We start from the raw sequence: 114,276 nt of genomic DNA, 5'->3' as shown, positions 1-114,276 counted from the left end.
CACGCAGATGTTCCCGATGGCCATCCTCATCGTCCCGCTCTACAACCTGATGGGGGAGCTCGGGCTGCTCAACCAGCCGCTCGGCCTGATCATCACGTACCTCACCATCGCCGTGCCGTTCTGCGCGTGGATGATGAAGGGCTTCTTCGACACCATCCCGGTCGAGATCGACGAGTCCGGCCGGGTCGACGGGCTCAACCCCTTCGGCACCTTCTGGCGCCTGATCCTCCCGCTCGCCAAGCCCGGCCTCGCCGTGACCGGCTTCTACGCCTTCATCACCGCCTGGGGCGAAGTCGCCTACGCCTCCGCCTTCATGGTCGGCGAGGAGAACCTCACCCTGGCCGGCGGGCTCCAGACCTTCGTCACCCAGTACACCTCCAACTGGGGTGCCATGAGCGCGGCCTCCGTCCTCATCGCCATCCCCGCGGCCGTCTTCTTCCTGTTCGCCCAGCGCCACCTCGTCGCCGGCATGACGGCGGGCGCCACCAAGGGCTGACCACCCCGGCCCGCCCGGCCACTGGCGTTCGACTCCCGCTTTCTGTACGACCGGCCCGACTCTCCAAGGACACCATGACCCAGCACCTCGCCGACGCCCTCCCCACCCCGACCGGAACCCGGTCCGGCTGGTGGAGAGACGCGGTGATCTACCAGGTCTATCCGCGCAGCTTCGCCGACTCCAACGGGGACGGCATGGGGGACCTCGAGGGCATCCGCGGCAGACTGCCCTACCTCAAGGAGCTGGGCGTCGACGCCGTCTGGCTGAGCCCCTTCTACGCCTCCCCGCAGGCCGACGCCGGCTACGACGTCGCCGACTACCGGGCCATCGACCCCATGTTCGGCACCCTGCACGACGCCGACGCCGTCATCCGCGAAGCGCACGGGCTGGGCATGCGGATCATCGTGGACCTCGTCCCCAACCACTGCTCCGACCAGCACGAATGGTTCAAGCAGGCGCTCCGCGAGGGACCGGGCACGCCGCTGCGCGAGCGCTTCCACTTCCGGCCGGGGAAGGGGGAGTCGGGCGAGGAGCCGCCGAACGACTGGGAGTCCATCTTCGGCGGGCCCGCCTGGACCCGGGTGGCCGACGGCGAGTGGTACCTGCACCTGTTCGCGCCCGAGCAGCCCGACTTCAACTGGGAACACCCGGCCGTGCAGGACGAGTTCCGGTCCGTGCTCCGGTTCTGGCTGGACCTGGGCGTCGACGGCTTCCGCATCGACGTCGCGCACGGTCTCGTCAAGGCGCCCGGACTGCCCGACCTGGGCCGCGACGAGCAGCTCAAGCTCCTCGGCAACCAGGTGCTGCCCTTCTTCGACCAGGACGGCGTCCACGAGATCTACCGCTCGTGGCGCAAGGTCCTCGACGAGTACGCCGGCGACCGCATCGGCGTCGCCGAGGCCTGGACCCCGAGCGCCGACCGCACCGCGCTCTACCTGCGCCACGACGAGCTGCACCAGGCCTTCAACTTCCACTACCTGAGCACCGGCTGGGACGCGGCCGCGCTGCGCGCCACCATCGACGAGTCCCTCGACGCCATGCGGCCCGTGGGCGCGCCGACGACCTGGGTGCTGTCCAACCACGACGTGGTCCGGCACCGGACCCGCTTCGGCAGCCTGCAGCGGGCGCGGGCGGCCGCGCTGCTGATGCTGGCGCTGCCCGGGTCGGCGTACGTCTACCAGGGCGAGGAGCTCGGGCTGCCGGAGGTCACCGACCTGCCGGACGAGGTGCGCCAGGACCCCTCGTTCTTCAAGGAGAACGGGCAGGACGGCCTGCGCGACGGGTGCCGGGTCCCGATCCCGTGGTCGGGCGACGAGGCCCCCTACGGCTTCGGCGCGGGCGGCAGCTGGCTGCCGCAGCCCGAAGAATGGGCGGGGCTGAGCGTGGCCGCGCAGACCGGGGACGCGGACTCCACGCTGGAGCTCTACCGCTCCGCGCTGCGGATCCGCCGCGCCCACGAGGACCTGGGGGCCGGGGACGCGGTGGAGTGGCTGCAGGCGCCCGAGGGCGTGCTGGCCTTCCGGCGCGGGTCGTTCGTCTGCACCGTCAACACGACGGGCGAGGACGTGCGGATACCGGCGGCGGGCCGTGCCCGGGGCGCGGTGCTGCTGGCGAGCGGCGAGCTGGGCGCCGACCTGGACGTCCTGCCGGCCGACACCGCGGTGTGGTGGCAGGGGTGAGTTCCCCGCTGCGGCTGACGGACATCGCCTCGCAGGCCCAGGTCAGCGAGGCGACCGTCAGCCGCGTGCTCAACGGCAAGGCGGGCGTGGCGGCCGGCACCCGGCACCGGGTGCTGGCCGCCATGGACCTGCTGGGCTACGAGCGGCCGGTGCGGCTGAAGCGGCGGAGCAACGGGCTGGTGGGGCTCCTGATCCCCGAGCTGACCAACCCGATCTTCCCGGCGTTCGCGCAGGTCATCGAGCAGGCCCTGGCCGGGCACGGGTACACGCCGGTGCTGTGCACCCAGACCCCGGGCGGGGCGACCGAGGACGAGCTGGTCGAGCAGCTGGAGGAGCGGGGCGTCACCGGGATCGTCTTCCTGTCCGGGCTGCACGCGGATGCGACCGCCGATCCGGCGCGGTACCAGCGGCTGGCGGCGCGGGGGGTGCCGTTCGTCATGGTGAACGGCTTCAACGAGCACGTGCAGGCCCCGTTCGTCTCCCCGGACGACCGGGCGGCCGCGGACATGGCCGTACGGCACCTGGAGGAGCTGGGGCACCGGAGGATAGGGCTGGCCATAGGGCCCACGCGGTACGTCCCCTCGGCGCGCAAGGAGCAGGGGTTCCTGGCCGCCCGGCCGGGGGCCGACGCCGAAGGCCTGGTCCAGCGCACCCTGTTCACCGTCGAGGGGGGCCACGCGGCGGGCATCGCCCTGCTGGAGCGGGGCTGCACGGGGGTGGTGTGCGCGAGCGACATGATGGCCCTCGGGGTCATCCGCGCGGCCCGCGAACGCGGGCTGCGGGTCCCGGAGGACGTCTCGGTCGTCGGCTTCGACGACTCCCCGCTGATCGCCTTCACCGACCCGCCGCTGACGACGGTCCGCCAGCCGGTCCGGGCCATGGCCACGGCGGCGGTGGGGGCCCTGCTCGAAGCGGTGGCGGGGACCCCGGTCCAGCGGACGGAGTACGTCTTCCAGCCGGAGCTGGTGGTACGGGGGTCCACCGGGCCGGGGCCGGAGTAGGGGCCCGGTGCGGGGGTTGGCGGGCTCGCGGTGCGGGCCCGCCATCTCCCCCTCGAGGGGTCGGGGGCGGGCCGGTGGCTGCCCACCCGCCTGCCTGGGTGCGGGCCGGCGGCTGGGGTCGGGGTCCGGGCCGGGCGGTCCGGAGAGGGGCGGGGGTTTCCCGCCAGTCCCACTGTCCTTCCGGTTCGGGCCGCCCTGTCAAGGGCGCTCCCTTTGGTCGCGTCGCTGCGCGATCGCCTTCGGCGACCCTTGACAGCCCGACCCGCCCCGGAAAGACAAGGACTGCCGGGAAGCCCCCGAAGGAACGGGACGGATGCAAGCAGGGCATGGCGCCCTCGGCGATGAGGCGGGGTGGTCGTGGCCGGCAGACCGGGGTCCGGGCTCCGTCAGCCGCAGGGGGCCGTCGTGCGCGTCGGATCGCTACGCGCTTCACCCGTCTCGGCGGCTGCGGGCCGTCCGGGGCTGGTCATAGGAGGGCTGGACGTTGGCGACGGCGGTGGTGAACTCGCGGCCGGAGGCGTTGCGGATGTACGCCAGTTCCATCCAGTGCTCGTAGGCGTCCGAGTCCGAGACGTTCTCGTTGACCACGGCCATCAGCTCCCCTTCGACGCCGGAGGCGATGTCGCGGACCCGGCGGCGCAGGAGGCGGTGGGGGACGTACTCGTACCGGTCACTCATCGGGTGCCCCCTCGAAGGCGTCGAGGAAGCGCTGCCAGCCGGCATGGGCGCGGGTGAGCAGATCGGTGCCGGTGGTGTCCATGACCGTCACACGGGCCGACGAGTTGTCCGAGGTCTCGAAACTGGACGCTTCGCGAGGACGGCTGTTTGCGAGGTGACTGGTCACAGGCCACTCCCTGCCATGGTCAGCGGATGAGGTGACCAGAGTGGGGGTGCGAGAAGGCCCCGACTGACACCAGTTGGTGATAGTCGGGGCCAAGGCCTGACAGGGTGCTGCTAGACGCCCAGCCAGGTGCCGTAGGAGAGGAAGTTGTCGGGCAGCTGACGGCGGGCGGCCTCCAGGCCGGTGTAGGTGTCCCTCACCGTCTGGTGGTAGCGCGCCTGCTGCGGGGCGGCCTTCCGGGCGCGGAGCAGGTTGTCGAACGACGCGTCCAGATCGCCGGTCCAGAGGTGCGCACGGGCGAGCTCGGCGTAATGGTGTGCCTTTCTCGACTTGGGCCAGTCCTGCGGGATCTCGACGCCGCGTCCCGTGCGGGCGGCGTCTCCGTATTCGTCCAGCTCGGCCAGGACGCTCACCCGGTGGACCTTCACGTTGGTGGGGCCGAACGACAGGTAGTGCACCGTGGGTGCTTCCCCTGTGTTCGTGGCGATCCGTTCGGCCTCGGACAGGTGGATCTCGGCGGTCGCCCTGTCCTTCGATCGGCCGGCCATGACTGACGCGCCGAGGTGCAGCTGGCCGGTCACGACCTCTCGCTCCTGGCCCGGGTCGGCCTGTTCCAGAAGGCTCAGGCCGAGGGCGGTGAGCCGCTGGCCCGTGCGGTATTGGCCGTCGCGGAGGTAGGTGAGGGCGCGCATGTACCGGTAGATGCCGCCGAGGGCGGCGCTGGAGGCCCGCTCGGCGGCCCAGTCCATGCGGGCCAACGCGATGGTCGCCAGGTCGCCGTAACCCAGTTTGGTGGCGATGTCGTAGGCGGTGCGGTAGGTGCTGGCCAACAGGAGCCACCGTTCGTGCCCGGGTGTCGCGTGTGCGGAAGTGGTGGCCTCCAGGACGAGTCCGGCAACGGCGGCGGCCGCCTGCTTGATCTCCCCGGCTCGGACGGCGACGAGGAGCGATTCGGCTTCTTCGGCGAGCAGTTGGTGGGGGCGCGGGGTGATCTCGGGGTCGGCGCCGAGGTCGTAGACGTCCAGGGCTTCACGGATCGGCTGTACGAGGACGTCCAGTTGGTCCTCGCGGAGTTCGGCGGCGTACGGCTGGCCGAGGACCGTGGCCACGTCGACACGGAGAGCGCGGGCCACCTGCGCGATGACGTACGGCGACGCCGGCTTCACGCCCTGCTCCGCCTTCGTCAGGGTGGAGTAAGGGACTTGGGAGAGATCGGAGAGCGCCTTCTGGGTGAGGCCGTGCTGCAGGCGGAGGCGCTTGATGCGTGCGCCGGTGTGGTCGTGCGGGAGAGCGTGCATGCTGTTGCTCCGTTCTGACTCGACACCGGAAACAGTATCCGGGCGCGCCGCGCCCCCATTCCGGTGGCGAGCTGCGGCCGGGCAACTGCGCCGCGCGGCAAGCGGAATGGGGCGTTTTCGTTCGTTGAGCGGTGCTTGTGTGCCGCTCAACGGACAACGGCAGGTCAAATCCTTGTTGCGTACCTGTCACTTCGGCCAATCTCCTGGCACTCTCTCAGCCAGTCCCCCCACGGCTATCAAGGAGTGACCTTCCCCATGTCCTCATTCCGCACCCCCCGCACCCTGCGTGCCGCCGCGATCGTCGCCTCTGCGGCCATGGTCGCCATCGCCGTCCAGACCGGTTCCGCCAGCGCGTCCGCCGAGCGGGAGGCCGGTGCCACCGCCCTCACGCTGTCGGCCGGGGCGCGCGCCCAGGCGATCGGCGAGGCCCAGAACGCGGCCGCCGACACCGCGCGGGCCATCGGCCTGGCGGACGACGAGCGCCTCGTGGCCCGTGACGTGGTCAAGGACGCGGACGGTACCGTCCACACCCGCTACGAGCGCACCTACGCGGGTCTGCCCGTCCTCGGCGGCGACCTGGTCGTCCACCAGAAGAAGGACGGCAGCCGCAAGACCGACAAGGCGGTCGAGGCGAAGATAGCCCCGGCCGCCGCCCGTTCCGCCCTGCGGGCGGCCCCCGCCGGGGCCCGTCAGGTCGTGTGGGCCGCGACCGGCAAGCCGGTCTTCGCCTACGAGGCCGTCGTCAGGGGTACCCGGGCCGATGGCACGCCCAGCGAGCGGCACGTCGTCACCGACGCCGCCACGGGTGCGGAGCTCTACTCGTACGAGGCCATCGACACGGGTGTCGGGGCCAGTGAGTACTCCGGCTCGGTGACCCTGGGTACCGCGCCCAGCGGGTCGGCGTTCAGCCTGACCGACACGGCGCGCGGCGGTCACAAGACCTATGACCTGAACGGCGGCACCTCCGGCACCGGCACCCTGTTCACCGACGCGGACGACAAGTGGGGCGACGGCACCCCGTCGAACCGGCAGACCGCCGCCGTCGACGCCCACTACGGCGCGGCCGTGACCTGGGACTTCTACAAGACGGAGCTCGGCCGCAACGGCATCGCCGGCGACGGCAGGGCCGCCTACTCCCGCGTCCACTACGGCAACGCGTACGTCAACGCCTTCTGGGACGACAGCTGCTTCTGCATGACCTACGGCGACGGCCAGAACAACCAGAAGCCGCTGACCGCGCTGGACGTGGCGGGCCACGAGATGAGCCACGGCCTGACGGCGGCCACGGCCAAGCTCAACTACAGCCGTGAGTCCGGCGGCCTGAACGAGGCCACCAGCGACATCTTCGGCACCTCGGTGGAGTTCTTCGCCAACAACGCCTCCGACCCGGGTGACTACCTCATCGGCGAGAAGATCGACATCCGGGGCGACGGCAAGCCGCTGCGCTACATGGACAAGCCGAGCAAGGACGGCGCCTCCGCCGACTACTGGTCCAAGACGGTGGGCCGGCTCGACGTCCACAACTCGTCGGGCGTCGCCAACCACTTCTTCTACCTGCTCTCGGAGGGGAGCGGCGCGAAGACGGTGAACGGGGTCTCGTACGACTCGCCCACCTATGACGGCTCCACCGTCGCGGGCATCGGCCGGACCAAGGCGTACAAGATCTGGTACAAGGCCCTCTCGACCTACATGACCTCGACCACCGACTACGCGGGCGCCCGTACGGCGACCCTGAAGGCGACGGCCGACCTGTACGGCTCGACGGGCGTGGAGTACCAGCAGGTGGCGGCCGCCTGGAAGGCCGTCAACGTCAAGTAGCCGGCGCCTGTGGACGGGCGGGGGGTGCGGATCGCCGCACCCCCCGCCCTTTTTCGCGTCGGGGCCCCCGTCAGTCGCAGGTGTTCAGCATCTCGATGAGCTTGGTCCGTTCGGTGGCCGTGATGCTCAGGCCGTAGAGGCTCTTGATGTGCGTCCAGGCCCTGGAGTAGGTGCACCAGTAGTCGATGTTCGGCGGGGCCCACTGGTCGGGGGCCTGGTCGCCCTTGGAGCGGTTGGAGGCGGCGGAGACCGCGATGAGCTGGGAGTTGTCCAGGTCGTTCGCGAACCGCTTGCGCTGGGCCGTGTCCCAGGTGTCGGCGCCGGAGCGCCAGCCGTTGGCCAGCGGGACCATGTGGTCGATGTCGACCTTGGAGGCCGAGTCGAGGGTCTTGTCGTCGTACTCGCTGTACCAGGTCCCGGTGACGGCGCGGCAGGCCGAGTCCTGGGTCACCTCCCGTCCGTCGCGGGAGAGGACGACTTCGCGGGTGTCGCACTCCCCGTACTGCCTCGCCCAGTGCGGGAACGCGGCGCGGCTGTAGCCGGCCATCGAGTGCGGGGTCTCGACCTTGAGCCGATCCAGTTCGGCCCGGGCGACGTCGGCGGACGGGGGCTCGGGGAAGACGCGGCGGTGGTGGGAAGGGGCGGCCGCGGGGGGCGGCGCCGCGCCGTGGGCCGGGGTGGGGGCGAGGACGGGGAGGGCGGTCAGGGCGAGGGCGGACAGGCCGCGTGCCACCAGGTGTCGGATCACATCACGGGGTGTAGCGGGTGCGGTGCGGCCCGGGGTGGCGGCGGGGCCGTCGGCTAGGCCGCCTGGACCGGCGGGTTCACCTGCAAAAACGGCACTGCGAGGGCTCGGGTGTTCGGCTTGCGCAGATATGTCGGAAACAATTCTGCAATCTCTTGCGCAAGGTCTTGCAACACTCCTGGGTGCCCCCTACGGTCGCGTGCAACCCCCCACACCTTCCCGCCAGGAGGCCCCCCACATGGCTCGATCCGTATCCGCGCGCGCCGGAAGAGCCGCCCTGGCGGCCGGCGTCGCGTTCGCCGCCACCCTCACCGCCCAGGCCGCGCCCGCCTCCGCCGCCCCGCCCGGCGAGAAGGACGTCACCGCCGTGCTGTTCGAGTGGCGGTTCGACTCCGTCGCCAAGGCCTGCACCGACTCCCTCGGTCCCGCCGGGTACGGGTACGTCCAGGTCTCGCCGCCGCAGGAGCACGTCCAGGGGCCCCAGTGGTGGACCTCGTACCAGCCCGTCAGCTACAAGATCGCCGGGCGGCTCGGGGACCGGGCCGCCTTCAAGCGGATGGTCGACACCTGCCACACCGCCGGGGTCAAGGTCGTCGCCGACTCCGTCATCAACCACATGGCCGCCGGGGACGGGGTCGGGACCGGCGGGTCCCCGTACACGAAGTACGACTACCCGGGCATCTATTCGGGCGCCGACATGGACGACTGCCGGGCGACCGTGTCCAACTACCAGAACCGCGCCGACGTCCAGAACTGCGAGCTCGTCCAGCTCGCCGACCTCGACACCGGCGAGGAGTACGTGCGGGGGCGGATCGCCGGCTACCTCAATGACCTCCTCGCCCTCGGCGTCGACGGCTTCCGGATCGACGCCGCCAAGCACATGCCCGCCGCCGACCTGGCCGACATCAAGTCCCGCCTCACCAACCCCTCCGCCTACTGGAAGCAGGAGGCGATCTACGGGGCCGGCGAGGCCGTGCAGCCCTCCGAGTACCTCGGCAACGGCGACGTGCAGGAGTTCCGGTACGCCCGGGACCTGAAGCGGGTGTTCCAGGGAGAGAAGCTCGCCTACCTCAAGAACTTCGGCGAGGGGTGGGGGTACATGCCCTCCGGGCAGTCGGGCGTCTTCGTCGACAACCACGACACCGAGCGCGTCGGCGACACCCTCACCTACAAGGACGGTGCGAACTACACCCTCGCCGGAGTCTTCATGCTGGCCTGGCCCTACGGCTCCCCGGACGTGCACTCCGGCTACGAGTGGACCGACAAGGACGCCGGCCCGCCCAACGGCGGCACGGTCAACGCCTGTTACACCGACGGGTGGAAGTGCCAGCACGCCTGGCCGGAGATCTCCTCCATGGTCGCCTTCCGCAACACCGCCCGCGGCCAGGGCGTCACGAACTGGTGGGACAACGGCGGCAACCAGATCGCCTTCGGACGCGGGACCAAGGCCTACGTGGCCCTCAACCACGAGGGCTCGCCGCTGACCCGCACCTTCCAGACCTCCCTGCCCGCCGGGACCTACTGCGACGTCCAGAGCGGCCGCGCCGTGAGCGTCGACTCCGGCGGCCGGTTCACCGCCACGCTCGCGCCCCAGACCGCCCTCGCCCTGCACACCGGCGCCCGCACCTGCACACCGTCCGCCACGACCGGCGCCTCCTTCGCCGTCAACGCCACCACGGTCCCCGGCCAGGACGTCTACGTCACCGGCGACCGCCCCGAGCTCGGCAACTGGAACACGGGCGCCGCCCTCAAGCTCGACCCGGCCTCCTACCCGGTCTGGAAGCTCGACGCCTCCCTCCCCGCCGGGACCGCCTTCTCCTACAAGTACGTCCGCAAGGACGGCTCCGGGAACGTCACCTGGGAGAGCGGCGCCAACCGCTCCGCCACCGTCCCGGCCAACGGCAGGGTCACCCTGACCGACACCTGGCGCAACTGACCCGCGCCCCCCGACCAGGGCCGCCCGGCACCCCTGACCCTGCCACGCCGGGCGGCCCTCACCTCCCCGAGGAGAGACCCCTTGACACGCCCCGCAGCGGGACTCGCCGCCGCCGCACTGGCCGCGGCGCTCCTGCCGGCCCTGCCCGCGGCCGCGGCCGCGCCACCGGCCCCGCCCTCCGACGCGAAGCTCGCCGCCGTGCCCGCCCGGCACGACCTGACCCGCGAGCAGTTCTACTTCGTGCTCCCGGACCGCTTCGCGAACGGCGACCCGCGCAACGACACCGGCGGACTCACCGGCACCCGGCTGCAGACCGGCCTGGACCCGACGGACAAGGGCTTCTACCAGGGCGGTGACCTCAAGGGCATCACCGACCGGCTCGACTACATCAAGGGGCTCGGCACCACCGCCATCTGGCTGGCACCGATCTTCAAGAACCAGCCCGTGCAGGGGGAGGGGGCGAACGCCTCCGCCGGCTACCACGGCTACTGGATCACCGACTTCACCCAGGTCGACCCCCACTTCGGCACCAACGCCGACCTGGCCCGCCTCATCGACAAGGCCCACGGCAAGGGGATGAAGGTCTTCTTCGACGTCATCACCAACCACACCGCCGACGTCGTCGACTACAAGGAGGGGTCCCGCGACTACCTCTCCAAGGGCGCCTTCCCCTACCTCACCAAGGACGGCGTCCCCTTCGACGACGGGGACTACGCCGACGGGAAGCAGAAGTTCCCCGCCGTCGACGCCGCCCGCACCTTCCCCCGCACCCCCTTCGTCCCCGCCGCGAAGAAGGACCTCAAAGCCCCGGCCTGGCTCAACGACCCCTCGATGTACCACAACCGGGGCGACTCCACCTTCGCCGGGGAGTCGGCGGAGCAGGGCGACTTCGCCGGGCTCGACGACCTCTGGACCGAGCGCCCCGAGGTCGTCAGCGGCATGGAGAAGATCTACGAGAAGTGGGTCCGGGACTTCGGCGTCGACGGCTTCCGGATCGACACCGTCAAGCACGTGAACATGGACTTCTGGACCCAGTGGGCCACCGCCCTCGACCAGTACGCGGCCCGGCACGGCCGCAAGGACTTCTTCATGTTCGGCGAGGTCTACTCCGCCGACACCGCCGTCACCTCCCCGTACGTGACCCGCGGCCGGCTCGACGCCACCCTCGACTTCCCGCTCCAGGACGCGATCCGCGCGTACGCCTCCCAGGGCGCGCCCGCCGGCCGCCTCGCCGCCGTCCTGGGCGACGACTACCGCTACACCACCGACAAGGCCAACGCCTACGAGCAGGTGACCTTCCTCGGCAACCACGACATGGGCCGCTTCGGCTCCTTCCTGAAGCAGGACCGCCCCGGCGCGGGCGAGCCCGAGCTGCTGGACCGCTACCGGCTCGCCAACGAGCTGATGTTCCTCTCCCGCGGCAACCCCGTCGTGTACTCCGGCGACGAGCAGGGCTTCACCGGCTCCGGCGGCGACAAGGACGCCCGCCAGCCCCTCTTCGCGACCCGCATCGCCGACTACCTCGACGACGACGAACTGGGCACCCCCCGCACCGCGGCGAGCGACGCCTACGACACGCAGCACCCCCTCTACCGGCAGATCAGCGCCCTCTCGAAGCTGGTGAAGGACCACCCGGCCCTGCGCGACGGCATCCAGAGCGAGCGCCTCTCCGACGGCGGCGTCTACGCCTTCGCCCGCACCGACCCCAAGGCCCGCACCGAATACCTGGTCGCCGCCAACAACGGCACCGAGCCGAAGACCGTGCGGATCGACGCCCCCGCCGGCGCCCGGTACCGCACCCTCCACGGCGGCCCCGCCACCACCGGCGCCACCGCCGACCCGGGCGCCGTGTACGCCACGGGCCTGACCACCGCCTCCCCGGACGGCAAGCTCACCGTCACCGTCCCCGCCCTCGCCACCCTCGTCCTCCAGGGCACCGCCCCCCTCCCCGCCCCCACCACCGGACCCGCCCTCACCCTGCGGCCCCCGGCCCCCGGCGCCACCGGCACCGTCGAGCTCTCCGCCGACGTCCCCGCAGGCGGCCCCGGCGCGCTGACCCGGGTCGTCTTCGCCGCACAAACCGGCACCGGCCCCTGGAAGGTCCTCGGCTCCGCCGACCACGCCCCCTACAAGGTCACCCAGACCGTCGACGCCACCACCCCGGCCGGCACCGCCCTGCGCTACAAGGCCGTGGCCGTCGACTCCACGGGCCGCACCGCCTCCGCCCTGGCCGGGACCACCGCCGGGCAGACCCCGCCGCCCACGCCCCCCACCGCCACCCAGCGGGACTACGCCGTCGTCCACTACAACCGCCCCGACGGCGACTACGCCGACTGGCGCCTCTACGCCTGGGGCGACCTCGCCGACGGAGAGGCCACCCCCTGGCCGCAGGGGCACCCCTTCACCGGCCGCGACGCCTACGGCGCCTTCGCCCACGTCCGCCTGAAGCCCGGCGCCACCACCCTCGGCTACCTCGTCATCGACAAGGACGGCACGAAGGACGTCCCCGCCGACCGCACCCTCGACCTCACCCGCACCGGCGAGGTCTGGCTGGAGCAGGGCAAGGAGCCCGCCCGCACCGACCGGCCCGCCTACCCGCCGCAGGACCAGGCCAAGGCCGTCCTCCACTACCAGCGCCCCGACGGCGCCTACGACGGCTGGGGCCTGCACGTGTGGACCGGTGCCGCCGCCCCCACCGACTGGTCCAAGCCCCTGCTCCCCGCCCGCACCGACTCCTACGGCGCCGTCTACGAGGTCCCCCTCGCCCCCGGCGCGAGCAGCCTGAGCTACATCCTCCACAAGGGCGACGAGAAGGACCTCCCCGCCGACCAGTCCCTCGACCTCAAGGCGACCGGCCACGAGGTGTGGATGCTCGGCGGCCGCGAGAAGTACCTCCTCCCGCAGCCCGCCGGATCCGGCGCCGCCCTCGACCTCACCAAGGCCCAGGCCGTCTGGATCGACCGCGACACCCTCGCCTGGAACGCCCCGGCGGCCGCCGCCTCCGTCCAGCTCCTCGCCTCCCGCGACGGCAGGATCACCGCCGAAGCCGGCGTCCTGCACGAAGCCGGCGCCCCGTGGCTGCGGCTGACCCGCTCCGAACTCGCCGCCGCCCAGAAGCAGAAGTTCCCGCACCTGGCCTCGTACACGGCCTTCACCGTCGACCCCCGCGACCGCGACCGGGTCCGCGAAGGCCTGCGCGGCCAGCTCGTCGCGAGCGCCCGCGCGGCCAACGGGGCCGTCCTCGCCGCCACCGGAGTCCAGCTCGCCGGCGTCCTGGACGACCTCTACGCCGACCGGGCGAAGAGCACCCCCCTCGGCCCCGTCTTCAAGGACGGCCGCCCCACCCTCTCCGTCTGGGCCCCCACCGCCCGCCAGGTCGAGCTCGAACTCGACGGCCGCACCGTGCCCATGCACCGCGACGACGCCACCGGCGTCTGGTCGGTGCGCGGAGAACGCTCCTGGACCGGCAAGCCCTACCGCTACGCCGTCACCGTCTGGGCGCCCAGCACCCGCCGGATCGTCCGCAACCTGGTCACCGACCCCTACTCCACCGCCCTGACCACCGACTCCGCGTACAGCCTGGCCGTCGACCTGGCCGACCCGAAACTCGCCCCGCCCGGCTGGCGCGACCTGCGCAAGCCCGCCCCCGTCCCCTTCAACAGCGCCCAGATCCAGGAGCTGCACATCCGCGACTTCTCCATCGCGGACGCCACCAGCAGGCACCCCGGCCAGTACCTCGCCTTCACCGACACCGACTCCGCCGGCATGCGCCACCTGCGCGAGCTGGCCGCCGCCGGCACCTCGTACGTCCACCTGCTCCCGGCCTTCGACTTCGGGACCGTCCCGGAGGACCCGAAGGACCGCACCGCACCCGCCTGCGACCTGAAGGCCCACGCCCCCGACTCCGAGGCCCAGCAGGCCTGCGTGGCGGCGGCCGCCGCCAAGGACGGCTTCAACTGGGGCTACGACCCGCTGCACTACACCGTCCCCGAGGGCTCCTACGCCAGCGACCCGAACGGAACCGCCCGCACCGTCGAGTTCCGCAGAATGGTCCAGGCCCTGGGCGGAGCGGGCCTGCGCACCGTGATGGACGTGGTCTACAACCACACCGTCGCCTCCGGGCAGGCCGAGGGGTCCGTCCTGGACCGCATCGTCCCCGGCTACTACCAGCGCCTCCTCGCCGACGGCAGCGTCGCCACCTCCACCTGCTGCTCCAACACCGCCCCCGAGAACGCGATGATGGGCCGCCTCGTCGTGGACTCCGTCGTCACCTGGGCCAAGCAGTACAAGGTCGACGGCTTCCGCTTCGACCTCATGGGCCACCACCCGAAGGACAACGTCCTCGCCGTCCGCAAGGCCCTCGACGAGCTGACCCCCGCCAAGGACGGGGTCGACGGGAAGAAGATCGTCCTCTACGGGGAGGGCTGGAACTTCGGAGAGGTCGCCGACGACGCCCGCTTCGTCCAGGCCACGCAGAAGAACATGGCCGGCACCGGCATCGCCACCTTCTCCGACCGCGCCCGCGACGCCGTGCGCGGCGGCGGCCCCTTCGACGAGGACCCGCGCGTCCAGGGCTTCGCCACCGGCCTGTTCACCGACCCCAACGGCTCCCCGGCCAACGGCACCCCGGCCGAGCAGCGCGCCCGCCTGCTGCACGACCAGGACCTGCTCAAGGTCGGCCTGACCGGCAACCTGGCCCCGTACACCTTCACCGACTCCACCGGCCGCCGCACCAAGGGCTCCGAGCTCGACTACAACGGCGCCCCCGCCGGCTACGCGGCCGCCCCCGGCGACGCCCTCGCCTACGCGGACGCCCACGACAACGAGTCCCTGTACGACGCCCTGGCCTACAAGCTCCCCGCCGGCACCCCCACCGCCGACCGGGCCCGCATGCAGGTCCTCGCCATGGCCACGGCCGCCCTCTCCCAGGGCCCCGCCCTCTCCCAGGCGGGCAGCGACCTGCTCCGCTCGAAGTCCCTCGACCGCAACTCCTTCGACAGCGGCGACTGGTTCAACGCCCTGCACTGGGACTGCCGGGACGGCAACGGCTTCGGCCGCGGCCTGCCCCCGGCCGCCGACAACCGCGCCAAGTGGCCCTACGCCAAGCCCCTGCTGAACGGCCCGGTCCCCGGCTGCGCGGAGATCGACGGCGCCTCGGCCGCCTACCGCGACCTGCTGCGGATCCGTACGACCGAACCCGCCTTCGCCCTCACCACCGCCCAGGCGGTCCAGGAACGCCTGTCCTTCCCGCTCTCGGGCCGGGACGAGACACCCGGCGTCATCACCATGGCCCTCGGCGACCTGGTGGTGGTCTTCAACGCCACCCCCACCGCCCAGGCCCAGCGCGTCCCCGCCCTCGCCGGCACCGGCTACGCCCTGCACCCGGTCCAGGCGGGCGGCTCGGACCCGGCGGTCAAGGCGTCGGCCTACGACCGGGCGACGGGGGAGTTCACCACCCCGGCGCGCACGGTCGCGGTGTTCAAGCGGTCCTGACGCGGCCGCCCGCAGACGGGGTGGTGCCGGCCGCGGTCCGGCACCACCCCGTCACGTCACGTCCGGATCAGACCCAGACGCGGACGGCTTCCATCCGCCGGGACTGCCCGGTCGTGCCCACGTACACCGGGTTCCCGTTCAGCGCGTTCAGCCAGCCGAGGTCGGCCACGTGCGCCTGCGCCGCCACGCTGCCGTTGCCGACCTGGAGGCCCAGCGCCTCCATCCGCCGGGACTGGCCGGTGGTGCCGACCGTCACCGCCGTGCCGTCGCCCGCACACCGCCAGCCCTGCCAGCCGATGTCGGCCAGGTGGGCGTTGGCGCAGATCCCGCCCGTCCCGCTGGTCGCGACGGTCAGGGCCTCCATCCGGCGGGACTGCCCGGTGGTGCCGGCCACGGCGCCGTCGCACACCGCCGACTGCCAGCCGATGTCCTGCACGTGGGCGGCGTAGCAGACCACCCGCGCGGCGGGTGCGAGCGCGTGCTGTCGGGCGGCCGCCGCCCGGACGTCCGCGACCACCGAGGCCGGAGCCTCGGCCACCGCACCGCCCCCGGCCGGCGCCGACGGCCGCGCCTGGGCCCCGGCCGTGCCGGTGGCCCCCAGAACGCCCGCCAGCGCCAGCCCCAAGACGACGCTCGCGGACCTGCTCATGGAAATCCTCATGGTGTTCCCCTCCTGGTACCGACTGGTCGCGACCATCAGTACCGGCGGGCCGGGAAGCCGGGCAACCGGTCCCCGTGCGGACGGCCGAGAGCCGCCCCGGCATGGCGTGCGCGGCGGGCTTGCGGCCCGCGGCCGTGCCGTGCCGCCCCCTGCCGACCGCCTCAGACGTCCAGGCGCCGCTCCAGCAGGATCACGCCGTACACCCGGCCGTCCTGGCCCTGCTTCGACGGGAACTCCCCCACCACCCGGTAGCCCGCGCCCTGGTAGTACGCCAGCAGCCGCGGGTTCGTGGACACGCAGTCCAGCCGCGCCCGCTCCCGCCCGGTCCGGGCGATCCGCCGCTCGGCGTGTTCGAGGATCCGCAGCCCCGCGCCCGGAGCGGCCGTCTCACGGTCCACCATCAGCCGGTGCACATAGCCCGCGACCGGCGGCTGGACCCCCCAGGCCTCCTCGTCGGACCACCACAGTTCGTACGCCCCGACCACCTGTCCGTCGGGGTCCGCGGCGAGCCACACCTCCCCGTCGCGCATCTTCGCGCGGAAGTGCGCGGCGTCCTTCTCGCCCGGCTTCCACTGGTCGATGCCCTGCTTGCGCATCCACCGGGCGGCCTGGTCGTACAGCTTCACCAGGATTCCGGCGTCCTTCTCCTCGGCCGCCCGGAACACGATCCCGTCGTCAATGATCACGCGGGCATTATCGCCAGCCGCGCGGCCCGGTCCCACCCGCCCCCGGAAGCCCGCGGGGAACGCTCACCCGTCCTCGCGCGGCCCCGGCACCAGGGCCGCCAGCCTCCCGACCAGCTCACCGAACGGCCCGTCGGCCGGCTCGCCCGCCAGGATCCGTACGAGGATCCCCGCCATCTCCGCGTCGTACGCCGCGCTCACGGCGGCCAGCGCCGCGAAGTCGTGCACCAGCTGGAGCTCCAGTTCGGCCCGCGGGATCCGCCGCCCGTCCAGCCACAGCAGCGCCGTCGACTCGGCCAGCGACACCCAGGACCGCACCACGAGCTCCAGGCGGGCCGGGGGGTGCTGGACGCCGATGTGCAGCAGGATCTGCTCGTACGCCGCCTGCCGCACCTCGTCGATCATCGCGTTGGCCCGGCTGCTGCCCGCGGGCGGACCGCCGCGCAGCAACGCCGAGAATCCGGGCCCGTGTTCGTCGACGAACGCGAAGTAGCGGCCCATCACCCGCAGCAGCCGGGCCCCGAGCGGACCGTCCTGCGGCTCGACGAACCGCTCGGCCAGCTCGTCGGCGGCCCGCCGCAGCGCGGCCTCGTACAGGCTCAGCTTGCCGGGGAAGTAGTGGTAGACCAGCGGCCGGGATATCCCGGCCGCCGCCGCGATCTCGTCGATCGACACGTCGTCGGGGGAGCGGTGGCTGAACAGCTCCAGGGCAACCCCGATCAGCTGCTGCCGCCGCTCCTCGACACCCATCCTGCGCCGCACCCCGGTCGTCATGCCGACACCCTACTTCGACGGCCCGTCCGGGCCGAACGGAGCGACGGGGCGGGGCGGTCGGCGGCTACAGGTCCAGCGTGATCCGGTCCGAGGCGGCGCGGGAGACGCACAGCAGCATCGACTCCGCGCGCTCCTCGTCCGTCAGGAGGTCGTCGCGGTGGTCGACCGCGCCCGCCAGGACCCGGTGCCGGCAGGTCCCGCAGAAGCCCTGCTCGCAGGAGTAGGGGGTGTCGGGCAGGACCCGGCGCACCGCGCTCAGGGCCGACTCGCCGGCCGCGACCTCCACCACGCGGCCCGAGCGCGCGAGTTCGGCGGTGAAGGCCCGCGCGGGGCCGGTGACCGCCGCGCCGAACCGCTCCAGGTGCACCGCCGACGGGTCGGGGGCCGCCTCCCGCACCGCCCGCATCAGCGGGTCCGGCCCGCAGCAGTAGACCAGGGTCCCCGGCCGGAGCCCGGCCAGCGGGGCCAGGTCGGGCAGGCCCGCCTCGTCCTGCGCGACGACCGTCACCCGGTCCCCGTAGACGGCGAGTTCGGGAAGGAACGGCATCGAGGCGCGCGAACGGCCCCCGTACAGGAGGGTCCAGTCGGCGCCCGCCGCCGTCGCGGCGCGGAGCATGGGCAGGACCGGGGTGATCCCGATGCCGCCGGCGACGAAGGCGTAGGCGGGGGCGGGCAGCAGCGGGAACCTGTTGCGCGGCGCCCGCACGTCCGGTTCGGCGCCCTCCACCAGCTGGGCGTGCGCCTCGCGGGAGCCCCCGCGCCCGTCCTCGACCAGCCGGACCGCGATCGTGTAGCGGCCGGAGTCGGCCGGGTCCCCGCACAACGAGTACTGGCGCACCAGCCCCGACGGCAGCCGTACGTCGACGTGGGCGCCCGGGGTCCAGGCGGGCAGCTCGTCGGATTCCAGCACCAGCCGGAGCACCCCCTCGGCCGGCTCCGTGCGCGAGACGATCCGGGTGCGCAGCCAGCGGCGCGGGGAGTGGCCCGAGACCGGGTCCTCCAGGGCGGGGAGCGGCCACAGGGGGGAGCGGCCGATGCGCCTGCGCAGCGCCCGCCGGGTCAGCACGGCGGCTCCCGCCACCGCCGTCACGGCCAGGGCCCGCCTCACGGCCGCACCCCGCCGTTGGCGCCGGGGGAGGAGGCCAGGTAGGCCACCGCCTGGGCGGTGGAACCCTCCTGGGAGGGGTGGTAGGTGCGCGAGAGGTAGGTGGGGATCGACCGGGCCATCGCCCCCGTCGAGGGGAGGACCCCCTTGCGGCCCGCCCGGACGAACTGGCCGAGGGAGGCCTTGGCGCCGGGCCGCAGGGGGTCGTTCTCCATGAAGAAGCGGGCGCCGCGCTGCCAGAGGAAGACCAGGGCGGTGAAGGCGGTGGCCCAGGTCCGGGCCCGGCGGCGGTAGCTGCCGTCCACGTGCATGAAGAGGTCGAAGGCCACGGAGCGGTGCTCGACCTCCTCGGCTCCGTGCCAGCGCAGCAGGTCCAGCATCATCGGGTCGGCGCCGCGCCGGTCCAGTTCCCGCGCGTTGAGCACCCAGTCGCCGAGGAAGGCCGTGTAGTGCTCGATCGCCGCGATCATCGCGACGCGCTCCATCAGCCACCACTTCCGGGCCCGGCCGGGCGGCAGGGTGCGGTCGCCGAGGAGCTTCTCGAAGAGCCAGTCGACCTGCGCCGTGTAGGGGGTCGGGTCCAGGCCGAGGCGCTTGAGGTGGGGGAGCACGTCGTCGTGGGCGGCGGCGTGCATGGCCTCCTGCCCGATGAACCCGAGGACGTCCGCCCGCAGCCGCTCGTCCGTGATGTGCGGGAGCACCTGCTTGTAGACGTGCACGAACCAGTGCTCGCCGGCGGGCAGCAGCAGGTGCAGCACGTTGATGGTGTGCCCGGCGAAGGGCTCGCCGGGCAGCCAGTGCAGCGGGGTGCCGTCCCAGGAGAAGGAGACGTTCCGCGCATGGAGGTCCATGTGTTCCGACGCCACGGGGGCGGGCACGAGCGGCGTATTAGACATGGCGTCAATGTACTGAGGGGTACGGTCGAGGAAAACCCCTCGGCACCACCGAATCGGCGCTCCCTCGGCGGCGCACGCGCCTCCCCCCAGCCCTGCGGGCCCGTGGAACTAGCGGAGCGCCCCGGCCCTGCTCCCGTCCGTCAGCTTCCCCGACAGGTCCACCTGGGCGCCCTCCGGCGCCTTCACGGCCAGCCGGTTGCCGTTCGCGCTGCCGTTCACCCCGCCGCCCGTCGCCGTCACGGAGGCGAACTGCGCGCTGCCCGCCGCCAGGACGTACCACTGCCCCGCCCGGGACTTCCACAGCACCCCGGCCAGCACCCGCGGCTCCCGGGCCCCGCACGCCGGGGAGCCCTCCGCCTTGGCCGCCTGCGCCGCCAGCGCGGCCCCGGGAGCGAGGAACTGGACCTGCACCCGGTCCGCCGTCCCCCGCCAGGTCTCCGCCCGGCTGCACAGCCAGGTCGCCGCCCCGTCGCCCTCCGGCAGCGGCTGCTTCGCGTACGTCCACGCGTTGACGGAACGCACCCCGTGCGAGCGCACCGACGGCAGCAGGCACGCGGTCTTCGACCACTCGCCGAGCTCCGCCGCCTCCGTCACGTCCCGCGCGGCACCCGGTGCGCCCGAGGTCAGCCGGGCCGGGGTCAGCTCGCCCAGGTCGGTGACCAGCCGGGTGGCCCCGTCGCCGGTCAGGGCCAGCGCGTTCCAGCCGGTGCACTCGCCGTTCGCCGCGGGACCCAGGACCGGCGGGGTGAGCCCGTCCGGGCCGAGCTTCAGCGCGGACGGCCCGTCACCGGGCTTCAGCAGGTCGCGCACGGCGGCCGCGGTCACCCAGGGGGCCGTCAGATAGCGGACGTTGCCGTCGACCCGGCTGAGCACCAGCGCGGTCGCGGTGTCCGCCGTCGCCCCGTCGGTCCGCGCGAAGTCCAGGGCCGCGCCGGCCGTCCCGTTGCGCGGCTCGGCGTACCGCACCACGCGCAGCCCGTCGTACAGGAGCACCACCACCGCCTGGTCGACGGTGCCCGCGAACAGCAGCTGGGGCGGACCCATCGGCGGCCCCGACGGGGTGCCGGGGGTGGCCGAGACCACCACCGACGCGCCGGGGCGGGCCCACACGGCCAGCGCCCGCCGCAGCAGCGCGGTGTCCCCGGCCCGGTCGCCGCGCGCCGGCCACGCGGAGTAGTCCGTACGGGAGGACGTGCGCCACACCGTCGGTGCGACCCGCACCAGCTGGCCGGGGTCCAGGGCCTGCTCCGCCACCGCGTTGCGCGCGTACGGCGGGGCGGCGGGCCCGTCCGCGCCCCAGCCGCCGCCCGGGATCGCCAGCAGCGCCCCGCACACCGCGAGGGCGGCCGCCCCGGCCACGGCCGCCCGCGCGAGGCGCCGGCGGCGCAGCAGGTCGGTGGGCCGGGCCTGGAGCACGCACGGGTCGAACTCGGGGGAGGCGAACAGGGCGTCGTGCGCCGGGTCCCCGGACTCCGCTACCGCCGCCGCCGGGTCGGCCACCCCGGCCTCGGCGAGCACCCGCAGCACGTCCGGCTCCGCCAGCCCCTCCAGCGCCCGCAGGACGCACGCCGCCCGGCCGGGGCCGTTCAGCGTGGCCAGCCACTGGTCCAGGGCCAGCTCCTCGGCCCCGCCCGCCCGCGGGAACAGCCGCAGCCCCCACACCTGAGGCAGCAGCGCGGGCAGCTGCCCGCGCAGCGGAAGCGCCCGGAAGGTCAGCGGCACCCCCGCCTCCAGGGCGGAGCGCAGCACGCGCAGCCGCACGTACCCGTATCCGGAATCGGCCCCGCCCAGGCCGTCCCGCTGCGCCGGCACCCCGCCCTGCACCGCCCCGGCGTCGGCGGCCCGCCGCCCGCGCGGCAGGGCGCGCTGGGTCAGCGAGTGGGCGGTGAGCACCCGCCGGTTGCGCCCGAGGGCGGGTGGCAGCACCAGGTAGGCGAGCCGCACCAGCCGCGGGTAGTGCTCGACGATGGCGGCCTCGGCCTGCTCGACGTCGGGGGGCAGGGGGCGGGTGGCGGTATCCGGCGCAGTCACGTTCAGCAGAACGAGCGAATGGTGGGATGGTCACCCGCACCAGCGCACACGTTCGGACGAACCGGGCGCTCCGGGCGTGACGCCGGGCCGGTTCGGCCGGTCGGACCACGGGCCGCTCCGGCCGCTCCGGCCGCTCCGGCCGCTCCGGCCGCTCCGGCCGGTCAGGCGACGAGCCGGGCGCGCAGGGCCGCGACCGTCTCGTCCGGGACGCCCAGGCCCTCGCGGACGTACTTCTCCATCGACCCGTAGCGGACCCGGACCTCGTCCAGGCCGGCCTCCAGGTACGCGGGGAACACCCCGATCAGCGCCAGCGCGATGTCCGGGTCCCCGCCGGCGACGGTGAAGCCCTCGATCATCGGGGCGAAGGCCGCCTTCACCGCCGGGTTCACCGACAGGTACTCGCCCATCAGGGTGTCGTCGTCGGCGCCGAGCAGCGACAGCAGCACCGTCGCACCCCAGCCCGTACGGTCCTTGCCGGCCGTGCAGTGGAACAGCAGCGGGCCCGCCTGTGCGTCGGCGGCCTCGGTCAGCAGCGTGCGGTACGCGGCGTGTGCGGAGCCGGTGGCGACGAAGGACCGGTAGACCGAGCCGAACAGGACCTGTGCCCTGCCCCCGCCCAGGTGCTCCTCGGCCACCGCCGGGTCGGCGAGGAGGTCCTTGAGCTGCGAGGCGGCGGGCATCCGGCCGTCGCTGATCTTGTCCGCCAGGACGTCGCGCACCAGCAGGCGGACGCCGTCCGGTATCAGGTCCGGGTGGTCGGCGCGCTCGGCGTCGCTGCGCAGGTCGATGACGGTGCGCAGGCCCAGCGCGGCCACCGCCGGGTCGGCGTCGAGGTCGAGCCGGTCGAGGGCGCCCGAGCGCAGGACAAGCCCCGGACGGACGGTGCGGCCGCCGGCGAGCGGGGTGCCACCGAGGTCCCGGAGGTTGGCGACGGTGGTCGAGGGCGTGGCGGTCATCGTGGCGGCTCCGGCTCTTTTCTGCGCGCGGGGCGGGAAGGCCCGGCCCGGCGGGGTGAGGTGACTCGTGTCAAGCGGTCGTGCGGGTCGTACGTGGGCGCGACGCGGTGGCGGCCGCTGTCGCACCCATGCTCAGATATGAGCGATTTTCCGATGGTTTGATCCGGAAAGACAATCGACGGCGAACGAGACCCCGATCCCGAGACCCAGCGCCACGAGGTGCCCGGCGTCGGTGAAGGTCCGCTCCCGCCGCAGCACCGGCCGCACCGCGAGCGCCAGCAGCCCGGCCCGGGCCGTCGTGCGCACGGCCCCGCGCGGCAGGGCCGAGGTCAGCGCGCCGAGGACGGCGTTGAACCCGTAGCTCGTGCCGACGTCCAGGGCCCGGCGGGTCTCACGGTCGGCCGTGCGGCGCAGCACCCCGTAGACGAGGAGCGTCGCCGAGGCGTGCCCGAAGAGGAAGACCGCGGCCGTCCACCAGGCCCCGTACGCGTACTCCGCGTAGCCGAGCACCGCGACCAGCAGCAGGGCGTACGGCAGCGGCATCGGCTCCTCGACGACGAGCGCGCTGCTCAGCAGGGTCTCCCAGCGGCCGCCGTCGAGGTTGTCGACGTTGGTCGAGCAGTCGCGCAGCATCCGCTCCCGGTCGGCCGGGGCCAGCCGCCCCAGGGCGTGGGCCCCGAGCTGGACCCCGCCGGTGTAGAGCGCGCCCAGCGGGCCCAGGGGGAGCGAGGACCATGACCGCAGCAGTCGATTCACCCGTCCATGATCGGATACGGCCCTGGAGCGCACGGCGCCGGGCCCCGTGAGAGCATGACCGGGACATGCCTGAATCCCGCCCCCGCGTGCCGATGCGCGCCCCGCGCGCCGCGATGTTCGCGGCGGTCTGCGTGGCGCTGGCCGCCGTGGGGCACGCGCACATGTCGGGCACCGGTATCCCCCCGGGCCTGCTCCTGGGGGCCTTCGCGGTGACCGCCGCCCTCGCCTGGACGGCCGCTGGCCGTCGCCGCGGCCCGCTGGGCATCACGGCGGCGCTGCTGGCGGTACAGGCGGGGCTGCACCTCGCGTTCTCCGCCGGCCAGGGCCACGGCTCCGCCCCGATGGCGGATCACCACCCGGTGCCGGGCGTGCCCATGGGCACCGGTCCGTCGGGGACGCACCCCGCCGTCGGCGGCGGGACGACCCCCGCCTCCGGCGCGGCGGACGGTGCCCGGGCGGCCCGCGCCGCGGGGCCGCACGACCCGGCCGTCATGGCGCACCCCGCCGGCCCGGCCGCCTCCGGCACGGGCCCGCCCCACTCCGGGATGCCCCACGCCTCCGGCATGGCCGACGGCCTGGGTTCCGCGACCGGGATGCCCCCCGCCTCCGGTATGGCCGACGGCCTGGGTTCCGCGACCGGGATGGCCGATGCCTCCGGTATGGCCGACGGTCTGGGTTCCGCGACCGGGATGGCCGACGCCTCCGGCATGGCCGACGGCCTGGGTTCCGCGACCGGGATGGCCGACGCCGGGATGGTCCACGCCTCGGGTATGGCGGACGGCCTGGGTTCCGCGACCGGGATGGCCGACGCCGGGATGGTCCACGCCTCGGGTATGGCGGACGGTCTGGGTTCCGCGGCCGGGACGGCCCACTCCGGCATGGCGCATTCCGGAATGGTCCACGCCTCCGGTGTGGCCGACGGGCTGGGCTCCGTGACCGGCATGGCCGACGGGACCGGCTCGATGTCCGCGATGCCCGACGGCATCGGCGGCGCTCTCGCCGATCTGCTCGGCACGGCCGGGCACGGCGGCCTCGGGATGGTCGCCGCGCACCTGCTCGCCGGCCTGTTCTGCGCCCTCTGGCTCGCCCGGGGCGAGGCCGCCGTGTTCCGGCTGGCCGGGGCCCTCGGGGCCACCGCCCTGCTGGCCGCCCGGCCGCTCGCCCGCGTCCTCGCCCTGCTCCGCACCCGGCCGGTCCCCGTGCCCGGCCCGCCCGCGCAGCGCCCCTCGTACGAGCGGCCGCGCCGCCTGCGCGGAGCCGTGCACGCCCACACGGCCGTCCGCCGCGGCCCGCCCCTCCGGTGGAACACCCGCACCACGGCCCCCCGGCCGCTTCCTGCCCGCGCCGTCTGACCGGCGCACCCTCCTTCGGTGAGGGCGCGGCGGAGCCGGGGGCCGATCCTCCGTTCCACCGAACCCAGGACCGACATGTCCCTTGACGACCTCACGGACGCCCCCGCGCGGGACGCCGACACCGCATCCGCGCCCGAGAACACCGGAGCAGGCCGCCCCGGCGGCTGGGCCGCCCTGCGGCCGCTGCTCCTGCGCCTGCACTTCTACGCCGGGCTGCTCATCGCCCCGGTCCTCTTCCTCGCCGCCGCCACCGGCCTGCTGTACGCCGGATCCTGGCAGGCCGAGCGCATCCTCTACTCCCACGAACTGACCGTCGACCGGGTCGGCGAGGCCGCCGTCCCCCTCAGCACCCAGGTGAAGGCCGCCAAGTCAGCCGAGCCGCAGGGCAAGGTCGTCGGCGTGTGGCCCGCGCCCGAGGCCGACGCCACCACCCGGGTGATCATGGAGGATCCGGGCCTGCCGGAGGGCGAGACCCGCACCGTCTTCGTCGACCCCTACACCGCCGAGGTCCGCGGGCAGCTCACCACCAGCGGTGACGCGCTGCCCCTGCGGGCCTGGCTGAGCGAGTTCCACGCCAGCCTCCAGCTCGGGGAGTTCGGCCGGAACTACAGCGAACTCGCCGCCAGCTGGCTCTGGGTGGTCACCCTGGGCGGCCTCGCCCTGTGGATCGGCCGCCGCCGCACCCGCAGGGCCGCGCTGGTCCTTCCCGACCGCAAGGCCACCGGCCGCCGCAAGACCCTGTCCTGGCACGGCAGCATCGGCCTCTGGGCCGCCGTCGGCCTCGTCGGCCTCTCCGCGACCGGCCTCACCTGGTCGAAGTACGCCGGTGAGAACATCGGGGAGCTCCAGGACCGGCTCGGCGGGGCCACCCCCTCCGTCGCCGCCACGCTGAAGCCGGGCGCCGGAGCCGCCGACGGCGGCGACGAGCACGCCGGGCACGTCATGCCCGACGGCACGGAGATGTCCATGCCGATGCCCGCCGCCGACATGGGCATCGACAAGGCCGTCGCCGCCGCCCGGGCCGCCGGCGTCACCGAGAGCCTGCGCGTCACCCTGCCCGCCAAGGGCAAGGGCTACGTGGTCAAGGAGGCAGACAAGACCCTGCCGGTGCACCTGGACGCGGTCGCCGTCGACCCCGCCGACGGCCGGGTCATGGACGAGCTCCGCTTCGCCGACTACCCGCTGCTCGCGAAGCTGACCCGGTTCGGCATCGACCTGCACATGGGTCTGACCTTCGGGATCGCCAACCAGATCGCGCTGGCCGCGCTCGCCGTCGCGGTGATGTTCCTGATCGTCTGGGGCTACCGGATGTGGTGGATGCGCCGGCCCACCAAGGAGCGCACCCTCTCGGTCGGCCGCGCCCAGCCGCGCGGGGCCTGGCGCAGGCTGCCGGTGACCGTACTGCTGCCGGTCGCCTGCGTGACCGCGCTGGTCGGATGGTTCGTCCCGCTGCTGGGGATCAGCCTGCTGGCCTTCCTCGTGGTGGACGCGGCCCTCGGCCTCGTCGCCCGCAGGCGGGCGGCCCGGGCCGCCTAGCGACGGCGGCGGGCCCGGGCGCACCGCTGTGCGCCCGGGCCCGCCGCCGCCCGGTCACGGCGTGTACTTGTACCCCACGCGGCGGACGGTCTGGATCGCGCCGCGGTGCGCCGCGCCCAGCTTGCGGCGCAGGCGGGCGATGTGGACGTCGACCGTCCGGCCGTCGCCGACGTGGCCGTAGCCCCACACCGTCGTCACCAGCTGGTCCCGGCTGTGCACCCGGTGCGGGTGGGCCACCAGATGGGCGAGCAGCTCGAACTCCAGGTAGGTGAGGTCCATCGGCTCGCCGTCGACCTCCGCCGTGCGCCGCGCGGTGTCGATCCGCACGAGGGCGTCTCCGGTCGTCGTCGAGGACGGGGCCGCAGGCTGGACGGGCGGGACCGGCCCCGGTACGGGAACGGACTGCGGGGCGAAGGCGACCGGCTGCTGGTCGGCCGGTACGAGGACCAGGTAGCCGACCATCGGCGGCCGGCCCGGCAGCGCGGGAACGGCGTGCTGGGGCGCGGGCAGCCAGGTGGCGCCCGGCGGGAGCAGGTCCACCACCCGGGCCACCTCGTCCCGCTCCACGGCCCGCAGCCGGTGGCGCGCGGGCGGGAAGGCCTGGGGAGTGGAGGTCGCAGCGGAGGCGGCGGAAGCGAGGGAGCGGGTGTTCGCCATGAGTGGTCAGCTCTTTCACGCGGAGTGGTCGGCAGAAGACGTACGTGTGCATGGGCACGTGTGCGTGTGCACGTAGTCGTTGCGTACCGCGCAGACCGAAGGCCCCGGGCGGGTCTGGTGAGAGGTCCCGGAAGGCTTTAGAGGGCCGGCGCGTTCTCGGCGCGGCGACACACCCGGTCGAAATCGTGGTCCTGACGGGACGGCCAGAACGGCTCCAGGTCGCTGCGACCTGTCGGGGTGTACGAGTGGCTGGCCATGGGCGCCATTGAAGCAGAAACAACGGGCCCGAGGCAGGCTTCGTCTCACTCCGTGGATCGGAATCTCATATTCCGCCGTCAAGCCTTCGTCAGGCCGCAACAATCCCGACAAACCGTCAGGAGCAAAGCCGCTTCCGCCAGTCCAGTCCGGTCACCCGTATCGCATCGTGGGCGGATCCGTTCCACGTCCACGCCAGCCCCGCGCCCTCCAGCGCCGCCACCACCTCACGCCCCACGGACGCGGTCAGCGCCTCGTCCGGCTCGAAGCCCCCGTACAGCAGGAAGAGGTCCCCGCCCGCGGCCGCGCCCTCGGTGCCCTGCGCGTGGAAGAAGACGAACCCCCGCGCGTCCTCCGCGCCGGCGGCCCATATCTCCCCGAGGCCGCAGCTGCGGCAGCAGGTGAAGTTCTCCCGCGCGGTGATCCCCGCCGCGTCGAGCACGCCGAAGGCCCGGGCCAGCCGCTCCGGGTCGGTCTCGTCCACCCAGCCGGCCTGCTCGGCGACCCGCTCCCGCCACAGCCGGTCGACCGGCTGCGCGGCCTGGGCCCGTGACACCGGCCGCTCGTCGCCGTCCACCAGGTACTCCTCGGCGTCCTCGGTGAGCTGCGCCCGGCCCTCGTACCCGCAGAGCAGCCACCCCCGCACGGCCTCGGCCAGCTCCTCCTCCACCTCCGGGTCGAGCGGTTCCACCTCCTCCACGGGGAACTCCACGGCCTCGGAGCCGTGCAGGTCGTGGGACTCGTCGGACTCGGTGTGGACGCGGATCGTCGGCCCGACGGGAGCCGGCCGCGTGGTGACGGGGTTCATGCCCCCAGGGTGGCAGGCGGCACTGACAGTGCGCCGCGGCCCGGGTCGGACCAGGCCGTCCTCGATGTACCCCTTGCCGTCCTTCTCCACCTGCCACGGGATGCGGACCGACGCGCCGTGGTCCGAGACCCCGTTACGGGGGTTTGCGCCGCAGGTCGGGTGGCTTGTGCGGGTCGACGGCCGCACGCCCGTCCGGGTGGGGCAGACTGAGCAGGTGAGCATTTCGTACGATTTGAACTCTTCCGGTGGGGGCTCCGAGCGGGCCTCCGGGAACCGCCGCCCCCGCGTCGGCCTGCTGGGCACGGGCCCCTGGGCCCGCCGCACCCACGCCCCCGCCCTCGCCGCCCACGCCGGCTCCGACTTCACCGGCGTATGGGGCCGCCGCCCCGAAGCGGCGGCCGAGCTCGCCGGAGCGCACGGCGTGAAGGTGTACGAAGACCCCGACGCGCTCTTCGCGGACTGCGACGTGGTGGCCTTCGCCCTGCCGCCGGACGTCCAGGCCCCCCTCGCCGTACGCGCCGCCGCGGCCGGCTGCCACCTGCTGCTCGACAAGCCCGTCGCCACGACCGTCGCGGACGCCCGCGCCGTGGCCGACGCCGCCGCCGCGCACGGGGTCGCCTCCGTCGTCTTCCTGACCCTCCGCTTCGCCGAACCCACCGCCGGGTGGGTCCTCGAACAGGCCGGGCGCAGCGGCTGGTTCACCGCCTCCGCGCACTGGCTCGGCGCGGTCTTCCCGCCCGCCGGCGAGCCCAGCGCCTACGCCGACTCGCCCTGGCGCAAGGCCAAGGGCGGACTGTGGGACGTCGGCCCGCACGCCCTGTCCGTCCTGATCCCGATCCTCGGCGACGTCACCGCCGTCACGGCCGGCCGGGGCCCGTCCGACCTGGTGCAGCTCGCGCTGCGGCACGCCTCCGGGGCGGCCAGCACGGCCGTCCTCAGCCTGGGCGCGCCGCGCGCGGCGGCCGGGGTGGGCCTGGAGCTGCGCGGGGCCGAGGGCGTCTTCAGGCTGCCCGACTGGAGTGACGTGCCCGGCGCGTACGGACGCGCCCTGGACGCCGTCCTCACCGCCGCCCGCACGGGCGTACCGGACCCGCGCGGGGCGGAGTTCGGGGCCCGGCTGACGGAGGTCCTGGCGGAGGCGGAGGCCCGGCTGAGCGGGTCGGAGGTCGCCGCACCCGTCGCCTGAGGGGTCCGGCCGCCGCCCGGCGCGGCGGCCGGCTACTTGATGAGGGCGTTGGCGACGATGATGGCCAGGCCGATCGTGCCGTCGGCCAGGCCGATCAGCAGTGCCGTCGTGAGCCGGTAGCCGACCCGGACCGCCACCAGGGAACCCCAGGCGAAGAGCAGCGCGGTGTTCAGTCCGAGCCCGACGGCCGTCACCCCGTACGACTCCCAGTGCGCGATCCCGGCGAGGACCAGCAGGAGCACGGTGGGCAGGGTGGCCGCGATCATCGGCCACTCGTTCCACAGCGCCCGCACCAGCAACCGCCACCGGTGCGCCGCCGAGCCGTCCCGGTGGCTGGCCATGTGGTGCGAGTACCCGTGCGCGAGCCCGGCCGCGGCGGCGGTGACGAGCACCCAACTGGCGTCGTAGAGGGGGGTGTACTCCCCGCCCTGCTGATCGAGCGCGGCCAGCAGCCCACTGGCCAGCACGGTCCCGTACACCCCGCCGAACATCCAGTCGGCCCCGCGTCGGGGCGGAGGGAGGGGGATGGGGACGGATGCGGGGGCGGGCGTGGCGTCGTGGGGCTGCCGGGGCTGTTGGGGGTGGTGGTCGGTCACGGTGGGGGGTCCTTGCAGTGGAGCGTCTTTTGGTGCTGTTTGTCCCTTTGGTGTCGGGTCCACCCTACGGGGTGAGAGGTGGGGGCGACGTGAAGGGCGGACCGGGACCGCCCTCGCGCGCCAGACCGCTGCGTGCTCCTCCCGCCCCGGCGCCCGCGACCCGTCCGGGGCTGTGATCCCCGCGGCGGGGGCTGGGCCATACAGTCACGTGCATGATCGAATGCGCTCTCGAACCCCGTGCCCTCCTGATCAACGGCACCGTCGGTGTCGGCAAGACGACGGTGGCCGAGAGCGTGGGCGGTCTCCTCGCCGACGCCGGTGTGCCCCACGCCGTCATCGACCTCGACTGGCTGTGCCAGTCCTGGCCGGCGTCCTCGCAGGACCCCTTCAACTTCCGCATGATGCTGAGGAACCTCCGCAGCGTCTCCGGCAACTACCGTGCCGCCGGGGCCGTCCGGCTGGTCGTCGCCGGTGTGGTCGAGGACCTGGAGGGTCGCGAGCTGTGCGGCGAGGCGATCGGCGCCGAGCTCTCGGTGTGCCGCCTCCAGGCCGATCCGCCCGTGGTCCGCGAGCGCCTGGCGCGCCGCCACGAGAACGAGCCCGAGGCGCTGCAATGGCACCTGGCCAGGGCCGGTGAACTGGCCGGGATCCTGGAACGGGCCGCAGTCGACGACTTCGCCGTCGACGTCACCACGCGCTCGGCCGACGAGGCCGCCGCCGAAGTGCTCGCCGAGCTCGGCTGGCTATGACGCCCCCGTCGGCCGGCCCCGGTCCGCTTCCCGTTCCCGTTCCCGTGCCCGCCCCCGGTCGCGGAACCAGGCTCCGGTTCCGACCAGGACCGCCACCCCCACCCCGTACAGCGGGAGCCAGAGCGTCGTCGTGGCCGAGAGGCACTCGTCGACCGCCTTGCGGGACTGGGTGTCCCGTACGTACGCCAGGGCCGTGCCGTCGTGGCCGGCGAGGGCGCCCAGCGCGGCCTCCGTCGCCAGGGCCTGGTAGCGGCCCACCAGCTTGCAGTCGCTGCGGGCGCCCGGCATCGGGAACAGCCAGGCCTGGCGCTGGAGCAGCGGCGCGAGGGCGATCGCCACGCACAGGCCGACGATCAGTGCGTACGCGACGAGTCCCCGCAGGTACGCCGACCGCAGATCCGGCGACCACCTCGCCCGTCGCTGGAAGGCGAGCATCACCGCGAGGAGCGTCACCCCGATGAACGTGGCGAACCACTGCCACGACCCCTGGGCCAGCGCGAACGTCAGCACCGCGGCGAGTCCGATGCCGATGACCCCGGGGGCGGGAAGGTCCGCGTCCGTCGCGGCGGATGCCGGCCTCGGCCGGGTCCGGGCCGCCTGAGGGCTCGTATCGCTCACGGGCCGACCTCTCCTGCCGCGGGAACCCCCAGCATCCCCCGCGGCGCCCGCCGCCGCGGCCCGCCATGCCGTACGGTCCCGCCGCCGCGCCCGGATGGCCCGCCCCGCCCCCCTCCGTCCGAGCGCGCCCGCTGCCGCGACTCCGCCCGGACGGCGGCAGGTCACCCCTTGCGGGACAGGGCCTCGCGGACCGCTTCCTCGGAGCGGGCCACGACCGCGGTGCCGTCCTCGGCGGTGATGATCGGGCGCTGGATCAGCTTCGGGTGCGCCGCCAGGTGGGCGGTCCAGCGGGCGCGGGCCGCCTCCGTCGCCTCGCGCGGGAGGTCCCGTACGCCGGTCTCCTTCGCCAGGGGGTCGGAGGTGCGCGTGATGTCCCACGGCTCCAGGCCGAGGCGGTCCAGGACCTCGCGGATCTCGGCCTCGGAGGGGACGTCCTCCAGGTAGCGGCGCACGGTGTACTCGGCGCCCTCCGCGTCCAGCAGGGTCAGCGCGCTGCGGCACTTCGAACAGGCGGGGTTGATCCAGATCTCCATGCCCGCAAGCCTAGCCAGATCCCGTCCGGCCAGGGCTTTTGTCAGTGCCCCCCGGTAAAATCGAGGGAGAACGACAGGAAGCCAACTACCGTTTGGGAGGCTGTAGATGGCCGCTGCCGCGAGCTTGGTGATGCCCAAGAAGATGCCGCTGCCGGCGGGGCTGCCCCGCGAGTGGTACGAGAACCACAACCGCCGCCTGAAGGCGATGAGGCTGGCGATCTCCCTGCTCGACACGGGGACGTACGACGCCAAGCGCGCCACCAACCGCAAGATACGGACGATGGCCGTCCGGGTGGGGATCCACCGGCCGTCCAACCTCACCTGCCGGATGGTCCGCGCCTTCATCGTCGCGAACGCCGGCTGAGGCACGGGTGCTGCGACGGCCGGCCGGCCGCTCCGGCGGCGGGCCGGCCGTCGTCCCGTTCACTTCTCCACGAAGACGATCTCCTGCGGCTTGTGCGTCATCCGCACGGTGTCGCCGTCGACCTCGACGACGTGGTGCATGCCCCTGAAGACCTCGGGCTTCCCCTGGAGGTAGAAGTGGTCCTCCGCCGCCCCCGCCAGATAGGCGCGGAAGCACGACAGGGAGGGGTCCGACGGGTTCAGGTCCAGGTAGTCCTTCAGCCGGCGGAAGAGCTTCGGCAGGATCACCGCCCCGTCGTCGGCCGTGAGGGACTGCAGTCCGGTGACCTTCACGCCGGTGGTGGTCACGTCCTTTTCCCAGACGCTCTTGCCCGGCTCCGGCGCCGCTGCCGCGGCCGCGGCAGCGGCGGTGAGGGAGGCGCGCAGGAGCTCGGGGAACTCGCTGTAGTAGGTCGGGTAGACCAAGCCGGCCTTGAGCAGCTGGTAGTTGGCGGTTTTCACCAGCATCCGCTCGTCGACCTCGACCGCGTAGCCGTTGGGGGCCGGCTGGGACCTGTGGCCGACCAGGGCGACGCACCGGCCGAAGACGTCGGCGCCACGGGTGAGGATGTAGCCGTCCACGGCCTCGGGGGTGGTGCTGCTGATCCTTTCCCGGTCCTTGTCGTCCCGGTCGAAGCCGGTGAAGCCGATCTGCTTCAGGAGCTCCTGCATGGCCGCGTGTGCCAGGGGCAGGGGTTGGTGCTGCACGCCCGACGGCGACTTCTCGTCGCCGTAGTGGGTCTCCAGGGCGTCGATGCCCTCCAGCCGGATCGAGGCGCTGCCGTCCCACCTCGGTACGACGGGTCTGGCCCCGGGCACGAGTCTCCAGTCGGCCACGTTGTCGGGGGTGAAGTTGACGGTGTCACCGTCCGGTTCGAAGCCCTTCGCCCGGAAGGTTCCCTTGATCACCAGCATGGGCATGGACATGGCAGCTCCTACGGGTGTCGGCACGAGGACGCTCAGTGCATGGCCCCGGAACCTAGTGGCGCCCCGGACCGCCGGACAACCGCTGATCGGGCGACAGCAGCAGCAGGGCCACGTCGTCGCGCGGGCCGCCCCCGCTGAAGGCCGCGAGGTCCTGCCACAGCGCCGGAACCAGGCCCGCGGGATCGGCCGCCAGGACCGGGACCCGGGTGGCCAGCGGGTAGAAGCAGCCGGCCGCGTCGCGCGCCTCCGTCACCCCGTCGGTGTGCGCGAGCAGCCGGTCGCCCGGCAGCAGCGGCAGTTCGGCGACCTCGGGGAGGGCGGGCCCGGCCAGGCCCAGGCCCAGCGGCGGGCCGGGCTCCGCGGTCACCTCGGAGACCGTGAGGTCCCGCAGCAGCAGGACCGGGGGGTGCCCGCACGACACGACCCGCACGAGGTCCAGTCCGGGCGGGAACTCCAGCAGCACGGCCGTCGCGAACAGCTCCGGGTGCGCCACCGAGTCCGCCGCCGCGTCGGCCGTCAGCCGCCGGTCCAGCCGGACCGCGACCGCCGCCAGCCCCGCGTCGTCCAGCACCGCCTCCCGGAAGGCGCCGAGCAGCGAGGCCACCGTGCCGACGGCGGCCAGCCCGTGCCCCTGGACGTCCCCGACCACCGCCCGGACCCCGTACGGCCCGGCCCGTACGTCGTACAGGTCGCCGCCGACCAGGGTGCCCCGCTGGGCCGCCCGGTACAGCCCCGAGCAGTTGACCCCGCCCACCCGTGCGGGGACCGGCGGCAGCACCGCGAGCTGGGCGGCCTCGGCGACGGTCCGGACGCTGACCAGCTGGGCGTCCCGGCGCCGCCGCACCAGGGCGATGATCACGCTGAGCAGGCCGACGGTGGCCACGGTGGCCAGGTCGGTGCCGCGGGCGTGCCCGACACCGAGCTGGGGGACGCCGAGCAGGATCAGCACCACGACGGCGAAGGCGGCGGTGCCGACGGCCCCGTAGGCGAAGGCGGCCACGGCGGGCAGGGCCGCCAGGAAGTAGCCGAGCTCGGCGGTGGCGGTGGTCCACTGGGCGGCGCAGAGCGCCGCCAGCGCGGCCACGGGCGCGATCCGGGCCCAGCGGGGCGGCGGCGCCCCGTGCAGCCCGCCGGGCTCTTCCCGTTCGCCTCTCGCCCGTCGTCTCACCCCTCCACCCTGGTACGGGGTACCGGGCGGCGCACGCCGGGTGGCCCCGGCGGGCTGGCCGGGGCGGGCGGGGGCCGCGAGAGTGGTGCCGTGACGCAGACGCAGAGCGCGGCGATCAGCACCCGGCTGAACTGGCTGCGGGCCGGGGTGCTCGGCGCCAACGACGGGATCATCTCCACGGCCGGCCTGGTGGTGGGCGTGGCCGGCGCGACCACCTCGCGCACGGAGATCCTGACCGCCGGGGTGGCCGGGCTGCTGGCGGGCTCGCTGTCGATGGCGGTGGGGGAGTACGTGTCGGTCAGCTCGCAGCGGGACTCGGAGCGGGCGGCGCTCGACCTGGAACGGCAGGAACTGGCGCAGGACCCGGAGGCGGAGCTGGCCGAGCTGACGGAGCTGCTGGCCGGGCGGGGGCTGAGCCGGGAGGTGGCCCGGGAGGCCGCCGAGCAGCTGACGGAGCGGGACGCGCTGAGGGCGCACGCGCGGGTGGAGCTGGGGATCGAGCCGGACGAGCTGGCGAACCCGTGGCACGCGGCCTTCGCCAGCCTGGTCGCCTTCACGGTGGGGGCGATGCTCCCGTTGCTGGCCATCGTCCTGCCGGAGGCCTCGGCCCGGGTCCCGGTGACGGTGGTGGCGGTGCTGGGGGCGCTGACGCTGTGCGGGGTGGTGAGCGCGCGGCTGGGCGGGGCTCCGGTGCCCCGGGCGGTCCTGCGCAACGTGCTGGGCGGCGGCCTGGCGATGGCGGTCACCTACGCGGCGGGCACCTGGCTCGGCGGCGGCTGACCCTGCCGGTCCGGGGAGGCGCCCGGCGCCGTTCCCTGCGGGCGCCACGTCGAAAAGAGGACACTGCCCCCATGCGCATCGCCATCACCGGAGCCTCCGGACTCATCGGCAAGGCCCTCGTCCGCTCCCTCCACGCCGACGGCCACGACACCGTCCGCTTCGTCCGGCGCGCGCCGGCCGCACCGGACGAGGCGCGGTGGGATCCCGGGAGCGGCTACGTCGACCCCGTCGGGCTGCGCGGCTGTGACGCCGTCGTGCACCTCGCGGGGGCCGGGGTCGGGGACCACCGGTGGACGGACGCGTACAAGAGGGAGATCCGCGACAGCCGGGTGCTCGGGACCGCGGCCCTCTCCCGGGCGGTGGCCGCCATGGACACCCGGCCCGGCGTGCTCGTGTGCGGGTCGGCCGTCGGGTACTACGGCGACACGGGGGCGAGGGCCGTCGACGAGTCGGCTCCCGCCGGCACCGGGTTCCTGCCCTCCGTCTGCGTCGCGTGGGAGGCCGCCGCCGCCCCCGCGCGGGACGCCGGGATCCGGACCGTGTTCGCCCGGACCGGACTGGTGGTCTCCGCCGAGGGCGGCGCCTGGGGGCGGCTGTTCCCCGTCTTCCGGGCCGGGATCGGCGGCCGTCTCGGCGACGGGCGGCAGTACTGGTCGTACATCTCGCTGCGGGACGAGGTCGCCGCCCTGCGGTTCCTGATCGAGACCCCCGGCCTGTCCGGGCCGTTCAACCTCACCGCCCCCGAGCCGCTGACCAACCGCGAGGTCACCGCCGCCATGGGCCGCGTGCTGCACCGGCCGACCCTGTGCGCGGTCCCGGCGCCCGTGCTCCGCGTGGCGCTCGGGGAGTTCTCCCAGGACGTGCTGGGCAGTCAGCGGGTGAGGCCGGCACGGCTGTTGCAGGCCGGGTTCACCTTCGCCCACCCCGGTATCGAGGAGGCGCTCCGGGCCGCGTTGGCCTGACCGCCGGCCCGGCCGTCGGTCCGGTCCCCGTCCGGCCGTCGTCGCGCGCGGCGACCGGACCGCCGGCCCGGGCTGCGGGGCCGAGGCGCTGGTCCGGGCGCATCCGGCGTCCATGTGCGACCGGTTGTGACCCGCATGCGACCGTCGTGCGACCGGAGTTGTGCGCAATACCGCGCCGGACTCGGGTTCTCCCGGAGTCCGTTGGGGGAAGAACGATCCCCACACAGCCGCCGCGCCGACCTCGGGGAGGGGCACGTGCTCAGCAGCGACGTCGTCATCGTAGGAGCCGGAGTCTCAGGACTCGCGGCAGCGCACCACCTGATCGCCGCCGGGGTCAGCGTCACCGTCCTGGAGACCGCCGACGACCCCGGCGGCCGCATGGCCACCGCCTCGGCCGACGGCTTCCGCCTCGACCGGGTCGGCCAGCTCCTCAACACCGCGTACACCGAACCCGCCCGCACCCCGGGCCTCGCGGGCCTGACCCTGCGCCCCTTCGCCCCCGGGGTCCTGGTGCACGGCGCCGACGGCAGGCGGCAGCGGGCCGGGGCCCTCACCCCCGCCCGCGCCCTGGCCAGCGGCTCCCTCGACCAGGCCCGGCTCAGCGCGGCCCTCGCCCGGCTCGCCGCGCTGCCCCCGGACCGGCTCCTCGCCCGGCCCGAACGCACCGCCCACGCCGCCCTCGGCTCCCGCGGCCTGCCGCCGCGCACCGTCAACGGGATCCTGCGGCCCCTGCTCTCCGCCCTGCTGCGCGACCCGGACCTCACCACCTCCAGCCGCGTCGCCGACCTCGCGCTGCGCACCTTCGCCCGGGGCCGCCTCGCGGTCCCCGAGGGCGGTGCGGCGGCCCTGCCCGACCTCCTCGCCGCGGCCCTGCCGCCCGGCACCGTACGGACCGGCATCCGGGTGCGGTCGGTGGCGACCAACCTGGTCACCACCGAGGAGCACGGCGACTTCGGCTGTCGCTCCGTCCTGCTGGCCACCGGCGCCCGCGCCGCCGCCGGACTGCTCCCCGGACTGCGGGTGCCCGCCTTCCACGAGGTCACCGTCATCCACCACGCGACCCCCGGGACCCTGGTCTGGGACGGATCGCTGCTCCTGGACGCCGACCCCAAGTGGCCCGTCGCCCACACCACCGTGATGAGCGCCGTCGACCCCACCCGGGCCCCCACCGGACGCAGCCTGGTCACCACCACCGTGCACGGCCCGCCGCCGCCCGCCCGCACGGTCGCGGCCCGCCTCGCCCGGCTCTACGACACCCCGACCCGCGACTGGGAGCTCCTGGCCGTCCACCACACCCCCGAGGCCGTCCCGGCCATGCCCCCGCCGCACGACCGGCAGCGGGCCGTCCGCGTCCTGGCCGGGCTCTACGTCTGCGGCGACCACCGCGACTCCAACACCGTCCAGGGCGCCCTGCACTCCGCCCGCCGCGCCGCCACGGCCCTGCTCCGCGACTTCGGCATCCCCCTCCAGAGCCACCCGGAGCCGGTCCTCCCGGCAGCCGCCTGACCGCCCCGGCCGGGGCCCGCCGATCCACGGGCCCCGGCCGGATCAGGACAGCGCCGAGATCCGGTCCCGGTACGTCCGGACCGCCGAGGCGTCCCGGTACGGCTCCAGCCGGCGCTCGAAGTCGCGCACGTACTCCACCGCCCGCACCGACCGCATCTCGCTCGCCTGCTGCGCCGCCTCCGCCCCCAGCGCGCACGCCTGGTCCAGCTCGCCCAGCCCCAGCCGGGCCGTCGCCAGCACCACCCGGCAGAACAGCCGCGAGCGCGCGTACCCCGGCGAGCGCAGCTGGAGCGAGCGCTCCGCGTGCTGGGCGGAGGCCCGGTACTGCTGGAGGTCGCGGTGGCAGTGCCCGAACTCGTCCGCCAGCTGCGCCTCGTCGAAGGCCCGCGCCCAGTGCGGCACGTCGTCCCCGGGCCGGGCCGCGCCCAGCGCCCGCTCGGCCCGCACCAGCGAGGCCGTCGCCGCCCGGACCTCGCCCAGCACCGCGTGCCCCCGCGCCTCGGCCGCGTGCAGCAGCGACTGCACCACCGGCGGCGGGCCCGAGCCCACGCCCTGCTGGGCGACCCGGGCCAGCTGCACCGCCTCCCGGCCGTGGCCGAGGTAGACCGCCTGGCGGCTCATCGTCACCAGCACGTACGACCCGTACGGCCGGTCCCCGGCGGCCTGCGCCAGCCGCAGGGCCTGGACGAAGTACCGCTGGGCCAGCCCGTGCGCGGCGATGTCGTACGAGGTCCAGCCCGCGAGCCGGGTCAGGTCGGCGGCGGCCGCGAACAGCCGGCGCCCGGTGGTCTCCCCGTAGGTGCCGCGCAGCATCGGCTCGGCCTCGTGCTCCAGGTAGCGCACCAGCGCCTGGCGGGCGTGGCCGCCGCCGTAGGTGTGGTCCAGGGTGCGGAACAGTTCGCTCACCGACCGCAGTGCGGCGATGTCCCCGCCGGTGACCCGCTGCCCGGGCCCGCGGTCGACCTGCCGCTGCCGGGGCACCGTGGTGCGGCCCTGCGCGGGGACCCGGTGCGCGGCGGGGTCCGCGCCGCGCCCCACCCGCTCGTCGGCCCGCCCGATCAGCCAGTCCCGGCTCGGCACCACCAGCCCGGCCGGGGTGAAGGCGATCTTGCGGAGCTCGGCGTGCGAGCCGGAGTCCTTGCGCCACAGCCCGCTCGCGATGTCCACGGCCTCCTCGGGAGTGGCGGCGAACTCCAGCCCCGCGTACACGGGCGCGCACGCGTCCAGGCCCAGGTCCTGCGCCGAGAGTCTGCGGCCGAGGCGCCGGGTGAAGACCTCCGCGATCAGCGCGGGGGTGGTGCCGCGGGGCTGCTGGCCGCGCAGCCACCGGGTCACGGAGGTCTTGTCGTACCGCAGATCCAGCCCGTGCTCCAGCCCCAGCTGGTCGACGCGGCGGGCGAGCCCGGCGTTGGAGAACCCGGCTTCCGCGATCAGCGCCGCGAGCTGCCGGTTGGGGACGCGCTGGGCAGGTCGTTCCGTCATCGGCTCCACGGTTCCCGTACGTGACGGACCGGGGTCCCGGCCCTGTGAACGGCGTGAATGTAGCGGCCAACTCCGGCTGTGCCGCCCTCTCTGCCCCACATTCATCCGATCGTGTGCAGAATGGGTAGGGCTCTTTACGGACCGTTCTCCTTCCTCCCCCAGGGGTGGCGCCGCCGTGGTCCGCCGGCCCCGGGTGCCCGGACCGGGGCCCTGAGGGGTCGCGCACGGGCCGCCGTACTCTTGGACCGGTGCGGATACGTGCACACAGCAGGTTCAACGAGGAGGCGCTGCGGTGACTGAGCTTCGGTTTGTCCATCTGGGCTTCGGGCCGGAATCCGTCGAGTACACCGAGGCCTGGGACGAGCAGCGCCGCGTGCACGCGGCCCGCTTCGCGGACGAGATCGACGACACCTGCCTGATGGTGGAGCACGAGCCGGTCTACACCGCCGGGCGGCGCACCGACCCCAGCGAGCGCCCGCTCGACGGCACCCCCGTCATCGACGTGGACCGCGGCGGCAAGATCACCTGGCACGGCCCGGGCCAGCTGGTCGGCTACCCGATCATGAAGCTGCCCCGCCCGGTCGACGTGGTCGCCCACGTGCGCCGTCTGGAGGAGGCCCTCATCCGCACCGCGGCCGAGTTCGGCGTGGAGACCACCCGGGTCGAGGGCCGCTCCGGCGTCTGGGTCCTCGGCGACCCCGTGGAGGAGCGCCCGAAGATCGGCGGCCTCTCCCTGGACTTCGACCCGCGGATCGGCGACGACGAGTTCGACGCCCGCCTCAACGGCCCCGAGTACGCCCCGTCCAACGCCGGCCAGCGCCGCGAGGACCGCAAGCTCGCCGCGATCGGCATCCGCGTCGCCAAGGGCGTCACGATGCACGGCTTCTCCTTCAACGTGAACCCGGACAGCACCTGGTTCGACCGGATCATCCCCTGCGGGATCCGGGACGCCGGTGTGACCTCGCTCTCGTACGAGCTGGGCCGCGAGATCACCATCGCGGAGGTGCTGCCGGTGGTCGAACGGCACCTGAAGGACGTGCTGGAGCACGCCGAGCCGAAGCCGCGCGAGATCGAGCGGGAGCCGGAGCCGGCCGCCGGCTGACGGCCGCGGGAATGTGTCCTGCCGCCCCCCGGTTGGCCGGACGTAAGAGCGTACGAATTACGGGCGTACCCTGGTGGGCGCCGAAGAATCGAAGTCACAGGGAGCCGGTCGTGTCCGCAGTCGCACCCGACGGACGCAAGATGCTGCGCCTCGAGGTCCGTAACGCCCAGACCCCCATCGAGCGCAAGCCCGAGTGGATCAAGACCCGGGCGAAGATGGGTCCCGAGTACACGAAGATGCAGAACCTCGTGAAGGGCGAGGGGCTGCACACGGTGTGCCAGGAAGCCGGCTGTCCGAACATCTACGAGTGCTGGGAAGACCGCGAGGCCACGTTCCTCATCGGCGGCGACCAGTGCACCCGGCGCTGCGACTTCTGCCAGATCGACACCGGCAAGCCCGAGGCCCTGGACCGGGACGAGCCCCGCCGCGTCGGCGAGTCCGTGGTCACGATGGACCTGAACTACGCCACCATCACCGGCGTCGCCCGCGACGACCTGGCCGACGGCGGCGCCTGGCTGTACGCGGAGACCGTGCGCCAGATCCACCAGCAGACGGCGGGCCGCGAGGGCGGCCACACCAAGGTCGAGCTGCTGGCCCCCGACTTCAACGCGGTCCCGGAGCTGCTGGAGGAGGTCTTCGCCTCCCGCCCCGAGGTCTTCGCGCACAACGTCGAGACCGTCCCCCGGATCTTCAAGCGGATCCGCCCCGGCTTCCGCTACGAGCGCTCGCTCGACGTGATCCGGCAGGCCCGCGCCTACGGCCTCGTCACCAAGTCCAACCTGATCCTGGGCATGGGCGAGGAGCGCGAGGAGGTCTCGGAGGCGCTCAAGGAGCTGCACGCGGCCGGCTGCGAGCTCATCACCATCACCCAGTACCTGCGGCCCTCGCCGCGCCACCACCCCGTGGAGCGCTGGGTGAAGCCGGCCGAGTTCGTCGAGCTGGCGAAGGAGGCCGAGGAGATCGGCTTCTCCGGCGTGATGTCCGGCCCGCTGGTCCGGTCCTCGTACCGGGCGGGCCGCCTCTACACCCAGGCGATGGAGAAGCGCGCGGGCGCCTGACGCGCGGCCGGCGAGCACACCGGCTGATCCATTGGATCACGCAGCGTGTGAAGTCGGGCACAAAAAATTACCAAGCAGTAATGCGTGATGACGCGGCCCCTAGGCTCTTTCATTGGGAGAGCCCGGCGGGCCGCGTCAATATTTCATCACGTTTGACCCGTCGGTCATGCCCTGGTAACACCAGTCAGTGACGCTGGATCCACGCACCGCACACGCCACCGATGCGAGTACCGAGAGTAGGGACCGACATCATGCAGGCCGCGCCCGTCCGCGCCATCGCCATTCCGTCCTTCACCGAAGCCTTCCGCGGCATCGAATCGCTGCTCATGAGCGGTGCCCGGCGCAACGCCTGGACGGCCGTCCTGGAGGACCGCCGCAGGGCCAAGGACCGGGTGGAAACCGAGCACGTACTCGAGGCCGCGGCCACCCGTACCCCGCAGGCCACGTAAACTTCGCCTTATGGCGAGGAAGTCAAACGCAGAGACTGCTGCGAACCCCGGGCGACTGAAGCAGATCGCCCTGACGTACAAGATGACGCGCAAGGCCGACCCCAAGGTCGGTCTGATCGTCGCGGGCGTGGGAATCGTCACCTTCGGTGTCTTCCTTGCGATCGGCTTCCTGATCGGCCACCCGGCCTACCTGGGCATCCTGGGCTTCCTGGTGGCGTTCCTCGCGATGGCGATCGTCTTCGGGCGGCGGGCCGAGCGGGCTGCCTTCGGGCAGATGGAGGGGCAGCCGGGCGCTGCCGCGGCCGTACTGGACAACGTGGGACGGGGCTGGACGACCACCCCGGCCGTCGCGATGAACCGGAACCAGGACATCGTCCACCGGGCCGTCGGCAAGGCGGGCGTGGTCCTGATCGCCGAGGGCAACCCCAACCGGGTGAAGTCCCTGCTCGCGGCCGAGAAGAAGAAGCTGGCCCGGATCATGCCCGACATCCCGGTCCACGACTTCATCGTCGGCACCGGCGAGGGCGAGGTGCCGCTCAAGAAGGTCCGCACGACGCTGCTGAAGCTGCCGCGCGTCCTGTCGGGCCCGCAGATCACCCAGGTCAACGACAAGCTCCGGGCCATGGGCGACCTCATGAGCAACATGCCCATCCCGAAGGGCCCGGTCCCCGGCCGCGGCATGCGGGGCCAGCGGCCGCGCTGACCCGCACGTATACGAAACAGAAGAGGAGCGCCCCACGAGCCGACCGGCTCGTGGGGCGCTCCTCTTCCGTCCTCCTCCGCCGTCCCCGGCGGGGGTGGGCTCAGATCCGGACCTGGACCGCGCCGGAGAGCCGGTCGTGCAGTCCGCGGCCGTCCCGGTCCCAGACCAGCGCCGGGATGACCAGGGCCAGCAGCACCGTACGGAGCACCACGCGCGGGAGGCCGAGGCGGCCGCCGTTCTGCCCGATCACCCGGAGGCCGAGGATCCGCTTGCCGGGGGTGAATCCCACCGTGCCCACGGTCAGGATCGCCAGGGCCACGAAGAGCGCCAGCGTCCAGTTGCCCGCCGAGGTCAGGTCGCCATGGGTGATGAGCCCGTATGCGATCAGCTGGCAGCCGATCCAGTCGATGGCCACCGCGCCGAGCCGGCGCCCGAAACGGGCCACGGAGCCGGGCCCCGACTGCGGCAGGCCGAGCTGCTGGCCCGGATAGCCGAAGTCGACGCCCATGTCCTCGGCGGCCGCGCGGGGGCCGGAGAGCCAGGAACCGATTGCTTGCCTGTTGTCCACTCCACCACGGTACCGGTGCGCTTCGACGGGACCTGGACGGGACCCTGGTTAACTTGTGCGAAACAAATGGGTCATGCTTGGGAAATCCCGTCTGCTTATGGTCGGGTCAGCGTGCGGCACCGCACTGACGCGCCACGAGCTATAAAGCCCGTCCCTGCCCCGGGGACCGGGAGTAGGAGGAGTTGGATGTTCAAGAACGCCGACGAAGTGAAGCAGTACATCGAGGAGAACGACGTCAAGTTCGTCGACGTCCGCTTCTGCGACCTGCCTGGTGTGATGCAGCACTTCACCATTCCGGCGCGAGCGTTCGACCCGGCGGAGGAGCTCGCCTTCGACGGTTCCTCGATCCGCGGCTTCCAGGCGATCCACGAGTCCGACATGGCGCTGCGTGCCGACATCACCACCGCGCGCCTGGACCCGTTCCGCAAGGACAAGACGCTCAACATCAACTTCTTCATCCACGACCCGATCACGGGTGAGGCCTACAGCCGCGACCCGCGCAACATCGCCAAGAAGGCCGAGGCCTACCTCGCCTCCACCGGCATCGCCGACACCGCGTTCTTCGGCCCCGAGGCCGAGTTCTACGTGTTCGACAGCGTGCGCTTCGCGACCTCCGCGAACGAGGGCTTCTACCACATCGACTCCGAGGCCGGCGCCTGGAACACCGGTTCCGAGGAGAACAACCGCGGCTACAAGGTCCGCTACAAGGGCGGTTACTTCCCGGTCGCCCCGGTCGACCACTTCGCCGACCTGCGCGCCGAGATCTCCCTCGAGCTGGACGCCCAGGGCCTCCAGGTCGAGCGCCAGCACCACGAGGTCGGCACCGGCGGCCAGGCCGAGATCAACTACAAGTTCAACACGCTGCTGGCCGCGGCCGACGACCTGATGCTCTTCAAGTACATCGTGAAGAACGTCGCCTGGCGCAACGGTAAGACCGCGACCTTCATGCCGAAGCCGATCTTCGGTGACAACGGCTCGGGCATGCACGTCCACCAGTCCCTGTGGGCCGGCGGCGAGCCGCTGTTCTACGACGAGGCCGGCTACGCGGGCCTGTCGGACACCGCCCGCTACTACATCGGCGGCATCCTCAAGCACGCCCCGTCGCTGCTCGCCTTCACCAACCCGACGGTGAACTCGTACCACCGCCTGGTGCCGGGCTTCGAGGCGCCGGTCAACATGGTGTACTCGCAGCGCAACCGGTCCGCCGCCATGCGCATCCCGATCACGGGCTCGAACCCGAAGGCCAAGCGCGTCGAGTTCCGCGCGCCGGACCCGTCCTCGAACCCGTACCTCGCCTTCGCGGCGCTGCTCCTCGCGGGCCTCGACGGCATCAAGAACAAGATCGAGCCGATGGAGCCGATCGACAAGGACCTCTACGAGCTCTCCCCGGACGAGCACGCGAACGTCCCGCAGGTCCCGACCAGCCTCGAGGACGTCCTCAAGGCCCTGGAGGAGGACCACGAGTACCTCCTGGCCGGCGGTGTCTTCACCCCCGACCTGATCGAGACCTGGATCGACTACAAGCGCACGCACGAGATCGCCCCGATCGCCCAGCGTCCGCACCCGCACGAGTTCGAGCTCTACTTCGACCTGTAGGAAAACCGGCCCGCGAAGCCGGGATCGTGCCTGCTGGGAGGCCCCCCGCCGCTCTCTTCGGAGAGGAGCGGGGGGCCTTCTGCTTTTGACAGGCCGCCCGACTGGAGTAACGGTTGATTGGGACCTAAAAGCCCGATAAGCCCGATAAGCGATACATGTTCGGAGGTGCATGAAGATGCGCCGTAGGATCATCGGTGCCGCCGTCGCGGGCGCCGCGGGGATCACCCTGGCACTGCTGCCCCTGAGCAGCGCGTCCGCCCACGACCACGACGGGAACTGGAACCGCTCCGGCCACTCCCGCTGGGCCAACAACTGGGACGATGACGACGACTGCGGTAACAGCGGTCACTGGCGTCACCATGGCAACTGGGGCAATCACGACTGGAGCCGCTGGGACAACGCCAACTGGGACGGCGACTGGGGAGGCTGGCGCTGACCCGTCCCACCCGTCCGATTTCCTTCCGGTGCCCCTGCCCCGCGCTCAGCGGAGCAGGGGCATCGCGCCGGTCAGCTCGCGCAGGCAGCGCACCGCGAGGTCGGCCGGGGAGCCGGGGCCCGAAACCGGGGCGTCGCCGGCGGACCACAGCTCCAGCGCGACGCGGATCGCATCGGTGGCGGCCGCGGACACCAGGCGTACGGACATCTCCTCCGCCTTCGGGCCCGCCAGCCGGGCCACGATCGGGACCAGCCGCTCCTCCGACTCCTGGTTCACCCGGTACCAGACGGCCCGCAGGGCCTCGTCCGTGGCGGCCGCGCGCAGCAGGCCGCGGGTGACCTCCAGGCCCTCCTCGACGGCCTTGGAGTCGCTCAGGGCGCGGGTCACGGCACGCTCCAGCGCCTGCGCCAGCGGCGTGGCGGGGTCCTCCTCGGCGAGCAGCGCGCGCCAGGCGTCACCCCCGCCCGCGAGCAGTGGGGCCACGGCTTCCTGCTTGTTGCGGAAGTAGCGGTAGAACGTGCGCAGCGCGACCCCCGCCCGGTGGGCGATGTCCTCGGCGGTGGTCCCGTCGGGGCCGTGCGCGGCGAAGAGCTCGCAGGCGGCGCGGGCGATGTCGAGCTGGGTGGCGGCCTTGCGGCGCTCCGTCAGCGACTGGGCTCCGGAGCCGCCCTGGGGGGAGTACGGACGGGGAGATCTCACGGATGAAGCGTACCGCCAGTCGGATCAGATGGATGCATGTGATGCCACCCTGGCAAAACGTGTCATCTTCTCGGTACGCTTCACCTCATGAACCGTTACGAAGGACGTCGCGTCCTCATCACCGGCGGCGGCTCCGGCATCGGCCGGGCCACCGTGCACCGCATTCTCTCCGAGGGCGGCCGCGTCCACACCGTGGACGTCAACGAAGCCGGCCTCAAGGCCACCGCCGATCAGGCCGCCGCCGACGGCCACGCCGGCCGGCTCACCACCGCCGTGCTGGACATATCCGACGAGACCTCGGTCAAGGAGGGCGTCGCCGCCGCCGTGGACGCCCTCGGCGGCATCGACGTGCTGGTCAACGCGGCGGGCATCCTGCGCTCCGCGCACACCCACCAGACCACGCTCGACTTCTGGAACAAGGTCATCGCGGTCAACCTGACCGGCACCTTCCTGATGATCCGCGAGTCCCTCCCCGCGCTGCTGGCGGGCGACCAGCCGGTCGTCGTGAACTTCAGCTCCACCTCGGCGAGCTTCGCGCACCCCTACATGTCCGCCTACGCGGCCAGCAAGGGCGGCATCCAGTCGATGACCCACGCCCTGGCCGCCGAGTACAGCAAGCAGGGCCTGCGCTTCGTCTCGGTGGCCCCCGGCTCCATCGAGAGCGGCATGACCACCGGCAACGGCCCCGGCCTGCCCGAGGACACCGACTGGTCCCTCTTCGCCAAGCTGGCCCCGGCCCTCGGCCAGGGCTTCGCCGGCCCGCAGACCGTCGCCGGCGTCGTCGCGATGCTGGGCTCCGAGGACGGCGCCTTCATCACGGGCACCGAGATCCGCATCGACGGCGGCACCCACTACTGAGCCGGCTCAGCCCCCGAAGCGGTCCCAGAGCCGGGGGAAGCGCTCCGCGAGCACGGCTTCGTTCTCGAAGTCCAGCGGGGCGCCCTCCGGCTCCTCCGCCTGCAGCGGGATCCCCAGGTCCGGCGCCACGGCCCCGGTCAGCTGCTCGTACGCCTCGTCGGCCGCGTACCCCAGCTCCTCGCCGTCCCCGTCGATCTCCTCGTCGAACTCGCCCAGCAGCTCCGCCAGCTGGTCCGGTTCGTGCACCCCGCCCTCGAAGACCTCCCGGCCCTGCCCGATGAGCCAGCACCGGAAGTAGTCGAACGCGTCGTCGCTCGCGCCGCCGAGCAGCACCCACGCCGCCCCCCACAGGTCCCAGGTGTACGCGCGGTTGTACCGGGACTCGAAGTGCCGCGCGAAGTCCAGCACGGAGTCGGGATCCAGCTGGGCCAGCCGTTCCACGAGCAGCTCGGCGTGCTCCTCGGGGTCGCCCTCGGCGGCCTCGCGGGTACGGTCGACGATCTCCCAGAACTCCGTCTCGTCCATCACGCGATCCAGCATCACGGCTCCACCCCCGCACCGCCACCGCTCATACGGCCAAAGGCCGGTGCCCGACCCCCGTGGGGGTGGGCACCGGCCTTCGGTGCGGTGCGTGCTCCGGTCGCCGGCGGCTCAGAGGCCGTAGCGCTCCCGGGCCTCCTTCACGGCGGAGGCCGGGACCTCGCCGCGGCGGGCGAGCTGGGCCAGGGCGGCCACCACGATGGACTGGGCGTCGACGCCGAAGTGGCGGCGGGCGCCCTCGCGGGTGTCGGAGAGGCCGAAGCCGTCCGTGCCCAGCGAGGTGTAGTCCTGCGGGACCCACTGGCTGATCTGGTCCGGAACCTGGCGCATCCAGTCGGAGACGGCCAGGACCGGGCCCGGGGCGCCCTCCAGCACGCGGGTGACGTACGGGGTGCGCTCCTCGCCGCGCAGCAGGGCCTCGTCGCACTCCAGCGCGTCGCGGCGCAGCTCGCCCCACGAGGTGGCGGACCACACGTCGGCGGCCACGTTCCAGTCGGCGGCCAGCAGCTGCTGCGCCTCCAGGACCCAGTGGATCGCCGTACCCGAGGCCATCAGCTGGATCTTCGGGGCGTCGGCGGCCGGGGCGGCCTCCAGTGCGGCGGCCGTGTTGAAGCGGTACAGGCCCTTGAGGATGCCCTCCTCCACGCCCTCGGGCATGGCCGGCTGGACCTTCGGCTCGTTGTAGACCGTCAGGTAGTAGAAGACGTCCTCGGGCTGCTCGCCGTACATGCGGCGCAGACCGTCCTTGACGATCACCGCGATCTCGTACGCGAACGCCGGGTCGTAGTTGAGCGACGCCGGGTTCGTGGACGCGATCAGGTGCGAGTGGCCGTCCGCGTGCTGGAGGCCCTCACCGGTCAGCGTGGTGCGGCCGGCGGTGGCGCCGACGATGAAGCCCTTGCCGAGCTGGTCGGCGAGCTGCCACATCTGGTCGGCGGTGCGCTGCCAGCCGAACATCGAGTAGAAGATGTAGAAGGGGATCATCGGCTCGCCGTGCGTCGCGTACGACGTGCAGGCGGCGATGAAGTCGGCCATGGCGCCGGCCTCGGTGATCCCCTCGTTGAGGATCTGGCCGTCCTTGGCCTCCTTGTAGTACATCAGCTGGTCGCGGTCGACCGGCTCGTACGTCTGGCCCAGCGGCGAATAGATGCCGGCCGACGGGAAGAGGGACTCCATACCGAAGGTACGGGCCTCGTCGGGGACGATCGGCACCCAGCGCTTGCCGGTCTCCTTGTCCCGCATCAGGTCCTTGACGAGGCGGACGAAGGCCATGGTGGTGGCCATCTCCTGCTTGCCGGAGCCCTTGATGAGCGGGGCGAAGGAGCGCTCGGCCGGAGCCGGCAGGGCCACGTGGTGGACCTTGCGGGCCGGGGCGGGGCCGCCGAGGGCCGCGCGGCGCTCGTGCAGGTACCGCACCTCGGGGCTGTCGGCACCCGGGTGGCCGTACGGGACCTTGCCGTCGGCGAAGGCGCTGTCCGGGATCGGGAGGCCAAGGAGGTCGCGCATGTCCTTGAACTCGTCGATCGTCAGCTTCTTCATCTGGTGGTTCGCGTTCTTCGACTCGAACCCGGCACCCAGCGTGTGGCCCTTGACGGTCTGCGCCAGGATGACCGTCGGCGCGCCCTTGTGCGCCAGGGCGGCCTTGTACGCGGCGTAGACCTTGCGGGGCTCGTGGCCGCCGCGCGAGGTGTGGAAGCACTCGGCGATCTTCGCGTCGGACAGCACGCCGGCCAGCTGCACGAGCTCGGCGTTGGCGCCGAAGAAGTGCTGGCGGATGTAGGCCACGTCGCGGGTCGCGTAGGTCTGGAACTGCGCGTCCGGTACCTCGCGGATGCGGCGGACCAGGGCGCCCGTGGTGTCGAGCTGGAACAGCTCGTCCCAGGCGGAGCCCCACAGGGTCTTGATGACGTTCCAGCCGGCGCCGCGGAACTGGGCCTCCAGCTCCTGGACCACGCGGAAGTTCGCGCGGACCGGGCCGTCGAGGCGCTGCAGGTTGCAGTTGATGACGAACGTCAGGTTGTCGAGCTGCTCGCGGGAGGCCAGGGCCAGGGCGGCGGTCGACTCGGGCTCGTCCATCTCGCCGTCGCCGAGGAAGGCCCAGACGTGCGAGTTGGAGGTGTCCTTGATGTTCCGGTTCTGCAGGTAGCGGTTGAAGCGCGCCTGGTAGATCGCGGAGAGCGGGCCGAGGCCCATGGAGACCGTGGGGAACTCCCACAGCCACGGCAGGCGCCGCGGGTGCGGGTAGGACGGCAGGCCGTTGCCGCCGGACTCCTGGCGGAAGTTGTCGAGCTGCTGCTCGGAGACGCGCCCGTCGAGGAAGGCGCGGGCGTAGATGCCGGGGGAGGCGTGGCCCTGGATGTAGAGCTGGTCGCCCGATCCGTCGGCCTCCTTCCCGCGGAAGAAGTGCTGGAAGCCGGTCTCGTAGAGCCAGGCCGCCGAGGCGAAGGTGGCGATGTGGCCGCCGACGCCGTACTTGGAGCCCCGGGTCACCATGGCGGCCGCGTTCCAGCGGTTCCAGGCGGTGATCTTGGCTTCCATCTCCTCGTCGCCCGGGAACTCGGGCTCGGCGGAGGTGGGGATGGTGTTGACGTAGTCCGTCTCCAGCAGCTTGGGCAGGGCCAGGCCGGCGGCCTCGGCGTGCTGGAGCGTGCGGCGGAGCAGGTATTCGGCGCGGCGCGTACCGGCGGCCTTGGCGACGGCGTCGAGGGAGGCCGCCCATTCGGCGGTCTCTTCGGTGTCGCGGTCCGGGAGCTGGTCGAGCTCGCTCGGAAGCTTTCCTACGGGGTCGGACATCGGTGTGCGCCGCCTTCCGGACAAAGGAGAGGAGGTGGTGAAGAAAACCCTGACGGGCAGGACAGGGCCGATGGACCCGGGTTGGGGTCCGCAGTGACTGTAAATCCCTGATCGATGATCGATCAAATAAAAGTGACGAATATTCGACGCTACGGCGAAAGTCGGCACCGGGTGCCATGAACGCAGGCACGCCGTGCCGGTTTCAGCAGTACACGTCAAACCGCTGGCGATGCCCTGGAGGATCGCTCAAGACCGCAGGTCAGAAGGGTTCAGGCGCCGGTCGGGGGCGGGTCAGGCGCTCCGCGGGGCGCAGCCCAGGACATGCCGCTTCACCAGCACCCCGATATCCGGGTCCTGGCTGCGGAAGGCCGCGACGAGAGCCTCGTGCTCCTCGGCGTACGACTTCTGGACGGTTCCCAGCCACCGGATCGACAGGGCGGTGAAGACCTCGATGCCCAGGCTCTCCCAGGTGTGCAGCAGCACGCTGTTCCCGGCGGCCCGCACCAGCTCCCGGTGGAAGCCCACCGTGTGCCGCACCTGCGCCGTGCCGTCCTGGACGCGGTCGGCCTCCCACAGGGCCGCCACGTGCGGCTCCAGCGCCGAGCAGTCGGCCGCCAGCCGCGGCGCGGCCAGCTCGGCCGCGATCTGCTCCAGGCCGGCCCGGACCGGGTAGATCTCCTCCAGGTCGGCCGCGGAGAGGTTCCGCACGCGCACGCCCTTGTTGGGGGCCGACTCGATCAGCCGCAGCGTCTCCAGCTCGCGCAGGGCCTCCCGCACGGGCGTCTGGCTGACCTCCAGCTCGACCGCGATGCGCCGCTCGACGATCCGCTCGCCGGGCTTCCAGCGGCCGCTGACGATCCCCTCCACGATGTGCTCGCGGATCTGCTCGCGCAGCGAGTGCACGACGGGTGGGGTGATCATCGGGGTTCAACTCCTGTGTGTGCGGACACGCGGGGCCTGATGCCTAGACAATAAGGCCGCCGTGGCCTGCTCCGATGCGTTCGTGGTCAGGGACGCAGGGTGAGGCTCGTTACAACGACGGCGCCCCCGCCCGGACGAATCCGGGCGGGGGCGCCGCAAGCGGCAGATCCCTGCGCGCTCTGGCCCTGCGGGGCCTGGGAGCCTTACAGGCCGAGCTCGACCTCGAACTCGCCGGCCTCCAGGATCGCCTTCACGGCGGTGAGGTACCGGGCCGCGTCCGCGCCGTCCACCAGGCGGTGGTCGTAGGACAGGGTCAGGTACGTCATGTCGCGGACGCCGATGACGGTGCCCTCTTCGGTCTCGATGACCACGGGGCGCTTGACCGTGGCACCGATGCCGAGGATCGCGACCTGGTTCGGCGGAACGATCACCGTGTCGAACAGCGCACCGCGCGAGCCGGTGTTGCTGATGGTGAAGGTCGCGCCGGACAGCTCGTCCGGGGTGATCTTGTTGCCGCGGACCTTGGCGGCCAGGTCGGCGGTCGCCTTGGAGATGCCCGCCAGGTTGAGGTCACCGGCACCCTTGATGACCGGGGTCATCAGGCCCTTCTCGGAGTCCACGGCGATGCCGATGTTCTCCGAGTCGAAGTAGGTGATGGTGCCCTCGTCGTCGTTGATCCGGGCGTTGACGACCGCGTGGGCCTTCAGCGCCTGGGCAGCGGCCTTGACGAAGAACGGCATCGGGGACAGCTTGACGCCCTCGCGGGCGAGGAAGCCGGCCTTGGCCTTCTCGCGCAGCTTCATGATCTTGGTGATGTCCACCTCGACCACGGAGCTGAGCTGCGCCTGCGAGTGCAGGGCCTTCATCATGTTGTCGCCGATGACCTTGCGCATGCGGGTCATCTTGACCGTCTGACCGCGCAGCTCGGACACCGCGGCCGGAGCCTTGGCGGCGGCCGGAGCGGCAGCGGCCGGGGCCGGGGCGGCGGCCTTGGCGGCCTCGGCGGCGGCCAGGACGTCCTGCTTGCGGATACGGCCACCGACACCGGTGCCCGTGACCGAGGCCAGGTTGACGCCGGACTCCGAGGCGAGCTTGCGCACCAGCGGGGTCACGTAGGCGCCCTCGTCACCGGCCGGGGCCGGGGCGGCGGGGGCGGCCGGAGCGGCGACCGGAGCCGGAGCGGCCACCGGGGCCGGAGCCGCGGGGGCGACCGGAGCCGGGGCGGCGACCGGAGCGGCCGGGGCGACCGGGGCCGGAGCGGCGACCGGAGCCGCGGGGGCGACCGGGGCCGGGGCGGCGACCGGAGCCGCGGGGGCGGCCGGGGCCGGGGCGGCGGCGGCCGGAGCCGGGGCGGCGGCGGGAGCGGCGCCCGCGACACCGATGACGGCCAGACGCGCGCCGACCTCGGCGGTCTCGTCCTCGGCGACCAGGATCTCCAGCAGGGTGCCGGAGACGGGCGCGGGGATCTCGGTGTCGACCTTGTCCGTGGAGACCTCGAGCAGCGGCTCGTCGGCCTCGACGGACTCTCCGACCTCCTTCAGCCAGCGGGTGACGGTGCCCTCGGTGACGGACTCGCCCAGGGCGGGGAGCACGACATCGGTGCCGGACGCGGCCGGAGCGGCGGCGGCGGGGGCCGGGGCGGCCGGGGTCTCGGCCGGTGCGGGGGCGGCCGGGGCCTCGGCGACCGGCGCCGGGGCGGCGGCGGGCTCGGCGGCCGGAGCGGCGGCCGGGGCGGCGGCGCCCGAGCCGTCGTCGATGATGGCCAGCTCGGCGCCGACCTCGACCGTCTCGTCCTCGGCGACCTTGATGGACGCGAGGATGCCGGAGACGGGGGAGGGGATCTCGGTGTCGACCTTGTCGGTCGAGACCTCGAGCAGCGGCTCGTCGGCCTCGACGCGCTCGCCCTCGGCCTTCAGCCAACGGGTGACAGTGCCCTCGGTGACGCTCTCACCGAGCGCCGGAAGGGTTACGGAAACCGGCATGGTTTCTGTTGCTCCTAACGAAAGTGCGGAAGTGGTCGTCGCGCCCGTGACTGTGGATTAGTCGTGTGCGTGAAGGGGCTTGCCGGCCAGGGCCAGGTGGGCCTCGCCGAGCGCCTCGTTCTGGGTCGGGTGCGCGTGGATGAGCTGCGCGACCTCGGCCGGCAGGGCCTCCCAGTTGTAGATCAGCTGGGCTTCGCCGACCTGCTCGCCCATCCGGTCACCGACCATGTGGACGCCGACCACGGCACCGTCCTTGACCTGGACGAGCTTGATCTCGCCCGCGGTCTTCAGGATCTTGCTCTTGCCGTTGCCCGCCAGGTTGTACTTCAGGGCGACGACCTTGTCCGCGCCGTAGATCTCCTTGGCCTTGGCCTCGGTGATGCCGACGGAGGCGACCTCGGGGTGGCAGTACGTGACGCGCGGGACGCCGTCGTAGTCGATCGGGACGGTCTTCAGACCGGCCAGGCGCTCCGCGACCAGGATGCCCTCGGCGAAGCCGACGTGCGCGAGCTGGAGGGTCGGGACGAGGTCGCCGACGGCGGAGATGGTGGGCACGTTGGTGCGCATGTACTCGTCGACCAGGACGTAGCCGCGGTCCATCGCGACGCCCTGCTCCTCGTAGCCCAGGCCCTGCGAGACCGGGCCGCGGCCGATGGCGACCAGCAGCACCTCGGCCTCGAAGGTCTTGCCGTCGGCGAGGGTGACGCGGACGCCGGACTCCGTGTACTCGGCCTTCTCGAAGAAGGTGCCGAGGTTGAACTTGATGCCGCGCTTGCGGAAGGCGCGCTCCAGGATCTTGGAGCTGTTCTCGTCCTCGACCGGGACGAGGTGCTTGAGGCCCTCGATGACGGTGACGTCGGTGCCGAAGGACTTCCACGCCGAGGCGAACTCGACGCCGATGACGCCGCCGCCCAGGATGATCGCGGACTGGGGCACGCGGTCCAGGACCAGCGCGTGGTCCGAGGAGATGATGCGGTTGCCGTCGATGTCCAGACCGGGCAGCGACTTCGGCACGGAGCCGGTCGCCAGCAGGACGTGGCGGCCCTGGATGCGCTGGCCGTTGACGTCGACGGAGGTCGGGGAGGACAGACGGCCCTCACCCTCGATGTAGGTCACCTTGCGGGAGGCGACCAGGCCCTGCAGACCCTTGTACAGGCCGGCGATGACCTCGTCCTTGTACTTGTGCACACCGGCGATGTCGATGCCCTCGAAGGAGGCCTTGACACCGAACTGTCCGGCTTCGCGCGCCTGGTCGGCGACCTCACCGGCGTGCAGCAGAGCCTTCGTGGGGATGCAGCCGTTGTGCAGGCAGGTGCCGCCGAGCTTGTTCTTCTCGATCAGCGCAACGTCGAGACCCAGCTGCGATGCGCGGAGCGCCGCGGCGTAGCCGCCACTGCCACCGCCGAGGATCACTAGGTCGAAAACGGTGCTGGCGTCGTTCGCCACGTCACGTCCTCCATGCATGTGCGCCGGGCACCGGTCCTCTGTGACCGGGCGGCGGCTGGTAATCGGCCGCTTGTTTCTTCGGCCCTGTGGTGGGGGCCCTGTCCTGCCGAGAACCCATCTTCGCATTTGTCGGGGGAACGCGGGACGCCGGGCCCCGGGTGTGGACCGTCGTTCTGCCCGAAGTCCGGGTTACCCGGGCGTAGAAACCTACTGATCCTCAAGATTTCTTCCAGAGCGAACACGCCCCGGGGCCGAGCTGCCGGTCCCGGGGCGTGCAGCGCGTCGCGGAGCGGGTCCCAGCGGTGGGACGCGCTCCGCGGAGGCGGCGGGCGGGGCGGGTCAGCCCAGGTCGCCGGTGGCGGTGCGCTCGGCCAGGCGCACCAGGGTGCGGACGGCGGAGCCGGTGCCGCCCTTCGGGGTGTAGCCGTACGGGGCGCCCTCGTGGAAGGCCGGGCCCGCGATGTCGAGGTGGGCCCAGGTGATGCCCTCGCCGACGAACTCCTGGAGGAAGAGGCCGGCCACCAGGCCGCCGCCCATCCGCACGCCCATGTTGGCGATGTCGGCGGTCGGGGAGTCCATGGTCTTGCGCAGGTCCTCGGGGAGCGGCATCGGCCAGGAGGACTCGCCGACCTCCTCGGCGATCTCGTGGATCGAGGTGCGGAAGGCGTCGTCGTTGGCCATGATGCCGAAGGTGCGGTCGCCCAGGGCCAGCACCATCGCGCCGGTCAGGGTGGCCACGTCGACGATCGCGTCCGGGTTCTCCTCGGAGGCCTTGGTCAGGGCGTCGCCCAGGACCAGGCGGCCCTCGGCGTCCGTGTTCAGGACCTCGACGGTCTTGCCGCTGTACATGCGCAGGACGTCACCGGGACGGGTGGCGGAGCCGGACGGCATGTTCTCGGCGAGCGCGAGCCAGCCGGTGACGTTGACCTTCAGGCCCAGCTTGGCGGCGGCGACGACGGCCGAGAACACGGCGGCGGCACCGGACATGTCGCACTTCATCGTCTCGTTGTGGCCGGCCGGCTTCAGGGAGATGCCGCCCGAGTCGTACGTGATGCCCTTGCCGACGAAGGCGAGGTGCTTCTCCGCCTCGGGGTGGGTGTAGGCGATCTTCACCAGGCGCGGCGGGTTCTCGGAGCCCTTGCCGACGCCCATGATGCCGCCGTAGCCGCCCTTGACCAGCGCCTTCTCGTCCAGGATCTGGGCCTTGAGGCCGAGCTCCTTCGCGGTCGCCGCGGCGATCGCGGCGAAGGAGGCCGGGGTGAGGTCGTTCGGCGGGGTGTTGATCAGGTCGCGGGCGACGTTGACCTCGGCGGCGACGACGGTGGCGCGCTCGGCGGCCGCCTTGTGCTCCTTGTCGCGCGGCTTGGCGCCGAGCAGGGCCACCTCGGCCAGCGGCTGCTTCGGGCCGCCGTTCTTGGCGGCCTTCTTCTCGCCGCCCTGGTAGGTGGTGAAGGCGTACGCGCCCAGCAGCGCGCCCTCGGCCACCGCGGTGACGGCGGAGGCGTCCTCCAGGGGGAGCGCGAAGGCGGCCTTCTTGGAGCCGTGCAGCGCGCGGGCGGCGGAGCCGGCGGCGCGGCGCAGGGCCTCCTCGTCGAAGGACTCGTCCTGCTCGGGCGCGGGACCCAGGCCGACCGCCAGCACGACCGGGGCCTTGAGGCCGGCCGGGGAGGGCAGCTTGGTGGTCTCGCCTTCGGCGCCGGAGGCGCCGAGCGCGTCCAGCACGGCGGCGAGCTTTCCGTCGAACGCCGTGTCCACGGCCTCCGCGCCGGCGGCCACGACGAGCCCCTTCGGGCCCTTCGCCACGCCGACCACGAGGGCGTCGGCGCGCAGCGTCGCCGCGCCGGCAGTGCTGAGAGTCAGAGCAGTCACGGTGGTGAAGTCTCGCTTCCGTTTGTGTTATATGGGCGCTTCTGTCGCGTCGGGGTCGCCGGCCGCTCCGCAGCGATCGTATTCGGGCCCGACGGCCGCCGGAAACGAGCCTACGCGCAGAGCGTGATCCGTACGTCACTCGAAGGTTTGTCAAGGTGTTCGACCGCGGGGCCGTCAGGTTCACCCATCCGTGGACTCTGCTCCAGGTTTCCCGCTGAGACCTGACGAGGTCCGAGAGGATCGAGCCGCTCTCGCAAGGGGACGCGGGGTCCCTTTGCATGATTTCCACAGAGCCTCCCCGGACCGGCCGTCCGCCATCGGCCGCGCGGAGGCCTGCGGGGGGAAAGGCCGAAATGGTCAACAAGAACCGGATGAACAGGGCTGCCGCAGCCATGGGGGTCGCGGCGCTGATCTCCGTCGCGGTACCCGCCACGACCGCCCACGCGGCGACCGTGGCCCCGCGCATCGACCTGAAGGTGCTGGTCGTCGACGACGGCGGCAGCTCGGTCGGTGCGATCACCGCGGAACTCCGCGACACCGGAGTCCCGTACACGCGGGTCGACCTGGGCAGCGCCGGCCGCCCGGTGATCGACGCCGCCTTCCTCAGCGACACCGTCAACGGCCGGCCGCGCGCCAAGTACCAGGGCGTGGTCCTGCCGAACGAGAACCCCTTCGGCACCGGCTCCGCCGAGATGGCCGCACTCACCGCGTACGAGACCACCTACGGGATCCGCCAGGTGGACGCCTACACCTGGGCGCACCCCGAGGTCGGCCTGGAGTACACGGACAACGGCGGCTACACCGGCACCCTCGACGGCACGCAGGCCGCCGTCACCGACGCCGGCAAGGCGGGCCCCTTCGGCTACCTCGGAGGTCAAGTGGCCTTCGAGGACAACTCTCCCCTCATTCCGGAGAGCTACGGGTTCATCGCCAAGCCGATGGCCGGCTACACCAGCTACGTCGACGCCCCCGTGGGCTCCGGACGCGGCTCCCTCGTCGGCGAGTACGCCCACGACGGCCGCAGCGAACTCGTCGTCACCTTCGGCTACAACCAGTACCAGCAGCAGTTCCGGCTGCTGGCCCGGGGCATCGTCGAATGGCTCACCCAGGGCGTGCACCTCGGTCAGGAGCGCAACTACTTCGCCGTCCACGTCGACGACGTCTTCGCCCCGGACGCCCGCTGGGACAAGAACCTGAACTGCACGCCCGGCGACTACGCCTGCGCGGGCGGCGAGGGCAAGGAGTCGACGGTCCGCATGACCGCCGCCGACGCCCAGTACCTGGCGCAGTGGCAGACCTCCAAGGACTTCAAGCTGGACCTGCTCTTCAACGCGGGCGCCGGCGAGGAGTGGAAGACGGAGAACGGCGGCACCGACGCCCTGACCACCCAGCTCCTGGCCGACAAGGCCAAGTACCGCTGGATGAACCACACCTACACCCACCTCTTCCTCGGCTGCACCCAGGACGTCAGCGTCAACCCCTGGACCTGCACGAAGAACGCCCAGGGCCAGATCAACTGGATGAGCCGGGCCGACATCTCGGCGCAGATCCGCGACAACAACAACTGGGCCGCCTCCAAGGGCCTCACCACCGACCGCTCCGAGCTCGTCACCGGTGAGCACTCCGGCCTCAAGACCCTCCCGCAGCAGCCCCAGGACAACCCCAACCTCGCCGGCGCCCTCGCCGACAACGGGGTCAAGTGGGCCGGCAGCGACAACTCCCGCGAACCCGACCAGCGGGCGGTCGGCACCGCCCTGACCGTCCCCCGCTACCCGATGAACGTGTACTACAACACGGGCACCAACGCGGAGATGGCCGACGAGTACAACTGGATCTACACCAGCCGCGCCGACGGCGGCAGCGGCCTCTGCGAGGACAACCCGGCGACCTCCACCTGCCTGCCCGCCCCGCTCGACGTCAACACCGGCTACCTCGACTACATCGTCCCGACCGAGGCCCGCACCGCCCTGCGCCACGTCCTCGCCAACGACCCGAAGCCGCACTACGTCCACCAGTCCAACCTCGCCGAGGACCGGACCCTGTACCCCGTGCTCAACCAGGTCCTCGACACCTACCGCTCCCTCTACGCGCCCAGCGCGCCGATCGTCAACCAGAGCATGAAGGCCACCGGCGTCGAGCTCCAGCGCCGCGCCGCCTGGAACAAGGCGATCGCCGCCGGCCAGGTCACCGCCTACCGCATCGGCAAGGACGTCACCGTCAAGGCGCCCTCCGGCACCGTCGCCCCGATCACCGCACCCAACGGGACGAAGAAGCAGCTCCTGCTCGGCACCGCCGACTTCGGCACCGCCTACGCCGGCACCCGCTCCGCCTGGACGGCCCCCGACCTGCTCCAGTCGGCGGTCACCCTCCGGCTCCTCTGACCGCGGGGCCCCGCGCCCCGTCGTCGCACGCTCCACCCGGTAGTACCCAGTGCCGGCGCTCCGCCCCACCGCGGGCGCCGGCCCCTTTTCAGTCCTGGGGGGACTCAGCACATGAGCCATGGGCGTCATGTCACCATGCTCACCGAAGGCACCTACCCGCACGTCCACGGGGGCGTCAGCACCTGGTGCGACCAGCTGGTACGCGGGATGCCGGAGGTCGACTTCAACGTCATAGCCCTCACCGGCTCCGGACGCGAGCCGGTCACCTGGGAGCTGCCGCGCAACGTCTACCGGCACACCGCCGTCCCGCTGTGGGGCCCGCCGCCCCGGACGACCCGCCGCACCGCCCTGCGCGGCAGGGCCCACCGCCGCTTCACCGAGGTCTACGAAACCTTCCTGCTCTCCCTGCTCGACCCTCCGCCGGCCACCATCGGGGACGCCCCCGACCGCGACGGCTTCTCCGAGGCACTCCGCGAACTCGCCCGCCTCGCCCGGGCCGGCCGGCTCGCCCCGGCCCTGCGCTCCGAACCCGCGCTGCGCCTGCTGATGGCCGTCTGGGCCCGCCCCGGCCTGGCCACCGCCGCCGCCGGGCCCACCATCCACGACGCGCTCACCGCCACCGACCTGCTGGAACACGCCCTGCGCCCGCTGTCCGTGCGGATCCCGCCCGACAGCGTCGCCCACGCCGTCAGCAGCGGCCTCGCCACCCTCCCCGCCCTCGCCGCCAAAACGCTCGACGGGGTGCCCTTCCTCCTCACCGAGCACGGCATCTACCTGCGGGAGCGCTACCTCGGCTACCGCACCGCCGCCCAGCGCTGGCCCGTCAAGGCCCTCGTCCTCGGCTTCTACCGGGAGCTGAACTCCGAGGGCTACCGGCAGGCCGACCTGATCACCCCCTGCAACCAGTACAACCGCCGCTGGGAGGAGCGCGGGGGCGCCGAAGCCGAACGCATCCGCACCGTCTACAACGGCGTCGACCCGCAGGTCTTCCCCGAGGCCGGACCCGAGCCCGAGGTGCCCACCCTCAGCTGGTGCGGCCGCATCGACCCGATCAAGGACCTCGAAACCCTCATCCGCGCCTACGCGTTCATGCGCGGGGAACTGCCCGCCCTGCGCCTGCGCCTCTTCGGCCCGGTCCCGGCCGGCTGCGAGGAGTACCGGCTGCGCCTGGAGAAGCTCGCCGCCGAACTCGGCGTCGGCGACGGCATCAGCTGGGAGGGCCGGATCAGCGAGGTCCACAAGGCCTACGCCGCCGGCAGCGTCGTCATGCTCTCCAGCATCAGCGAGGGCTTCCCCTTCAGCATCATCGAGGCCATGTCCTGCGGCCGCACCACCGTCTCCACCGACGTCGGCGGCGTCCGCGAGGCCGTCGCCGACACCGGACTGGTCGTCCCGCCCCGCGAGCCCGAGACCATGGCCCGCGCCACCCTCGCCCTCCTCCGCGACGACGAACGCCGCGCCGAACTCGGCCGCCTGTCCCGCAAACGGGTCGTCGAGAAGTTCACCCTCCACCAGTCCGTGGACGGCTTCCGCCACATCTACCGCGAGCTCGCCGGACAGCCCGCCCCGCCCGTCCGCCCGGGCGACGACTGGACCCGGCGCCTCGCCGACCCCTGGTACCGGGAACTCGCGGCCGACGGGAGCGTGTCGTGAGCGGATCCCTCTGGCTCGAACCGCCCGGGCCGCAAGGCCCCCGGACCCGCACCGGCCACACCGGCCGGCCGCACGCCGGCGCGGCCGCCACCGACACCCTGCCCGTCCTCCCCCGGCCCGGCGGCCCCGGGCCGGGGGAGGACGGGGCCGCCGCCGACCCCATGGACGAACTCGCCCGACGGCTCGACGCGTTCGTCGCCGCCGCCGTCCACCCCGACGAGATCGCCGCCGTCCTCGAATCCGACGGCATGACCGACGAGCACATCCGCCTCACCTACGGCCGCCCCGACTCCTTCGCCCTCGCCGAGGAGCTCTACGACCGGGTCCCCCGCTCCTTCCCCGAACCCGACGCCCTCCCCGACCCCTGGAAGGTCTCCCTCACCGCCTGCCTGCTGCGCGGCCTGATCTTCGCCCTCCCCGGCCTCGCCTACCTGCTGGGCGCACCCCTGCTGGAGGGCCCGCCCGACCGGCTCGGACTGCCCGCCGGAACCCTGACCCTGCTCGCCGGCGCCCTCATCGGCTGGGTCTGGGACCAGACCCTGTCCCACCGCGCCTACACCTGGCTCGGCCTCGGCGACCGCGCCTCCGCCGGGCGGACCCTCCTCGTCGGCGCCCCCGTCGGGGCGCTCCTGGGCACCGCCGCCGCGTTCGCCGTCCCCGGCGGGCCCCCGTTCTCGTACGCCTTCGCCGCCGGACAGGCCCTGTACGTGGGGGCCGCGACCGTCCTGCTGGTCCTGGGACGGGAGCGGCTGCTGCTCGCCGCCCTCGGCCCGATGGCCGCCGGATCGGTGCTCGCCCTGTTCACCGACCCGCCCGTGCCCGTACGGGTCACCCTGCTGCTGGTGTCCCTGGCCGCCGCCTGCACCCTCGCCCTGCGGGAGCTGCCGCTGGCCGCGGGGGCACGGGCCGCCGTGCGCAGGATCCGCCGGCTGCCGCCCGGGGGCGCCACCGCCCGGGCGCGCCGCCACCCCGGCGGGCGGGGCGCGGTGCGCTGGCGGATGCTGCGCGGCGCCGAGGAGCACCACGCCCGGCGCGGCCCCCGCATCCGGGACTCCGTGCCCTACGGGGTGTTCGGCCTCGGGACCGGCCTGCTGGTGCTGTACGCCGCCCTGGGGGAGGTGCTCACCGGCGGCCCCGCCGAGGCCGTCGCGGCCCCCTCGGCGGTGGCCCTCACCCTCAGCATGGGGCCCGCCGAATGGCTCCTGCACCGTTTCCGCAGCGGCAGCCTCGCCGGGCTGCGCGCCGCCCGCTCACCCCGGGCGTTCCGGCGCCGGATGCTCTCCACCCTGACCCGGTGCATGGCCGTGTACCTGACGGTCCTGCTCCTGCTGGGCACCGCCGGAACCCTGCTGTGGCCGCACGCCCCCAGCCTGACCTGGGACCGCGCCGCCACCCTGCTGCTGCTCGGCGCCGTGATGTGGACCGGGCTCCTCCTGCAGTCCTTCGGCGCCGTCCGGCCCGCCGCCGCCGTCTGCGCCGCCGCGGCCGCCGCCCAGAGCCTGGCCCTGCTCGCCGGGGCGCAGCAGGGCCGGCTGGTCCAGCTCGTGGTGGCCGGCGCCGCCGCGGCCGTGCTGTCCGTCCTGGTCTGCCTGCTCCTCGGCCGTGCGACGGCCCACCGATGACCCCGCGTTCGAAGGACGACGGCATGCTGCTGGTCCCGCTCTACGAGCATCCCGCCGACCGGCCCGAGGCGTGGGAGCGCCTCATCGCCTCCGCCGACCGGCTGCACTCCGTCGTCCTCAACCCCGACAGCGGGCCGGGCAGCGCCCCCGACGAACGGTTCGCCGCCGTCGCCGCCCGGCTGCGGGACGCCGGCGTCCCCGTCCTCGGCTACACCGACACCGACTACGGTCGCCGCCCCCACGCCGACGTCGTCCAGGACCTGCTGCGCCACCGCGACTGGTACGCGGCCGACGGGGCCTTCCTCGACCAGGCCGCCTCCGGCCCCGAACTGCTGCCCCACTACGGCCGGCTCGTCGTCGCCGCCCGCGCCGCCGGGGCCCGTACGCTCGTCCTCAACCACGGGGTCCACCCGCACCCCGGGTACGCCGGGCTCGCCGACCTCCTCGTCACCTTCGAGGGCCCCTGGGACGCCTACCGCGACGGCGCCGCCACCCCGCCCCCCTGGACCGCCGGCCACCCCGCCGAACGGTTCTGCCACCTCGTGTACGCCGTCCCGCCGGACGCCCCGGCCGCCGAACTGGCCGCCGAACGCGGGGCCGGGGTGCACTGCGCCGTCCCGGGCGGCGGCGTCCACCCGTGGGGGACCCTCCCGAACGCCCTGGAGGCCGCCGGATGAAGCGCTTCGCCCCCCTGCTGGTGGCCGGCCTGCTGCTGCTCACCGCCTGCACGGCCGGCCCGGACGACGACGGCGAGACCCCCGACCTCGCGCCGGCCCCGGCACCGGGGGAGCGGTGGCAGCCCCGGCCGGGAACGCCCTGGCAGTGGCAGCTCTCCGGGAGGCTGGACACCTCGGTCAAGGTGCCGGTGTACGACGTGGACGGGTTCAACACGACGAAGGAGCAGGTCGCGGCCCTGAAGAAGGCCGGGCGGCGGACCATCTGCTACGTCTCCACCGGCGCCTGGGAGGACTTCCGCGCCGACGCCGACGCCTTCCCCAAGGCGCTCCTGGGCGAGGGCAACGGCTGGAAGGGCGAGCGGTGGCTGGACGTCCGCCAGACGGCGGCCCTCGAACCGCTGATGGCCAAACGCTTCGACATGTGCCGGGACAAGGGCTTCGACGCGGTGGAGCCCGACAACATGGACGGCTACCAGAACAAGACCGGCTTCCCCCTGACCGCCGACCACCAGCTGACCTACAACCGCCTGATCGCCCGCCTGGCCCACGACCGCGGGATGGCGGTCGGCCTGAAGAACGACCTCGACCAGATCCCGCAGCTCGTCGGCGAGTTCGACTTCGCCGTCAACGAACAGTGCGCCCAGTACGAGGAGTGCGAGCGCCTCACCCCGTTCATCACGGCGGACAAGGCCGTGTTCCACGTGGAGTACGAACTCTCCACGAACCGCTTCTGCGCACGCTCGAAGGAGCTGAAACTGAGCTCGATGCAGAAGAAGTACGAACTCGGAGCATGGCGCAAGCCGTGCTGAGGGCCCCCCGGACCCCTCACACCGGCAGGATGGCGTGGACCCGGTATCCGCCCCCGTAGCGGGGGCCCGTGAAGCAGGAGCCGCCCAGGGCGCCCGCGCGTTCGCGCATGCCGAGGAGGCCGTGGCCGCCGCCCGGGTCGCCCTGGGCGGGGGAGGAGTCCGCCGAGTCGCCGCCGTCGTCCAGTACGGTCACCTCCACCGAGGCGCCCACCCGGACCACGCTGACCTGGGCGCGGGCCCCCGGGCCCGCGTGTTTGCGGACGTTGGTCAGCGCCTCCTGGACCACCCGGTACGCCGCCAGGTCGACGGCGGCGGGCAGCGGGTCCGTGCCCGTTCCCAGCTGGACGGTGGCCTCCACCGGAAGACCGGCGTGCCGGAAGGTGTCCAGCAGTTCGTCCAGTACGGCCAGCCCCGGCGCCGGCTCCGTCGGTGCCTCCGGGTCACCGGACTGCCGCAGCAGGCCGACCGTGGCGCGCAGCTCGTTCAGCGCCGACCGGCTGGCGTCCCGTACGTGGGCCAGGGCCTCCTTGGCCTGGTCGGGCCGCTTGTCCATGACGTGCGCGGCCACGCCCGCCTGCACGTTGACCAGGGCGATGTGGTGGGCCACCACGTCGTGCAGGTCCCGGGCGATGCGCAGCCGCTCCTCCGCGACCCGCCGCCGGGCCTCCTCCTCGCGGGTGCGTTCGGCGCGTTCGGCCCGTTCCCGGATGGCGTCGACGAAGGCCCGGCGGCTGCGTACCGCGTCTCCGGCGGCCGCGGCCATCCCGGTCCAGGCGAAGATGCCGATGTTCTCCTGCGCGTACCAGGGGAGCGGCCCGGCCAGCATCGCCACGCCGGTCAGGCCCGCCATCGTCAGCAGGCCGGTGCGCCAGGTGGTGGGCCGGTCGGTGCGGGAGGCCACGGTGTACAGGGCGATCACGGCGCTCATCGCGACGGGTGCCCGCGGTTCGCCGGTGGCCAGTTCCACGAGGGTCAGCGCGCAGGTGACGGCGAGCACGCTGCGCGGCCGGCGGCGCCGGAAGACGAGGGCGGCCGCGCCGAGCACCATCAGCAGCAGGGAGACCGGTTCGGGGGCGCGGGTGCGGAAGGTGGGGCCGAGCGGGCCGTGCGGGTCGACGAAGGAGCCGAGGACCATGGCGACCAGTGCCCCGAGCGCCAGCACGGCGTCGGTGGCGAGCGGGTGGGCCCGCATCCACTGCCGCCCGGTGGGGAAGGGCCCGGGTCCGAGGTCTGTGGTCACCCGGATACGGTACGGGCTCGCGCACCGCCGGCAGGGCTCAGGCCGGACCGGGGGTGCGGGACGGGGGAGGGGCGCGGTGGCCCAGCGGGGCGCGGGAGCGGGGCGGTCCCCACTTGGCGCGGGCCACGCACACGGCCATGACGGCGGCGATGGCCGCCAGGTGCTCCTTGCCGGCGAGGTTGTCCTTGACGAGGACCTCCCCGATCATCACGAGGATCACGAGGGTGCCGGTGAAGTAGGCGCGGTAGCGCCAGCAGACGTAGATGGCCAGGCCCACCACGGCGGCCGAGGGGCCGGTGTCGTTGACGACGCGGTCGGTGACCGGCAGGCCGAAGGGGTGGTCGGGGCCCAGCGAGAGCCCGATGCGGGCGTAGGTGGTGCCGGCGAGGGTGGCGACGTAGCCGATCAGCAGGGTGCGCCACCAGCCGATGCAGATCTCGGCGATCCCGAAGACCAGCAGGATCTGTGCGAGCGCCCCCCACACGGGCAGGTCGAGGGCGGGGACGAAGAGGGAGAGCGGGGTGCGCAGCAGCGCGAGCCACAGGGGGTCGACGGCCTTGACGGACCCGAGGTTCTGGACGGGCTGGAAGCCCCAGGGCGTGTTCTGCACGATCTGGAAGACCGAGGTGAGGCAGACCGCGCCGATGGTCATCGGGACGGCCCGCCACGTGTCGCGGACGAGTGCGTCCCTGAGGGTCCAGAACAGGGGGCCCCACTCGCGGCGGGCGAACCGCCGCGGTGAGGCCGTCGTCCACGACGTCAACGAATCGTCTCCAGATGTCTGCGGTGCAGCCACTTCGGCAGGCCGGGCGCCTCCAGGAAGCCCTCGGCCCGGCCCGCCGCGATTCCGATGCGCAGCAGGTCGGAACTCTTCTCGAAGAGCATGAACCGCGGCTCCCAGATCGGGCGGTATTTGGCGTTGGCCCGGTAGAGGGACTCGATCTGCCACCAGCGGGAGAAGAAGCTCAGCAGCGAGCGCCACATGCGCAGCACCGGACCCGCGCCGAGCTTGGACCCCCGCTCGAAGACGGAGCGGAACATCGCGAAGTTCAGTGAGACCTGTGTGACGCCGATCTCCTTCGAGCGCTCCAGGAGTTCGATGACCATGAACTCCATCAGGCCGTTCTCGGAGTCCCGGTCACGGCGCATCAGGTCCAGGGACAGGCCCTTGGGGCCCCACGGCACGAAGGACAGCACGGCGCGCAGGTCGCCGGTGCCGTCGGTGCACTCCAGCATCACGCACTGGCCGTCGTCGGGGTCGCCCAGGCGGCCCAGGGCCATGGAGAAGCCGCGTTCGGTCGCGCCGTCGCGCCAGTCGTCGGCGCGCTGGAGCAGGACGGCCATCTCCTCGGCCGGGATGTCGGCGTGGCGGCGGATGCGGACGGTGTAGCCGGCGCGCTTGACGCGGTTGTAGGCCTGCCGGACGGTGCGCATGGCGCGGCCCTCCAGCGTGAACTCGTCGGTCTCGACGATGGCCTCGTCGCCCAGTTCCAGGGCGTCCAGCCCGTGCCGGGCGTAGATCTGCCCGGCTTCCTCGGAGGCGCCCATCACGGCCGGGACCCAGCCGTGCTCGCGGGCTTCGGCCAGCCAGGGCTCGATGGCGCCCGGCCAGGCCTCGGGGTCGCCGATGGGGTCGCCGGAGGCGAGCGAGACCCCGCCGACGACGCGGTAGGTGACGGCGGCCTTGCCGGTGGGGGACCAGATGACGGACTTCTCGCGGCGCAGCGCGAAGTAGCCGAGCGAGTCGCGGTCGCCCTGCTTGGCGAGCAGGGCCCGCAGCCGCTCCTCGTCCTCGGGGGTGAGCGGGTCGACGGCGCGGCGCGAGCGGAAGGCGGCGAAGAGCACGGCGAGCAGCAGCAGCATCGACATGACGTTGATGAACACGTCCACCCAGGCGGGGGTGGTGATCGCGTTGTACGCCTTGTCGTCGGGAGCCAGGGTGATCAGCCGCATCACGCCGTACCGCCAGCGGGCCAGGAACGTGGCGTCGGCCCGGTCCGGGTCGGTGTTGGTGGCGCCGACGAGGAGGGCGGCGACCAGCGAGGTGAGGAGCAGGCCGACGGCGGCGACGGCGGTGGCCAGCCTGGGGTTGGAGCGGTCGCCCTTGGCGTAGAACTCGTGGCGGCCCACCAGCAGGGCGCCGACGAAGGCCGCGGTCAGGACGAGGGAGACCCAGTTCTGCGCGTGGTCGCGGAACTCGGGGTAGCACAGGCTGAACTCGCCGCCGGTGCACGGGGCGAAGGCGGCGACCGCGAACGCCAGCAGCAGCATGCCGCTGACCACCAGGTTCAGGATCCAGGCGGCCCGCTTGCGCCGGCCCATGGTGACCGCGAGCAGCAGCGAGAACAGGCCGGAGGCGAAGCCGGCCGTCAGCAGGTACGGGGTGTAGAAGTCGGCGGTGTTGTGCCGGCGCAGGTCCTGCCCGAGCGAGAGCCACACCGCACTGAGGAAGTTGACGAAGGTGACGGCCCGGAGGTACCAGACCGCGAAGGCGGCGCTGCGTCGCGAGCGCGGGCTGCCCCTGCGGGTCTCCGGCTTCGCGGCTGCTTCCCCTCCCTGCTCCTTCTTGTTGTTGGAACCCTTGCCGGAAGCCTGATCGAGGCTGTTCCGGTCGGTTTCTACGCTGGTCAAGCGGACCTCTCCCATGAAACGCGATGATATGGGCGTCACCGGTCCGCAGGCCGTACGAGCACTGCGGACTGGTCAGGCCCGTGGTGCCCGGTACTTTCAGTCCGTCTTCTGGTCCGTCGGCTTCTCTCCGGCTGCCTGCACCGGGAGTTCCGCGGCGAGCGCGGCGGCGGCCTGGACCAGGGGGAGCGCCAGCAGGGCTCCGGTTCCCTCCCCCACTGTGACGCCGTGGTCGAGCACGGGGTTGAGTGCCATCCGGTCCAGTGCCTTCGCCTGGCCCGGCTCCCCGCTGCTCTGTCCCGCCAGCCACCAGTCCGGGGCGCGGAAGGCGGCCCGCTGGGCCACCAGACCGCAGGCCGCGGAGACGACCCCGTCGAGGATGACCGGGGTGCGGCGCACCGCGCACTGGAGCAGGAAGCCGGTGATGGCGGCGACGTCCGCGCCGCCGACCGCCGCCAGCAGCGCCGTCTGGTCGCCGAGCACCGGGCGGGCGCGGCGCAGCGAGTCGCGGATGGCGGCGCACTTGCGCATCCAGGCCAGGTCGTCGATGGGCAGGCCGCCGCGGCCGGTGACCACGGAGGCGTCGGTGCCGCACAGGGCGGCGACCAGGGTGGCGGCGACGGTGGTGCCGCCCACGCTGAGGTCGCCGAGGACGACCAGGTCGGTCCCGGAGTCGGCTTCCTCGTCGGCGATGCGGATGCCGAGCTTCAGTGCGGCCTCGGCCTCCTCGGTGGTGAGGGCGTCCTCGACGTCGATGCGTCCGCTGCCGCGCCGTACGCGGTGGCGGACCACGTCCTCGGGCAGCAGCCCGGGGTCGCAGTCGAGGCCCGCGTCGACGACGCGGACGCCCGCGCCGAAGCGCTCGGCCAGGATCGAGACCGGGCTGGTCCCGTCGAGCACCGCGCGCACCAGCGCGTGGGCGCTGCCCGCGGGCCGGGCGGACACGCCGCCCGCGGCGATGCCGTGGTCGGCGGCGAACAGGACGACCCGCGGCCGCTCGATCGGCCTGACCGGTACCCGGCCCTGTGCGGCGGCCAGCCATTCGGCGAGCTCGTCGAGCCGGCCCAGGGCGCCGGGCGGTACGGCCAGCCGCCCACGACGCTCCTCGGCGTCACGTCGGACGCCCCCGTCGGGGCGTTCGATCAGATCGGAGAAGTCGTCGAGATTCAGCGTGGTCATCTGCCAGAGATTACAGCCGTCCGGACCCTCCTCCGGGGGGCGGCTGTCGATCCGTCACGACGGCTGCTCCTTGAGTACGAGGGCCTGCCCCGCGACGACCAGCAGGACGTGTTCGCACTCGCCCGCCACGGCGTTGTTGAGGCGTCCCAGCTCGTCGCGGAACCGCCGCCCGGACGAGGTCGCGGGGACCACCCCGGAGCCCACCTCGTTGCTCACCAGCACCACGGTGCGGCGGGTCGCGCGGACCGCCGCGACCAGCTCCGCGGTCCGTTCGCGCAGCTGCTTCTGCCCGTCTGCGGCCCAGACGGCGTCGTCCCAGGCGCCGGCCCGGTCCATGGCGTCGGTGAGCCACAGGGCGAGGCAGTCGATCAGCAGGGGTGCTCCGGGGAGCTCCAGCAGCGGCACCAGGTCGCAGGTCTCGGCCGTCCGCCAGCCGGAGGGGCGGCGCTCGCGGTGGAGGCCGACGCGCTGCGCCCAGTCGGCGTCGCCGTCGCGGGTGCCGCCGGTGGCGACGTAGGTCACCTCGGGGAAGGCCTCCAGGCGGCGCTCCGCCTCGACGGACTTGCCCGAGCGGGCCCCGCCCAGCACCAGGGTGCGGCGGGGCACGTCCGGTACCGCGTGGTACTCGCCGGCCGTCACGGTGGTGCCGTCGGGCACGGCGCGGGCCCCGGCGGCGGCACAGCGGCGCTCCAGCTCCCGGCCGGGCGGGGTGTCGTGGTCGAGGTGGACGGCGATCACGTCGGTGGCGGGGCCGACGGCGCCGGTCGAACGCAGCCGGGCCAGGGTCTCCGGCCGGCCGAGGACGTCGGCGAGGACCACGTCGTACGGGTGCCGCGCGGGGATTCCGCCGGTGCCTGCGGGTGCCCCGCCGGGCGGCAGGTACAGCAGCCGGGTGCCGTCGGGGCCGGTGACCTCGTACCCGGTGCCCGGCGCGTCCAGGGCGACGGCCCGCACCCGGTGTCCGCTGATCACCGCGAGTTCGCGCCCGTCCGGGACGCGTACGGCGGTGGGCAGCCCGGGCGGCAGTTCGACGGCCGGCCCGTCGTGCGGGTGGGTCAGCAGCACCTGCCGCACGCCGGCCAGCGAGTGCCCGGCGCGGGCCCCGGCGAGCACGGCCCCGGGGGTGAGGTCGAGGAGCAGTGCGCTGTCGACGAGGACGGAGGTCGCGCCGCGCGACCGGGTGCCCACGGAGACGGCGCAGACGGAGCAGGGACAGCCGGGGCGGGGCAGTCCCTCGGGGGTGCCGGTGCCGAGGAGAGTGAGTTCCACACGGAGATCCTCTCGCTTCGCCGGTACTGGTGCGCGCCCGGTTACGCTGCGGGCACACTCATGACGAGTGGCGGACGAGCAACGGAGGCGGACATGGCGTGGACGTGGCGGTTCGAGGCGGCCGACGGCAGCGAGACCAGCCCGGCGGTGGAACCGGAGGAGTTCACCACGCAGGGGGACGCGGAGTCCTGGATCGGCGAGGTCTGGAAGGAGCTCCTGGACGGCGGCGCGGAACGGGTGACCCTGTTCGAGGACGCGACCGAGATCTACCGGATGAGCCTGAGCGCGGCCGCGGAGGCCTGAGCGCACGGAACCCCCGGGGGGCTGCCCCCGGGGGTTCGCGTTCGTCTCAGCCCCGCACCCCGCACAGGTGCAGCAGCGCCGCCACCGACCGGTAGGGATCGGTGCGCCCGGCGCGTTCCTCGGCGGCGAGGAGCCGCTCCAGCTCCTCCTCCGGCGGGAGCTCCGCCGCGGCCTCGGTCCCGTCGGTGAAGACCCGTACCCCGTACCAGGTGTGCAGCGGCGCGCCGATGCCCGACAGGGTGGCCGTCAGGTCGGCGAGCCGGTCGGCCCGCACCTCCAGGCCCAGCCGGTTCGTGTAGTCGACGGTGTCGAAGGCGTCCAGCGCCCCCGACCAGTCCCCGGACATCCCCGGGCGCAGGGCGAGCGCGTCCCCGTTGCGCACGAGCAGGGACAGCAGTCCGCCCGGTGCCAGCATCCGGGCCAGCCCGGCGAGCATGGCGTCCGGCTCGGAGACGTACATCAGTACGCCGTGGCACAGCACCACGTCGAAGCTGCCCGGGCCGAAGTGCGCGCCCGTCTCCCGGCCGTCGCCCTCGATCAGCTCGACCCGGTCGCGGATCCCCGCCGGCTCGGCGGCCAGCGCCGCGTGGGCGACCGCGAGCATGGCGGCGTCCTGTTCCAGCCCGGTGACCATGTGGCCGGCGCGGGCGAGGCGCAGTGCCTGGGTGCCCTGGCCCATGCCGACGTCGAGGACGCGCAGCCGCTGCCCGACCGGGAAGCGGTGCGTGATCTGCTCCTCGACCTGCCGGCCGACGAGCTCCTGGCGGACGGCGTTGCGCAGTCCGCCCAGTCCTTCGAGCCACAGCCGGGCTCCCCCCGCGAAACCCTCCCCCTTCGACGCCCCAGATGATCCGGGCGTCGCTCCGGTCAGGGCCGTTCCCCGCGCTTGACCTGCGGCTTGGGCAGACGCAGGCGGCGCATCTGGAGGGTGCGCATCAGGCCGTAGGCGATGGCGCCGCGGCGGGGCTCGTTCGGGAAGCGCTCGTTGAGCGCCTTGCGCAGCCGGAAGACCAGGCCGATGGAGTCGAGGATGATCAGGACGATCACGCCGAGCCACAGCAGCAGCGCGATGTTCTGGATCGACGGGACCCGGATCATGCTGAGGACCAGGATGATCACGGCCAGCGGCAGGAACAGCTCGGCGACCGAGAAGCGGGAGTCCACGAAGTCGCGCACGAACCGGCGGACGGGCCCCTTGTCCCGGACGGGCAGGTAGCGCTCGTCGCCGTTGGCCAGCGCTTCGCGCTGCCGGGACATCTCCTCCCGGCGGCGCTCGCGGGCCCGCCGGGCGTCCTCCTTGCGGTTGCCGGTCGAGGCCACGACGGCCTTGCGCTGCGACTGGGCCACAGCGCGCTTCGGCGTCGGGCGGCCCTTGGGGGCCTGCGGGTCACGGGGCTGCGAGAGGTCGGCGCTCACCTTTTCGGTGGCGGCGGCCTTCTCTTCCTTGGAGGAGCGGCTACCAAACACAGACACAACCCTACGTGGTCGACGGCGGGCGGCCCACCTCGGCGGGGAACGATCCGGCAACGGCGGGCGTCTTCCCGGTACGAGGCTCCTGAGGTCCTCGGGGATCACCTACTCCTTGCGCCTGATACGGCGCCGGGGTACTCGTCCTGGAGGAGGAGCGCATCCGTACTCGAACAGTGCGGTAATGGAAGCAGGGCCCGTACTGTGGGTCCTGTCGGTGACCTGGAGCACAGTCCGTCTAGAAGGGGGCGCGCGAAGCCCATGAGCGGTGTCATGAAGCGTATGGGGATGATCTTCCGCGCGAAGGCGAACAAGGCCCTTGACCGGGCCGAGGACCCGCGCGAGACCCTCGACTACTCGTACCAGAAGCAGCTGGAGCTGCTCCAGAAGGTGCGCCGCGGCGTGGCCGACGTGGCGACCTCCCGCAAGCGCCTGGAGCTGCAGCTCAACCAGCTCCAGACCCAGTCGGCCAAGCTGGAGGACCAGGGCCGCAAGGCCCTCGCCCTGGGCCGCGAGGACCTGGCCCGCGAGGCCCTGTCCCGCCGGTCCTCGCTCCAGCAGCAGGTCAGCGACCTGGAGGTGCAGCACCAGACCCTCCAGGGCGAGGAGGAGAAGCTGACGCTGGCCGCCCAGCGCCTCCAGGCCAAGGTGGACGCCTTCCGCACGAAGAAGGAGACCATCAAGGCCACCTACACGGCCGCCCAGGCCCAGACCCGGATCGCGGAGTCCTTCTCCGGCATCTCCGAGGAGATGAGCGACGTCGGCCTGGCCATCCAGCGGGCCGAGGACAAGACCGCCCAGCTCCAGGCCCGTGCCGGCGCGATCGACGAGCTGCTGGCCTCCGGCGCCCTCGACGACCAGAGCGGCCTCGGCTCCAAGGACGACATCCAGGCCGAGCTCGACCGCCTCTCCGGCGGGACCGACGTCGAGCTGGAGCTCCAGCGGATGAAGGCGGAGCTGGCCGGCGGCCCGTCCGCGCAGCAGCAGGCCATCGAGGGCGGCGCCCCGGGCACCGCCCAGCCGCAGCAGACCCAGCACCGGTTCGACAAGCAGTAGGACTTCGCACAGCGGCAGGACTTCGCCTAGCAGGAGGACAGGGGCCCGTCATGATTGTCCGCATCATGGGGGAGGGCCAGGTGAAGGTGGCCGACAGCCACGTCACCGGGCTCGACAGGCTGGACGACGAACTCCTCGCGGAGATGGAGTCCGGCGACGAGGCGGGCTTCCGGCGCACGCTGGTCGCCCTGCTCGACGAGGTGCGGCGCCTGGGCACCCCGCTGCCCGACGACGCGCTGGAACCCTCCGAGCTGATCCTGCCCGCGCCGGACGCGACGCTCGCGGAGGTCCGGGAGATGCTCGGCGACGGCGGCCTGATCCCGGGCTGAGCGCGCCCGCACACCGGACACCGACACCGCGGAGGGTCCGCCCCCGCCGCCAGCGGGCGGAGCCTCCGCGTCATCCGCAGCCGTGCCCCGGACCGCCCCCGCCGCCGCTCTTCCCGCGGCTGCGGGGGCGCTCCCGCTCCCGGTCCGGATCGGACAGCCCGCTGATGAAGTTCTCGAACCGGCGGCGCGGCCGGGCCCAGCGCCGGTCGTGGTGGAAGGCCCGCAGCCCCGCCTTGGCGCGGGCGCGCGGCCGGTTCGCGTAGAACCGCTTCGCGTACGGCGACCCCGGCCGGGCCAGCCGGACCGCGCCGATCAGCGCCACGAAGGGGATCACCGTCCCGAAGACCGCGGTACGGGGTTTGCCCTTCCACAGGGCGATCAGCGCCAGGAAGAAGTTGGTGGCGGTGTTCATGACGACGATCCCGCGGCTGTGCCGCTCCTCGGGGGACAGCTCGTTGACCCCGAACGGCAGGAAGCCCCCCAGGACGAGCGCGACGACCGCGGCCGTCAGCACGACGACCTCCACGCTCTTGCGGCCCTGCTCGCTCCAGTAGACGTCGTCGAGGTGCAGGATCAGCGCGAACTCGTCCAGCACCAGCCCCGCGCCCAGCCCGAAGAGGACGGCCGACAGGCCCGCGCCGAAACTGTGCCCGCCGCTGCCCACCGCCCCGAACCCGCCGATGATCACCAGGACCACGCCGGGGACCACGTGGTGGACGTGCAGACCGCCCGGGGTGATGTTCTTGAAGGGCCCGCGGCCGGCCCGGATCAGCCGGGTGATCACCCGGGTCACCAGGAACGACAGCACGAACGACAACAGCGCGAGCAGCAGCGGGAGCTTGCCCGGCTCGACGATGTTGCGCTCCCACCAGTGACCCACGACACCCGCTCCCGATTTGACACGTAATGAGCAATTTACCGCCCACCGTAAGCGGGTAGCGTTCGCGCCGATGACAGATTCGACCGATGATCGACCGCCGCTCCCGCCCTCGGAGCGCGCCCCGCTGGCCGACGGGATCCGCTTCGCCTTCGGCACGCTGACCGTCCTGCCCGCGCGCATCACGCGCTGGGACCGGCCCGCCGCCCGCACCGGCATGGCCTGCGCCCCGCTCGCCGGCCTCGCCGTCGGCCTGCTCGCCACCGTACCCGGCACGCTCCTGCTGCTCCTCGGCGGCGGCCCCCTGCTCGCCGCGGCCGTGACCGTCGCCGTCCCGGCGGCCCTGACCCGCGGCCTCCACCTGGACGGCCTGGCCGACACCGCCGACGGTCTCGGCAGCGCCAAGCCCGCCGAGGACGCCCTGCGGATCATGAAGCAGTCCGACATCGGCCCCTTCGGCGTCATCTCCCTGCTGTTCGTCCTCCTGATCCAGGTCGCCGCCCTCGCCGACGCGTACGCCGACGGCTGGGGACGCGGCGCCCTCGCCGCCGTGACGGCCGCCGTCACCGCCCGGCTCGCCATGACCCTGGCCTCCCGCCAGGGCGTCCCCGCCGCCCGACCCGAGGGGCTCGGCGCCGCGGTCGCCGGCGTGGTCCCGTACCGCGCGGCCGCCCGGGTGGCCGGCCTGGTCCTGGCGGCCGCCGCCCTGGCCGCCCTCCCGGCGGGGCCGGCCGCCGCCGCCCGGCACGCGGGGGCCGTCCTCGCCGGGCTGCTCGCCGCCGAACTCCTGCTGCGCCGCTGCGTACACCGCTTCGACGGGGTCACCGGCGACGTCTTCGGCGCCGTCTGCGAGGTGGCGGCCACGGCCGTCCTCGTCGTCCTCGCCCTCGGCTGATCCCGCGCCCCACCGCCCGCGTACCCTCGGGGCGTGGACGAGAACCGGGCTCAGGAGCGGGGCGGGGCCGCCCCCATCAAGGTGCTGCTCGCCGACGACCAGGCGCTGCTGCGCAGCGCGTTCAAGGTGCTGGTCGACTCCGAGCCCGACATGCGGGTCGTCGGGGAGGCCTCCGACGGGGCCCAGGCCTACGCCCTCGCCCGCGAGGCGCGGGCGGACGTCGTGCTCATGGACATCCGCATGCCCGGCACCGACGGCCTCGCCGCCACCCGCATGATCAGCGAGGACCCCGAGCTCTCCGGGGTCCGGGTCGTCATGCTGACCACCTTCGAGGTCGACGAGTACGTCGTCCAGGCCCTGCGCGCCGGAGCCTCCGGCTTCCTCGGCAAGGGCGCCGAACCCGACGAGCTCCTCAACGCCATCCGCGTCGCGGCGGCCGGCGAGGCGCTGCTCTCCCCGGCCGCCACCAAGGGGCTGATCGCCAGCTTCCTCGCCCAGGGCGGCGGCGTCGACGCCCCCGCCGCCGGCTCGGCCCACGCCGAGCGGCTCGCCGCGCTCACCGGACGCGAGCGCGAGGTCCTCGTCCTGGTGGCCGCGGGCCTCTCCAACGACGGCATCGCCGCCCGCCTGGAGGTCAGCCCGCTGACCGTGAAGACCCACGTCAACCGGGCCATGGCCAAGCTCGGCGCCCGGGACCGGGCCCAACTGGTGGTCGTCGCCTACGAATCGGGCCTGGTCCGCCCGCGCACCGACTGACCTCCCGGCGCGGGACGGGCGCCGCGCAGTAGGGCGGAGTACTGCGGGCGCGGTATGCGGAGCATAAGGACGGGACCTGGGGGCGACGCCGGGGCTCCCCGGCGTGGGCGAGGCTGGAGGACCCTTCGCGTTCGTCACTGCAGAGAGATCCCACGCCCATGTCCTGGCTGTCCCGTTTCAGCCTGGCCCAGAGAGCCCTGATCGGCCTCGTGTCGATCGTCGCGCTGCTCTTCGGAGCCATAGCCGTCCCGCAGCTCAAGCAGCAGCTGCTGCCGTCCATCGAACTGCCGATGGTCTCCGTGCTCGCGCCGTACCAGGGCGCCTCGCCCGACGTGGTCGAGAAGCAGGTCATCGAGCCGATCGAGAACACCCTCAAGGGCGTCGACGGCATCACCGGCATCACCTCCACCGCCAGCGAGGGCAACGCCCTCATCCGCGCCACCTTCGACTACGGCGACGAGGGCACCAAGCAGCTCGTCGCCGACGTCCAGCAGGCCGTCAACCGGGCCCGCGTCCGGCTGCCCGCCGAGGTGGACCCGCAAGTGGTGGCCGGCTCCACCGACGACATCCCGACCGTCGTCCTCGCCGTCACCTCCGACAAGGACCAGCAGGCCCTCGCCGACCAGCTGAACCGCTCCGTCGTCCCCGTCCTGGAGGACCTCGACGGCGTCGGCCGGGTCAGCGTGGAGGGCGTCCGCGACCTCCAGGTCACCGTCACCCCCGACAACGCGAAGCTCGCCGCCGCCGGCCTCGACGGCGCCGCCCTCGCCGAGGGCCTCAAGGCGGGCGGCGCGGCCGTCCCCGCCGGCTCCTTCGACGAGCAGGGCAAGAGCCGCACCGTCCGCGTCGGCTCCGGCTACACCTCCCTCGCCCAGCTGGAGGACCTCCGGCTGACCGCGGGCCCCGGCAAGCAGGTCGTCCGCCTCGGCGACGTGGCCGCCGTCAAGCAGGAGCCGGCCAGGGCCGACTCCATCACCCGCACCGACGGCAAGCCCAGCCTCGCCGTGGTCCTCACGATGGACAAGGACGGCAGCGCCGTCGCCATCTCCGACGCCGTCAAGGACAAGCTCCCCGAGCTGCGCTCCCAGCTCGGTTCCGGCGCCGCGCTGACCGTCGTCAGCGACCAGGGCCCGGCCGTGGCCCGCTCCATCTCCGGCCTCACCACCGAGGGCCTGCTCGGCCTGGTCTTCGCGGTGATCGTGATCCTGGTCTTCCTGGCCTCGATCCGCTCGACACTGGTCACCGCGGTGTCCATCCCGCTGTCCGTGGTCCTCGCCCTGATCGTGCTGTGGACCCGCGACCTGTCGCTCAACATGCTGACGCTGGGCGCGCTCACCATCGCCATCGGCCGGGTCGTCGACGACTCGATCGTGGTCCTGGAGAACATCAAGCGCCACCTCGGCTACGGCGAGGAGCGCGAGGCCGCGATCACCGCCGCCGTCAAGGAGGTGGCCGGCGCGGTCACCTCGTCCACGCTCACCACGGTCGCCGTCTTCCTGCCGATCGGCCTCGTCGGCGGCATGGTCGGCGAGCTCTTCGGCTCCTTCTCGCTGACCGTCACCGCCGCCCTGCTGGCCTCGCTGCTGGTCTCCCTGACGGTGGTCCCGGTCCTGTCGTACTGGTTCCTGCGCGCCCCCAAGGGGACCTCGCAGGACCCGGAGCTGGCCCGCCGCGAGGCGGAGGAGAAGGAGGCGAGGAGCCGCCTCCAGCGCCTGTACGTGAGGGTCCTGGGCTTCGCCACCCGGCGCCGCCTGACCAGCATCGCGATCGCGGTCGTCGTCCTGGTCGCCACCTTCGGGATGACCCCGCTGCTGAAGACCAACTTCTTCGACCAGGGTGAGCAGGACGTCCTGACGGTCAAGCAGGAGCTGCCCGCTGGCACCTCGCTGGCCGCCTCCGACGAGGCGAGCCGCAAGGTGGAGCAGGCCCTGGCCTCCGTCGAGGGCGTCAAGGACTACCAGGTCACCGTCGGCTCCTCCGGCTTCCTCGCGGCCTTCGGCGGCGGGACCGGCTCCAACCAGGCCTCCTACCAGGTCACCCTGGACGACGCCGGCCACTCCGAGGCCGTCAAGCAGCGCATCCAGGACGCCCTCGGCAAGCTCCGGGGCATCGGCGACACCTCCATCTCGGCGGGCGGCGGCTTCGGCGGCCAGAACCTGAGCGTGGTCGTCAAGGCTGGCGACGGCGCCGTCCTCGCCAAGGCCGCCGAGCAGGTCCGCGCCGAGGTGGCCACGCTGAAGGACGTCACCGACGTCCAGAGCGACCTCGCCCAGTCCGTTCCCCGGATCTCGGTCACCGCCACCCCGAAGACCGCCGAGGCGGGCCTGAACCAGGCCGCGCTGGGCGCGCTCGTCGCCCAGGCCGTCCGCGGCAACCCGGTGGGCAAGGCCGTACTGGACGACACCGAGCGGGACGTCGTCATCCGCTCCGCCCACCCGGCCACCACCCTCGCCGAGCTCCAGGCCCTGCCCGTCGGCCCGGCCAGGCTGGGCGACATCGCCGAGGTCAAGGAGGTCCCCGGCCCGGTCGCGATGACCCGGATCGACGGTGCCCGCGCCGCCACCATCACCGCCAAGCCGGTCGGCGACAACACCGGCGCGGTCAGCGCCGCGCTCCAGACCAGGCTCAAGGCCCTGGATCTGCCCGCGGGGGCCACGGCCTCCATCGGCGGCGTCTCCCAGGACCAGGACGACGCCTTCGGTTCGCTGGGCCTGGCCATGCTCGCGGCCGTCGCGATCGTCTTCATGCTGCTGGTCGCGACGTTCCGCTCGCTGGTCCAGCCGCTGATCCTGCTGGTCTCGATCCCCTTCGCCGCCACCGGCGCGCTGGGCCTGCTCATCGCCACCGGCACGCCGATGGGCGTTCCGGCGATGATCGGCATGCTGATGCTCATCGGCATCGTGGTGACCAACGCCATCGTCCTGATCGACCTGGTCAACCAGTACCGGGCGCAGGGCCTGGGCGTGGTCGAGGCGGTCGTCGAGGGCGGCCGCCACCGCCTGCGCCCGATCCTGATGACGGCCCTCGCGACGATCTTCGCGCTGCTTCCGATGGCGCTGGGCGTCACGGGCGAGGGCGGGTTCATCTCGCAGCCGCTCGCCGTGGTGGTGATCGGCGGCCTGATCAGCTCCACCCTGCTGACGCTGCTGCTGGTCCCGACCCTCTACACGGCGATCGAGCTGCGCAAGGAGCGCCGCCGCGCGCGCCGCGCCGCCAAGCGCGGGGCGGAGCCGGCCGCGGTCCCGTCCCCGGAGGAGGACCGGGTGACGGTCTGATCCCGTGAACGCCGAAGGGGCGCCCCCGGCCGGGGGCGCCCCTTCGTGCGTGTCCGTGCCGCCTACGGGAGGGCGAGCATGCGCTCCAGCGCGAGCTTGGCGAAGCTCTCGGTCTCCTTGTCGACCTGGATCTGGTTGACGAGGTTGCCCTCGGCCAGGGACTCCAGGGTCCACACCAGGTGGGGGAGGTCGATGCGGTTCATCGTCGAGCAGAAGCAGACCGTCTTGTCGAGGAAGACGACTTCCTTGTCCTCGGCGGCGAATCGGTTCGCCAGCCGCTTCACGAGGTTCAGCTCCGTGCCGATGGCCCACTTGGAGCCGGCCGGGGCCGCCTCCAGCGCCTTGATGATGTACTCCGTCGAGCCGACGTAGTCGGCGGCCGCGACGACCTCGTGCTTGCACTCGGGGTGCACCAGCACGTTGACGCCCGGGATCCGCTCGCGCACGTCCCTGACCGAGTCCAGGCTGAACCGGCCGTGGACCGAGCAGTGGCCGCGCCACAGGATCATCTTCGCGCCGCGCAGCTCCTCGGCGGTGAGCCCGCCGTTCGGCTTGTGCGGGTTGTAGACCACGCAGTCGTCCAGGGACATGCCCATGTCGCGGACGGCGGTGTTGCGGCCCAGGTGCTGGTCGGGGAGGAAGAGCACCTTCTCGCCCTGCTCGAAGGCCCATTCCAGGGCCTTCTTCGCGTTCGACGAGGTGCAGATCGTGCCGCCGTGCTTGCCGGTGAAGGCCTTGATGTCGGCGGAGGAGTTCATGTACGAGACGGGCACGGTGCTGTCGGCGATCCCGGCCTCGGTGAGCACGTCCCAGCACTCGGCGACCTGCTCGGCGGTGGCCATGTCGGCCATCGAGCAGCCGGCCGCGAGGTCGGGCAGGACGACCTTCTGGGCGTCGGAGGTCAGGATGTCCGCGGACTCGGCCATGAAGTGGACGCCGCAGAAGACGATGTACTCGGCCTCCGGCTTGGCGGCCGCGTCGCGGGCCAGCTTGAAGGAGTCGCCGGTGACGTCGGCGAACTCGATGACCTCGTCACGCTGGTAGTGGTGCCCGAGGATGAAGACCTTGTCCCCGAGCTTCTCCTTGGCCGCGCGGGCGCGGGCCACCAGGTCCGGGTCCGAGGGCGAGGGCAGGTCGCCGGGGCACTCCACGCCGCGCTCGCTCTTGGGGTCGGACTCGCGGCCGAGCAGCAGCAGGGCAAGGGGCGTCGGCTGGACGTCCAAGGGCTGGGCGGTGGTCACGACACGCACCCTTTCTGTTCTGCGACTAGGTGCCTTCCGAAGAGGGCTTCCGAAGGCGTCACTTCGACTTCTCGTCTATATGACGTTATCTATCATAACCGCTTCACGTCACTTTGACGATGGCGATAATGTCGATGTGACGCATTCGCCCGCTCCGGAGCGGCGCACTCCAGCAGCCCTCCGCAAGGGGTCCACCGCTCCCCACGGGTGTGCGAGCATGAATAACTGAAACAAGGCGCCGGACCCGGAATGAAACCGCGGTCCCGCTGGTTGCCACCGACGGCAAGAGTCCGACGTTTCCCCAGCCACCGGCGGGGAGCCGCCCACTTCGGGAGTGAATGCAGATGTCCGTACAGGACGACAAGACCACTGTGAGCGACGGCATCCTCCTGTCCGACGCCGCCGCCGAGAAGGTCCGCACCCTGCTCGAGCAGGAAGGCCGCGACGACCTGGCGCTGCGCGTCGCCGTCCAGCCCGGCGGCTGCTCCGGCCTGCGCTACCAGCTCTTCTTCGACGAGCGCTCCCTCGACGGTGACGTCGTCAAGGACTTCGACGGCGTCAAGGTCGTCACCGACCGCATGAGCGCCCCCTACCTGGGCGGCGCCTCCATCGACTTCGTCGACACCATCGAGAAGCAGGGCTTCACGATCGACAACCCGAACGCCACCGGCTCCTGCGCCTGCGGCGACTCCTTCAGCTAAACCCGGCTGAACGCGCACGACGAGGGCCCGGGCCCCGGTCGAATCCGACCGGCGCCCGGGCCCTCGCCCGTGTGTCCTTCGTCTCCCGCCCGGGCTCCCGCCCGGTTCCCCCCGGTGCCTACTGGCGGGGGAGGGTCTTGCCCGTCGTCGCGTCGACCACCTTGCGGTCGCCCAGCGGCTGCTGGAGCGGCGCCGTGACGGACATCTCCTTCGCGATCATGATGCAGGCCTGGCCGGGCTTGTTCGGAGTGTCCGTGATCTTCACCAGCACCGCGCCGGCCTCCTCCCGCGCCTCCAGCGCGTAGGTGCTGCACACCCCGCCCCAGAAGTTCACCGTCAGCGTCCGGTCGGCCTGCGCGTACGAGAACCCGGGCACGGTCCGGCCCTGCGGGGGCACCGGCGCCGTCGTGGCGCCCTCGTCCCGGGCCGCGGGCTGCACCACCGTGCGGCCCGGCTTCCCGTCCGTGCCCGCCACCTCGAACAGCCAGGCCGGCACGAGACCCCGCCCGCCGTCGACCGTCCCCGCGACCAGCCCCAGTACGGCCCCCTTCACGCTCTCCGTCCGCGGCGGCTTGACCGGGCGCGGCTCCGGGTTGCACGGCAGGGTGTCCGTGGCCCCCGTCGCGGTGTCCGGGGTCAGCGGCACCGAGGTCGCGCAGCCGCTCGGGCCCGGGCCGCTGCCGCCGCCCCGGCCCGCCGCGTTGAGGCGGTCCAGCGCCTCCGCGGCCCCGATCACCGGCTGCTCGCCCGCGCGGGCCGGGGCCTTCAGCTCGCCGCTGCCCGCCACCACCCGGCCGTCCGCCCCGACGGTGATCCGGCTGGACCAGCCCTGCGTGGGCAGGCCGCCCACCACCGGGTCGGCCACCACCACCCGCACCGAGCCCGTCGCCAGGCGGGCGTCCACCTTCGCGTCCCCCTGCCCGGCGCCCGCGAGCACCGGGGCCGCGGCGGCCTTCGCGGCCTCCTCGGAGACCGGGTTCCCGGTTCCGGAGCCCTGCGGGGCGGCCGGCTTCGCCACGCCGGAGCCCTCCTGGGGGAGCGTGGCCGGGCCGCAGGTGTCCTTGCCGCGCACGCAGTCGTCGCCCGTGCCGCCCGCCTGGAAGCGGGAGAAGCTCCAGGTGCCGGGAGCCTTGCGGGTGACGGTCAGCCGGGGCCCCGCGCCGTCGGCGGACTCGCCGGCCAGCCACTGCTCACCCACGAGCCGGGGCGCGCCGGAGATCCCGAGGGCCTGCGCGAGCCGGGCCACCTCCTCCGGGCCGACCTCGCCCGAGGCGGTGAAGGAGGGCGCGGAGGCCGGGGCCTGGGGGAGCGGGCCGTCCGCCCGGTAGGTCACCCCGCCGCCGTTCGGATCCGGCTCGCCGGGAGCGATGCCGGGCCCGGGGGGCGTCGTGGAGCTGCGCGGGGCGACGGCCGCGGTCCCACCCGTACGGCCGCCGCCGCCCGCGGCGTCGCCGTACGCCGTCGACGCCCAGTAGGCCGTACCGCCGCCGGCCAGCAGGACGGCGGCGGCGATGGAGCCGATGGCCCAGGCCGGCCGCCGTCGTGTGGCGCGTGATGTGTCGGGTTCTTCGCTGGTCACCGCTCGCTCCTTCGCGTGTCCCGCCGTACGTGATGCGGGTGTGACGCACGGACCGCGCAACCGGTTCCCCCTCTTCCGGAGCCTTCCCCTACTCCCCGTACTCCGCCGTGGCGGCGATCAGCCGGGCGGAGGCCGGCGGGACGCTGACCCCGTGGATCTGGGAGGGAGCCACCCGCACGGGCCGGGGTCCGGGCGGAACGGCCCAGTGCGGGGCCATCCGGGCGCAGTCGCCCAGCAGCCGCGCGAAGCCGGGGCGCACCCCGGCGGTGTACTCGGTGTAACCGAAACCATCGGTATAGGTCATGGAGGCACGGTAGGCACGCCACATCGGGCGAAGGAAGTCCTACTACGGGGTAGTTTCAGCCGTTCGGCCAAGCGCCGGGGACCGGGTAGCTTTGAATGTCACCCGCCGTCATCCGCAGGAGCATCCACGCCGTGCGCATCGCAGTCACCGGCTCCATCGCCACCGACCACCTCATGACCTTCCCGGGCCGCTTCGCCGACCAGTTCGTCGCCGACCAGCTCCACACGGTCTCCCTCTCCTTCCTCGTCGACAACCTCGACGTGCGGCGGGGCGGCGTCGGCCCGAACATCTGCTTCGGCATGGGTCAGCTCGGCAGCCGCCCGATCCTCGTCGGCGCGGCCGGCTCGGACTTCGACGAGTACCGCGCCTGGCTGGACCGGCACGGGGTGGACACGGCCTCCGTGCGGATCTCCGAGGTGCTGCACACCGCGCGCTTCGTCTGCACCACCGACGCCGACCACAACCAGATCGGCTCCTTCTACACCGGTGCGATGAGCGAGGCCCGCCAGATCGAGCTGAAGGCCGTCGCCGACCGGGTGGGCGGCCTGGACCTGGTCCTCATCGGCGCCGACGACCCCGAGGCGATGCTCCGCCACACCGAGGAGTGCCGTACGCGCGCGATCCCCTTCGCCGCGGACTTCTCGCAGCAGATCGCCCGGATGGACGGCGAGAACATCCGCACCCTGATGGACGGTGCGACGTTCCTCTTCTCGAACGAGTACGAGAAGGGCCTCATCGAGACGAAGTCCGGCTGGACGGACGAGGAGATCCTCGCCAAGGTCGGCACCCGGGTCACCACCCTGGGCGCGCGGGGCGTGCGGATCGAGCGGGCCGGCGAGGAGCCGATCCTGGTCGGCTGCCCGGAGGAGACGGCGAAGGTCGACCCCACCGGTGTCGGCGACGCGTTCCGGGCCGGCTTCCTGACGGGTCTCGGCTGGGGCGTCGGCCTGGAGCGGGCCGCGCAGCTGGGCTGCATGCTGGCCACCCTCGTGATCGAGACCCTGGGCACCCAGGAGTACACGCTGGCCCGCGCCCACTTCATGGAGCGCTTCACCAAGGCGTACGGCGAGACGGCCGCCGCCGAGGTCCGCGCCCACCTGGAGGCGTAGCCGCGCACGGGCGCCGCGCGCCCGTCGCACCACGGCGCCGGCGGGGCCGCGGCCCCGCCGGCGTCACACCGACCGGCGGACCCGGTAGGCCACGGCGGCGCCGTGCGGGGTCTCGCCCAGGTAGGCGTGGCCCCGCATCGCACACCACGCCGGGATGTCCAGCCGGGCCACCTCGTCGTCCGACAGGACCGTCACCGTCCCGCCGACCGGCACCGTGCCGATCGCCCGGGCCAGCTCGATCACCGGCTGCGGACAGCGCAGCCCCAGGGCGTCGACCTCCACCGCCTCCGCCACCGGGGTCGCGGACGCGGCAGGCTCCGCCACGCCCAGCTCCTCCCGCACCCCGGCCACCGCCCGCGGGAGCACCTCCAGGAAGCCGTTCACCTCCTCCGCCGTCGTGCCGCGCGGCAGCGACACCCGCACGTTCCCCTCCGACAGCACCCCCATCGCCCGCAGCACGTGACTGGGGGTCAGCGTGGAGCTGGTGCAGGAGGAGCCCGAGGAGACCGACCAGCCCGCGCGGTCCAGCTCGTGCAGCAGGGTCTCGCCGTCGACGTACAGGCAGGAGAACGTGACCAGGTGCGGCAGGCGCCGGTCCGCGTGGCCGACCACCTCCACGTCCGGCACCAGCCGGGCCACCCGCCGCCGGATCCGGTCCACCAGCACCCGCAGCCGCGCCGCCTCCGCGTCCGCCTCGGCCCGTACGGCCCGCAGGGAGGCCGCCGCCGCCACGACGGCCGGAAGGTTCGTGAAGCCGGGGGAGCGGCCCGACTCCCTTTCGTCCGCGGGGCCTTGGGGGGCGAAGCGGACCCCCTTGCGGACGGCCAGCAGGCCGACCCCGGGCGGACCGCCCCACTTGTGGGCGCTGGCGGCCAGCACCGACCAGGCGCCCTCCACCGGGCCCCAGCCCAGCGACTGCGCCGCGTCGACCAGCAGCGGCACCCCCGCCGCCGCGCAGACCTCGGCCACCTCGGCCACCGGCTGGACCGTGCCCACCTCGTGGTTGGCCGACTGGAGGCAGGCCAGAGCGGTGGTGGAGGTCAGGGCGGACGCGTAACCGGCGGGCGCCACCGCGCCGAGCCGGTCCACCGGAACCTCCGTCACCGTCCCCCCGGCCGCCGCGTGCGCCTCGGCGGCGTGCAGCACGGAGCTGTGCTCGACGGCCGACACGACCAGATGGCCGCCGACCCGGCGGCGCCCCGCCAGCGCCCCCGCGACGCCCGCGTGAACCGCGTGCGTCCCCGAAGGAGTGAACGCGAGCTCGTCGGCGCGACAACCCACCGCCTCCGCCGCGGCCTCGCGCGCGGCGTCGAGCAGCAGCCGGGCCCGCCGCCCCTCCCGGTAGAGGCGGGCCGGATCCGCCCAGCCCTCGTCCAGTGCGGCCTGCAGCGCCTGCCGGGCCACGGGGTGCAGCGGGGCGGCGGACGCGGTGTCGAAGTACGGCATCCGGCCACCGTAAGGCAGGGGCCGAGGGGGCCGGGCCGTGGAGGGGGCGGACGGCGGGGCGGGCGGCCGGCCCGGAGCCGGGGCGGGCGCAACGCGCCAGGTCGCGACGGGTTCAGGGGGCGTCAGAAGCCGTCCGGAGCCCGCCATTCAGGGCCGAACGGCCCGTCCCCCGTACGGCGGATCCATCCCTTCGGGGGCAGTAGCGGCGCGTTGGGCACCCTCCCCGCGCGGCCTCAAATAGCGTCCAGTAGGGTTTGGTCCGCATAAACATCCAAACCCCTGCCTGCGTCAGGGCCGGCGACCGACCCGAACACGGCCGCGGCCGGCCGCGCGGGCCGAGACTCTCGGGAAGGCGCTACGTGAGTCCCTACGGCTCCGACCGCTCGCCGCGGCGCCCGATGCGGCGGAAGCTGCTGCAGGCGCTGACTGCGGGCGTGGTCCTGGCGACCGCCACTGGTTGCTCGTACAACTGGCAAGACTTCCCCCGCCTCGGAATGCCCTATCCGGTCACGGAGGAGGCGCCTCGCATCCTGTCCCTGTGGCAGGGGTCGTGGGCAGCCGCTCTGGTCACGGGCATCCTGGTGTGGGGCCTGATCCTGTGGAGCGTCATCTTCCACCGGCGTAGCCGGACGAAGATCGAGGTCCCCGCGCAGACCCGGTACAACATGCCCATCGAGGCCCTGTACACCGTGGTCCCGCTCATCATCGTCTCGGTGCTGTTCTACTTCACCGCGCGTGATGAGTCGAAGCTGCTCACCCTCTCCAAGCCGGCGCACACGATCAACGTGATCGGCTTCCAGTGGAGCTGGGGCTTCAACTACGTCGAGAACGTCGACGGCGACGCCGCGACCCCGAAGGCGGGTGTGGTTCCGAAGGAGCTCGCCTCCCTCCCGGACCGCTTCACCAAGGACTTCCCCGCGGGCGCCGAGGGCGTCTACGAGAAGGGCGTCCCCGGCGACCGGAACGCGGACACGAACAACCCGGGGCCGACCCTCTACCTGCCCAAGGGCGAGAAGGTCCGCTTCATCCTGTCGTCGAACGACGTCATCCACTCCTTCTGGGTGGTGCCCTTCCTGTTCAAGCAGGACGTCATCCCCGGTCACACCAATGTCTTCGAGGTCACCCCGAACCAGGAAGGCACCTTCATGGGCAAGTGTGCCGAGCTCTGCGGTGTCGACCACTCCCGCATGCTGTTCAACGTGAAGGTCGTCTCCCCGGCGGAGTACAAGGCGCACCTGAAGCAGCTCGCGGAGAAGGGGCAGACCGGCTTCCTGCCGGCCGGCATCAAGCAGACTGACCCCGCCCGGAATGCGGAAGTGAACAAACTGTGAGCATCCTCAACGAATCCCAGGGTGCCGCCGCCGACTCGTATGAAAACGAGCTGCCGGTGCGGCGCAAGCAGCCGGGCAACGTGGTCGTGAAGTGGCTCACCACCACCGACCACAAGACCATCGGCACGATGTACCTGGTCACGTCGTTCGTGTTCTTCCTGATCGGCGGCATCCTGGCGCTCTTCATGCGCGCCGAGCTGGCCCGGCCGGGTACGCAGATCATGTCGAACGAGCAGTTCAACCAGGCGTTCACCATGCATGGCACGATCATGCTGCTGATGTTCGCGACCCCGCTGTTCGCCGGTTTCGCCAACTGGATCATGCCGCTGCAGATCGGCGCGCCCGACGTGGCGTTCCCGCGGCTGAACATGTTCGCGTACTGGCTGTACCTCTTCGGCTCGACCATCGCGGTGGCCGGCTTCGTCACCCCCTCGGGTGCGGCCGACTTCGGCTGGTTCGCCTACTCCCCGCTGTCCGACGCCGTCCGCTCCCCGGGCATCGGCGCCGACATGTGGATCATGGGTCTGGCCTTCTCCGGCTTCGGTACGATCCTCGGCTCGGTCAACTTCATCACCACGATCATCTGCATGCGCGCTCCGGGCATGACGATGTTCCGCATGCCGATCTTCACCTGGAACGTGCTGCTGACCGGTGTCCTGGTCCTGCTCGCCTTCCCGGTCCTGGCCGCCGCGCTCTTCGCGCTGGAGGCCGACCGCAAGTTCGGTGCACACGTCTTCGACGCGTCCAACGGCGGCGCCTTGCTGTGGCAACACCTCTTCTGGTTCTTCGGACACCCAGAGGTGTACATCATCGCGCTACCGTTCTTCGGCATCGTCTCCGAGATCATCCCGGTCTTCTCCCGCAAGCCGATGTTCGGCTACATCGGCCTGATCGCAGCGACGATCGCGATCGCCGGCCTCTCGGTGACCGTGTGGGCGCACCACATGTACGTCACCGGCGGTGTGCTGCTGCCGTTCTTCTCCTTCATGACCTTCCTGATCGCGGTCCCGACCGGTGTGAAGTTCTTCAACTGGATCGGCACCATGTGGAAGGGCTCGCTGTCCTTCGAGACCCCGATGCTCTGGACGATCGGCTTCCTGGTCACCTTCACCTTCGGTGGTCTGACCGGCGTCATCCTGGCCTCGCCCCCGATGGACTTCCACGTCTCCGACTCGTACTTCGTCGTCGCGCACTTCCACTACGTCGTCTTCGGCACCGTGGTGTTCGCGATGTTCGCCGGCTTCCACTTCTGGTGGCCGAAGTTCACGGGCAAGATGCTGGACGAGCGCCTGGGCAAGATCACCTTCTGGACGCTGTTCATCGGCTTCCACGGCACCTTCCTGGTGCAGCACTGGCTGGGCGCCGAGGGCATGCCGCGTCGTTACGCGGACTACCTCGCCGCCGACGGCTTCACCACGCTGAACACGATCTCGACGATCAGCTCGTTCGTCCTCGGCCTCTCCTTCCTGCCGTTCATGTACAACGTCTGGAAGACCGCCAAGTACGGCAAGAAGATCGAGGTCGACGACCCGTGGGGCTACGGCCGTTCGCTCGAGTGGGCGACCTCCTGCCCGCCGCCGCGCCACAACTTCCTCACCCTGCCGCGCATCCGCAGTGAATCGCCGGCGTTCGACCTGCACCACCCGGAGATCGCGGCCCTCGACCACCTCGAGGACCACGCCCCGGCGAAGGCCGTCACCGGTGGCAAGGAGGCCGGCAAGTGAAGATCCAGGGCAAGATGTTCCTCTGGCTCTCCGTCTTCATCCTGATCATGACCGTCGTCTACGGCGTCTGGTCGAAGGAGCCGGTCGGAACCACCGCTCTCGCGCTGGCCTTCGGCCTGAGCGCCATGATCGGCTACTACCTGGCCTTCACGGCCCGGCGCGTGGACGAGATGGCCCAGGACAACCTGGAGGCCGACGTCGCCGACGAGGCGGGCGAGCTGGGGTTCTTCTCCCCGCACAGCTGGCAGCCGCTCTCGCTGGGCATCGGTGGCGCGCTCGCGTTCATGGGCGTCATCTTCGGCTGGTGGCTCATGTACTTCTCGGCCCCGATCATCCTGATCGGCCTGTGGGGCTGGGTGTACGAGTACTACCGCGGTGAGAACCAGAACCAGTAGGCGCTGGCGGTACCCAGCAGGACCTGAGGGGCCCGGACACCTTTTCGGAGGAGTCCGGGCCCCTCGTTTGCAGTCACCCCGCGCGACGTAATAGTCATATGTTCATAGCGTTGAGCGCATGAACCACTCACCGCGTCTTTGGACGGTACTCAGCTGCTCCCTGCTGGTCGCGTCCCTCGGTGCCGGCGCCACCGCATGCGGGGGGTCCGCAGACAACCCGCTGTCAGCCCGCCCGTACGACGCGGGCAAGCAGGTCGCGTTCAACCAGCCGGCCAGCGGCCGCGCCGGTGACCCCGACAAACCCCTCGAGGTCACCGTCAAGGGCACGGAGTCCCGCATCACCGACGTGACCGCCGTGGACACCCACGGGCGCCGCCTGGCGGGCGAGCTCTCCGCCAAGGGGGACCGCTGGCACAGCACCTCCCCCCTGGCCGCCGGCGTCCGCTACACCGTCGCGGTGAGCACGGAGGACCAGCACGGCGCCCCAGGGCTGCGCACGCTGACCTTCGACACCACCCCGGCCAAGAAGGTCCTCAAGGTCGAATTCGGCCCGGACGAGGGCAAATACGGGGTCGGGCAGCCCATCACGGCCGAACTCAGCGAACCGGTCAAGGACAAGGCCGCCCGCGCCCTCGTCGAACGGGGCCTGGTCATCGACACCCCGGAGCCCGTCGAGGGAGCCTGGCACTGGGTCGACGACAAGAACCTGCACTTCCGCCCCAAGGACTACTGGCCCGCCCACTCCTGGGTCTCCGTACGGAGCAACCTGGAGGGCGTCAAGATCGAGGACGACCTCCACGGATCCGCCTCCAAGCCCCTCAAGCTGGAGATCGGCGACCGGGTGGAGGTCACCACCGACGCCGCCGCGCACACCCTCACGTTCGAGCGCAACGGAGAAGTGATCAACACCATTCCGGTGACCACCGGGAAGCCGGGCTTCTCCACCCGCAACGGGGTCAAGGTGGTGCTGGGCAAGCAGTACTTCGTCCAGATGCGCGGGGACACCGTCGGCATCGGCGGCAGCGAGTACTACAACCTGCCCGTCTACTACGCCACCCGCGTCACCTGGAGCGGCGAGTACGTGCACGCCGCGCCCTGGTCCGTCGGCTCCCAGGGCTACGAGAACGTCAGCCACGGCTGCACCGGCATGAGCACGGGCAACGCCGCCTGGTTCTACGAGAACATCACCGAGGGCGACATCGTCCGGGTGATCAACAGCATCGGCGACGACATGGAGCCCTTTGGCAACGGCTACGGCGACTGGAACCTGGACTGGAAGGAGTGGCGCGAGGGCAGCTACCTCCTCAAGGGCACCCAGGAGGGCCGCAGCCCCATGGACCAGGCCCGCCTGCGCCCCGCCGTCTGAGCCGACGCCCCCGGGAAGCCCGCGAGGGCCCGCGGACGGCCACAGGGCCGTCCGCGGGCCCTCGTCGTGCCGTCCGGGGCCCGAGGGCGCCTCAGGCGTCCAGGGACAGCCGGGAGCGCAGCACCCCCGCCAGGGCCCCGGGGAACTCCACCGGGTCCACCGGGAGGGTGACGGCCGCGTCGGCCCGGCTCCAGGTGGCCAGCCAGGCGTCCTGGGGGCGGCCCATCAGGAGCAGCACCGGTGGGCACCGGAAGACCTCGTCCTTGATCTGCCGGCACACGCCCATGCCCCCGGCCGGGACCGCCTCGCCGTCCAGGACGCAGGCGTCGATGCCTCCGGCGTCCAGTTCCTTGAGGACGGCTGGAAGCGTGGCACATTCCAGGAACTCGACCGGCGGCAGGTCGGCGGCAGGCCTGCGCCCGGCCGCCAGCCGCACCTGCTCCCGGGTGCCCGCGTCGTCGCTGTAGACCAGAACCCGCGCAGTCGCCCGCATTTCGTTCCTCCACGTGTCCGTGAATCACGCTGATGATGCGCGGGATGCTACTCCGTCCGACCCCGTGTCAACATCGGTTCCGCCGGGCCGGCGGGAGCGGTCGTGCGGGGGTGATCTGATGGGCCGTTCGGGCCTTGCACACCCCCCTGACACTCCGAACGGCACCCCCCGGGGTGAGGGCGGGATAAGCGACCGACATAATGTCGGTCGTGGCGACAGCAACGACAGTAGATACCGGGCACGCGCACCCGACGGTCAACCGGCCGAACCTCGTCAGCGTCGGAACCATCATCTGGTTGAGTTCCGAGCTGATGTTCTTCGCGGCCCTCTTCGCGATGTACTTCACCCTGCGATCCGTGATGGGCGCCGAGTACTGGGCAGAACAGGCCTCGGCCTTGAACCTGCCCTTCTCGGCGACGAACACCACGATCCTGGTGCTCTCCTCCCTCACCTGCCAGCTCGGCGTGTTCGCCGCGGAGCGCGGTGACGTGAAGAAGCTCCGGACGTGGTTCATCATCACGTTCGTCATGGGTGCGATCTTCATTGGCGGCCAGGTGTTCGAGTACACCGAGCTGGTCAAGCACGAGGGCCTGAGCCTCTCGTCCAACCCGTACGGCACGGTGTTCTACCTGACCACCGGCTTCCACGGTCTGCACGTGACGGGCGGTCTCATCGCCTTCCTGCTGGTCCTCGGCCGGACGTACGCGGCCAAGAGGTTCACCCACGAACAGGCCACGTCGGCCATCGTCGTGTCCTACTACTGGCACTTCGTCGATGTCGTCTGGATCGGCCTCTTCGCCACGATCTACCTGATCAAGTAGCGAAACGTCGCCGGCTCCGCCCGGCACACCATCCAGAAACACCGACGCAGAAGATCCTGACACCGGGGTAATCCGTGAAAAAGCTCTCCGCACGACGACGCCATCCGCTGGCGGCGGTCGTCGTTCTACTCTTCGCGCTGGCGGTCACGGGGGGGCTGTACGCCGCCTTCGCGCCCGCTGGCAAGGCGCAGGCCGATGAAACCGCCCAGTCCCTCGCCATCGAGGAGGGCAAGAAGCTCTACGCCGTGGGATGCGCAAGCTGCCACGGAACCGGCGGTCAGGGTTCCTCTGACGGCCCCAGCCTGGTCGGCGTCGGCTCCGCGGCCGTCGACTTCCAGGTGAGCACGGGCCGCATGCCCGCCCAGCAGCCCGGCGCCCAGGTGCCGAAGAAGCGGAACATCTACACCCAGGCCCAGATCGACCAGCTGGCGGCGTACGTTGCCTCCCTCGGTGCCGGCCCCATCACGCCGACCGAGAAGCAGTACGACCCGGCCGGTGCCGACGTCGCGGCCGGCGGCGAGCTGTTCCGCAACAACTGCGCGCAGTGCCACAACTTCACCGGCGAGGGCGGCGCGCTGACGAACGGCAAGTACGCCCCGAACCTCGAGGGCGTCGAGCCGAAGCACATCTACGAGGCCATGCTCACCGGCCCGCAGAACATGCCCTCCTTCCCCGACAGCACGATGCCGGAGAAGCAGAAGAAGGACATCATCGCGTACCTCCAGAACGTGAACGGCGAGAAGTCGGTCAGCCCTGGCGGCCTGAAGCTCGGCGGCCTCGGCCCCGTCTCCGAGGGTCTGTTCGGCTGGATCTTCGGTCTGGGTGCGCTGATCGCTGTCGCCGTCTGGGTCGCGGCCCACACCGCTAAGGCCAAGAAGTCATGAGTAGCCAAGACATTCCCGAAGACAAGCACCTGCCCACCGAGCAGGGCGACGCGCACCACGGTGCCGTAGCGGTCGCGGACGACCCGTTCGCCGACCCCGGCCTCCCGGTCCACAAGCCGCGCATCCAGGACATCGACGAGCGGGCCGCCCGGCGGTCCGAGCGCACGGTCGCGATGCTGTTCACGCTGTCGATGCTGGCCACCATCGGCTTCATCGCCTCGTACGTGTCCATCCCGGTCGACAAGATCGTCTACATCTTCCCCATCGGGAAGGTGAGCGGGCTGAACTTCGCCCTGGGCCTGACCCTGGGCACGGCCCTGTTCTGCATCGGCGCGGGCGCGGTCCACTGGGCCCGCACCCTGATGTCCGACGTCGAGGTCGCCGACGACCGCCACGAGATCGCGGCGCCGGCCGACGTCAAGGCGAAGGTCATGCAGGACTTCGCCGACGGTGCGAACGAGTCCGGCATCGCCCGCCGTCCGCTGATCCGCAACACCATGCTCGGCGCGCTGGCCCTGGTGCCGCTCTCCGGCGTGATGCTGCTGCGCGACCTGGGCCCGCTGCCCGAGCAGAAGCTGCGCAAGACCGTCTGGGCCAAGGGCAAGCTGATCATCAACCAGAACACCATGGAGCCGCTGCGCCCCGAGGACGTCCTGGTCGGCTCCCTCACCTTCGCCATGCCCGAGGGCCTGGAGGAGGAGCAGCACGACTTCCAGGTCCAGATCGCCAAGGCCGCCCTGATGCTCGTCCGGATCAAGCCGGAGGACATCAAGGACAAGCAGGAGCTGGAGTGGTCCCACGAGGGCATCGTGGCCTACTCGAAGATCTGCACCCACGTCGGCTGCCCGATCAGCCTGTACGAGCAGCAGACGCACCACGTGCTCTGCCCGTGCCACCAGTCCACCTTCGACCTCTCCGACGGCGCCCGTGTCATCTTCGGCCCGGCCGGTCACGCGCTTCCGCAGCTGCGGATCGGCGTGAATGACGAAGGCTTCCTCGAAGCGCTCGGCGACTTCGAAGAGCCCGTCGGTCCTGCCTTCTGGGAGCGCGGATGAGCACTGCCACCACCACCGAGCGCAAAGCACCGCGCGGCGAGCGCGTAGCCGACTGGGCGGACGGCCGCCTGGGCATCTACAGCCTCGCCAAGGCGAACATGCGCAAGATCTTCCCGGACCACTGGTCCTTCATGCTGGGTGAGATCTGCCTCTACAGCTTCATCATCATCATCCTCACGGGTGTGTACCTGACGCTGTTCTTCCACCCGAGCATGAACGAGGTCGTGTACCACGGCTCGTACGTGCCGATGCAGGGCGTCCAGATGTCCGAGGCCTTCGCCTCGACGCTGGACATCAGCTTCGACGTCCGCGGCGGTCTGCTCATCCGGCAGATCCACCACTGGTCGGCGCTGATCTTCGTCGCCGGCATGGTCGTGCACATGATGCGCGTCTTCTTCACCGGTGCGTTCCGCAAGCCGCGCGAGATCAACTGGATCTTCGGCTTCCTGCTGCTGGTCCTCGGCATGTTCACCGGCTTCACCGGTTACTCCCTGCCGGACGACCTGCTCTCGGGCACCGGTGTCCGCTTCATGGAGGGCGCGATCCTGTCCGTGCCGATCGTCGGCACGTACCTGTCGTTCTTCCTCTTCGGCGGCGAGTTCCCCGGCGGCGACTTCGTCGCGCGGTTCTACTCGATCCACATCCTGCTGCTGCCCGGCATCATGATGGGCCTGCTGGTGGCCCACCTGATCCTGGTCTTCTACCACAAGCACACCCAGTTCGCGGGTCCCGGCAAGACGAACAACAACGTCGTCGGCATGCCGCTGCTGCCGGTCTACATGGCCAAGGCCGGAGGCTTCTTCTTCCTGGTCTTCGGTGTCATCGCGGCCATCGCGGCCCTCGCCTCGATCAACCCGATCTGGGCGCTCGGCCCGTACCGCCCGGACCACGTGTCCACCGGTGCGCAGCCCGACTGGTACATGGGTATGCCGGAAGGCCTGATCCGTGCCATGCCCGGCTGGGAGATCAACCTGTGGGGCCACACGCTCGTCCTGGGCGTGTTCATCCCGCTGCTGCTCTTCCCGCTGGTCCTCGGCGCGATCGCCGTCTGGCCGTTCATCGAGTCCTGGGTCACCGGCGACAAGCGCGAGCACCACATCCTGGACCGCCCGCGCAACGTCCCGACCCGTACGGCCTTCGGTGTCGCCTGGATCGCGGAGTACATCGTGCTCCTCATCGGCGGCGGCAACGACATGTTCGCCCAGTACTTCCACCTGTCGATCAACTCGATCACCTGGTTCGTCCGGATCGGCTTCTTCGTCGTCCCGGTCCTGGCCTTCATCGCCACCAAGCGGATCTGCCTCGGCCTCCAGCGCCGGGACCACGACAAGGTGCTGCACGGTCGCGAGACCGGCATCATCAAGCGCCTGCCGCACGGTGAGTTCATCGAGGTGCACGAGCCGCTCCCGCAGGGCAAGCTGCACACGCTCACCTCGCACGAGCAGTACAAGCCGATCGAGCTCGGCCCGACGGTCGACGAGAACGGTGTCGAGCGCAAGGTGACGCGTACCGAGAAGCTGCGCGCGAAGCTCAGCAAGGGCCTCTACGCGGAGGGCAACCAGATCTCGAAGCCCACCGCCGAGGAGTACAAGGAGATCCAGTCCGGCCACGGCCACCACTGATCTCCGGCATGACCGCTTGAGGGACCGGCCCCCGGGCCGATCCTGGTGTCGCCACGGCAGGAGCCCCCGTCCAGTGTCTGGACGGGGGCTCTTTGCCGTCTCCGGGGCTGGATAGGCTGAGATCCTTCCCATTCGACGTGCGATCACCGACGAGCAGCAGGAGCTGACCATGAACGTTGCGACCCCGGCAGGCGGCGACAGCGTGGCGGCCCGCAGCTGGCCGGGCATCCTGGAGGCGCTGCTCTGCGGCCGCGACCTCGCCACCGACGACACCGCCTGGGCGATGGAGCGGATCATGCGCGGCGAGGCCACCGACGCGCAGATCGCGGGCTTCGCGGTGGCCCTGCGGGCCAAGGGCGAGACCGTGCAGGAGTACACGGGGCTGGTCCGCACGATGTACGCCCACGCCAACCTGATCGAGGTGCCCGGACGGACCGTCGACATCGTCGGCACCGGCGGCGACGGCGCCAAGACCGTCAACATCTCGACCATGTCGGCCATCGTGGCGGCCGGCGCGGGCGCGAAGGTCGTCAAGCACGGAAACCGGGCCGCCTCCTCCGCCAGCGGCTCCTCCGACGTCCTGGAGAAGCTCGGCGTCAACCTGCGGCTGACCCCGGAACGGGTGGCGCAGGTCGCCGAGGAGGCCGGCATCACCTTCTGCGCCGCGGTGGTCTTCCACCCCGCCCTGCGGTACGCGGCCTCGGCCCGCCGCGACCTCGGGGTGCGCACGGCGTTCAACGGCCTCGGCCCGCTCACCAACCCCGCCCGGGTCACCGCGCAGGCCGTGGGCGTCGCCGACCCCCGGCTGGCCCCGATCATGGCGGGCGTGCTCGCCGAGCGGAACACCTCGGCCCTCGTCTTCCGCGGCGACGACGGCCTGGACGAGCTGACCACCACCGGGACCTCCCGGGTGTGGTGGGTCCGCGAGGGCCGGATCACCGAGCACGCCTTCGACCCGCGCGACGTGGGCATCGCGACCATCGACATCTCGGCCCTGCGCGGCGGCGACCCGTCGTACAACGCCGACGTGGCCCGCCGCCTGCTGGCGGGCGAGACCGGCCCGGTCCGCGACGCCGTCCTGCTGAACTCGGCGTCCGCCCTGGTGGCCGTGGACCCGGGCACGGGCTCGCTGGAGGAGCAGCTGTCGGCGGGCATCGCCCGCGCGGCCGAATCCATCGACTCGGGCGCCGCCCTGGCCGCCCTGGAGCGGTGGGTGGCGGCCAGCAACGCCTGAGCCGGCCGGGTGCTTCCGGCCACGACCCCGGTCCACATCGTGGACCGGGGTCTTGCGTTCGGTGGGCCCTGTGGCAGGATGCTGTCCAAGGTCACGAGTGACAGCGTCAAGGCCCCGGCTCGCTGTCCGGCAACCCTCCTTCCGTGGCGGGGTGCCCCGGGTGATGACCAGGTCGTAGGCAGCGAGGTCTACGGCAAGCGCGGATCCCTCGACACCAGGGGTCCTGGTCTCTCGAGGAGCGTTTTCCGTGAGCAAGCGAATGCGATAGGGCGACTCCGCCCCTTCTTCATCCCTCGGACCAGGGTCCCTTCCGCGTACCCCCGACCGGTCCGAGGTCCTTCCCGTACCCCCTACGGCCGCTGCCGCCACCGCGCGCCGCCGTACCCGCGTACGGGCACACCGAAGCCATTCAGCCCTGCCTGCCGGGAGATACCGCCATGTCCGCGTACCCGAACGCCACCGCCACCGCCACCTCCGCCGTCTCCGCCGACCCGGCCTGTGCCGAGCCGCTGCCCGTGCTCGGCCGGGACGTCACCGTCCCGCTCGTCACCGGCGGCGAGGTCACCTACGCGGCCCTGGACTACGCGGCCAGCGCCCCCGCGCTCCAGCGGGTCTGGGACGACGTCGCCGCGTACGCCCCCTACTACGGCAGCGTCCACCGCGGCGCGGGGTACCTCTCTCAGCTCTCCACCGACCTCTTCGAGCAGAGCCGGGCCACCGTCGCCGCGTTCCTCGACTGCCGCCCCGCCGACCAGGTGGTCTTCACCCGGTCCACCACCGACTCCCTGAACCTGCTGGCCGCCGTGCTCCCGGCCGACTGCCAGGTGTTCGTCTTCGAGACCGAGCACCACGCCTCGCTGCTGCCCTGGCGCGACGCGCAGGTCACCTGCCTCGACGCCCCGCGCACCCCCGGCGAGGCCGTCGCCACCCTGGAGCGGGCACTGGCCGATCGCGACCCCTACGGTCCGGCGCTGGTCTGCGTGACCGGCGCGTCCAACGTCACCGGCGAGCTGTGGCCGGTCCGGGAGCTCGCCGCCGCCGCGCACGCCCACGGCGCGCGGATCGTGCTGGACGCCGCCCAGCTGGCGCCCCACCACCCCGTCTCGGTGCGGGAGCTGGACGTGGACTGGGTCGCCTTCTCCGGGCACAAGCTGTACGCGCCCTTCGGCTCCGGCGTGCTCGCGGGCCGCGCGGACTGGCTCCGGGAGGCCGAGCCGTACCTGGCCGGTGGCGGCGCCTCGCGCACGGTGGCCCGCCGCGAGGACGGCGGCGTCGACGTCGAGTGGCACACCACCGCCGCCCGGCACGAGGCCGGCTCCCCGAACGTGATCGGCGTCTACTCCATCGCCTCCGCCTGCCGGGCGCTGGAGGAGGCCGGGTTCGAGAACCTCGTCGCCCGTGAGCGGCACCTCATCGCCAAGGTCCGCGAGGGGCTGGCCGAGGTCCCGGCGGTGCGGGTGCTGTCCCTGTTCGGGGACGACGCCCCGCGCGTCGGCGTCATCTCGTTCGTGGTCGACGGCTGGAACAGCTCGCACTTCGCGGCGGCGCTGTCCGCGGAACACGGTATCGGGGTCCGGGACGGGCTGTTCTGCGCCCATCCGCTGGTGCGGACGCTGCTGGGCAGCGAGCCGCAGGAGCCGGGCGAGTGCGGGGCGCCGGAGGCTGCGCCGGGGGAGCGGAGCGAGGTGGGGGTCCCCCCGGCCGAAGGCTGGGGGAGGTCGCTGAACGCGATCCGGGTCAGTTTCGGGGCGGGCACCCCCGACGAGCACGTGGAGCGGTTCGTCCGCGCGGTGAAGGAGCTCGTCGCGGACGGCGCGAAGTGGCGGTACCGCACCGAGGACGGCCGCTGCGTCCCGGCGGTGTAGCGGGGCGCCGGCGGCCGGCGGGGCTGACCCTGCCCCGCCGGTGCTACGCGTCCAGGCCGATGGCGAAGGCCGCTTCCAGGTCGTGCTGGGAGTAGGTGCGGAACGCGACGTGGGTGTCGGTGGCCTCGACGCCGGGGATCTTGGAGATCCGGCCGGGGATGATGTCCGCCAGGTTCTCGTGGCGGGCCACGCGGACCAGCGCGATCAGGTCGTACGTACCGGTGACGGAGTAGACCTCGCTGACGCTGTCCAGCTGGGCGATGGACTCGGCGATCTCGGGGATCCGGTCCACGCTGGTCTTGATGAGCACGATCGCGGTGATCACGGTTGGCTGTCTCCCTCGCCGGCAGTCACTGGTCGCCTCACTCTAGTCGTACGGCGATATCGCGCCCACGCGTAGCAGAAGCCCACGGAGAAGCCGACCACGTGGGCGAGGTAGGCCACCCCCGGCCCGCTCCCCGCCCGGTGCGCGGCCAGCCACTGGAGCCCGAACCAGAACATCAGCACGATCCACGCCGGGAACCGCAGCGGCAGGAACAGCAGGAACGGGAACAGGCTCGTCACCCGGGCCCGCGGGAACAGGAACAGGAACGCGCCGAGCGCGGCGGAGATCGCGCCGGACGCCCCGACCAGGGTCTGGTCCGAGGAGGCGTTGGCCGCCGCGTAGGCCGCCAGGGCCACGTAGCCGGTGCAGAGGTAGAAGACGAGGAACGCCGGCCGGCCCATCCGCTCCTCCGTCATGGCGCCGAAGACGTAGAGGAAGAGCATGTTCCCGAGCAGGTGCAGCCAGCTGCCGTGGACGAAGAGCGCCGTGAGCGGGGTCAGCAGCGGGCGCACGGCCCCCGAGAAGAGCTCGTCCGGGACCACGCCCCAGTGCCGGAAGTAGGCGGTCCCCGTCGCTATCAGCCGGTCACCGGTTCCGAAGGACGGGTTCAGGCCCGAGGCCGGGCTCGTCAGGAACGCCGCGCAGCAGCCGGCGATCAGCGCGTACGTGACCACGGGGCCCCGGGCGGCCTCGCGCACGGCCCGCCACTTTACGATCATGGGAAAGAGCATGACGCAGGTGGACCCCCCTGAGGGTGGTGCCAGGCCGTAGGGTTACGTGCTGCGGTCCTCCGGCCGCCGCGGAAGGCTTTAATTGAACGAGCTACGAAGGAGAGAGCGGTCCGATGACGACGGTTCCCCTGCCGACCGACACCACCCGGTGGCGCTGCACCCTGTGCGGCAACCTCACGCGGTTCGATGTCACCCGATCGTCGAAGGTCGTGGAGTACGTCCACCTCGACCTCGCCGGGGAGCCCAAGGTCGAGGAGCGCGAGGTGGTCAGTGAGACCATCGAGTCGGTCCGCTGCCGCTGGTGCAACGCCGTGGACCAGATCGAGCTCGTCGACAGGCCGGGTACCGACTCCTGACGGAGCCGGGCCCGCAGGAGATCACGGTAGGGGTGACGGATTGTGGAGCCAGCAAGCGGCGCCGGGCCGGCCGACGCGGCCCGCGACGCCGCGGAGGTCCTCGACCGCCCGCTGCCGGAAGGCGTGCGGCGCAGGGTCGTCGCGCTCGTCTCGGACGCCTTCGGCGGCCTGACGGTCGCCGACCTCCCGGCGCAGCTGCGCCAGTACGCCCGGTTCACCCCGACCCGGCGCGCCAAGTTCGCGGGCAACGCGATGGCCGCCGCGGTGGAGGGCGACGGGGTCTTCCGCAGCCGGGTCGCGGAGAAGGTGCGCGAGGCGCAGCCGGAACTGGCCGGGGCGCTGGAGTCCGGTGCCCCGCCGGCCGCCGCGGACCCGCTGGACGTGGCGGCCGCCGCGTACGTGCTGCGCCCGGCCGGCTGGGTCAAGCTGGTGGCCGCCGCGGGCGAGGAGGCGCAGCGCGCCGACGCCGAGCGGGTCGACGACGAGAACCGGCGCGAGCTGGAGCGGCTGCGCGCGGAGCTGGCCCAGCTGCGCGAGGCCCAGCGCAGCGGTGGTGAGCAGGTGCGGGCCGAGCTGGACGCCGCCCGCAAGGAAGCGGAATCGCTTCAGCGCAAGCTGCGCAGCGCCCTGAGCGACGTCAAGCGGGGCGAGGCGGCCCTGCGCAAGCTCGGCGGCGAGATCGACGGGATCCGCGGTGAGGCGGCCGCCCAGGTGGCCGCGGCCGAGAGCGAGTCCCGGAGGCTGAAGTCCCGTCTGGCGGAGGCGGAGTCGGCGCTGGAGACCGCGCGCCGGGCCACCCGTGAGGGGCGCAGCGTCGAGGACATGCGGCTGAGGCTGCTGCTGGACACCGTGCTGGACGCGGCGGCGGGGCTGCGCCGCGAGCTGGCGCTGCCGCCGGTCTCGACGCGGCCCGCGGACACCGTGGACGCCGTCGAGCCGGGCCGGATGACCCCGAAGGACATCGCGGCGCGGGCCCTGTCGGAGACCGATCCGGCGCTGCTGGACCAGCTGTTGGCGCTGCCGCAGGCGCATCTGGTGGTCGACGGGTACAACGTGACGAAGACCGGCTATCCGACGATGCCGCTGGAGAAGCAGCGGCTGCGGCTGCTGGGCGGGCTGTCGATGCTGGCCGCGCAGACCGGTGCCGAGATGACCTGCGTCTTCGACGGGGCGGAGCTGGCGGCGCCGGTGCTGCTCGCGCCGCCGCGCGGGGTGCGGGTGCTGTTCTCCAAGGCCGGGGTGACGGCGGACGAGCTGATCCGCCAGCTGGTGCGGGCCGAGCCGCCCGGCCGTCCGGTGGTGGTGGTCTCCACCGACCGCGAGGTGGCCGACGGGGTGGCGAAGGCGGGGGCCCGGCCGGTGGCGTCGGCGCTGCTGCTCAAGCGGCTCGCGAGGGTTTCGTAGCGCTGTGCGGATCTTGCGCCTGATGTAACGACTGTGCTGGATGCCCGAATTGACGGTTCGTGGAGGAGACGCACCGTCAAGGGGGCGGCACGCAGCGTGGGTCCCGGGTAAAGAAGCCGGAAGGGCAGCGGATTTTTACGTTCCGGGATTTGAACTGATCACGGACGGGTCACTAGGGTCTGCTCAAACCTTCGTTCGGCAGGACACCCATTCGGGGTGTCGGCGGAGGCGCGCTGCCGAGTGTGCGACCGCCTTCGGCGGCTCCAGGAAGAAGGAGCACGCGTCCGTGGCGTCCCACCGTCGACCCAAGCCGCCGACCCGCACCCGCGTCAGCGTCCTCACCGCCCTCGCCACCGCGGCCGTCGCCCTGTCCTCCCAGTCGGCCATGGCCGCCCCGGCCCCGGACAAGCCGAACAAGGACGAGGTCAAGACCAAGGTCGACGCCCTCTACGAGGAGTCCGAGCAGGCCACCGAGCAGTTCAACGGGGCCAAGGACCGCCAGGACAAGCTGGAGAAGGAGATCGGCTACCTCCAGGACCAGGTGGCCCGCGGCCAGGCCGACCTCAACGACCTGCGCAACACCCTCGGTTCGATGGCCACGGCCCAGTACCGGGGCGGCGGCATCGACCCCTCCGTGGCCCTGCTGCTCTCCGGCGACCCGCAGAACTACCTCGACAGCTCCGCCACGCTCCAGCAGTTGAGCGGCCGCCAGGTCGAGGCGATATCCAAGATCCAGGCCAAGCAGCGGGAACTGGCGCAGCAGCGCGCCGACGCCACCGGCAAGCTCGCCGACCTGGACGCCGTCCGCAAGGAACTGGCCGAGAAGAAGGCCACCGCCCAGAGCAAGCTCGCCGACGCCCAGGCCCTCCTCAACTCGCTGACCGCCGAGGAGCGCAGCGAGCTCAAGAGCGACGCGGCCAAGGACGGCGCGGCCTCCGCGAAGGCCGCCGGCGGCGGCACGGGCGCCAAGCCCGGCGCCGCGAAGGGCTCGGGCCGCGCCGGAGCCGCCCTCGCCGCCGCCATCACCCAGGAGGGCGACGCCTACCACATGGGCGACACCGGCCCCAACTCCTGGGACTGCTCGGGCCTGACCCAGTGGGCCTACGCCCAGGCCGGCGTCAGCATCAGCCGCACCACCTACACCCAGGTCAACGACGGCACCCGCATCGGCCGCAGCGAGCTCCAGCCCGGCGACCTCGTCTTCTTCTACGGCGACCTGCACCACGTCGGCCTCTACGCCGGCAACGGCCAGGTCTTCCACGCCTCCAACCCGACCGGCGGCGTGCGCTACGAGGCCATGAGCAACATGCCCTTCCAGTTCGGCGTCCGCGTCGGCTGACCCTCCCCGCCCGTCCGGGCACCCGCCGCACACCGCCCATCCGGGCGAATTGCGCGGACCCGCCCTGACCCCGCGCCCCGCCCATGACCTGCGTCAGAGGCGGGGCGCCTGCGTACGGGCCCGCCGGCGGGCGTTGGCCGCCGCGTGACCGCGCGGCTACTGTCTGCCAGCGCGGAACCCGGAACACGGCCGTCCACGGGGGCGGACCCGGACCCGCGCAGCGCAAGGGAGCGGTGCCACGTGGCGTCCCATCGCCGGCCCGGCAGCGGCGGCCCCGACCGGAACGCCAGGGCCGCCGTCCTGACCGCCGCAGCCGCGGCCACCGCCGCCGTGGCCCTGAGCGGCGCACCCGCCGGCGCCGCCCCGGCCTTCCCCGAGGATCCCCCCGCGAGCTCCCGGGCCCAGGTCGACCGGCTCTTCGAGGAGGCCGAGCAGGCCACCGAGAAGTTCAACCGGGCGGGCGAGAAGGCCGACGCCCTGCGCGCCGAGATCAGCCGCGCCCAGGACGCCGTCGCCCGCGCGCAGGACCGCGTCAACACCATGCGCGGCGTCCTCGGCGCCTTCGCCGGGGCCCAGTACCGCTCCGGCGGCCTCGACCCCACCGTCGAGCTGATGCTCTCCGAGGACCCCGGCGCCTACCTCGACAAGGCCGCCGTCCTCGACCGGCTGAGCGGCCGCCAGGCCAGGCAGCTCGACGAACTGCGCGAGGAGCAGCGCCGGATCGGCCAGCAGCGCCGGGACGCCTCCCGCAAGCTCGCCGAACTGGAGACCCTGCGTACCGAGGTGGCCACCCAGAAGCGCGCCGTCACGGCGAAGCTCGCCGCCGCCCGCAGGCTCCTCGACGGGATGCCCTCCCAGGAGCGCGCCGACTTCGAGCGGGCCGCCCGCTCCGGCGGCCGCGCCGACGCCCTGCCGGACCTGCCCGGCGCGCCCGCGGGCGGCGGCCGCGCCTCCGGCCGGGCCATGGCCGCGGTAATGGCCGCCCGCGCCGCGCTGGGCAAGCCGTACGTCTGGGGCTCCACCGGCCCCTCCGGCTTCGACTGCTCCGGGCTGATGGTCTGGTCCTACCGGCAGGCCGGCGTCTCCCTGCCGCGCACCTCGCAGGCACAGCGCCACGCCGGCCGGCAGGTGCCGCTCTCGCAGGCCCAGCCCGGCGACCTCGTGACGTACCGCTCGGACGCCAGCCACGTCGGCATGTACGTCGGCAACGGCCAGGTGATCCACGCCCCCTACCCCGGCGCCCGGGTCCGCTACGACCCCGTCGGGATGATGCCCGTGTCCTCCGTCACCCGGCCCTGACCCCCGCCCTGCGTACGATCGGCGGATGGACCCCCTCCGCCGCGCCCTCCTGCGCCTCCTCGTGCCGGCCCTGTGCCTGCTCGCGGCGGCGGCCGGATGCGCGGCGCCCGCCCCGCCCGCCGACGGGCAGGTCCGCCGGGCCGTGGCCGACTGGGCGGCGGCCCCGCCCGCGCGGCTCGCCGGGATCCCGCTGGAGGGCTGGGCCTACGAGGTCACCTCGGTCCGGCGGGACGGCGCACGGGCGTTCGCCCGAGCCGAGCTGCGCTACCGCCTCGCCGGCTACGACACCGCCCCCGCCGGGTCGGCCCGCGAGCTCGAACTGGCCCGGGACCCCGGCGGCGCGGCCTGGCGGGTCACCGCAGACCGGCCCGCCCCCGGGGCCCCGCCGCAGCTGTGGGACCAGGGGGAGGTGGCCGTCGTACGGGGCGCGCACTCCCTCGTGCTCGGCGTCGGCCAGAGCCCGCAGACGCTCTCCGGCCTCGCCGCCGAGGCCGACCGGGCGGTCCCGGCCGTGAGCGCCGCCTGGCCGCGGCCGTGGGCGGGGCGGGTGGTGGTCCTGGTCCCCGGCACGCTGGACGCGATGGCGGCGCTGCTGGGCCGGCCGGCCGACACCTACCGGGGCATGGGGGCCGTCACCACCGGCGCCACGGGCGCCGGCCCCGCCCCCGCGGACCGGGTGGTGGTCAACCCGGAGGGCTACGCGCAGCTGTCGCAGGCCGGCCGGCAGATCGTCCTCACCCACGAGACCACCCACGTGGCGACCCGCACCGCCACCACCGCCCGGACCCCGCAGTGGCTGTCCGAGGGCTTCGCGGACTGGGCGGCGTACCGGGAGGGCCCCCTCGGCCCGGCGCAGGCCGCCCCCACCCTCGCGCGGGCCGTCCGCCTCGGCGACCTCCCGGCAGCCCTCCCGGACGACGGGGCCTTCGCCTTCGGCGGCGACCAGGAGGCGATGGCCCGGGCCTACGAGGGCGCCTGGCTCGCCTGCCGGCTCGTCGCCGCCCGCTGGGGGGACGCCGCCCTGGTCCGGCTCTACGAGGGCGCCGGCCGCGCACCGCTGCCGACCGCCCTCGGCCAGGCCCTCGGCACGGACCGGGACGCCCTGACGAAGGCCTGGCAGGAGGCGTTGCGGACGGAGCTCGGTTAGCCGTCCGGTACGTTGGCGGGGATGCACAAGACGCTGATCGTGACCAACGACTTCCCGCCGCGCCCGGGCGGCATCCAGGCCTTCCTGCACAACATGGCGCTGCGGCTGGACCCCGAGCGGGTCGTCGTCTACGCCTCCACCTGGAAGCACGGCGCGGAGGGCCGCGAAGCCACCGCCGCCTTCGACGCCGAGCAGCCCTTCACCGTGGTGCGCGACCGCACCACGATGCTGCTGCCGACGCCCCGCGTGACCCGGCGTGCCGTGTCCCTGCTGCGCGAACACGGCTGCGAGTCCGTGTGGTTCGGGGCGGCCGCCCCCCTGGGCCTGATGGGTCCGGCGCTGCGCCGGGCGGGCGCCCGGCGGCTGGTCGCCACCACCCACGGGCACGAGGCGGGCTGGGCCCAGCTGCCGGCCGCGCGGCAGCTGCTGCGGCGGATCGGCGAGGGCACGGACACCCTCACCTACCTGGGCGAGTACACCCGCTCGCGGATCGCCTCGGCGGTGACGGACCGGGCGGCGGCGCGCATGGTCCAACTCCCGCCGGGGGTGGACGAGAAGACCTTCCACCCCGGTTCGGGCGGGGCCGGGGTCCGGGCCCGGCTGGGGCTCAGCGACCGCCCGGTGGTCGTCTGCGTCTCGCGGCTGGTGCCGCGCAAGGGGCAGGACACGCTGATCGAGGCGATGCCGCGGATCCTGGCGCAGGTGCCGGACGCGGTGCTGCTGATCGTGGGCGGCGGCCCCTACGAGGCGGACCTGCGGGCGCTGGCCGCCGCGAAGGGGGTCACCGGGTCGGTGGTCTTCACGGGCGCCGTCCCCTGGGCCGAACTGCCGGCCCACTACGGGGCGGGGGACGTCTTCGCGATGCCCTGCCGGACCCGGCGGGGCGGACTGGACGTGGAGGGCCTCGGCATCGTCTACCTGGAGGCGTCGGCGACGGGCCTGCCGGTGGTCGCGGGGGACTCGGGCGGGGCGCCGGACGCGGTGCTCTCCGGCGAGACCGGGTGGGTGGTCCGGGGCGGCGACCCCGAGGAGGCGGCGGACCGTATCGTCCCGCTCCTCCAGGACCCGGACCTGCGGGCCCGCATGGGTGCGGCCGGCCGCGCCTGGGTCGAGTCCCGCTGGCGCTGGGACCTCCTGGCGGACCGCCTCCGCGAACTCCTGTAGCCCCGGTCGGGGTCCGCCGCGCGGAACCGGTCCCCCAGGCCGGCGGGCCGGATGGCCGCTGCGCGGTGACTCCGGCCCGCGCGGCGATCGAGCGCACGCAACGGGGTCCGGGGCGGAGCCCCCGGGGCGCATCCCGGCGGCAGCCGGGGGAGGAACGGGGGAAGGGCGGGCAGGGGACCTCGCCCCGCGCAGTCGAAGCCACGGCCGACTGTCACTCGGAAACGTGGCACACCGCGATATGGCCGCTTCGGCGGAATCCGCTCATCATGCGCCCATGACACCGAACCTGACGCGCCGTCAACTCGGCCTCAACGCCCTCCGCACCGCCGCCGCCCTCGGCCTCACCCGCATCGGCCTCACCACCGCCACCGCCGCCGAGGCCCCGCCCGCCGCCCGCTACGCACCCGCCGTCGTCGTCGGCTCCGGCTACGGGTCCGCCGTCGCCGCGCTCAGGCTCGGGCAGGCAGGGGTCCGCACCGTCGTCCTCGAAATGGGGCGGCTGTGGGACACCCCCGGGCCCGACGGGAAGGTCTTCCCGTCCACCTCCGCCCCCGACCAGCGGTCCATGTGGTACCGCACCCGCACCGAGGCCCCCCTCGCCACCTTCCTCTGGCTCGACGTCGTCAACCGCGACATCAGCCCCTACCCCGGCGTCCTCGACCGCGTGAACTACGGCGACATGTCCGTCTACGTGGGCCGCGGCGTCGGCGGCGGATCCCTCGTCAACGGCGGCATGGCGCCCACGCCCCGCCGCTCCTACTTCTCCGAGGTGCTGCCCCAGGTCGACGCCGAGGAGATGTACGGCACCTACTACCCGCGCGCCCGCGCCATGCTCGGCGTCAACTCCATCGACCCCGACTGGTTCGAGTCCACCGAGTGGTACCGCTTCGCCCGGGTCTCCCGCAAGCACGCCCAGAACACCGGCCTCAGGACCACCTTCGTGCCCAACGTCTACGACTTCGGGTACATGCAGCGCGAAGCCGCCGGCACGGCCGAGAAGTCCGCGCTCGCCGGCGAGGTCATCTACGGCAACAACCACGGCAAGAAGAGCGTCGACAAGACCTACCTCGCGGCCGCCCTCGGCACCGGCAACGTCACCATCGAGACCATGCAGCGCGTGGTCGCCGTGCGCCAGGACCCGGCCGGCGGATACGTCCTGACCGTGCGGACCAGCGACGTCACCGGCAAGGTCACCCAGGTCCGCGAACTCGGCTGCGCCCAGCTCTTCCTCGGCGCCGGCAGCCTCGGCACCACCGAGATCCTGCTGCGCGCCCGCGAGACCGGCGCCCTGCCCGCGCTCAGCGAGCGGGTCGGGCAGAACTGGGGCACCAACGGCAACGTCATGACCGCCCGCGCCAACCACCTCTGGGACACGGTCGGCGCCCACCAGGCCACCATGCCCGCCCTGGGCATCGACGACTGGGACAACGCGGCCAACCCGGTCTTCGCGGAGATCGCCCCGCTTCCCATGGGCATCGAGCACTGGATCTCGATGTACCTGGCCATCACGAAGAACCCGGAACGCGGCCACTTCACCTACGACGCCGCCACCGACTCGGCACGGCTCCAGTGGACCCGGGACCAGAACGCCCCGTCGGTCGCGGCGGCCAGGAACCTCTTCGACCGCATCAACCTCAGGAACTTCACCATGTACCGCTACGACCTGTTCGGGGAGAACAAGGCCTTCGCCGACACCTTCACCTACCACCCGCTGGGCGGCTGCGTCCTCGGCGAGGCCACGGACGCCTACGGGCGGGTCAAGGGCTACCGGGGGCTCTACGTCCTCGACGGGTCGCTCGTCCCCGGCTCGCTCGGCGTGAACCCGTTCGTGACGATCACGGCCCTCGCCGAGCGGAACATGGAGCGGATCCTGGCCGAGGACCCGCGCTAGGACGGGTACCGGGCCGGGAGCGGATCACGGACGGACCGCGGACGGATCGCGGGCGGATCGCGGACGGCTCAGGAGCGGTACAGGGCCTCGATCTCGTCCGCGAAGTCCTTCGCCACCACATTGCGCTTGAGCTTCAGCGACGGCGTGATGTGGCCGGACTCCTCCGTGAACTGGGAGGGGAGGATGCGGAACTTCCGCACCGACTCCGCCTTGGAGACCGCCGCGTTGCCGTCGTCCACGGCCTTCTGGACGGCGGCCATCAGGTCCGCGTCCTCGCGCAGGTCCGCCGCCGTCGACCCGGCCGGCTTGCCGTTCTCCGCGGCCCACCGGCCGAGGAACTCCTCGTCGATGGTGACCAGCGCCGCCACGAACGGCTTGCCGTCGCCGACCACCATGCACTCGGCGACCAGCGCGTGGGCCCGGATCCGGTCCTCGATCACGGCGGGGGCGACGTTCTTGCCGCCCGCCGTGACGATGAGCTCCTTCTTGCGGCCGGTGATCTTCAGGTAGCCGTCCTCGTCGAGGGTGCCGACGTCACCGGTGTGGAACCAGCCGTCGGACATCGCCTCGGCGGTGGCCGCCTCGTTCTTCCAGTACTCCTTGAAGACGTGCTCGCCGTGCACCAGCACCTCGCCGTCGTCGGCGATGCGCAGCACCGAGCCCGGCAGCGGCTGGCCGACCGTGCCGATCTTCTGCTTGTCCCAGGGGAGGAAGGCCGTGGCCGCGCAGGTCTCCGTCAGGCCGTAGCCCTCCAGGACCGTGAAGCCGATGCCGCGGAAGAAGTGGCCGAGCCGCTCGCCCAGCGGGGCGCCGCCGGAGATCGCGTACTCGCCGCGCCCGCCGAGGACGGCGTGCAGCTTGCTGTAGACCAGCTTGGAGAAGATCTTGTGCTTCAGCTTCAGGCCGAAGGACGGGCCCGACGGCAGGTCCAGCGCCCGGCTGTACGCGATCGCCGTCTCGGCGGCGGCGTCGAAGATCCGGCCCTTGCCGTCGGCCTGCGCCTTGGCGCGCGCCGAGTTGTAGACCTTCTCGAAGACGCGCGGCACGCCGAGGATCAGCGTCGGGCGGAAGGACTGGAGCTCGTCGGTGAGGTTCTTGATGTCCGGCACGCAGCCCAGCCGGATCGGCGCCAGGACCGCCGCGACCTCCACCAGGCGGCCGAAGACGTGCGCGGCCGGCAGGAACAGCAGCACCGAGCACTCGCCGGTGCGGAAGAGCGGCTTCAGGCGCTCCACGACGTTGCCGCACTCGGCGAAGAAGTTGCGGTGGGTCAGCACGCAGCCCTTGGGGCGGCCGGTGGTGCCCGAGGTGTAGACGATGGTGGCCGGGTCGTCGGCGTTGGCCAGCGAGCTGCGGGCGTCCACGTCGGCGTCCGGCACCCCGGCGCCGGCGGCCTTCAGCGCGCCGAAGGCGTCCTGCTCGATCTCCCAGACCTCGCGCAGCTCCGGCAGCCGGTCGCGCAGGGCGGCCACGCTCGCGCTGTGGCCCGGGCTCTCCACGATGGCGGCGACGGCGCCGGAGTCACCGAGGATCCACTGGATCTGCTCCGGGGAGCTGGTCTCGTAGACCGGCACGGTGACCGCGCCCGCGCTCCAGATCGCGAAGTCGAACAGGACCCACTCGTAGCGGGTGCGGGAGATCAGCGCGACCCGGTCGCCGGGCTGGATGCCCGCCGCGATCAGGCCCTTGGCGGCGGCGCGCACCTCGGCGAGGAACTCCGTCGCCGTGACGTCCTGCCACCGGCCGTCGACCTTGCGGCTCATGACGGCGGTGTCTGGGTGCTGGGCGGCGTTGCGGCGGATGAGATCCGTCAGGTTCCCGTCCGAAGGGACCTCGTACAGGGCCGGAAGGCTGAACTCGCGCAAGACTGCTGCTCCTCTGGGCGCCATCGCCACCGTGTGGACCGACCGGACGTTACCCACCGGTAGTGGGTTCCCGATAGAGGGAACCGGCCAGATGTTCCGTGCGTCACATTCTGGACTTCGCCGTGCATCGCAAACGCCGCCACAGCGCTGCCGACAGTAGTCGACCGCCTCCAGGACTCGGAAGTAACCGCAGGTCCGGCCGCCTGCGAGCCCCCCTCTACCCGCCGGGCGCGGCCACCCCTAGGGTGGCGGGCATGGGTACCGGCAAGAGGCGTACACGGGTCCACGTCGTCAGCGACGTCCACGGCAACACCGACGCGCTCGCCCGGGCCGGCGACGGCGCCGACGCCCTCGTCTGCCTGGGTGACCTGGTCCTCTTCCTCGACTACGCCGACCACTCGCGCGGCATCCTCCCCGACCTCTTCGGCGTGGAGAACGCCCACCGGATCGTCGAGCTGCGCACGGCCCGCCGCTTCGCCGAAGCGCGCGAATTCGGCCGCCGGCTCTGGGACGGACTGGACCGGGAACGGATGATCGAGGAAGCCGTCCGCCGCCAGTACGCGCAGATGTTCGCCGCCTTCCCCAGCCCGACGTACGCCACCTACGGCAACGTCGACATCCCCGGTCTGTGGCACGAGTACGCCGGACCCGGCACCACCGTCCTCGACGGCCAGCGCGTGGAGATCGGCGGCCGCGTCTTCGGCTTCGTCGGCGGCGGACTGCCCTCGCCGATGCGCACCCCGTACGAAGTGGACGAGGACGAGTACGCGGCGAAGGTCGAGGCGCTCGGCGAGGTCGACGTGCTGTGCTCCCACATCCCGCCCGAGGTCCCCGAGCTCTGCTACGACACGGTCGCCCGCCGCTTCGAACGCGGCAGCACCGCCCTGCTGGCCGCGATCCGCCGCACGAGGCCGCGGTACGCCCTCTTCGGGCACGTCCACCAGCCGCTGGCACGCCGGATGCGGATCGGGGCCACGGAGTGCGTGAACGTGGGCCACTTCGCCGCGACGGGCCGGCCGTGGGCCCTGGAGTGGTGACCGTGATCGCACCGGCCAGGGTGCCGCAGTGGCGGGACCCGCACGCGCGATAGCCTTCACGCGGCGGCCCGAGGCCCCGCAAACCTGCCGAACACTTGCCGTAGGAGCGACCGCGATGGCGGAACACACCAGCTCGAGCATCACGATCGACGCCTCGCCGGCCCAGGTCATGGCCGTGATCGCCGACTTCGCCCGCTACCCCGAGTGGACCGGTGAGGTGAAGGAGGCCGAGGTGCTCTCCACCGACGCCGAGGGCCGCGCCGAGAAGGTGCGCCTGCTGCTGGACGCCGGCGCGATCAAGGACGACCACACCCTGTCCTACAGCTGGAAGGGCCAGGACGAGGTCAGCTGGACCCTCCACAAGTCCCAGATGCTGCGCCAGCTGGACGGCTCCTACCGGCTCGCCCCGCTGGACGGGGGCCGGAGCACGGAGGTCACCTACCAGCTGACGGTCGACGTCAAGATCCCCATGCTCGGCATGATCAAGCGCAAGGCGGAGAAGGTCATCATCGACCGCGCCCTGGCGGGCCTGAAGAAGCGCGTCGAATCCGGCGCCTGAGCCGCTCCCCGGCCCCCGCCGGCTTTCGAGGCGTGGGGGCACACCCGGCGGTCGCCGGGGGAGGAACGGTGGAAGGGCGGGCGGGGGACTCGGCTCCGCGCCGCGGCACGGCGCCCACCCGTCCGACCGTGGCCGGCCCGCGCGGCGGGGGCCGCACGCCCCCCGGTCCGCAGCCGCCGCCGGGCGGCGTAGCGTGCACGGGAGGATGATCTACGACCCGGAGCACCGCATGCCGCACACCCTCCTCGTCACCGGACCCGGCGGCGCCGGCCGGACCACCGTCGCCGCCGCCACCGCGCTCGCCGCGGCCCGCGCCGGACGGCGCGTGCTCCTGCTGTGCGGCGAGGACCCTTGGGACGGCGTCCCGGCCCCCGACCGGCTCCGCCTCGCCCGCATCGACTCCGGCCAGGAGTTCCGCACCGAGCTCGCCGCCCTCCAGGAGCGCGGCGCCACCCTCCTCGGCATGCTCGGCGGCAGCCCCCTGGGCGCCGAGGAACTCACCGAACTCCCCGGCGCCGAGCAGTTCGCCCTGCTCCGCGGGCTGCGCCGGGCCGCCGCCGCGCCCGACACGGACCTCGTCGTCGTCGACATGCCCCCGCTGCACCAGGCCCTCACCACCCTCGCCCTCCCCGCCCAGCTGCGCCGCTACCTGGCCCGGCTGCTGCCCGCCGAGCGCCAGGCGGCCCGCGCCCTGCGCCCCGTACTGGCCCAGCTCGCCGGGGTCCCCATGCCCGCCCAGTGGCTCTACGAGACCGCCGCCCGCTGGGACGAGGAGCTCGCCGCCGTCCAGGCCGTCGTCGAGGCCCCCACCACGGGGGTCCGCCTGGTCGCCGAACCCGGACCCGCCGCCGACGCCGCCCTGCGCACCGGCCTGCTCGGCCTCGCCCTGTACGAGCTGCCCGTCCGCGACCTGGTGGCCAACCGGCTCGTCCCGGCGGACTCCGCCGACCCGTGGGTGGCCGGGCTCGCCGCCCAGCAGGGGCGGTACCTGGAGGAGTGGCGACGGGACCTGCCGGTCGTCGCCCTGGGGCACCTCGGCCGGGACCCCCGCGACCCCGGCGAGCTCGCCGCAGCCCACGGCATCGCCCCGGCCCCCGCCCCCGCGCCCCGCCCCCGCTGGGCCGTCGAGGACCGGCTCGCCGAGGACGGCGTCCTCGTCTGGGCGGTCCCGCTGCCCCGCGCCCGCAAGGACGAGCTCGACCTGATCCGGCGCGGCGACGACCTGCTCCTCGCGGTCGGCCCCCACCGCAGGACCGTTTCCCTCCCCTCCGCCCTGCGCCGCTGCACCGTCTCCGGCGCCGCCCTCGTCGACGGGGTGCTCCGCATCCGCTTCACCCCCGACCCGCAGCTGTGGCCACGGGCGCGCTGACCTGCGTACCTCCGTTCGGGTACCGTCGGAAGTAGCCCCTACCGCAGCCGCCGCAGGAGAGTCCGCCATGAGCGAGGCCACCGACCGCCCCACCGACGACGACGCCTGGGCGAAGGCCTGCGCCGAGGACCTCGCCGCCGAACGGGAGCGCCGCCGGGCGGAGCGCGAACAGGACCGGGGTGCGGGCGCCGCCACCGGCACCGCCGCCGAGGAGCTGTTCAAGCTCTTCGGCGCCGTCGCCGACAAGGTGTCCGCCCTCAACAACCCGGAGCTGGCCGCAGCCGCCCAGGGCGCCGTACGCCAGTTCGTCAACCAGGCCAGGACCGCCGCCAAGCCCGTGATCGAGCGCAATCCGGAGGTCTTCGGCCACCTCGCGGCAGCCGGATCGGAGCTCCTCGCCGCCTACCGCTCGGCCGTCGAGGGCCACGAGCGCCGCTGGACCCGGGACGAGCCCCCCGCCCCCCGCAAGCACACCGACGGCGACGACGGGGGGCCCGACGAGGGCCCGGCGCAGCGGATCGATCTCGACTGATCCTCCGCCCGCCTCGGGTACGGTTGGCCGTGGCGGGGCTTGACCGGAAAACCGAGGGACTAATGGGACTCACCATCGGCGTCGACATCGGCGGCACGAAGATCGCGGCCGGCGTGGTCGACGAAGAGGGCACCATCCTTGAGACGTACAAGGTGCCCACCCCGCCAACCGCGGACGGCGTGACGGAGGCGATCTGCGCCGCCGTGTCCGAGGTCAGCAGCAACCACACCATCGACGCCGTCGGCATCGGCGCCGCCGGGTACGTGGACGACAAGCGCGCGACGGTGCTCTTCGCACCGAACATCAACTGGCGGCACGAGCCGCTCAAGGACAAGGTCGAGCAGCGCATCGGCCTGCCCGTCGTCGTCGAGAACGACGCGAACTGCGCGGCCTGGGGCGAGTACCGCTTCGGCGCCGGCCAGGGCCACGAGGACGTCATCTGCATCACGCTCGGCACCGGCCTGGGCGGCGGCATCATCATCGGCAACAAGCTGCGCCGCGGGCGCTTCGGCGTCGCCGCCGAGTTCGGGCACATCCGGGTCGTCCCCGACGGCCTCCTGTGCGGCTGCGGCAGCCAGGGCTGCTGGGAGCAGTACGCCTCCGGCCGCGCGCTCGTCCGCTACGCGAAGCAGCGCGCCAACGCCACCCCCGAGAACGCGTCGGTCCTGCTGGGGCTCGGCGACGGCACCCCCGAGGGCATCGAGGGCAAGCACATCAGCGAGGCCGCCCGGGCCGGCGACCCGGTGGCCGTCGACTCCTTCCGCGAGCTCGCCCGCTGGGCCGGCGCGGGCCTGGCCGACCTCGCCTCCCTCTTCGACCCGTCGGCGTTCATCGTCGGCGGCGGCGTCTCCGACGAGGGCGACCTCGTCCTCGACCCCATCCGCAAGTCCTTCAAGCGCTGGCTGATCGGCGGCGCCTGGCGGCCGCACGCCCAGGTCCTGGCCGCGCAGCTCGGCGGCAAGGCCGGCCTGGTGGGCGCGGCCGACCTGGCCCGCCAGGGCTGAGACCCGCTCGGGAAGGTCTGGAGCCGCCCGCCGCGCCCCCTGTGGGAGCGGCGGGCGGCTGCGTATCTTGCGGGCATGGTGCCTGACACGCTGCCCCCGCCACAGCCGCTGCCCGACGCCGGCGCGGTGCCCGGCGCACTGCCCGGGTCCGTGACGGAGCCGGACGGTTCCGCCGTGATCCGCGTCCTCAGCTACAACGTCCGGTCGCTGCGCGACGACGAGGAGGCCCTGGCCCGGGTGATCCGGGCCTGTGCGCCCGACCTGGTCTTCGTCCAGGAGGCCCCGAGGTTCTTCCGCTGGCGCAAGCACGCGGCGCGGCTGGCCGCCAAGACCGACCTCGTGGTCCTGGGCGGCGGAGCGACCGCGGCCGGTCCGCTGCTGCTGTGCTCGCTACGGGCCTTCGTGGAGCGGACCGAGGACGTGCTGCTCCCCCTCACCCCCGGACTCCACCGGCGAGGCTTCGCGACCGCGGTGGTCCGCTTCGGCGCGGCACGGGTGGGGGTCGTCAGCGCCCACCTGTCGCTGGACGCGACGGAGCGCGCCGCCCAGGCCGACCTCCTCCTCGAACGGGTCGGGGCGCTGGACACCCCGCACACGATCGCCGCCGCCGACGTCAACGAGGCTCCGGGCGGCCCCGCCTTCGGCCGCCTGTCGGACGCCCTCCAGGACTGCTGGACCGCCGTCCCCTGGGGCGGCGGGAACACCTTCCCCTCCGCGGCACCCTCCCGCCGCATCGACGCGGTGTTCGCCTCCCGCAGCGTGGAGGTCCTCGCCTGCGGAGTCCCGACGGGCCTCCCGGCCCCCGACCTCCGCACGGCAACGGACCACCTCCCGGTCCTGGCGGCCCTACGCCTGACTCCGGGCGCGTAGCCACGGCCCGGCGCGGGCCTGTGGTCAACACCTCGCGGCGCGGGCCCGCCGTCGCCCCCGCGAGGGGCCGGGGCGGGCACCGGCCCGCCCCG

General features: G+C 72.8%; 100 protein-coding genes, 1 pseudogene and 1 riboswitch (1 of these 102 only partly in view). Of the genes and pseudogenes, 57 read left to right on the top strand and 44 right to left on the bottom strand.

The window, feature by feature from the left end:
- From AB0469_RS20125 to AB0469_RS20115, 3 genes are all read left to right on the top strand, one after another.
- A protein-coding gene (locus AB0469_RS20125) for a carbohydrate ABC transporter permease (RefSeq protein WP_366452837.1) crosses the window boundary here: on the top strand, positions 1 to 496 show its 3' portion. Its footprint begins 311 nt before the window's first position; 496 of the gene's 807 nt are visible here — the last part of the coding sequence; its start codon lies beyond the left edge, outside the window; the stop codon is at positions 494 to 496.
- 74 nt (positions 497 to 570) lie between these two features.
- Positions 571 to 2,175: a glycoside hydrolase family 13 protein gene (locus AB0469_RS20120; protein WP_366452755.1), complete on the top strand. Its 1,605-nt coding sequence runs from the start codon at positions 571 to 573 to the stop codon at positions 2,173 to 2,175.
- Entirely contained in the window at positions 2,163 to 3,176 is a 1,014-nt protein-coding gene (locus AB0469_RS20115) for a LacI family DNA-binding transcriptional regulator (RefSeq protein WP_366452754.1), read from the top strand. Before AB0469_RS20120 ends, AB0469_RS20115 begins: the two co-directional genes overlap by 13 nt.
- 429 nt (positions 3,177 to 3,605) lie before the next feature.
- Here AB0469_RS20115 and AB0469_RS20110 read toward each other — a convergent pair whose 3' ends face one another.
- The 3 genes from AB0469_RS20110 to AB0469_RS20100 form a co-directional block, all read right to left on the bottom strand.
- Entirely contained in the window at positions 3,606 to 3,854 is a 249-nt protein-coding gene (locus tag AB0469_RS20110; RefSeq protein ID WP_366452753.1) for a hypothetical protein, read from the bottom strand.
- Entirely contained in the window at positions 3,847 to 4,020 is a 174-nt protein-coding gene (locus AB0469_RS20105; RefSeq protein ID WP_366452752.1) for a hypothetical protein, read from the bottom strand. Before AB0469_RS20105 ends, AB0469_RS20110 begins: the two co-directional genes overlap by 8 nt.
- Before the next feature lie 110 nt (positions 4,021 to 4,130).
- Positions 4,131 to 5,315, bottom strand: a complete 1,185-nt coding sequence (locus AB0469_RS20100; protein WP_366452751.1) for a helix-turn-helix transcriptional regulator — start codon at positions 5,313 to 5,315, stop codon at positions 4,131 to 4,133.
- Between the two features lie 255 nt (positions 5,316 to 5,570).
- Here AB0469_RS20100 and AB0469_RS20095 point away from each other — a divergent pair, with 255 nt between their 5' ends.
- On the top strand, positions 5,571 to 7,133 hold the full coding sequence (locus AB0469_RS20095) for a M4 family metallopeptidase (RefSeq protein WP_366452750.1): 1,563 nt from the start codon (positions 5,571 to 5,573) through the stop codon (positions 7,131 to 7,133).
- Positions 7,134 to 7,203: 70 nt separating this feature from the next.
- Here AB0469_RS20095 and AB0469_RS20090 read toward each other — a convergent pair whose 3' ends face one another.
- The gene (locus AB0469_RS20090; RefSeq protein ID WP_366452749.1) at positions 7,204 to 7,881 is read right to left on the bottom strand and encodes an HNH endonuclease family protein; all 678 of its coding nucleotides are present in this window, start codon (positions 7,879 to 7,881) and stop codon (positions 7,204 to 7,206) included.
- A gap of 235 nt (positions 7,882 to 8,116) precedes the next feature.
- On the opposite strand from AB0469_RS20090, the gene AB0469_RS20085 reads away from it, so the two are divergent.
- Together AB0469_RS20085 and pulA are read left to right on the top strand one after the other, a co-directional pair.
- Entirely contained in the window at positions 8,117 to 9,814 is a 1,698-nt protein-coding gene (locus tag AB0469_RS20085) for a carbohydrate-binding module family 20 domain-containing protein (RefSeq protein WP_366452748.1), read from the top strand.
- 81 nt (positions 9,815 to 9,895) lie between these two features.
- The gene (gene pulA, locus AB0469_RS20080; protein ID WP_366452747.1) at positions 9,896 to 15,307 is read left to right on the top strand and encodes a pullulanase-type alpha-1,6-glucosidase; all 5,412 of its coding nucleotides are present in this window, start codon (positions 9,896 to 9,898) and stop codon (positions 15,305 to 15,307) included.
- A 67-nt stretch (positions 15,308 to 15,374) separates the two neighbouring features.
- Here pulA and AB0469_RS20075 read toward each other — a convergent pair whose 3' ends face one another.
- The 8 genes from AB0469_RS20075 to AB0469_RS20040 form a co-directional block, all read right to left on the bottom strand.
- Positions 15,375 to 15,968, bottom strand: a complete 594-nt coding sequence (locus AB0469_RS20075) for a polysaccharide deacetylase (protein ID WP_366452746.1) — start codon at positions 15,966 to 15,968, stop codon at positions 15,375 to 15,377.
- A gap of 161 nt (positions 15,969 to 16,129) precedes the next feature.
- Complete coding sequence (locus AB0469_RS20070) at positions 16,130 to 16,654, bottom strand: GNAT family N-acetyltransferase (protein ID WP_042817530.1); 525 nt, start codon at positions 16,652 to 16,654, stop codon at positions 16,130 to 16,132.
- Between the two features lie 63 nt (positions 16,655 to 16,717).
- Entirely contained in the window at positions 16,718 to 17,425 is a 708-nt protein-coding gene (locus AB0469_RS20065) for a TetR/AcrR family transcriptional regulator (protein WP_366452745.1), read from the bottom strand.
- Between the two features lie 64 nt (positions 17,426 to 17,489).
- Positions 17,490 to 18,533, bottom strand: a complete 1,044-nt coding sequence (locus tag AB0469_RS20060; protein ID WP_366452744.1) for a PDR/VanB family oxidoreductase — start codon at positions 18,531 to 18,533, stop codon at positions 17,490 to 17,492.
- Entirely contained in the window at positions 18,530 to 19,426 is an 897-nt protein-coding gene (locus AB0469_RS20055) for a metal-dependent hydrolase (RefSeq protein ID WP_366452743.1), read from the bottom strand. Before AB0469_RS20055 ends, AB0469_RS20060 begins: the two co-directional genes overlap by 4 nt.
- 108 nt (positions 19,427 to 19,534) lie before the next feature.
- Complete coding sequence (locus AB0469_RS20050; protein ID WP_366452742.1) at positions 19,535 to 21,457, bottom strand: hypothetical protein; 1,923 nt, start codon at positions 21,455 to 21,457, stop codon at positions 19,535 to 19,537.
- 161 nt (positions 21,458 to 21,618) lie between these two features.
- Complete coding sequence (locus AB0469_RS20045) at positions 21,619 to 22,413, bottom strand: tyrosine-protein phosphatase (RefSeq protein WP_366452741.1); 795 nt, start codon at positions 22,411 to 22,413, stop codon at positions 21,619 to 21,621.
- Between the two features lie 132 nt (positions 22,414 to 22,545).
- Entirely contained in the window at positions 22,546 to 23,169 is a 624-nt protein-coding gene (locus tag AB0469_RS20040) for a rhomboid-like protein (protein ID WP_366452740.1), read from the bottom strand.
- A 65-nt stretch (positions 23,170 to 23,234) separates the two neighbouring features.
- On the opposite strand from AB0469_RS20040, the gene AB0469_RS20035 reads away from it, so the two are divergent.
- Both AB0469_RS20035 and AB0469_RS20030 read left to right on the top strand, forming a co-directional pair.
- On the top strand, positions 23,235 to 24,521 hold the full coding sequence (locus AB0469_RS20035) for a hypothetical protein (RefSeq protein ID WP_366452739.1): 1,287 nt from the start codon (positions 23,235 to 23,237) through the stop codon (positions 24,519 to 24,521).
- A gap of 75 nt (positions 24,522 to 24,596) precedes the next feature.
- Positions 24,597 to 26,057, top strand: coding sequence for a PepSY domain-containing protein (locus tag AB0469_RS20030; protein WP_366452738.1), 1,461 nt, complete (start codon positions 24,597 to 24,599; stop codon positions 26,055 to 26,057).
- Positions 26,058 to 26,111: 54 nt separating this feature from the next.
- On the opposite strand, the gene AB0469_RS20025 is transcribed toward AB0469_RS20030, so the two are convergent.
- Both AB0469_RS20025 and AB0469_RS20020 read right to left on the bottom strand, forming a co-directional pair.
- Positions 26,112 to 26,714 (bottom strand): winged helix-turn-helix domain-containing protein, encoded by a 603-nt coding sequence (locus AB0469_RS20025; protein WP_366452737.1) that lies wholly within the window; start codon positions 26,712 to 26,714, stop codon positions 26,112 to 26,114.
- Between the two features lie 373 nt (positions 26,715 to 27,087).
- A pseudogene (locus AB0469_RS20020) lies at positions 27,088 to 27,573 on the bottom strand (hypothetical protein); the annotation flags it as partial.
- 424 nt (positions 27,574 to 27,997) lie between these two features.
- Here AB0469_RS20020 and AB0469_RS20015 point away from each other — a divergent pair.
- Positions 27,998 to 28,963: a Gfo/Idh/MocA family oxidoreductase gene (locus AB0469_RS20015; protein ID WP_366452836.1), complete on the top strand. Its 966-nt coding sequence runs from the start codon at positions 27,998 to 28,000 to the stop codon at positions 28,961 to 28,963.
- A gap of 32 nt (positions 28,964 to 28,995) precedes the next feature.
- Here the strand turns inward: AB0469_RS20015 and AB0469_RS20010 are convergent, their stop codons facing one another.
- Positions 28,996 to 29,559 carry a hypothetical protein gene (locus AB0469_RS20010; protein WP_366452736.1) on the bottom strand — a complete coding sequence of 188 codons (564 nt, stop codon included), beginning with the start codon at positions 29,557 to 29,559 and terminating at the stop codon, positions 28,996 to 28,998.
- 212 nt (positions 29,560 to 29,771) lie between these two features.
- On the opposite strand from AB0469_RS20010, the gene AB0469_RS20005 reads away from it, so the two are divergent.
- A complete protein-coding gene (locus AB0469_RS20005) occupies positions 29,772 to 30,308 on the top strand; it encodes an AAA family ATPase (protein WP_366452735.1) in 537 nt (178 codons plus the stop codon).
- Here the strand turns inward: AB0469_RS20005 and AB0469_RS20000 are convergent.
- Both AB0469_RS20000 and AB0469_RS19995 read right to left on the bottom strand, forming a co-directional pair.
- A complete protein-coding gene (locus AB0469_RS20000) occupies positions 30,303 to 30,926 on the bottom strand; it encodes a hypothetical protein (protein ID WP_366452734.1) in 624 nt (207 codons plus the stop codon). The two genes, AB0469_RS20005 and AB0469_RS20000, sit on opposite strands and share 6 nt — an antisense overlap.
- Positions 30,927 to 31,087: 161 nt before the next feature.
- Entirely contained in the window at positions 31,088 to 31,459 is a 372-nt protein-coding gene (locus tag AB0469_RS19995) for an ArsC/Spx/MgsR family protein (protein ID WP_366452733.1), read from the bottom strand.
- A 106-nt stretch (positions 31,460 to 31,565) separates the two neighbouring features.
- Between AB0469_RS19995 and AB0469_RS19990 the strand changes: the two genes are divergently transcribed.
- Positions 31,566 to 31,823 (top strand): hypothetical protein, encoded by a 258-nt coding sequence (locus tag AB0469_RS19990; protein ID WP_366452732.1) that lies wholly within the window; start codon positions 31,566 to 31,568, stop codon positions 31,821 to 31,823.
- Positions 31,824 to 31,882: 59 nt separating this feature from the next.
- Here the strand turns inward: AB0469_RS19990 and AB0469_RS19985 are convergent, their stop codons facing one another.
- Positions 31,883 to 32,788, bottom strand: a complete 906-nt coding sequence (locus AB0469_RS19985; protein WP_366452731.1) for a nuclease — start codon at positions 32,786 to 32,788, stop codon at positions 31,883 to 31,885.
- A gap of 52 nt (positions 32,789 to 32,840) precedes the next feature.
- Entirely contained in the window at positions 32,841 to 33,956 is a 1,116-nt protein-coding gene (locus AB0469_RS19980) for a PP2C family protein-serine/threonine phosphatase (protein ID WP_366452730.1), read from the bottom strand.
- Positions 33,957 to 34,046: 90 nt separating this feature from the next.
- Between AB0469_RS19980 and AB0469_RS19975 the strand changes: the two genes are divergently transcribed.
- The 3 genes from AB0469_RS19975 to AB0469_RS19965 all read left to right on the top strand — a co-directional run bounded on the left by AB0469_RS19975 (position 34,047) and on the right by AB0469_RS19965 (position 37,204).
- A complete protein-coding gene (locus AB0469_RS19975) occupies positions 34,047 to 34,736 on the top strand; it encodes a VIT family protein (protein ID WP_366452729.1) in 690 nt (229 codons plus the stop codon).
- 71 nt (positions 34,737 to 34,807) lie between these two features.
- Entirely contained in the window at positions 34,808 to 35,698 is an 891-nt protein-coding gene (locus tag AB0469_RS19970) for a TIGR01777 family oxidoreductase (protein ID WP_366452728.1), read from the top strand.
- 255 nt (positions 35,699 to 35,953) lie between these two features.
- Positions 35,954 to 37,204 carry an FAD-dependent oxidoreductase gene (locus AB0469_RS19965; protein ID WP_366452727.1) on the top strand — a complete coding sequence of 417 codons (1,251 nt, stop codon included), beginning with the start codon at positions 35,954 to 35,956 and terminating at the stop codon, positions 37,202 to 37,204.
- Between the two features lie 42 nt (positions 37,205 to 37,246).
- Here the strand turns inward: AB0469_RS19965 and AB0469_RS19960 are convergent, their stop codons facing one another.
- Positions 37,247 to 38,686, bottom strand: a complete 1,440-nt coding sequence (locus tag AB0469_RS19960; RefSeq protein WP_366452726.1) for a regulator — start codon at positions 38,684 to 38,686, stop codon at positions 37,247 to 37,249.
- A 292-nt stretch (positions 38,687 to 38,978) separates the two neighbouring features.
- Between AB0469_RS19960 and lipB the strand changes: the two genes are divergently transcribed.
- From lipB to AB0469_RS19940, 4 genes are all read left to right on the top strand, one after another.
- A complete protein-coding gene (gene lipB, locus AB0469_RS19955; RefSeq protein ID WP_366452725.1) occupies positions 38,979 to 39,788 on the top strand; it encodes a lipoyl(octanoyl) transferase LipB in 810 nt (269 codons plus the stop codon).
- 110 nt (positions 39,789 to 39,898) lie between these two features.
- Positions 39,899 to 40,846 (top strand): lipoyl synthase, encoded by a 948-nt coding sequence (gene lipA, locus AB0469_RS19950; protein ID WP_366452724.1) that lies wholly within the window; start codon positions 39,899 to 39,901, stop codon positions 40,844 to 40,846.
- Between the two features lie 251 nt (positions 40,847 to 41,097).
- On the top strand, positions 41,098 to 41,295 hold the full coding sequence (locus tag AB0469_RS19945) for a hypothetical protein (RefSeq protein ID WP_030233071.1): 198 nt from the start codon (positions 41,098 to 41,100) through the stop codon (positions 41,293 to 41,295).
- Positions 41,296 to 41,305: 10 nt separating this feature from the next.
- A complete protein-coding gene (locus AB0469_RS19940; RefSeq protein ID WP_366452723.1) occupies positions 41,306 to 41,998 on the top strand; it encodes a DUF4191 domain-containing protein in 693 nt (230 codons plus the stop codon).
- A 100-nt stretch (positions 41,999 to 42,098) separates the two neighbouring features.
- Here AB0469_RS19940 and AB0469_RS19935 read toward each other — a convergent pair whose 3' ends face one another.
- On the bottom strand, positions 42,099 to 42,566 hold the full coding sequence (locus tag AB0469_RS19935) for an RDD family protein (RefSeq protein ID WP_366452722.1): 468 nt from the start codon (positions 42,564 to 42,566) through the stop codon (positions 42,099 to 42,101).
- 186 nt (positions 42,567 to 42,752) lie between these two features.
- On the opposite strand from AB0469_RS19935, the gene glnA reads away from it, so the two are divergent.
- Together glnA and AB0469_RS19925 are read left to right on the top strand one after the other, a co-directional pair.
- A complete protein-coding gene (glnA, locus tag AB0469_RS19930) occupies positions 42,753 to 44,162 on the top strand; it encodes a type I glutamate--ammonia ligase (RefSeq protein WP_366452721.1) in 1,410 nt (469 codons plus the stop codon).
- 175 nt (positions 44,163 to 44,337) lie between these two features.
- Positions 44,338 to 44,598: a hypothetical protein gene (locus AB0469_RS19925; protein ID WP_366452720.1), complete on the top strand. Its 261-nt coding sequence runs from the start codon at positions 44,338 to 44,340 to the stop codon at positions 44,596 to 44,598.
- Between the two features lie 45 nt (positions 44,599 to 44,643).
- Here the strand turns inward: AB0469_RS19925 and AB0469_RS19920 are convergent, their stop codons facing one another.
- Positions 44,644 to 45,297, bottom strand: coding sequence for a TetR family transcriptional regulator (locus AB0469_RS19920; protein ID WP_366452719.1), 654 nt, complete (start codon positions 45,295 to 45,297; stop codon positions 44,644 to 44,646).
- A gap of 87 nt (positions 45,298 to 45,384) precedes the next feature.
- Here AB0469_RS19920 and AB0469_RS19915 point away from each other — a divergent pair, with 87 nt between their 5' ends.
- Positions 45,385 to 46,155 (top strand): SDR family oxidoreductase, encoded by a 771-nt coding sequence (locus AB0469_RS19915; RefSeq protein WP_366452718.1) that lies wholly within the window; start codon positions 45,385 to 45,387, stop codon positions 46,153 to 46,155.
- Between the two features lie 6 nt (positions 46,156 to 46,161).
- On the opposite strand, the gene AB0469_RS19910 is transcribed toward AB0469_RS19915, so the two are convergent.
- The 6 genes from AB0469_RS19910 to AB0469_RS19885 all read right to left on the bottom strand — a co-directional run bounded on the left by AB0469_RS19910 (position 46,162) and on the right by AB0469_RS19885 (position 55,706).
- The gene (locus AB0469_RS19910; RefSeq protein ID WP_366452835.1) at positions 46,162 to 46,680 is read right to left on the bottom strand and encodes a DUF4240 domain-containing protein; all 519 of its coding nucleotides are present in this window, start codon (positions 46,678 to 46,680) and stop codon (positions 46,162 to 46,164) included.
- 126 nt (positions 46,681 to 46,806) lie between these two features.
- Positions 46,807 to 49,488, bottom strand: a complete 2,682-nt coding sequence (gene aceE, locus AB0469_RS19905; RefSeq protein WP_366452717.1) for a pyruvate dehydrogenase (acetyl-transferring), homodimeric type — start codon at positions 49,486 to 49,488, stop codon at positions 46,807 to 46,809.
- Between the two features lie 291 nt (positions 49,489 to 49,779).
- On the bottom strand, positions 49,780 to 50,406 hold the full coding sequence (locus AB0469_RS19900) for a GntR family transcriptional regulator (protein WP_045951851.1): 627 nt from the start codon (positions 50,404 to 50,406) through the stop codon (positions 49,780 to 49,782).
- A gap of 206 nt (positions 50,407 to 50,612) precedes the next feature.
- Positions 50,613 to 52,391, bottom strand: coding sequence for a 2-oxoglutarate dehydrogenase, E2 component, dihydrolipoamide succinyltransferase (gene sucB, locus AB0469_RS19895; RefSeq protein ID WP_366452716.1), 1,779 nt, complete (start codon positions 52,389 to 52,391; stop codon positions 50,613 to 50,615).
- Positions 52,392 to 52,448: 57 nt separating this feature from the next.
- A complete protein-coding gene (gene lpdA / locus AB0469_RS19890; RefSeq protein WP_366452715.1) occupies positions 52,449 to 53,837 on the bottom strand; it encodes a dihydrolipoyl dehydrogenase in 1,389 nt (462 codons plus the stop codon).
- A gap of 339 nt (positions 53,838 to 54,176) precedes the next feature.
- Positions 54,177 to 55,706: a leucyl aminopeptidase gene (locus tag AB0469_RS19885; protein ID WP_366452714.1), complete on the bottom strand. Its 1,530-nt coding sequence runs from the start codon at positions 55,704 to 55,706 to the stop codon at positions 54,177 to 54,179.
- Positions 55,707 to 56,059: 353 nt separating this feature from the next.
- Between AB0469_RS19885 and AB0469_RS19880 the strand changes: the two genes are divergently transcribed.
- From AB0469_RS19880 to AB0469_RS19860, 5 genes are all read left to right on the top strand, one after another.
- Positions 56,060 to 58,087 carry a hypothetical protein gene (locus AB0469_RS19880; protein WP_366452713.1) on the top strand — a complete coding sequence of 676 codons (2,028 nt, stop codon included), beginning with the start codon at positions 56,060 to 56,062 and terminating at the stop codon, positions 58,085 to 58,087.
- 135 nt (positions 58,088 to 58,222) lie between these two features.
- Complete coding sequence (gene pelF / locus AB0469_RS19875) at positions 58,223 to 59,740, top strand: GT4 family glycosyltransferase PelF (RefSeq protein ID WP_366452712.1); 1,518 nt, start codon at positions 58,223 to 58,225, stop codon at positions 59,738 to 59,740.
- The gene (locus AB0469_RS19870; RefSeq protein WP_366452711.1) at positions 59,737 to 61,362 is read left to right on the top strand and encodes a hypothetical protein; all 1,626 of its coding nucleotides are present in this window, start codon (positions 59,737 to 59,739) and stop codon (positions 61,360 to 61,362) included. Before pelF ends, AB0469_RS19870 begins: the two co-directional genes overlap by 4 nt.
- Entirely contained in the window at positions 61,359 to 62,039 is a 681-nt protein-coding gene (locus AB0469_RS19865) for a spherulation-specific family 4 protein (RefSeq protein ID WP_366452710.1), read from the top strand. The genes AB0469_RS19870 and AB0469_RS19865 overlap by 4 nt, the downstream gene beginning before the upstream one ends.
- Complete coding sequence (locus AB0469_RS19860) at positions 62,036 to 62,848, top strand: endo alpha-1,4 polygalactosaminidase (RefSeq protein ID WP_366452709.1); 813 nt, start codon at positions 62,036 to 62,038, stop codon at positions 62,846 to 62,848. Before AB0469_RS19865 ends, AB0469_RS19860 begins: the two co-directional genes overlap by 4 nt.
- A 16-nt stretch (positions 62,849 to 62,864) precedes the next feature.
- Here the strand turns inward: AB0469_RS19860 and AB0469_RS19855 are convergent, their stop codons facing one another.
- From AB0469_RS19855 to AB0469_RS19835, 5 genes are all read right to left on the bottom strand, one after another.
- Positions 62,865 to 64,040, bottom strand: a complete 1,176-nt coding sequence (locus AB0469_RS19855) for a histidine kinase (protein WP_366452834.1) — start codon at positions 64,038 to 64,040, stop codon at positions 62,865 to 62,867.
- Positions 64,041 to 64,125: 85 nt separating this feature from the next.
- On the bottom strand, positions 64,126 to 64,851 hold the full coding sequence (locus tag AB0469_RS19850; protein ID WP_366452708.1) for a hypothetical protein: 726 nt from the start codon (positions 64,849 to 64,851) through the stop codon (positions 64,126 to 64,128).
- Positions 64,848 to 66,734: a phosphatidylglycerol lysyltransferase domain-containing protein gene (locus AB0469_RS19845; protein ID WP_366452707.1), complete on the bottom strand. Its 1,887-nt coding sequence runs from the start codon at positions 66,732 to 66,734 to the stop codon at positions 64,848 to 64,850. Before AB0469_RS19845 ends, AB0469_RS19850 begins: the two co-directional genes overlap by 4 nt.
- An 81-nt stretch (positions 66,735 to 66,815) precedes the next feature.
- Complete coding sequence (gene cobT / locus AB0469_RS19840; RefSeq protein ID WP_366452706.1) at positions 66,816 to 67,895, bottom strand: nicotinate-nucleotide--dimethylbenzimidazole phosphoribosyltransferase; 1,080 nt, start codon at positions 67,893 to 67,895, stop codon at positions 66,816 to 66,818.
- Between the two features lie 54 nt (positions 67,896 to 67,949).
- Positions 67,950 to 69,164 carry a bifunctional adenosylcobinamide kinase/adenosylcobinamide-phosphate guanylyltransferase gene (locus AB0469_RS19835; protein ID WP_366452705.1) on the bottom strand — a complete coding sequence of 405 codons (1,215 nt, stop codon included), beginning with the start codon at positions 69,162 to 69,164 and terminating at the stop codon, positions 67,950 to 67,952.
- A 93-nt stretch (positions 69,165 to 69,257) separates the two neighbouring features.
- Between AB0469_RS19835 and AB0469_RS19830 the strand changes: the two genes are divergently transcribed.
- Positions 69,258 to 69,467 carry a hypothetical protein gene (locus AB0469_RS19830; protein WP_366452704.1) on the top strand — a complete coding sequence of 70 codons (210 nt, stop codon included), beginning with the start codon at positions 69,258 to 69,260 and terminating at the stop codon, positions 69,465 to 69,467.
- Between the two features lie 46 nt (positions 69,468 to 69,513).
- Here the strand turns inward: AB0469_RS19830 and AB0469_RS19825 are convergent, their stop codons facing one another.
- Together AB0469_RS19825 and AB0469_RS19820 are read right to left on the bottom strand one after the other, a co-directional pair.
- A complete protein-coding gene (locus AB0469_RS19825) occupies positions 69,514 to 70,257 on the bottom strand; it encodes a class I SAM-dependent methyltransferase (protein ID WP_366452833.1) in 744 nt (247 codons plus the stop codon).
- A gap of 77 nt (positions 70,258 to 70,334) precedes the next feature.
- Positions 70,335 to 70,934 carry a DUF3043 domain-containing protein gene (locus AB0469_RS19820; RefSeq protein WP_366452703.1) on the bottom strand — a complete coding sequence of 200 codons (600 nt, stop codon included), beginning with the start codon at positions 70,932 to 70,934 and terminating at the stop codon, positions 70,335 to 70,337.
- A 261-nt stretch (positions 70,935 to 71,195) separates the two neighbouring features.
- Here AB0469_RS19820 and AB0469_RS19815 point away from each other — a divergent pair, with 261 nt between their 5' ends.
- Together AB0469_RS19815 and AB0469_RS19810 are read left to right on the top strand one after the other, a co-directional pair.
- Positions 71,196 to 71,990, top strand: a complete 795-nt coding sequence (locus AB0469_RS19815) for a PspA/IM30 family protein (protein ID WP_366452702.1) — start codon at positions 71,196 to 71,198, stop codon at positions 71,988 to 71,990.
- Positions 71,991 to 72,040: 50 nt separating this feature from the next.
- Positions 72,041 to 72,319, top strand: a complete 279-nt coding sequence (locus AB0469_RS19810; protein ID WP_366452701.1) for a hypothetical protein — start codon at positions 72,041 to 72,043, stop codon at positions 72,317 to 72,319.
- Between the two features lie 70 nt (positions 72,320 to 72,389).
- Here the strand turns inward: AB0469_RS19810 and AB0469_RS19805 are convergent, their stop codons facing one another.
- A complete protein-coding gene (locus AB0469_RS19805) occupies positions 72,390 to 73,199 on the bottom strand; it encodes a hypothetical protein (RefSeq protein ID WP_366452700.1) in 810 nt (269 codons plus the stop codon).
- A gap of 70 nt (positions 73,200 to 73,269) precedes the next feature.
- Here AB0469_RS19805 and AB0469_RS19800 point away from each other — a divergent pair, with 70 nt between their 5' ends.
- The 3 genes from AB0469_RS19800 (at position 73,270) to AB0469_RS19790 (ending at position 78,122) form a co-directional block, all read left to right on the top strand.
- On the top strand, positions 73,270 to 74,091 hold the full coding sequence (locus AB0469_RS19800; protein ID WP_366452699.1) for an adenosylcobinamide-GDP ribazoletransferase: 822 nt from the start codon (positions 73,270 to 73,272) through the stop codon (positions 74,089 to 74,091).
- Positions 74,092 to 74,124: 33 nt separating this feature from the next.
- Positions 74,125 to 74,847 (top strand): response regulator transcription factor, encoded by a 723-nt coding sequence (locus AB0469_RS19795; RefSeq protein WP_366452698.1) that lies wholly within the window; start codon positions 74,125 to 74,127, stop codon positions 74,845 to 74,847.
- 158 nt (positions 74,848 to 75,005) lie between these two features.
- On the top strand, positions 75,006 to 78,122 hold the full coding sequence (locus AB0469_RS19790; RefSeq protein WP_366452697.1) for an efflux RND transporter permease subunit: 3,117 nt from the start codon (positions 75,006 to 75,008) through the stop codon (positions 78,120 to 78,122).
- A gap of 62 nt (positions 78,123 to 78,184) precedes the next feature.
- Here AB0469_RS19790 and nadA read toward each other — a convergent pair whose 3' ends face one another.
- Positions 78,185 to 79,372 (bottom strand): quinolinate synthase NadA, encoded by a 1,188-nt coding sequence (nadA, locus tag AB0469_RS19785; protein WP_366452696.1) that lies wholly within the window; start codon positions 79,370 to 79,372, stop codon positions 78,185 to 78,187.
- 335 nt (positions 79,373 to 79,707) lie between these two features.
- On the opposite strand from nadA, the gene AB0469_RS19780 reads away from it, so the two are divergent.
- Positions 79,708 to 80,064, top strand: coding sequence for an iron-sulfur cluster assembly accessory protein (locus tag AB0469_RS19780; protein WP_030029080.1), 357 nt, complete (start codon positions 79,708 to 79,710; stop codon positions 80,062 to 80,064).
- A 118-nt stretch (positions 80,065 to 80,182) separates the two neighbouring features.
- On the opposite strand, the gene AB0469_RS19775 is transcribed toward AB0469_RS19780, so the two are convergent.
- Positions 80,183 to 81,643: a hypothetical protein gene (locus AB0469_RS19775; RefSeq protein WP_366452695.1), complete on the bottom strand. Its 1,461-nt coding sequence runs from the start codon at positions 81,641 to 81,643 to the stop codon at positions 80,183 to 80,185.
- An 88-nt stretch (positions 81,644 to 81,731) separates the two neighbouring features.
- Positions 81,732 to 81,947 (bottom strand): hypothetical protein, encoded by a 216-nt coding sequence (locus AB0469_RS19770; protein WP_366452694.1) that lies wholly within the window; start codon positions 81,945 to 81,947, stop codon positions 81,732 to 81,734.
- Positions 81,948 to 82,078: 131 nt separating this feature from the next.
- Here AB0469_RS19770 and AB0469_RS19765 point away from each other — a divergent pair, with 131 nt between their 5' ends.
- Entirely contained in the window at positions 82,079 to 83,056 is a 978-nt protein-coding gene (locus AB0469_RS19765; RefSeq protein ID WP_366452693.1) for a carbohydrate kinase family protein, read from the top strand.
- 63 nt (positions 83,057 to 83,119) lie between these two features.
- Here AB0469_RS19765 and AB0469_RS19760 read toward each other — a convergent pair whose 3' ends face one another.
- The gene (locus tag AB0469_RS19760) at positions 83,120 to 84,502 is read right to left on the bottom strand and encodes an aminotransferase class V-fold PLP-dependent enzyme (protein ID WP_366452692.1); all 1,383 of its coding nucleotides are present in this window, start codon (positions 84,500 to 84,502) and stop codon (positions 83,120 to 83,122) included.
- A 359-nt stretch (positions 84,503 to 84,861) separates the two neighbouring features.
- On the opposite strand from AB0469_RS19760, the gene coxB reads away from it, so the two are divergent.
- From coxB to AB0469_RS19740, 4 genes are all read left to right on the top strand, one after another.
- A complete protein-coding gene (gene coxB, locus AB0469_RS19755; RefSeq protein ID WP_366452691.1) occupies positions 84,862 to 85,833 on the top strand; it encodes a cytochrome c oxidase subunit II in 972 nt (323 codons plus the stop codon).
- Positions 85,830 to 87,557, top strand: coding sequence for a cytochrome c oxidase subunit I (gene ctaD / locus AB0469_RS19750; protein ID WP_366452690.1), 1,728 nt, complete (start codon positions 85,830 to 85,832; stop codon positions 87,555 to 87,557). Before coxB ends, ctaD begins: the two co-directional genes overlap by 4 nt.
- Positions 87,554 to 87,952 (top strand): cytochrome c oxidase subunit 4, encoded by a 399-nt coding sequence (locus tag AB0469_RS19745; protein ID WP_042813651.1) that lies wholly within the window; start codon positions 87,554 to 87,556, stop codon positions 87,950 to 87,952. The genes ctaD and AB0469_RS19745 overlap by 4 nt, the downstream gene beginning before the upstream one ends.
- A gap of 118 nt (positions 87,953 to 88,070) precedes the next feature.
- Complete coding sequence (locus AB0469_RS19740; protein WP_366452689.1) at positions 88,071 to 89,318, top strand: Ig-like domain-containing protein; 1,248 nt, start codon at positions 88,071 to 88,073, stop codon at positions 89,316 to 89,318.
- A gap of 91 nt (positions 89,319 to 89,409) precedes the next feature.
- Here AB0469_RS19740 and AB0469_RS19735 read toward each other — a convergent pair whose 3' ends face one another.
- Positions 89,410 to 89,811, bottom strand: a complete 402-nt coding sequence (locus tag AB0469_RS19735) for a hypothetical protein (RefSeq protein ID WP_366452688.1) — start codon at positions 89,809 to 89,811, stop codon at positions 89,410 to 89,412.
- A gap of 200 nt (positions 89,812 to 90,011) precedes the next feature.
- Here AB0469_RS19735 and AB0469_RS19730 point away from each other — a divergent pair, with 200 nt between their 5' ends.
- The 6 genes from AB0469_RS19730 (at position 90,012) to AB0469_RS19705 (ending at position 97,292) form a co-directional block, all read left to right on the top strand.
- Positions 90,012 to 90,632: a heme-copper oxidase subunit III gene (locus AB0469_RS19730; RefSeq protein WP_366452687.1), complete on the top strand. Its 621-nt coding sequence runs from the start codon at positions 90,012 to 90,014 to the stop codon at positions 90,630 to 90,632.
- 74 nt (positions 90,633 to 90,706) lie between these two features.
- Positions 90,707 to 91,516: a c-type cytochrome gene (locus AB0469_RS19725; RefSeq protein ID WP_042813644.1), complete on the top strand. Its 810-nt coding sequence runs from the start codon at positions 90,707 to 90,709 to the stop codon at positions 91,514 to 91,516.
- On the top strand, positions 91,513 to 92,571 hold the full coding sequence (locus AB0469_RS19720) for a Rieske 2Fe-2S domain-containing protein (protein WP_366452686.1): 1,059 nt from the start codon (positions 91,513 to 91,515) through the stop codon (positions 92,569 to 92,571). Before AB0469_RS19725 ends, AB0469_RS19720 begins: the two co-directional genes overlap by 4 nt.
- Entirely contained in the window at positions 92,568 to 94,193 is a 1,626-nt protein-coding gene (locus AB0469_RS19715; RefSeq protein WP_366452685.1) for a cytochrome bc complex cytochrome b subunit, read from the top strand. Before AB0469_RS19720 ends, AB0469_RS19715 begins: the two co-directional genes overlap by 4 nt.
- 169 nt (positions 94,194 to 94,362) lie before the next feature.
- The gene (trpD, locus tag AB0469_RS19710; RefSeq protein WP_366452684.1) at positions 94,363 to 95,427 is read left to right on the top strand and encodes an anthranilate phosphoribosyltransferase; all 1,065 of its coding nucleotides are present in this window, start codon (positions 94,363 to 94,365) and stop codon (positions 95,425 to 95,427) included.
- Positions 95,428 to 95,516: 89 nt separating this feature from the next.
- Positions 95,517 to 95,633: riboswitch (SAM riboswitch) on the top strand.
- Between the two features lie 231 nt (positions 95,634 to 95,864).
- The gene (locus AB0469_RS19705) at positions 95,865 to 97,292 is read left to right on the top strand and encodes an aminotransferase class V-fold PLP-dependent enzyme (RefSeq protein WP_366452683.1); all 1,428 of its coding nucleotides are present in this window, start codon (positions 95,865 to 95,867) and stop codon (positions 97,290 to 97,292) included.
- Positions 97,293 to 97,335: 43 nt separating this feature from the next.
- Here the strand turns inward: AB0469_RS19705 and AB0469_RS19700 are convergent, their stop codons facing one another.
- On the bottom strand, positions 97,336 to 97,617 hold the full coding sequence (locus AB0469_RS19700) for an Lrp/AsnC ligand binding domain-containing protein (protein ID WP_007263678.1): 282 nt from the start codon (positions 97,615 to 97,617) through the stop codon (positions 97,336 to 97,338).
- Entirely contained in the window at positions 97,614 to 98,348 is a 735-nt protein-coding gene (locus tag AB0469_RS19695; RefSeq protein WP_366452682.1) for a rhomboid family intramembrane serine protease, read from the bottom strand. Before AB0469_RS19695 ends, AB0469_RS19700 begins: the two co-directional genes overlap by 4 nt.
- Positions 98,349 to 98,461: 113 nt before the next feature.
- On the opposite strand from AB0469_RS19695, the gene AB0469_RS19690 reads away from it, so the two are divergent.
- From AB0469_RS19690 to AB0469_RS19660, 7 genes are all read left to right on the top strand, one after another.
- Complete coding sequence (locus tag AB0469_RS19690) at positions 98,462 to 98,704, top strand: hypothetical protein (RefSeq protein ID WP_042813634.1); 243 nt, start codon at positions 98,462 to 98,464, stop codon at positions 98,702 to 98,704.
- A 39-nt stretch (positions 98,705 to 98,743) separates the two neighbouring features.
- Entirely contained in the window at positions 98,744 to 100,108 is a 1,365-nt protein-coding gene (locus tag AB0469_RS19685; RefSeq protein WP_366452832.1) for an NYN domain-containing protein, read from the top strand.
- A gap of 286 nt (positions 100,109 to 100,394) precedes the next feature.
- Positions 100,395 to 101,447, top strand: a complete 1,053-nt coding sequence (locus AB0469_RS19680; RefSeq protein ID WP_366452681.1) for an NlpC/P60 family protein — start codon at positions 100,395 to 100,397, stop codon at positions 101,445 to 101,447.
- 240 nt (positions 101,448 to 101,687) lie between these two features.
- On the top strand, positions 101,688 to 102,746 hold the full coding sequence (locus AB0469_RS19675) for an NlpC/P60 family protein (protein WP_366452680.1): 1,059 nt from the start codon (positions 101,688 to 101,690) through the stop codon (positions 102,744 to 102,746).
- 25 nt (positions 102,747 to 102,771) lie between these two features.
- Positions 102,772 to 103,893 (top strand): hypothetical protein, encoded by a 1,122-nt coding sequence (locus AB0469_RS19670; protein WP_366452679.1) that lies wholly within the window; start codon positions 102,772 to 102,774, stop codon positions 103,891 to 103,893.
- 21 nt (positions 103,894 to 103,914) lie between these two features.
- The gene (locus AB0469_RS19665) at positions 103,915 to 105,057 is read left to right on the top strand and encodes a glycosyltransferase family 4 protein (RefSeq protein ID WP_366452678.1); all 1,143 of its coding nucleotides are present in this window, start codon (positions 103,915 to 103,917) and stop codon (positions 105,055 to 105,057) included.
- 274 nt (positions 105,058 to 105,331) lie between these two features.
- Positions 105,332 to 106,948, top strand: a complete 1,617-nt coding sequence (locus tag AB0469_RS19660) for a GMC oxidoreductase (protein ID WP_366452677.1) — start codon at positions 105,332 to 105,334, stop codon at positions 106,946 to 106,948.
- 68 nt (positions 106,949 to 107,016) lie between these two features.
- On the opposite strand, the gene AB0469_RS19655 is transcribed toward AB0469_RS19660, so the two are convergent.
- Positions 107,017 to 108,813, bottom strand: a complete 1,797-nt coding sequence (locus tag AB0469_RS19655; protein WP_366452676.1) for an AMP-dependent synthetase/ligase — start codon at positions 108,811 to 108,813, stop codon at positions 107,017 to 107,019.
- 254 nt (positions 108,814 to 109,067) lie between these two features.
- On the opposite strand from AB0469_RS19655, the gene AB0469_RS19650 reads away from it, so the two are divergent.
- From AB0469_RS19650 to AB0469_RS19625, 6 genes are all read left to right on the top strand, one after another.
- A complete protein-coding gene (locus AB0469_RS19650) occupies positions 109,068 to 109,850 on the top strand; it encodes a metallophosphoesterase (RefSeq protein ID WP_366452675.1) in 783 nt (260 codons plus the stop codon).
- 115 nt (positions 109,851 to 109,965) lie between these two features.
- On the top strand, positions 109,966 to 110,409 hold the full coding sequence (locus AB0469_RS19645; RefSeq protein ID WP_366452674.1) for an SRPBCC family protein: 444 nt from the start codon (positions 109,966 to 109,968) through the stop codon (positions 110,407 to 110,409).
- Positions 110,410 to 110,614: 205 nt separating this feature from the next.
- Complete coding sequence (locus AB0469_RS19640) at positions 110,615 to 111,778, top strand: ArsA-related P-loop ATPase (protein ID WP_366452673.1); 1,164 nt, start codon at positions 110,615 to 110,617, stop codon at positions 111,776 to 111,778.
- A 67-nt stretch (positions 111,779 to 111,845) separates the two neighbouring features.
- Positions 111,846 to 112,310, top strand: a complete 465-nt coding sequence (locus tag AB0469_RS19635) for a DUF5304 family protein (protein WP_366452672.1) — start codon at positions 111,846 to 111,848, stop codon at positions 112,308 to 112,310.
- A gap of 62 nt (positions 112,311 to 112,372) precedes the next feature.
- Positions 112,373 to 113,314: an ROK family glucokinase gene (locus AB0469_RS19630; protein WP_366452671.1), complete on the top strand. Its 942-nt coding sequence runs from the start codon at positions 112,373 to 112,375 to the stop codon at positions 113,312 to 113,314.
- A gap of 75 nt (positions 113,315 to 113,389) precedes the next feature.
- Complete coding sequence (locus AB0469_RS19625; protein WP_366452670.1) at positions 113,390 to 114,184, top strand: endonuclease/exonuclease/phosphatase family protein; 795 nt, start codon at positions 113,390 to 113,392, stop codon at positions 114,182 to 114,184.
- The last annotated feature ends 92 nt before the right edge of the window (positions 114,185 to 114,276 follow it).

Origin of the sequence: Streptomyces sp. NPDC093801 (assembly GCF_040701585.1) — a bacterium.
Lineage (GTDB): Bacteria > Actinomycetota > Actinomycetes > Streptomycetales > Streptomycetaceae > Streptomyces.
Note: the sequence above shows the minus strand (reverse complement) of the source record. Positions and strands in the feature narration are given on the sequence as shown.

What these genes read in the sequence shown, in the direction of transcription:
- AB0469_RS19915 (WP_366452718.1), top strand. Translation starts at nt 45,385, where the DNA reads ATGAACCGTTACGAAGGACGTCGCGTCCTCATCACCGGCGGCGGCTCC.
- AB0469_RS19715 (WP_366452685.1), top strand. Translation starts at nt 92,568, where the DNA reads ATGAGCACTGCCACCACCACCGAGCGCAAAGCACCGCGCGGCGAGCGC.
- aceE (WP_366452717.1), bottom strand. Translation starts at nt 49,488, where the DNA reads ATGTCCGACCCCGTAGGAAAGCTTCCGAGCGAGCTCGACCAGCTCCCG.
- AB0469_RS19660 (WP_366452677.1), top strand. Translation starts at nt 105,332, where the DNA reads ATGACACCGAACCTGACGCGCCGTCAACTCGGCCTCAACGCCCTCCGC.
- AB0469_RS20065 (WP_366452745.1), bottom strand. Translation starts at nt 17,425, where the DNA reads ATGACGACCGGGGTGCGGCGCAGGATGGGTGTCGAGGAGCGGCGGCAG.
- AB0469_RS19945 (WP_030233071.1), top strand. Translation starts at nt 41,098, where the DNA reads ATGCAGGCCGCGCCCGTCCGCGCCATCGCCATTCCGTCCTTCACCGAA.
- AB0469_RS19865 (WP_366452710.1), top strand. Translation starts at nt 61,359, where the DNA reads ATGACCCCGCGTTCGAAGGACGACGGCATGCTGCTGGTCCCGCTCTAC.
- AB0469_RS19810 (WP_366452701.1), top strand. Translation starts at nt 72,041, where the DNA reads ATGATTGTCCGCATCATGGGGGAGGGCCAGGTGAAGGTGGCCGACAGC.
- AB0469_RS20110 (WP_366452753.1), bottom strand. Translation starts at nt 3,854, where the DNA reads ATGAGTGACCGGTACGAGTACGTCCCCCACCGCCTCCTGCGCCGCCGG.
- AB0469_RS19670 (WP_366452679.1), top strand. Translation starts at nt 102,772, where the DNA reads ATGGACCCCCTCCGCCGCGCCCTCCTGCGCCTCCTCGTGCCGGCCCTG.
- AB0469_RS19780 (WP_030029080.1), top strand. Translation starts at nt 79,708, where the DNA reads ATGTCCGTACAGGACGACAAGACCACTGTGAGCGACGGCATCCTCCTG.
- AB0469_RS20095 (WP_366452750.1), top strand. Translation starts at nt 5,571, where the DNA reads ATGTCCTCATTCCGCACCCCCCGCACCCTGCGTGCCGCCGCGATCGTC.
- glnA (WP_366452721.1), top strand. Translation starts at nt 42,753, where the DNA reads ATGTTCAAGAACGCCGACGAAGTGAAGCAGTACATCGAGGAGAACGAC.
- AB0469_RS19665 (WP_366452678.1), top strand. Translation starts at nt 103,915, where the DNA reads ATGCACAAGACGCTGATCGTGACCAACGACTTCCCGCCGCGCCCGGGC.
- AB0469_RS19845 (WP_366452707.1), bottom strand. Translation starts at nt 66,734, where the DNA reads ATGGGAGAGGTCCGCTTGACCAGCGTAGAAACCGACCGGAACAGCCTC.
- AB0469_RS19735 (WP_366452688.1), bottom strand. Translation starts at nt 89,811, where the DNA reads ATGCGGGCGACTGCGCGGGTTCTGGTCTACAGCGACGACGCGGGCACC.
- AB0469_RS20085 (WP_366452748.1), top strand. Translation starts at nt 8,117, where the DNA reads ATGGCTCGATCCGTATCCGCGCGCGCCGGAAGAGCCGCCCTGGCGGCC.
- AB0469_RS19705 (WP_366452683.1), top strand. Translation starts at nt 95,865, where the DNA reads ATGTCCGCGTACCCGAACGCCACCGCCACCGCCACCTCCGCCGTCTCC.
- cobT (WP_366452706.1), bottom strand. Translation starts at nt 67,895, where the DNA reads ATGACCACGCTGAATCTCGACGACTTCTCCGATCTGATCGAACGCCCC.
- AB0469_RS19695 (WP_366452682.1), bottom strand. Translation starts at nt 98,348, where the DNA reads ATGCTCTTTCCCATGATCGTAAAGTGGCGGGCCGTGCGCGAGGCCGCC.
- AB0469_RS19740 (WP_366452689.1), top strand. Translation starts at nt 88,071, where the DNA reads ATGAACCACTCACCGCGTCTTTGGACGGTACTCAGCTGCTCCCTGCTG.
- AB0469_RS19960 (WP_366452726.1), bottom strand. Translation starts at nt 38,686, where the DNA reads ATGACGGAACGACCTGCCCAGCGCGTCCCCAACCGGCAGCTCGCGGCG.
- AB0469_RS19800 (WP_366452699.1), top strand. Translation starts at nt 73,270, where the DNA reads ATGACAGATTCGACCGATGATCGACCGCCGCTCCCGCCCTCGGAGCGC.
- AB0469_RS19815 (WP_366452702.1), top strand. Translation starts at nt 71,196, where the DNA reads ATGAGCGGTGTCATGAAGCGTATGGGGATGATCTTCCGCGCGAAGGCG.
- AB0469_RS19630 (WP_366452671.1), top strand. Translation starts at nt 112,373, where the DNA reads ATGGGACTCACCATCGGCGTCGACATCGGCGGCACGAAGATCGCGGCC.
- AB0469_RS19880 (WP_366452713.1), top strand. Translation starts at nt 56,060, where the DNA reads ATGGTCAACAAGAACCGGATGAACAGGGCTGCCGCAGCCATGGGGGTC.
- AB0469_RS20100 (WP_366452751.1), bottom strand. Translation starts at nt 5,315, where the DNA reads ATGCACGCTCTCCCGCACGACCACACCGGCGCACGCATCAAGCGCCTC.
- AB0469_RS19760 (WP_366452692.1), bottom strand. Translation starts at nt 84,502, where the DNA reads ATGCCGTACTTCGACACCGCGTCCGCCGCCCCGCTGCACCCCGTGGCC.
- AB0469_RS19770 (WP_366452694.1), bottom strand. Translation starts at nt 81,947, where the DNA reads ATGACCTATACCGATGGTTTCGGTTACACCGAGTACACCGCCGGGGTG.
- AB0469_RS19625 (WP_366452670.1), top strand. Translation starts at nt 113,390, where the DNA reads ATGGTGCCTGACACGCTGCCCCCGCCACAGCCGCTGCCCGACGCCGGC.
- AB0469_RS19925 (WP_366452720.1), top strand. Translation starts at nt 44,338, where the DNA reads ATGCGCCGTAGGATCATCGGTGCCGCCGTCGCGGGCGCCGCGGGGATC.
- AB0469_RS19645 (WP_366452674.1), top strand. Translation starts at nt 109,966, where the DNA reads ATGGCGGAACACACCAGCTCGAGCATCACGATCGACGCCTCGCCGGCC.
- AB0469_RS19910 (WP_366452835.1), bottom strand. Translation starts at nt 46,680, where the DNA reads ATGGACGAGACGGAGTTCTGGGAGATCGTCGACCGTACCCGCGAGGCC.
- AB0469_RS20120 (WP_366452755.1), top strand. Translation starts at nt 571, where the DNA reads ATGACCCAGCACCTCGCCGACGCCCTCCCCACCCCGACCGGAACCCGG.
- AB0469_RS19635 (WP_366452672.1), top strand. Translation starts at nt 111,846, where the DNA reads ATGAGCGAGGCCACCGACCGCCCCACCGACGACGACGCCTGGGCGAAG.
- sucB (WP_366452716.1), bottom strand. Translation starts at nt 52,391, where the DNA reads ATGCCGGTTTCCGTAACCCTTCCGGCGCTCGGTGAGAGCGTCACCGAG.
- AB0469_RS19995 (WP_366452733.1), bottom strand. Translation starts at nt 31,459, where the DNA reads ATGGAGATCTGGATCAACCCCGCCTGTTCGAAGTGCCGCAGCGCGCTG.
- AB0469_RS20030 (WP_366452738.1), top strand. Translation starts at nt 24,597, where the DNA reads ATGTCCCTTGACGACCTCACGGACGCCCCCGCGCGGGACGCCGACACC.
- AB0469_RS19690 (WP_042813634.1), top strand. Translation starts at nt 98,462, where the DNA reads ATGACGACGGTTCCCCTGCCGACCGACACCACCCGGTGGCGCTGCACC.
- AB0469_RS19985 (WP_366452731.1), bottom strand. Translation starts at nt 32,788, where the DNA reads ATGTCCATGCCCATGCTGGTGATCAAGGGAACCTTCCGGGCGAAGGGC.
- AB0469_RS19720 (WP_366452686.1), top strand. Translation starts at nt 91,513, where the DNA reads ATGAGTAGCCAAGACATTCCCGAAGACAAGCACCTGCCCACCGAGCAG.
- AB0469_RS20075 (WP_366452746.1), bottom strand. Translation starts at nt 15,968, where the DNA reads ATGAGGATTTCCATGAGCAGGTCCGCGAGCGTCGTCTTGGGGCTGGCG.
- AB0469_RS19990 (WP_366452732.1), top strand. Translation starts at nt 31,566, where the DNA reads ATGGCCGCTGCCGCGAGCTTGGTGATGCCCAAGAAGATGCCGCTGCCG.
- trpD (WP_366452684.1), top strand. Translation starts at nt 94,363, where the DNA reads ATGAACGTTGCGACCCCGGCAGGCGGCGACAGCGTGGCGGCCCGCAGC.
- AB0469_RS20025 (WP_366452737.1), bottom strand. Translation starts at nt 26,714, where the DNA reads ATGGCGAACACCCGCTCCCTCGCTTCCGCCGCCTCCGCTGCGACCTCC.
- AB0469_RS19855 (WP_366452834.1), bottom strand. Translation starts at nt 64,040, where the DNA reads ATGCGGGCCCACCCGCTCGCCACCGACGCCGTGCTGGCGCTCGGGGCA.
- AB0469_RS19650 (WP_366452675.1), top strand. Translation starts at nt 109,068, where the DNA reads ATGGGTACCGGCAAGAGGCGTACACGGGTCCACGTCGTCAGCGACGTC.
- AB0469_RS19730 (WP_366452687.1), top strand. Translation starts at nt 90,012, where the DNA reads ATGTCGGTCGTGGCGACAGCAACGACAGTAGATACCGGGCACGCGCAC.
- AB0469_RS19640 (WP_366452673.1), top strand. Translation starts at nt 110,615, where the DNA reads ATGATCTACGACCCGGAGCACCGCATGCCGCACACCCTCCTCGTCACC.
- AB0469_RS19830 (WP_366452704.1), top strand. Translation starts at nt 69,258, where the DNA reads ATGGCGTGGACGTGGCGGTTCGAGGCGGCCGACGGCAGCGAGACCAGC.
- AB0469_RS20045 (WP_366452741.1), bottom strand. Translation starts at nt 22,413, where the DNA reads ATGACCGCCACGCCCTCGACCACCGTCGCCAACCTCCGGGACCTCGGT.
- AB0469_RS19940 (WP_366452723.1), top strand. Translation starts at nt 41,306, where the DNA reads ATGGCGAGGAAGTCAAACGCAGAGACTGCTGCGAACCCCGGGCGACTG.
- AB0469_RS19790 (WP_366452697.1), top strand. Translation starts at nt 75,006, where the DNA reads ATGTCCTGGCTGTCCCGTTTCAGCCTGGCCCAGAGAGCCCTGATCGGC.
- AB0469_RS20055 (WP_366452743.1), bottom strand. Translation starts at nt 19,426, where the DNA reads ATGTCTAATACGCCGCTCGTGCCCGCCCCCGTGGCGTCGGAACACATG.
- AB0469_RS20035 (WP_366452739.1), top strand. Translation starts at nt 23,235, where the DNA reads ATGCCTGAATCCCGCCCCCGCGTGCCGATGCGCGCCCCGCGCGCCGCG.
- AB0469_RS19860 (WP_366452709.1), top strand. Translation starts at nt 62,036, where the DNA reads ATGAAGCGCTTCGCCCCCCTGCTGGTGGCCGGCCTGCTGCTGCTCACC.
- AB0469_RS19970 (WP_366452728.1), top strand. Translation starts at nt 34,808, where the DNA reads ATGCGCATCGCCATCACCGGAGCCTCCGGACTCATCGGCAAGGCCCTC.
- pelF (WP_366452712.1), top strand. Translation starts at nt 58,223, where the DNA reads ATGCTCACCGAAGGCACCTACCCGCACGTCCACGGGGGCGTCAGCACC.
- AB0469_RS20005 (WP_366452735.1), top strand. Translation starts at nt 29,772, where the DNA reads ATGATCGAATGCGCTCTCGAACCCCGTGCCCTCCTGATCAACGGCACC.